This is a genomic window from Mariniluteicoccus endophyticus (assembly GCF_054780035.1).
In genome coordinates this window covers 1-104,954 of record NZ_BAAGXC010000030.1, presented here as the reverse complement: position 1 = coordinate 104,954, position 104,954 = coordinate 1, and the positions used below count along the sequence as shown (strand labels likewise).

At 71.2% G+C, this 104,954-nt stretch carries 112 protein-coding genes, 2 pseudogenes and 1 riboswitch; of the genes and pseudogenes, 63 read left to right on the top strand and 51 right to left on the bottom strand.

Annotated elements, in window-relative coordinates; genetic code table 11:
• From ACYVGD_RS14370 to ACYVGD_RS14355, 4 genes and pseudogenes are all read left to right on the top strand, one after another.
• A pseudogene (locus ACYVGD_RS14370) lies at positions 1-515 on the top strand (IS256 family transposase); the annotation flags it as partial.
• Between the two features lie 463 nt (positions 516-978).
• On the top strand, positions 979-1,629 hold the full coding sequence (locus tag ACYVGD_RS14365) for a hypothetical protein (protein WP_460744461.1): 651 nt from the start codon (positions 979-981) through the stop codon (positions 1,627-1,629).
• Positions 1,630-1,819: 190 nt separating this feature from the next.
• Positions 1,820-2,281 carry a hypothetical protein gene (locus ACYVGD_RS14360; RefSeq protein ID WP_460744460.1) on the top strand — a complete coding sequence of 154 codons (462 nt, stop codon included), beginning with the start codon at positions 1,820-1,822 and terminating at the stop codon, positions 2,279-2,281.
• Entirely contained in the window at positions 2,278-2,475 is a 198-nt protein-coding gene (locus ACYVGD_RS14355) for a hypothetical protein (RefSeq protein ID WP_460744459.1), read from the top strand. Before ACYVGD_RS14360 ends, ACYVGD_RS14355 begins: the two co-directional genes overlap by 4 nt.
• A 206-nt stretch (positions 2,476-2,681) precedes the next feature.
• Here the strand turns inward: ACYVGD_RS14355 and ACYVGD_RS14350 are convergent, their stop codons facing one another.
• Positions 2,682-3,170: a MarR family winged helix-turn-helix transcriptional regulator gene (locus ACYVGD_RS14350; protein ID WP_460744458.1), complete on the bottom strand. Its 489-nt coding sequence runs from the start codon at positions 3,168-3,170 to the stop codon at positions 2,682-2,684.
• A gap of 60 nt (positions 3,171-3,230) precedes the next feature.
• On the opposite strand from ACYVGD_RS14350, the gene ACYVGD_RS14345 reads away from it, so the two are divergent.
• Positions 3,231-4,154: an EamA family transporter gene (locus ACYVGD_RS14345; RefSeq protein ID WP_460744457.1), complete on the top strand. Its 924-nt coding sequence runs from the start codon at positions 3,231-3,233 to the stop codon at positions 4,152-4,154.
• A gap of 1 nt (position 4,155) precedes the next feature.
• Here the strand turns inward: ACYVGD_RS14345 and ACYVGD_RS14340 are convergent, their stop codons facing one another.
• Together ACYVGD_RS14340 and ACYVGD_RS14335 are read right to left on the bottom strand one after the other, a co-directional pair.
• Positions 4,156-4,626 carry a VOC family protein gene (locus tag ACYVGD_RS14340; RefSeq protein ID WP_460744456.1) on the bottom strand — a complete coding sequence of 157 codons (471 nt, stop codon included), beginning with the start codon at positions 4,624-4,626 and terminating at the stop codon, positions 4,156-4,158.
• A gap of 40 nt (positions 4,627-4,666) precedes the next feature.
• A complete protein-coding gene (locus ACYVGD_RS14335) occupies positions 4,667-5,107 on the bottom strand; it encodes a YybH family protein (RefSeq protein ID WP_460744455.1) in 441 nt (146 codons plus the stop codon).
• Between the two features lie 106 nt (positions 5,108-5,213).
• Here ACYVGD_RS14335 and ACYVGD_RS14330 point away from each other — a divergent pair, with 106 nt between their 5' ends.
• Positions 5,214-5,417: a hypothetical protein gene (locus tag ACYVGD_RS14330; RefSeq protein WP_460744454.1), complete on the top strand. Its 204-nt coding sequence runs from the start codon at positions 5,214-5,216 to the stop codon at positions 5,415-5,417.
• 89 nt (positions 5,418-5,506) lie between these two features.
• Positions 5,507-6,127 (top strand): hypothetical protein, encoded by a 621-nt coding sequence (locus tag ACYVGD_RS14325; protein ID WP_460744453.1) that lies wholly within the window; start codon positions 5,507-5,509, stop codon positions 6,125-6,127.
• Between the two features lies 1 nt (position 6,128).
• Here the strand turns inward: ACYVGD_RS14325 and ACYVGD_RS14320 are convergent, their stop codons facing one another.
• From ACYVGD_RS14320 to ACYVGD_RS14280, 9 genes are all read right to left on the bottom strand, one after another.
• The gene (locus ACYVGD_RS14320) at positions 6,129-7,019 is read right to left on the bottom strand and encodes an ABC transporter ATP-binding protein (RefSeq protein WP_460744452.1); all 891 of its coding nucleotides are present in this window, start codon (positions 7,017-7,019) and stop codon (positions 6,129-6,131) included.
• The gene (locus ACYVGD_RS14315; protein WP_460744451.1) at positions 6,994-7,887 is read right to left on the bottom strand and encodes an ABC transporter permease; all 894 of its coding nucleotides are present in this window, start codon (positions 7,885-7,887) and stop codon (positions 6,994-6,996) included. The genes ACYVGD_RS14320 and ACYVGD_RS14315 overlap by 26 nt, the downstream gene beginning before the upstream one ends.
• Before the next feature lie 330 nt (positions 7,888-8,217).
• Positions 8,218-9,486 carry a M15 family metallopeptidase gene (locus ACYVGD_RS14310; protein WP_460744450.1) on the bottom strand — a complete coding sequence of 423 codons (1,269 nt, stop codon included), beginning with the start codon at positions 9,484-9,486 and terminating at the stop codon, positions 8,218-8,220.
• 106 nt (positions 9,487-9,592) lie between these two features.
• Complete coding sequence (locus ACYVGD_RS14305) at positions 9,593-10,309, bottom strand: ion channel (RefSeq protein ID WP_460744449.1); 717 nt, start codon at positions 10,307-10,309, stop codon at positions 9,593-9,595.
• A gap of 130 nt (positions 10,310-10,439) precedes the next feature.
• Positions 10,440-11,060, bottom strand: a complete 621-nt coding sequence (locus ACYVGD_RS14300) for a class I SAM-dependent methyltransferase (protein ID WP_460744448.1) — start codon at positions 11,058-11,060, stop codon at positions 10,440-10,442.
• A 27-nt stretch (positions 11,061-11,087) separates the two neighbouring features.
• Positions 11,088-11,720, bottom strand: a complete 633-nt coding sequence (locus ACYVGD_RS14295) for a hypothetical protein (protein WP_460744447.1) — start codon at positions 11,718-11,720, stop codon at positions 11,088-11,090.
• A gap of 142 nt (positions 11,721-11,862) precedes the next feature.
• Entirely contained in the window at positions 11,863-12,294 is a 432-nt protein-coding gene (locus ACYVGD_RS14290) for a hypothetical protein (RefSeq protein ID WP_460744446.1), read from the bottom strand.
• Positions 12,295-12,296: 2 nt separating this feature from the next.
• Positions 12,297-12,956: a response regulator gene (locus ACYVGD_RS14285; protein WP_460744445.1), complete on the bottom strand. Its 660-nt coding sequence runs from the start codon at positions 12,954-12,956 to the stop codon at positions 12,297-12,299.
• Positions 12,953-14,290, bottom strand: coding sequence for a sensor histidine kinase (locus ACYVGD_RS14280; RefSeq protein ID WP_460744444.1), 1,338 nt, complete (start codon positions 14,288-14,290; stop codon positions 12,953-12,955). The genes ACYVGD_RS14285 and ACYVGD_RS14280 overlap by 4 nt, the downstream gene beginning before the upstream one ends.
• A 166-nt stretch (positions 14,291-14,456) precedes the next feature.
• Between ACYVGD_RS14280 and ACYVGD_RS14275 the strand changes: the two genes are divergently transcribed.
• Genes ACYVGD_RS14275 through ACYVGD_RS14250 form a run of 6 tightly spaced genes read left to right on the top strand, consistent with a single transcriptional unit; the run spans position 14,457 to position 19,488 of the window.
• Positions 14,457-15,005, top strand: coding sequence for a DUF4242 domain-containing protein (locus tag ACYVGD_RS14275; protein WP_460744443.1), 549 nt, complete (start codon positions 14,457-14,459; stop codon positions 15,003-15,005).
• Positions 15,002-16,063 carry a hypothetical protein gene (locus ACYVGD_RS14270; protein ID WP_460744442.1) on the top strand — a complete coding sequence of 354 codons (1,062 nt, stop codon included), beginning with the start codon at positions 15,002-15,004 and terminating at the stop codon, positions 16,061-16,063. The genes ACYVGD_RS14275 and ACYVGD_RS14270 overlap by 4 nt, the downstream gene beginning before the upstream one ends.
• Positions 16,060-16,917, top strand: a complete 858-nt coding sequence (locus ACYVGD_RS14265; RefSeq protein WP_460744441.1) for an ABC transporter ATP-binding protein — start codon at positions 16,060-16,062, stop codon at positions 16,915-16,917. The genes ACYVGD_RS14270 and ACYVGD_RS14265 overlap by 4 nt, the downstream gene beginning before the upstream one ends.
• The gene (locus ACYVGD_RS14260; protein ID WP_460744440.1) at positions 16,914-18,104 is read left to right on the top strand and encodes an ABC transporter substrate-binding protein; all 1,191 of its coding nucleotides are present in this window, start codon (positions 16,914-16,916) and stop codon (positions 18,102-18,104) included. The genes ACYVGD_RS14265 and ACYVGD_RS14260 overlap by 4 nt, the downstream gene beginning before the upstream one ends.
• Positions 18,101-18,946 (top strand): ABC transporter permease, encoded by an 846-nt coding sequence (locus ACYVGD_RS14255; protein WP_460744439.1) that lies wholly within the window; start codon positions 18,101-18,103, stop codon positions 18,944-18,946. Before ACYVGD_RS14260 ends, ACYVGD_RS14255 begins: the two co-directional genes overlap by 4 nt.
• The gene (locus ACYVGD_RS14250; protein ID WP_460744438.1) at positions 18,943-19,488 is read left to right on the top strand and encodes an NAD(P)H-dependent oxidoreductase; all 546 of its coding nucleotides are present in this window, start codon (positions 18,943-18,945) and stop codon (positions 19,486-19,488) included. The genes ACYVGD_RS14255 and ACYVGD_RS14250 overlap by 4 nt, the downstream gene beginning before the upstream one ends.
• A gap of 60 nt (positions 19,489-19,548) precedes the next feature.
• Here ACYVGD_RS14250 and ACYVGD_RS14245 read toward each other — a convergent pair whose 3' ends face one another.
• The 7 genes from ACYVGD_RS14245 to ACYVGD_RS14215 form a co-directional block, all read right to left on the bottom strand.
• Complete coding sequence (locus ACYVGD_RS14245; RefSeq protein WP_460744437.1) at positions 19,549-21,258, bottom strand: FAD-binding oxidoreductase; 1,710 nt, start codon at positions 21,256-21,258, stop codon at positions 19,549-19,551.
• A complete protein-coding gene (locus ACYVGD_RS14240) occupies positions 21,255-22,082 on the bottom strand; it encodes a lysophospholipid acyltransferase family protein (protein ID WP_460744436.1) in 828 nt (275 codons plus the stop codon). The genes ACYVGD_RS14245 and ACYVGD_RS14240 overlap by 4 nt, the downstream gene beginning before the upstream one ends.
• Positions 22,083-22,198: 116 nt before the next feature.
• On the bottom strand, positions 22,199-22,963 hold the full coding sequence (locus tag ACYVGD_RS14235; RefSeq protein ID WP_460744435.1) for an SDR family NAD(P)-dependent oxidoreductase: 765 nt from the start codon (positions 22,961-22,963) through the stop codon (positions 22,199-22,201).
• Positions 22,964-23,038: 75 nt separating this feature from the next.
• A complete protein-coding gene (locus tag ACYVGD_RS14230) occupies positions 23,039-23,890 on the bottom strand; it encodes an SDR family oxidoreductase (RefSeq protein ID WP_460744434.1) in 852 nt (283 codons plus the stop codon).
• A 148-nt stretch (positions 23,891-24,038) separates the two neighbouring features.
• Positions 24,039-24,857, bottom strand: a complete 819-nt coding sequence (locus ACYVGD_RS14225) for a deoxyribonuclease IV (protein ID WP_460744433.1) — start codon at positions 24,855-24,857, stop codon at positions 24,039-24,041.
• A 9-nt stretch (positions 24,858-24,866) separates the two neighbouring features.
• Complete coding sequence (locus ACYVGD_RS14220; RefSeq protein WP_460744432.1) at positions 24,867-26,156, bottom strand: MFS transporter; 1,290 nt, start codon at positions 26,154-26,156, stop codon at positions 24,867-24,869.
• Positions 26,153-26,767, bottom strand: a complete 615-nt coding sequence (locus ACYVGD_RS14215) for a helix-turn-helix domain-containing protein (RefSeq protein ID WP_460744431.1) — start codon at positions 26,765-26,767, stop codon at positions 26,153-26,155. Before ACYVGD_RS14215 ends, ACYVGD_RS14220 begins: the two co-directional genes overlap by 4 nt.
• 85 nt (positions 26,768-26,852) lie before the next feature.
• Here ACYVGD_RS14215 and ACYVGD_RS14210 point away from each other — a divergent pair, with 85 nt between their 5' ends.
• On the top strand, positions 26,853-27,845 hold the full coding sequence (locus tag ACYVGD_RS14210; RefSeq protein ID WP_460744430.1) for a hypothetical protein: 993 nt from the start codon (positions 26,853-26,855) through the stop codon (positions 27,843-27,845).
• A 46-nt stretch (positions 27,846-27,891) separates the two neighbouring features.
• A complete protein-coding gene (locus tag ACYVGD_RS14205; protein WP_460744429.1) occupies positions 27,892-28,245 on the top strand; it encodes a hypothetical protein in 354 nt (117 codons plus the stop codon).
• Here the strand turns inward: ACYVGD_RS14205 and ACYVGD_RS14200 are convergent.
• A complete protein-coding gene (locus tag ACYVGD_RS14200; protein WP_460744428.1) occupies positions 28,242-29,063 on the bottom strand; it encodes a glycosyltransferase family 2 protein in 822 nt (273 codons plus the stop codon). The genes ACYVGD_RS14205 and ACYVGD_RS14200 overlap by 4 nt on opposite strands.
• A 43-nt stretch (positions 29,064-29,106) precedes the next feature.
• Here ACYVGD_RS14200 and ACYVGD_RS14195 point away from each other — a divergent pair, with 43 nt between their 5' ends.
• Positions 29,107-30,222, top strand: a complete 1,116-nt coding sequence (locus tag ACYVGD_RS14195; RefSeq protein WP_460744427.1) for a glycosyltransferase — start codon at positions 29,107-29,109, stop codon at positions 30,220-30,222.
• Here the strand turns inward: ACYVGD_RS14195 and ACYVGD_RS14190 are convergent.
• Together ACYVGD_RS14190 and ACYVGD_RS14185 are read right to left on the bottom strand one after the other, a co-directional pair.
• Entirely contained in the window at positions 30,130-31,212 is a 1,083-nt protein-coding gene (locus ACYVGD_RS14190) for a glycosyltransferase family protein (RefSeq protein ID WP_460744426.1), read from the bottom strand. The two genes, ACYVGD_RS14195 and ACYVGD_RS14190, sit on opposite strands and share 93 nt — an antisense overlap.
• 277 nt (positions 31,213-31,489) lie before the next feature.
• Positions 31,490-32,926: a cobyric acid synthase gene (locus tag ACYVGD_RS14185; protein ID WP_460744464.1), complete on the bottom strand. Its 1,437-nt coding sequence runs from the start codon at positions 32,924-32,926 to the stop codon at positions 31,490-31,492.
• 266 nt (positions 32,927-33,192) lie between these two features.
• On the opposite strand from ACYVGD_RS14185, the gene ACYVGD_RS14180 reads away from it, so the two are divergent.
• The 4 genes from ACYVGD_RS14180 to ACYVGD_RS14165 all read left to right on the top strand — a co-directional run bounded on the left by ACYVGD_RS14180 (position 33,193) and on the right by ACYVGD_RS14165 (position 35,402).
• Positions 33,193-34,029 (top strand): HAD hydrolase family protein, encoded by an 837-nt coding sequence (locus tag ACYVGD_RS14180; protein WP_460744425.1) that lies wholly within the window; start codon positions 33,193-33,195, stop codon positions 34,027-34,029.
• A 41-nt stretch (positions 34,030-34,070) separates the two neighbouring features.
• A complete protein-coding gene (locus tag ACYVGD_RS14175) occupies positions 34,071-34,538 on the top strand; it encodes an SRPBCC family protein (RefSeq protein ID WP_460744424.1) in 468 nt (155 codons plus the stop codon).
• 65 nt (positions 34,539-34,603) lie between these two features.
• Complete coding sequence (locus ACYVGD_RS14170) at positions 34,604-34,855, top strand: hypothetical protein (RefSeq protein ID WP_460744423.1); 252 nt, start codon at positions 34,604-34,606, stop codon at positions 34,853-34,855.
• Between the two features lie 61 nt (positions 34,856-34,916).
• On the top strand, positions 34,917-35,402 hold the full coding sequence (locus tag ACYVGD_RS14165; RefSeq protein ID WP_460744422.1) for a DedA family protein: 486 nt from the start codon (positions 34,917-34,919) through the stop codon (positions 35,400-35,402).
• 296 nt (positions 35,403-35,698) lie between these two features.
• Here the strand turns inward: ACYVGD_RS14165 and hemG are convergent, their stop codons facing one another.
• Positions 35,699-37,042 carry a protoporphyrinogen oxidase gene (hemG, locus tag ACYVGD_RS14160; RefSeq protein WP_460744421.1) on the bottom strand — a complete coding sequence of 448 codons (1,344 nt, stop codon included), beginning with the start codon at positions 37,040-37,042 and terminating at the stop codon, positions 35,699-35,701.
• Positions 37,043-37,290: 248 nt separating this feature from the next.
• Between hemG and ACYVGD_RS14155 the strand changes: the two genes are divergently transcribed.
• From ACYVGD_RS14155 to ACYVGD_RS14105, 11 genes and pseudogenes are all read left to right on the top strand, one after another.
• Complete coding sequence (locus ACYVGD_RS14155; RefSeq protein ID WP_460744420.1) at positions 37,291-37,518, top strand: hypothetical protein; 228 nt, start codon at positions 37,291-37,293, stop codon at positions 37,516-37,518.
• 397 nt (positions 37,519-37,915) lie between these two features.
• Positions 37,916-38,638, top strand: a complete 723-nt coding sequence (locus ACYVGD_RS14150) for an SAF domain-containing protein (RefSeq protein ID WP_460744419.1) — start codon at positions 37,916-37,918, stop codon at positions 38,636-38,638.
• Positions 38,638-39,396: a hypothetical protein gene (locus tag ACYVGD_RS14145; RefSeq protein ID WP_460744418.1), complete on the top strand. Its 759-nt coding sequence runs from the start codon at positions 38,638-38,640 to the stop codon at positions 39,394-39,396. The genes ACYVGD_RS14150 and ACYVGD_RS14145 overlap by 1 nt, the downstream gene beginning before the upstream one ends.
• Positions 39,393-40,820: a CpaF family protein gene (locus ACYVGD_RS14140; RefSeq protein ID WP_460744417.1), complete on the top strand. Its 1,428-nt coding sequence runs from the start codon at positions 39,393-39,395 to the stop codon at positions 40,818-40,820. Before ACYVGD_RS14145 ends, ACYVGD_RS14140 begins: the two co-directional genes overlap by 4 nt.
• The gene (locus ACYVGD_RS14135; protein WP_460744416.1) at positions 40,817-41,668 is read left to right on the top strand and encodes a type II secretion system F family protein; all 852 of its coding nucleotides are present in this window, start codon (positions 40,817-40,819) and stop codon (positions 41,666-41,668) included. The genes ACYVGD_RS14140 and ACYVGD_RS14135 overlap by 4 nt, the downstream gene beginning before the upstream one ends.
• A complete protein-coding gene (locus ACYVGD_RS14130; RefSeq protein WP_460744415.1) occupies positions 41,665-42,546 on the top strand; it encodes a type II secretion system F family protein in 882 nt (293 codons plus the stop codon). The genes ACYVGD_RS14135 and ACYVGD_RS14130 overlap by 4 nt, the downstream gene beginning before the upstream one ends.
• Positions 42,547-42,576: 30 nt before the next feature.
• On the top strand, positions 42,577-42,753 hold the full coding sequence (locus ACYVGD_RS14125; RefSeq protein ID WP_460744414.1) for a hypothetical protein: 177 nt from the start codon (positions 42,577-42,579) through the stop codon (positions 42,751-42,753).
• Complete coding sequence (locus ACYVGD_RS14120; protein ID WP_460744413.1) at positions 42,750-43,112, top strand: TadE/TadG family type IV pilus assembly protein; 363 nt, start codon at positions 42,750-42,752, stop codon at positions 43,110-43,112. The genes ACYVGD_RS14125 and ACYVGD_RS14120 overlap by 4 nt, the downstream gene beginning before the upstream one ends.
• Positions 43,109-43,534 (top strand): TadE/TadG family type IV pilus assembly protein, encoded by a 426-nt coding sequence (locus ACYVGD_RS14115; RefSeq protein WP_460744412.1) that lies wholly within the window; start codon positions 43,109-43,111, stop codon positions 43,532-43,534. Before ACYVGD_RS14120 ends, ACYVGD_RS14115 begins: the two co-directional genes overlap by 4 nt.
• 1,874 nt (positions 43,535-45,408) lie before the next feature.
• A pseudogene (locus ACYVGD_RS14110) lies at positions 45,409-46,140 on the top strand (LysM peptidoglycan-binding domain-containing protein); the annotation flags it as partial.
• 47 nt (positions 46,141-46,187) lie between these two features.
• The gene (locus ACYVGD_RS14105; RefSeq protein ID WP_460744411.1) at positions 46,188-46,679 is read left to right on the top strand and encodes a DUF3592 domain-containing protein; all 492 of its coding nucleotides are present in this window, start codon (positions 46,188-46,190) and stop codon (positions 46,677-46,679) included.
• Between the two features lie 74 nt (positions 46,680-46,753).
• Here the strand turns inward: ACYVGD_RS14105 and ACYVGD_RS14100 are convergent, their stop codons facing one another.
• The gene (locus tag ACYVGD_RS14100; protein WP_460744410.1) at positions 46,754-47,581 is read right to left on the bottom strand and encodes a cobalamin B12-binding domain-containing protein; all 828 of its coding nucleotides are present in this window, start codon (positions 47,579-47,581) and stop codon (positions 46,754-46,756) included.
• Between the two features lie 123 nt (positions 47,582-47,704).
• On the opposite strand from ACYVGD_RS14100, the gene ACYVGD_RS14095 reads away from it, so the two are divergent.
• Positions 47,705-48,343, top strand: a complete 639-nt coding sequence (locus ACYVGD_RS14095) for a hypothetical protein (protein ID WP_460744409.1) — start codon at positions 47,705-47,707, stop codon at positions 48,341-48,343.
• Between the two features lie 92 nt (positions 48,344-48,435).
• Entirely contained in the window at positions 48,436-50,208 is a 1,773-nt protein-coding gene (locus ACYVGD_RS14090; protein ID WP_460744408.1) for an AMP-dependent synthetase/ligase, read from the top strand.
• Between the two features lie 6 nt (positions 50,209-50,214).
• Here the strand turns inward: ACYVGD_RS14090 and ACYVGD_RS14085 are convergent, their stop codons facing one another.
• Both ACYVGD_RS14085 and ACYVGD_RS14080 read right to left on the bottom strand, forming a co-directional pair.
• Positions 50,215-50,703 carry a DUF3253 domain-containing protein gene (locus tag ACYVGD_RS14085; protein WP_460744407.1) on the bottom strand — a complete coding sequence of 163 codons (489 nt, stop codon included), beginning with the start codon at positions 50,701-50,703 and terminating at the stop codon, positions 50,215-50,217.
• 105 nt (positions 50,704-50,808) lie between these two features.
• Entirely contained in the window at positions 50,809-51,309 is a 501-nt protein-coding gene (locus tag ACYVGD_RS14080) for a DUF4188 domain-containing protein (protein WP_460744406.1), read from the bottom strand.
• A gap of 75 nt (positions 51,310-51,384) precedes the next feature.
• Here ACYVGD_RS14080 and ACYVGD_RS14075 point away from each other — a divergent pair, with 75 nt between their 5' ends.
• The 5 genes from ACYVGD_RS14075 to rplI all read left to right on the top strand — a co-directional run bounded on the left by ACYVGD_RS14075 (position 51,385) and on the right by rplI (position 53,961).
• The gene (locus ACYVGD_RS14075; protein WP_460744405.1) at positions 51,385-52,029 is read left to right on the top strand and encodes a MerR family transcriptional regulator; all 645 of its coding nucleotides are present in this window, start codon (positions 51,385-51,387) and stop codon (positions 52,027-52,029) included.
• Positions 52,030-52,203: 174 nt separating this feature from the next.
• On the top strand, positions 52,204-52,497 hold the full coding sequence (rpsF, locus tag ACYVGD_RS14070; protein ID WP_460744404.1) for a 30S ribosomal protein S6: 294 nt from the start codon (positions 52,204-52,206) through the stop codon (positions 52,495-52,497).
• A gap of 93 nt (positions 52,498-52,590) precedes the next feature.
• Positions 52,591-53,166, top strand: a complete 576-nt coding sequence (locus ACYVGD_RS14065; RefSeq protein ID WP_460744403.1) for a single-stranded DNA-binding protein — start codon at positions 52,591-52,593, stop codon at positions 53,164-53,166.
• 91 nt (positions 53,167-53,257) lie between these two features.
• Positions 53,258-53,497: a 30S ribosomal protein S18 gene (rpsR, locus tag ACYVGD_RS14060; protein ID WP_460744402.1), complete on the top strand. Its 240-nt coding sequence runs from the start codon at positions 53,258-53,260 to the stop codon at positions 53,495-53,497.
• A 14-nt stretch (positions 53,498-53,511) separates the two neighbouring features.
• Positions 53,512-53,961, top strand: coding sequence for a 50S ribosomal protein L9 (gene rplI / locus ACYVGD_RS14055; protein ID WP_460744401.1), 450 nt, complete (start codon positions 53,512-53,514; stop codon positions 53,959-53,961).
• A gap of 321 nt (positions 53,962-54,282) precedes the next feature.
• On the opposite strand, the gene ACYVGD_RS14050 is transcribed toward rplI, so the two are convergent.
• The 3 genes from ACYVGD_RS14050 to ACYVGD_RS14040 all read right to left on the bottom strand — a co-directional run bounded on the left by ACYVGD_RS14050 (position 54,283) and on the right by ACYVGD_RS14040 (position 58,145).
• Positions 54,283-55,563 (bottom strand): MFS transporter, encoded by a 1,281-nt coding sequence (locus ACYVGD_RS14050; RefSeq protein ID WP_460744400.1) that lies wholly within the window; start codon positions 55,561-55,563, stop codon positions 54,283-54,285.
• A complete protein-coding gene (gene argE, locus ACYVGD_RS14045; RefSeq protein ID WP_460744399.1) occupies positions 55,560-56,735 on the bottom strand; it encodes an acetylornithine deacetylase in 1,176 nt (391 codons plus the stop codon). The genes ACYVGD_RS14050 and argE overlap by 4 nt, the downstream gene beginning before the upstream one ends.
• A gap of 96 nt (positions 56,736-56,831) precedes the next feature.
• Positions 56,832-58,145, bottom strand: coding sequence for an MATE family efflux transporter (locus ACYVGD_RS14040; RefSeq protein WP_460744398.1), 1,314 nt, complete (start codon positions 58,143-58,145; stop codon positions 56,832-56,834).
• Between the two features lie 197 nt (positions 58,146-58,342).
• Here ACYVGD_RS14040 and ACYVGD_RS14035 point away from each other — a divergent pair, with 197 nt between their 5' ends.
• Positions 58,343-58,966, top strand: coding sequence for a hypothetical protein (locus ACYVGD_RS14035; protein WP_460744397.1), 624 nt, complete (start codon positions 58,343-58,345; stop codon positions 58,964-58,966).
• 94 nt (positions 58,967-59,060) lie between these two features.
• On the opposite strand, the gene ACYVGD_RS14030 is transcribed toward ACYVGD_RS14035, so the two are convergent.
• On the bottom strand, positions 59,061-60,263 hold the full coding sequence (locus tag ACYVGD_RS14030; RefSeq protein WP_460744396.1) for an MFS transporter: 1,203 nt from the start codon (positions 60,261-60,263) through the stop codon (positions 59,061-59,063).
• A gap of 85 nt (positions 60,264-60,348) precedes the next feature.
• Positions 60,349-60,453: riboswitch (TPP riboswitch) on the top strand.
• Positions 60,454-60,487: 34 nt separating this feature from the next.
• Here ACYVGD_RS14030 and ACYVGD_RS14025 point away from each other — a divergent pair.
• The 7 genes from ACYVGD_RS14025 (at position 60,488) to ACYVGD_RS13995 (ending at position 65,636) form a co-directional block, all read left to right on the top strand.
• Positions 60,488-61,120 (top strand): ECF transporter S component, encoded by a 633-nt coding sequence (locus tag ACYVGD_RS14025; protein ID WP_460744395.1) that lies wholly within the window; start codon positions 60,488-60,490, stop codon positions 61,118-61,120.
• Between the two features lie 5 nt (positions 61,121-61,125).
• Entirely contained in the window at positions 61,126-62,616 is a 1,491-nt protein-coding gene (locus ACYVGD_RS14020; protein WP_460744394.1) for an ABC transporter ATP-binding protein, read from the top strand.
• Positions 62,613-63,380, top strand: a complete 768-nt coding sequence (locus ACYVGD_RS14015) for an energy-coupling factor transporter transmembrane component T family protein (RefSeq protein WP_460744393.1) — start codon at positions 62,613-62,615, stop codon at positions 63,378-63,380. Before ACYVGD_RS14020 ends, ACYVGD_RS14015 begins: the two co-directional genes overlap by 4 nt.
• On the top strand, positions 63,377-63,856 hold the full coding sequence (locus ACYVGD_RS14010; protein ID WP_460744392.1) for a nucleoside/nucleotide kinase family protein: 480 nt from the start codon (positions 63,377-63,379) through the stop codon (positions 63,854-63,856). Before ACYVGD_RS14015 ends, ACYVGD_RS14010 begins: the two co-directional genes overlap by 4 nt.
• A gap of 161 nt (positions 63,857-64,017) precedes the next feature.
• Complete coding sequence (locus tag ACYVGD_RS14005; RefSeq protein WP_460744391.1) at positions 64,018-64,215, top strand: helix-turn-helix domain-containing protein; 198 nt, start codon at positions 64,018-64,020, stop codon at positions 64,213-64,215.
• Complete coding sequence (locus tag ACYVGD_RS14000; RefSeq protein WP_460744390.1) at positions 64,205-65,389, top strand: type II toxin-antitoxin system HipA family toxin; 1,185 nt, start codon at positions 64,205-64,207, stop codon at positions 65,387-65,389. The genes ACYVGD_RS14005 and ACYVGD_RS14000 overlap by 11 nt, the downstream gene beginning before the upstream one ends.
• A gap of 37 nt (positions 65,390-65,426) precedes the next feature.
• Positions 65,427-65,636: a hypothetical protein gene (locus tag ACYVGD_RS13995; RefSeq protein WP_460744389.1), complete on the top strand. Its 210-nt coding sequence runs from the start codon at positions 65,427-65,429 to the stop codon at positions 65,634-65,636.
• A 36-nt stretch (positions 65,637-65,672) separates the two neighbouring features.
• On the opposite strand, the gene ACYVGD_RS13990 is transcribed toward ACYVGD_RS13995, so the two are convergent.
• Positions 65,673-66,014, bottom strand: a complete 342-nt coding sequence (locus ACYVGD_RS13990) for a hypothetical protein (RefSeq protein ID WP_460744388.1) — start codon at positions 66,012-66,014, stop codon at positions 65,673-65,675.
• Positions 66,015-66,349: 335 nt separating this feature from the next.
• Here ACYVGD_RS13990 and ACYVGD_RS13985 point away from each other — a divergent pair, with 335 nt between their 5' ends.
• The 3 genes from ACYVGD_RS13985 to ACYVGD_RS13975 all read left to right on the top strand — a co-directional run bounded on the left by ACYVGD_RS13985 (position 66,350) and on the right by ACYVGD_RS13975 (position 68,455).
• Positions 66,350-66,511 carry a hypothetical protein gene (locus ACYVGD_RS13985; RefSeq protein WP_460744387.1) on the top strand — a complete coding sequence of 54 codons (162 nt, stop codon included), beginning with the start codon at positions 66,350-66,352 and terminating at the stop codon, positions 66,509-66,511.
• Between the two features lie 86 nt (positions 66,512-66,597).
• Positions 66,598-67,086: a hypothetical protein gene (locus ACYVGD_RS13980; protein WP_460744386.1), complete on the top strand. Its 489-nt coding sequence runs from the start codon at positions 66,598-66,600 to the stop codon at positions 67,084-67,086.
• 115 nt (positions 67,087-67,201) lie between these two features.
• On the top strand, positions 67,202-68,455 hold the full coding sequence (locus tag ACYVGD_RS13975) for an endonuclease (RefSeq protein ID WP_460744385.1): 1,254 nt from the start codon (positions 67,202-67,204) through the stop codon (positions 68,453-68,455).
• Positions 68,456-68,615: 160 nt separating this feature from the next.
• Here ACYVGD_RS13975 and ACYVGD_RS13970 read toward each other — a convergent pair whose 3' ends face one another.
• Together ACYVGD_RS13970 and ACYVGD_RS13965 are read right to left on the bottom strand one after the other, a co-directional pair.
• A complete protein-coding gene (locus ACYVGD_RS13970; protein ID WP_460744384.1) occupies positions 68,616-69,917 on the bottom strand; it encodes a YibE/F family protein in 1,302 nt (433 codons plus the stop codon).
• Positions 69,918-70,094: 177 nt separating this feature from the next.
• The gene (locus tag ACYVGD_RS13965; RefSeq protein ID WP_460744465.1) at positions 70,095-70,283 is read right to left on the bottom strand and encodes a hypothetical protein; all 189 of its coding nucleotides are present in this window, start codon (positions 70,281-70,283) and stop codon (positions 70,095-70,097) included.
• On the opposite strand from ACYVGD_RS13965, the gene ACYVGD_RS13960 reads away from it, so the two are divergent.
• Positions 70,216-70,746 carry a DUF3152 domain-containing protein gene (locus ACYVGD_RS13960; RefSeq protein WP_460744463.1) on the top strand — a complete coding sequence of 177 codons (531 nt, stop codon included), beginning with the start codon at positions 70,216-70,218 and terminating at the stop codon, positions 70,744-70,746. The two genes, ACYVGD_RS13965 and ACYVGD_RS13960, sit on opposite strands and share 68 nt — an antisense overlap.
• A 92-nt stretch (positions 70,747-70,838) precedes the next feature.
• The gene (locus ACYVGD_RS13955; protein WP_460744383.1) at positions 70,839-71,660 is read left to right on the top strand and encodes a DNA-3-methyladenine glycosylase family protein; all 822 of its coding nucleotides are present in this window, start codon (positions 70,839-70,841) and stop codon (positions 71,658-71,660) included.
• Between the two features lie 95 nt (positions 71,661-71,755).
• On the opposite strand, the gene ACYVGD_RS13950 is transcribed toward ACYVGD_RS13955, so the two are convergent.
• The 4 genes from ACYVGD_RS13950 to ACYVGD_RS13935 form a co-directional block, all read right to left on the bottom strand.
• On the bottom strand, positions 71,756-73,126 hold the full coding sequence (locus ACYVGD_RS13950) for a sensor histidine kinase (protein ID WP_460744382.1): 1,371 nt from the start codon (positions 73,124-73,126) through the stop codon (positions 71,756-71,758).
• 56 nt (positions 73,127-73,182) lie between these two features.
• Positions 73,183-73,884, bottom strand: a complete 702-nt coding sequence (locus tag ACYVGD_RS13945; RefSeq protein ID WP_460744381.1) for a response regulator transcription factor — start codon at positions 73,882-73,884, stop codon at positions 73,183-73,185.
• A gap of 5 nt (positions 73,885-73,889) precedes the next feature.
• Entirely contained in the window at positions 73,890-74,363 is a 474-nt protein-coding gene (locus ACYVGD_RS13940; protein ID WP_460744380.1) for a low molecular weight protein-tyrosine-phosphatase, read from the bottom strand.
• A 76-nt stretch (positions 74,364-74,439) separates the two neighbouring features.
• Positions 74,440-75,372, bottom strand: coding sequence for a cobalamin biosynthesis protein (locus tag ACYVGD_RS13935; RefSeq protein ID WP_460744379.1), 933 nt, complete (start codon positions 75,370-75,372; stop codon positions 74,440-74,442).
• Positions 75,373-75,428: 56 nt separating this feature from the next.
• On the opposite strand from ACYVGD_RS13935, the gene ACYVGD_RS13930 reads away from it, so the two are divergent.
• Positions 75,429-76,085, top strand: a complete 657-nt coding sequence (locus ACYVGD_RS13930; RefSeq protein ID WP_460744378.1) for a VOC family protein — start codon at positions 75,429-75,431, stop codon at positions 76,083-76,085.
• A 15-nt stretch (positions 76,086-76,100) separates the two neighbouring features.
• Here ACYVGD_RS13930 and ACYVGD_RS13925 read toward each other — a convergent pair whose 3' ends face one another.
• From ACYVGD_RS13925 to ACYVGD_RS13890, 8 genes are all read right to left on the bottom strand, one after another.
• Positions 76,101-76,631: a bifunctional adenosylcobinamide kinase/adenosylcobinamide-phosphate guanylyltransferase gene (locus ACYVGD_RS13925; protein ID WP_460744377.1), complete on the bottom strand. Its 531-nt coding sequence runs from the start codon at positions 76,629-76,631 to the stop codon at positions 76,101-76,103.
• Between the two features lie 28 nt (positions 76,632-76,659).
• The gene (locus ACYVGD_RS13920; protein WP_460744376.1) at positions 76,660-77,430 is read right to left on the bottom strand and encodes an adenosylcobinamide-GDP ribazoletransferase; all 771 of its coding nucleotides are present in this window, start codon (positions 77,428-77,430) and stop codon (positions 76,660-76,662) included.
• A 4-nt stretch (positions 77,431-77,434) separates the two neighbouring features.
• Complete coding sequence (gene cobT, locus ACYVGD_RS13915) at positions 77,435-78,469, bottom strand: nicotinate-nucleotide--dimethylbenzimidazole phosphoribosyltransferase (RefSeq protein WP_460744375.1); 1,035 nt, start codon at positions 78,467-78,469, stop codon at positions 77,435-77,437.
• A 132-nt stretch (positions 78,470-78,601) separates the two neighbouring features.
• Positions 78,602-79,771 (bottom strand): aminotransferase class I/II-fold pyridoxal phosphate-dependent enzyme, encoded by a 1,170-nt coding sequence (locus ACYVGD_RS13910; RefSeq protein ID WP_460744374.1) that lies wholly within the window; start codon positions 79,769-79,771, stop codon positions 78,602-78,604.
• On the bottom strand, positions 79,768-80,385 hold the full coding sequence (gene cobO / locus ACYVGD_RS13905; protein ID WP_460744373.1) for a cob(I)yrinic acid a,c-diamide adenosyltransferase: 618 nt from the start codon (positions 80,383-80,385) through the stop codon (positions 79,768-79,770). The genes ACYVGD_RS13910 and cobO overlap by 4 nt, the downstream gene beginning before the upstream one ends.
• Before the next feature lie 57 nt (positions 80,386-80,442).
• Positions 80,443-81,453: an alanine racemase gene (locus ACYVGD_RS13900; protein ID WP_460744462.1), complete on the bottom strand. Its 1,011-nt coding sequence runs from the start codon at positions 81,451-81,453 to the stop codon at positions 80,443-80,445.
• A gap of 10 nt (positions 81,454-81,463) precedes the next feature.
• Positions 81,464-82,951 (bottom strand): M81 family metallopeptidase, encoded by a 1,488-nt coding sequence (locus tag ACYVGD_RS13895; RefSeq protein ID WP_460744372.1) that lies wholly within the window; start codon positions 82,949-82,951, stop codon positions 81,464-81,466.
• The gene (locus ACYVGD_RS13890) at positions 82,948-84,255 is read right to left on the bottom strand and encodes an MFS transporter (RefSeq protein ID WP_460744371.1); all 1,308 of its coding nucleotides are present in this window, start codon (positions 84,253-84,255) and stop codon (positions 82,948-82,950) included. Before ACYVGD_RS13890 ends, ACYVGD_RS13895 begins: the two co-directional genes overlap by 4 nt.
• A 135-nt stretch (positions 84,256-84,390) precedes the next feature.
• Between ACYVGD_RS13890 and ACYVGD_RS13885 the strand changes: the two genes are divergently transcribed.
• Positions 84,391-85,383, top strand: coding sequence for an AsnC family transcriptional regulator (locus ACYVGD_RS13885; RefSeq protein ID WP_460744370.1), 993 nt, complete (start codon positions 84,391-84,393; stop codon positions 85,381-85,383).
• A 101-nt stretch (positions 85,384-85,484) separates the two neighbouring features.
• On the opposite strand, the gene ACYVGD_RS13880 is transcribed toward ACYVGD_RS13885, so the two are convergent.
• Positions 85,485-86,981, bottom strand: coding sequence for a M20/M25/M40 family metallo-hydrolase (locus tag ACYVGD_RS13880; RefSeq protein WP_460744369.1), 1,497 nt, complete (start codon positions 86,979-86,981; stop codon positions 85,485-85,487).
• Between the two features lie 132 nt (positions 86,982-87,113).
• Positions 87,114-88,532, bottom strand: coding sequence for an L-lactate permease (locus ACYVGD_RS13875; RefSeq protein WP_460744368.1), 1,419 nt, complete (start codon positions 88,530-88,532; stop codon positions 87,114-87,116).
• 114 nt (positions 88,533-88,646) lie between these two features.
• On the opposite strand from ACYVGD_RS13875, the gene ACYVGD_RS13870 reads away from it, so the two are divergent.
• Positions 88,647-89,939, top strand: a complete 1,293-nt coding sequence (locus ACYVGD_RS13870; protein ID WP_460744367.1) for a cation:proton antiporter domain-containing protein — start codon at positions 88,647-88,649, stop codon at positions 89,937-89,939.
• 156 nt (positions 89,940-90,095) lie between these two features.
• Here ACYVGD_RS13870 and ACYVGD_RS13865 read toward each other — a convergent pair whose 3' ends face one another.
• Together ACYVGD_RS13865 and ACYVGD_RS13860 are read right to left on the bottom strand one after the other, a co-directional pair.
• Positions 90,096-92,006, bottom strand: coding sequence for a penicillin-binding transpeptidase domain-containing protein (locus ACYVGD_RS13865; protein ID WP_460744366.1), 1,911 nt, complete (start codon positions 92,004-92,006; stop codon positions 90,096-90,098).
• 6 nt (positions 92,007-92,012) lie between these two features.
• Positions 92,013-93,917, bottom strand: coding sequence for an NTF2-like N-terminal transpeptidase domain-containing protein (locus ACYVGD_RS13860; protein WP_460744365.1), 1,905 nt, complete (start codon positions 93,915-93,917; stop codon positions 92,013-92,015).
• A 302-nt stretch (positions 93,918-94,219) separates the two neighbouring features.
• Here ACYVGD_RS13860 and ACYVGD_RS13855 point away from each other — a divergent pair, with 302 nt between their 5' ends.
• Together ACYVGD_RS13855 and ACYVGD_RS13850 are read left to right on the top strand one after the other, a co-directional pair.
• Positions 94,220-94,702, top strand: coding sequence for a hypothetical protein (locus ACYVGD_RS13855; RefSeq protein WP_460744364.1), 483 nt, complete (start codon positions 94,220-94,222; stop codon positions 94,700-94,702).
• Between the two features lie 435 nt (positions 94,703-95,137).
• Entirely contained in the window at positions 95,138-95,560 is a 423-nt protein-coding gene (locus ACYVGD_RS13850; protein ID WP_460744363.1) for a pyridoxamine 5'-phosphate oxidase family protein, read from the top strand.
• A gap of 24 nt (positions 95,561-95,584) precedes the next feature.
• Here ACYVGD_RS13850 and ACYVGD_RS13845 read toward each other — a convergent pair whose 3' ends face one another.
• A complete protein-coding gene (locus ACYVGD_RS13845; RefSeq protein WP_460744362.1) occupies positions 95,585-96,757 on the bottom strand; it encodes a pyridoxal phosphate-dependent aminotransferase in 1,173 nt (390 codons plus the stop codon).
• A gap of 42 nt (positions 96,758-96,799) precedes the next feature.
• Positions 96,800-97,444, bottom strand: a complete 645-nt coding sequence (locus tag ACYVGD_RS13840) for a DedA family protein (RefSeq protein ID WP_460744361.1) — start codon at positions 97,442-97,444, stop codon at positions 96,800-96,802.
• Positions 97,445-97,540: 96 nt separating this feature from the next.
• Between ACYVGD_RS13840 and ACYVGD_RS13835 the strand changes: the two genes are divergently transcribed.
• The 7 genes from ACYVGD_RS13835 to ACYVGD_RS13805 form a co-directional block, all read left to right on the top strand.
• A complete protein-coding gene (locus ACYVGD_RS13835) occupies positions 97,541-98,617 on the top strand; it encodes a ferredoxin reductase (protein WP_460744360.1) in 1,077 nt (358 codons plus the stop codon).
• Between the two features lie 20 nt (positions 98,618-98,637).
• On the top strand, positions 98,638-99,843 hold the full coding sequence (locus tag ACYVGD_RS13830) for a fatty acid desaturase family protein (protein WP_460744359.1): 1,206 nt from the start codon (positions 98,638-98,640) through the stop codon (positions 99,841-99,843).
• A 193-nt stretch (positions 99,844-100,036) separates the two neighbouring features.
• On the top strand, positions 100,037-100,975 hold the full coding sequence (locus tag ACYVGD_RS13825) for a patatin-like phospholipase family protein (RefSeq protein WP_460744358.1): 939 nt from the start codon (positions 100,037-100,039) through the stop codon (positions 100,973-100,975).
• Positions 100,976-101,091: 116 nt separating this feature from the next.
• Positions 101,092-101,868 (top strand): cyclase family protein, encoded by a 777-nt coding sequence (locus ACYVGD_RS13820; RefSeq protein ID WP_460744357.1) that lies wholly within the window; start codon positions 101,092-101,094, stop codon positions 101,866-101,868.
• Entirely contained in the window at positions 101,865-102,455 is a 591-nt protein-coding gene (locus ACYVGD_RS13815) for a peroxidase-related enzyme (RefSeq protein ID WP_460744356.1), read from the top strand. Before ACYVGD_RS13820 ends, ACYVGD_RS13815 begins: the two co-directional genes overlap by 4 nt.
• Positions 102,455-104,374: a glycosyltransferase gene (locus ACYVGD_RS13810; RefSeq protein WP_460744355.1), complete on the top strand. Its 1,920-nt coding sequence runs from the start codon at positions 102,455-102,457 to the stop codon at positions 104,372-104,374. The genes ACYVGD_RS13815 and ACYVGD_RS13810 overlap by 1 nt, the downstream gene beginning before the upstream one ends.
• A 153-nt stretch (positions 104,375-104,527) precedes the next feature.
• A partial coding sequence (locus tag ACYVGD_RS13805; protein WP_460744354.1) for a hypothetical protein occupies positions 104,528-104,954 on the top strand: 427 nt, incomplete at its 3' end.

The following is a 104,954-nucleotide window of genomic DNA, read 5'->3' as shown; positions in this document are numbered from 1 at the left end:
TGAAGGGGCTGCCCACGGCGATCACCGCGATCTGGCCGGAAGCGGTGGTGCAGACCTGTGTGGTCCACCTGATCGGCAACAGCCTGCGGTATGCGTCGAAGGCGGACTGGTCGAAGATCACCGCCGCGTTGAAGCGGGTCTAGGTGGCACCGAACCCCGACGTGGCCGCCGACGAGTTCGAGGCCTTCGCCCAGGCGTGGGAGGGCAAGTACCCGGCCATGGTGCAGATGTGGCGCCGGTCGTGGGAGGAGTTCATCCCGTTCCTGGACTTCCCGCCCGAGATCCGCAGGATCATCTACACCACCAACGGCATCGAGTCGCTGAACGCCCGGTTCCGGGCCGCCACCCGTCGACGCGGCCACTTTCCCGACGAGGAATCCGCACTCAAGGTCCTCTACCTGTCGATCCGCCACAAGGAACCCAACCGCCCCAACCCGACCGGTCAGGTCTCCGGTTGGAAGAACATTCTCAACATCTTGTCACTGACCTACGGCGACCGCCTGGGTCTGAACTGACCAACCTCACTTACACAAAGAATCTGACAGACCCGAGAAGGCGGCGCCGGGCATCGGAGAAGCGCTCAATAACGCCGCCTCGTCTGCCAGTGCAAAGGATTCAGTCGACGACGGAATCGATGAACTGATTGACTCCGCCAGCGCTTCCCCTCAGTCAAAAGATAGCGCCAAGTCCCACAAGGAATACGAAAAAGACGGGGGGAAGAGCAGGCTGTAAAAGACTTTGAGAAGTTGCGTGACGAATACGGCTTAGAGGAGTACTCCTCCGGGAAGGCTCGTATCCTAATATTGAAAGATGGGCGCCGAATCGCGTACACCGACTACAGCGGGACGAGGATGGGTGAAGGAGGGGTCCGGCCCCCCTCTCGTCCCAGCATCAGGATTCAAAATAAGGGGAATGGCCTAGATGTCAAAATCCGATACAACAAATGATCCAACTGGCCCGAAAGAGCATCACGGCGGGATGTGGCCGATCGACGCGACAGCCCACTACCCCGGTCGTAAAGACGGTTTCGACTGGTACGGGCTGCCGTTCTATCCGATCCCCGGTGGCGAAAGTGCCTTCGTCCTGCAGCCCTATCGCAGCATGGAGACGGGCGATCTGATGACCTGGGCGGAGGTCGGCAGGATCTCCGGCCTGTCTCTCCCGGAGACGATGGATACCGATCCATGGGGGGAGTTCGTCTGGGATCTGACTGGTGACCAGGCGCTGTGGCTGCCCCCGGAGGGCGCGATGCCGGTGGAGATGTTGGAGCGTGTCGTCACCCATCTGGTCGATCTCGGAGAGATTGAAGACCTTGATGTCGAGGTGGGATTCTTCGACCCTTGCATGACGATGCTTGACCGGATCGATGAGTTCCGCACTGATTCGGGGATGGTGAGGTTGCGTGATCTGCTGGAGAACGGGCCGATTCCGATGTCGATCTGGGACCCCGCGGGACGGTGGTACATCGCCGGGGCTTATGAAGACCAGTCGAACTACGTGAGCGGCTCTGTTGAGCTCATCGAGCGGATCATGCAGGACCCCACCCTCGAGGCCGTCCGTTACGACCCGCCTGCCCACTGGAAATGGTTCTACGACTTCTACCATCGGTCCCACCTCCCCCTCCGGTAGAGCTACCGCGCAGTCCTCGGTGTTTTGTGAGGTTCGACCGTGGGTTATGGGGTGCAGGGTTGTGGCTCTGCGGTGTCTGTGGAGCGTGTGGTCGCGTTGGTTGGCTCGGGTTGAGTTCGTGACGGCGCTGGTGATGGTGTTGACGCCGTGGCGGAGTTCCTACATCCACTGAACGCGAGAGGATCGAGGCATGATTGAGCAGCCCGCCATGGTCCTTCCTCTCAGTACGGCGCTGGTCGTGGGGTTGCTCGCGCTGCTCGGTGTGCTCGTCACCCAGGGTGTGTTGATCTACAGCAGCGTCCAATCGCGTAGGGCGGAGCAGCGAGCCGAATTGCTGCGCAATATCCGGTGGGCCGCAGAACTGGCTGGTGACCAGGAGGAGCGCAAGGCTGATCTCGGGTTGGCGGCGTTGAAGTCGATCCAGTCCGAGAACAAGTTGACCACGCCAGATGCCGAGATGATCGACGCGATCGTCTTCTCGTTGGTCGACGAGGAGATCGATGAGTTCAGCGGGGACGACATCTTCGAGCTCGAAGGCCCCGACGATGTGGAGGAGGGCGACTTGGGGGAGGACGACCAAGGGGGCGAGAGGATACGGGACTCCCGCGACGGCCTACGCTCACGTACACTCGATGAGGAGGAGGAAGCATGAGCGCCACCAAGATCATCGCCGGTGAGAGTACTGGAGCCGCGTCGCCTGAAAACGGCGCCGCGCGCCGACCGAGACGCGTCATCCGCGTACGCCCCTCCCAAGTCAAGGCCGCCCAGATGCTGCTTTACAGCGGCCACGACAGCCCTGCCCTGAGGGCTCTGGCGAACGCCCGTCGCACGTCAGCTGGCAGGTGAAGTATCCGGCCATGGTCGCGATGTGGCGGAAGTCATGGGAGGACTTCATCCCGTTCTTGGAATTCCCTGCAGAGATCCGCCGATGACGCTGGGGGCGGGGTCGTGTTCTGGTCCGCCGTCAGGGACGCCGTCGAGCTCTCCCGACAGGTGCGTGAGGCCTGCTGCTGGTCCATCCCGTCGCGGAGCGGGGCTGGCACTGACCCTGCTCAGCGTTCCACCGCGTTGAGCCAGCGGCGCAGGATCGCCACGAGCTGGTCGCGGTCGTCGTCGTCGAGCGCGGCGACGAGCCGGTGCTCGTTGGCGAGGTGCTCCTCGACGAGGCGCTCGATGAGGGCGAGACCCTCGGAGGTCAGGGAGATCTCGCGGCCGCGCCCATCGGTCGACGAGGTGTCGCGCCGGACGAGCCCGGCGCCCACGAGGCGGTCGATGCGCTTGGTCACCGCGCCGGAGGTGACCATGAGCTGGCTGCTCAGCTGGCCGGGTGTCGCACGGTAGGGGTCGCCCTGGCGGCGCAGCGTCGCCAGCACGTCGAACTCGCCGTCGCTCAGCCCGGCGGCGGTGAAGGTGGGGCGGAGCTCGCGCTCGAGCAGCTCGCCGAGGCGGTGGACGCGGCCGATCATCCCCATCGGTGCGGGGTCGAGATCGGGACGTTGCTCGCGCCACTGGGCGAGCACGCGGTCGACGGCATCCTCCATGGGGAGGGATCCTAGCGGCAGATTTGGAATATATCTTCCTTGGAAGGCATTCTCTCTTCCGTGGAAACGAAACAGTCCCCGCTCGCGGCCGGCGCCCTCGCCGTGCTCGCCCCCATGGCCTGGGGCAGCACCTACGTGGTCACCCAGACCTTCCTGCCGCCCGGCCGCCCCCTCCTCGCGGCCGTGCTCCGCGCCGCGCCCGTCGGGCTGGTCTTCCTGCTGTTCGTACGCCGGCTCCCGCCGCGCGGCTGGTGGCTCCGCGTGCTCACCCTGTCCGCGCTGAACATCGGCGCGTTCTTCCCGCTGATCTACCTGTCGGCCTACCGCCTGCCGGGCGGCCTCGCCTCCACCATCGCCGCCAGCTCGCCACTGGTCATCACGTTCCTCGCCGCCGTCCTGATCAACGAGCGCGTACGCCGCCGCAACGTCTCCGGCGCCCTCATCGGCCTCGTCGGCGTGGGCCTGCTCGTGCTGCGCGGCGTGAGCAACCCCGACCCGATCGGCCTGTGCGCCTCCGCGGGCGCGATGCTGATGTCGGCCGTCGGCCTCGTGCTGGTCAAGCGCTGGCAGCCGCCCGCCGACCTGATGACGCTCACGACCTGGCAGCTGCTGTTCGGCGGTCTCATGGTCGTCCCCGTCATGCTGCTCGTCGAGGGCGCACCGCCGGCGCTGAGCCTGACGAACGTGCTCGCGTACGCGTACCTCGCCCTGTTCGGCACCGGCATCGCCTACCTCGTCTGGTTCAACGGCCTGCGCAACCTCCGCGCCGCCACCGTGTCGATCCTCGGCCTGTTCAACCCGGTCGTCGGCACGCTGCTCGGCGTGCTCGTTCGCGGTGAACGGTTCGGCCCGGTGCAGGCCACCGGCCTCGCACTGGTGCTCGCCGGCGTGCTCGTGGCGACAGTGCCGCGCGGACGCCGCTGGCGCCGTACGCCCGCGCGGGCCGCCGGGGCCGAGCCGGACCCGGTGGCCGCGCGGGGCTGAGTCAGCCGCGCGCCGCGGCCTCGAGCGCGGCGACGTCGATGCGGACCATGCCCCACAGCGCCTCGGCCACGCGCTGGGCGCGGGCCTGGTCGCCGGAGGTCAGCTCCTCCCAGACCCGCGGCAGGACCTGCCACTGCAGGCCGAACGGGTCGACGATCCACCCGCAGGCGAGCTCGTTGCCGCCCGCGGCGAGGAAGCCGTCCCAGACGCGGTCGAGCTCGGCCTGGTCGTCGACGACCAGCCACATGGAGTGGGCCATGGTGAACCCCTGCGGGCGGGCGGAGGCCATCATCTGGAACGGCGTACCGGCGATCTGGAGCGTCCAGACTCGGACCTGGCCGTCCGGCTGGTCTGCGTTCTCGAACGTCGTCGTCTCGACGACGCGGGTTTCGGGGATCAGCGAGGTGTAGAGGTCGATCGCCTTCTCGGCGTCCTCGGGGGTGAACCAGAGGCAGGTGCGTGCGGTGGTCATGAGTGATTCTCCTTGGTCGTCGAGATGGTCTCGGGGCGGGTCAGTCCACGGGCCTGAGGTCGGCACCCAGGTCGGCCATGCGCAGCGGCACCGACGTGTGCTCCTGGGCGATGCGCCAGCCCTGCGGGGTGCGGACGAGCACCCAGGTGAGCCGGTTCCAGAGCCGGTGCTCCTCGCCGGTGTCGTCGACCCCGGCGTACAGGACGTCCATCGACAGGCCGGCGACGTCGGACTCCCCGGCAACGGTGACGACGAGGTTCTCGGTGCGCAGGCCGAGCGAGCGCTGCATCCCGCCGAGCCAGGCGCGGGTCTGCTCGTCCCAGCCGCGGCGGTCCTGCCGCCACGCGAAGGCGTCCAGGACGACGGCCTCGTCGGCGTACAGCGCGAGCATCGCCTCGGCGTCGCAGGCGTCCACGGCGGAGACGTACGCGGCGGCGACGTCCTGCGGGGTGGTGGTCGGGTGGGCGGGGTTCGTGTCCATGGCCACCAGCCTGCAGCAGGCCCGCGTACGCCGGCTTCTCCGATCGTGCGCACCAGAGATGTCGGTGGCTGTGCGTAGCGTGCATCATAGGAAGTGAGGAGGGGACATGACGAAGGACGTCACGACGACTTCAACCACCACGCTGATGAATCGCAGCGAACTGTGCGAGCACAGGGATCACCTCCTGCGGCGAGCGGGTCGGTCGCTGGAGGACCTCCGCGCGGCGGCTGATCGATATGAGCTGGACGCCCGAGAGCGCACACTTCTTGATGACATCGAGGGTGTGGAGTGGCTCCTCCGCGAGCGATGAGCGAGGGGACGGATTTCGTCCAAGCCGTCCAGGCCTTTGCAGACGAGTTGTCCGACACCCTCTCTGTGGTCACGAGTACGGCGCCTCGCATGGACATCAGGCCGTACCTGGACGCAGGCGAGGCGTTGATCAGACAGGAGGACGAGCAAGGTCTCGTCCTCCTGGCAGGTGGCAAGCAGATCTTGTCGCTGCAGCTTCTCTACAAGTTGACTCGAGATCGAACGGATGAGCACCTTCGGGTGGTGGAGTCCCAGTTGCGGGTCATGCCCGTTCCCGGGAGGCGTCCGGTTTTTCGCTACGAATACGACAGGGAGAAGGAATCGGGAACGCAACCGGCGGCGCACATCCAAGTCCACGGCAACCATCCCGAATTGCAGGAGCTCATGTTGGGAGCAGGGCGTGGAACGACTCGAAGCAGCGAGCGATCAGGAGTCCCCGACATCACTGATCTTCATTTCCCTGTTGGGGGCACACGATTCCGCCCCTGCGTCGAAGACCTGGTGGAGTTCCTGATCCACGAGTTCCGGATCGAGCCCTCGATCGAGCGGAATTCTGCTCTCCAGAAACTCGCCGAAGGGCGCGCCCGATGGCGTGAGAAGCAGTTGCGATCTGCCGTGCGTGATGCGCCGTGGGTGGCCCGCGAAGTGCTCGCTTCCCTCGAGGAACCTGCGTGTGAGCCGCGGGTCCCTCCCGAGTGGTTCAGGCTCTGACCTACATTTCCTCCGAGCGGTAGTCCTCGCGGTCGCCCTTGACGTGGAGGAAGTCGAGGTAGGCCTCGCACACCTCGTCGGGGTGGCCGCGCATCATGAGCTTCCCGTGGTCGAGCCAGATGCAGTCGTCGCACAGCTCCTTGACCGACGACAGGCCGTGGGACACGAAGAACATGGCGCGGGACCGCTCGCGCAGCTCCTCGAGCTTGGCGGCGGCGCGCTCGCGGAAGCCGGCGTCGCCCGTCGACAGCGCCTCGTCGACCATGAGGATGTCGGGGTCCATGTGGACGCCGACCGAGAAGCCGACGCGCGCGTTCTGGCCCGACGAGTAGGTGCGCATCGGGCGGTCGATGAACGAGTCGGTGTCGCCCTCGGCCCAGCGCCCGATCTGCTCGGTGCGGTCGCGTACCTGCTGCTTGGTGAAGCCCGCGGCGAGGCCGCCGAGGAGGATGTTCTCGCGGCCGGTGAGGGCGGCGTTGAACCCGACGCCGAGGGCGAGCATCGTCGAGGCCTTGCCCCAGGTCTCGATGTGGCCCGAGGTGGGCGGCAGGATGCCGGCCAGCGCGCGCAGCAGCGTGGACTTGCCGGCGCCGTTGGCGCCGATGACGCCCATCGTGGTGCCGAGCTTCACGTCGAACGAGACGTCCTTGAGGGCCTCGACGGTGTGGACCTGACGGGTGCCGCGGCCGAAGCGCACGACGGCCTGCTTCAGCGTCGGACGCTTCTCGAACGTCGTCTTGTAGGTGATCGACAGGTTCTGCACGCGGACGGCGAGGTCGGTGCGGTCGGGCTCGAGGGTGAACCCGTCGCGAGTCGTGCGCGTACGCCCCGTGTAGGGCGCGGGACCGCCGATGACCGGCTCGTGCTCAGAAGATGCGGACAGCGAACTCACGCTCCCTCGAGATGAAGAACAGCGACCCGACGACGAACGTGCCCACCGCCCAGGCGGTCGCCACCACCCAGGTCTGCCAGGCCGGGAAGACGCCGTGGAGCAGCAGCGACGAGTAGCCGCCGAGCATCGAGTACGCCGGGTTCAGCGACGCCAGCTGGTGCATCCAGTCGCCGCGCTGGAGCAGGTCGACGGTCCACAGCACCGGCGACAGGTAGGTCCAGATGCGGATGAAGTACGGCAGGAAGTTGTTGGTGTCGCGGAAGTAGACCTGCATCGTCGCGAAGAACGCGGCCAGCCCGGCGCCGAACAGGACCATCATCAGCAGGAAGTAGGACGCCAGCAGCATCTTCGGCGTCCAGTGGATGCCCTGGGTCACCAGCAGGATGACCAGCGTGACCGGCAGCGTGGGCAGGAACCGCGAGAACGCGGTGTGGACGGCGCCCAGCGGGATCAGCAGGCGCGGGAACGCCGTGTTGAGGATCAGCTTGCCCGCCGTGGTGACCGACGTGGCGCCCGCGTTGGCGCAGGTCGTGACCAGCGTGAACACGAACAGGTTCGTGGTCAGGTGGGCGAAGTATTCGGGATGGGCGGTGGCCCGGTTCGACAGGATGCCCACGAGCAGGAAGTAGACGCCCGCCATCAGCAGCGGGTTGAGCACCAGCCACAGCTGGCCGAAGAACGTGTCGGAGCTCGTGGCCCGCATGTTCGACCGCGACAGCTCGAAGGCGAACTCCCGGCGTGCCCACAGGTCGGCCACGTACTTCCGCATCGGCGGGAGGCCGTTGCGGTGGGGGCCGAAGTGGAAGTAGACGCCCGGCCGTTCAGCCGATTCGCCGGCCTGGTCGGCCTTCGTCGGGGTCGAGCTCACGTCACCGTCCTGGGGTTGGGGCCGGGCCGCGTACGCCCGGAGATCGCCTGCCAGTCTGCCACGCGGGGCCCCCGGAGCAGCGCAACGAGACGGCGTGCTCACGACATGGCGTCATCTTGCGGGAGGGCTCTCGGCGGGCGGGGCCGGAGCGCCGGCGGCAGGGGGGCGGAGCCCGGTGCCGGAGCCCCCTCCGGCACCGGGCCAGTCCCCCCACCGGCGCGGACGCCCCCGTCCGCACCGTGGATCGCATCGCGATGGGCTCGACGCTACGGGATCGTCCCGCGCGATCAAGACCTCACCGGGGTGGAACCCTCCGGTACGCGTCGCCGCTCAGGACCGGCGACGCAGCAGCACGGCCCCACCGACCAGCAGGGTGACGCCCCCCAGCGCGAGCGCGCCCAGGTCGTCTGCACCCGTGTCGGCCAGGCCGCCCTCGGCGGTTTTCGAGTCGACCTCGGTGCCCGGGCTGGTCTCGTCGTCCGTGGCCACGTCGTCCATGGGTGCGTCGCCGGTCGGCGCGTCGTTCACGGGGGTGTCGGTCACGGGGGTGTCGGTCACGGGGGTGTCGGTGACAGGGACGTCTGCGGGCGGCTCCGTCGGAGTCGTCACGGGTGTCTCGACCGGCGGGTCGACAGGAGTCTCTGTCGCCCTGGGGGTGGCGGTACGCGAGGGCTGGACGCTCGGCGTGGCCGTCACGATGGGCCGGCCCGGCGTGTTCGTGGCGCGCGCAGTATTCGTGGGGCGCGCAGGGTTCGTGGGACGCGCAGTGTTCGTGGGGCGCGGGGGCGGCGTCAGGAACGTCGGCGTGGTGGAGGGACGGACCGGCGGTTTGGCGGTCAGCGAAGGCCGTGCGCTCGCAGAGGTCGTGCCTGTCGGCTTCGCGGTGGTGGTGGGCTTCGCGGTCGCGGTCGCGGTCGTGGTGGGCTTCGCGGTGGTGGTGGGCTTCGCGGTGGTCGTGGGCTTCGCCGTGGTCGTCGGCTTCGCCGTGGTCGTCGGCTTCGGCTGGGCGGGGGCGCCGATCTTCTTGGCCGAGGTCACGTACGAGGCGATTCTCGACTTCGGCGCCACGTACTCGAAGTGCATGGCGTCGGGGCGCGTCTTGTAGTGGCCGCCCCAGTAGAAGCCGTGCTCGGTCCAGACCTTCACCACCTCTGGCGGCAGGTCGCTGACGAACTTGCTGCCCATCGGGTTGGAGTTCCAGTTCAGGTCGACCGCGCGCCCGTAGGAGTGGTTCGACGGCGTCGTCGTGGAGCCGCGGACGAAGCGGCAGTTATAGCCGCCGGTCTCGGACTTCTTCAGCTTGTAGTGGTGCACCTCTTCGGTGATGCGCAGCAGCTCGTCGACCAGCGGGGCCAGGTCCTTGCGGACCGTCACGCGTACGGTGCCCTGCTCGACGGTCTGGAGCTGGACGTTGCAACGCACCTCACCGCCGACGACGCGCACCTCCGCGGCGTCGTCGAACCCCTGCGGGTGAGCGACGTACTTCTGCACCGGATCCGGGTACGCCGACCGCGGCGCGGCGTACGAGGTGGCGATGGTGCCGCCGAGAGCGAGCGCGGCTGCTCCGGCGAGGGCGACGACTCGGGTGCGGGGCTTCACGGTGCGACCTCCTGAGGGGAACACCACGACCGTAGGCACTCCGGTGGCGGCGGGCTGCCTCGAGCGGGCCGGATGTTTCCACCTCGTGCCCCTGCGGCGTGTCGGGTCAGCGACGCTGGCGGTGCATCTGCTCGACGAGTGCGCGGAGCTCGCGTACCTCGTCGTGGAGGTCGGAGACCTTCTCGCGTGTGATGCGTTCGCGCTCCTCGTCGTCCTCGTCGTCGGTCTCGTCGACGAGCCACGAGGCGAGCGAGGCCGTGATGGCGCCTAACAGGGCCATGCCGGTGATCATCAGGCCCACGGCGACCGCGCGCCCGGGCCAAGTGACGGTGCGCAGCTCGCCCACGCCGATCAGGGTGGTCAGGGCCCACCACAGCGCCTCGGGGAACGTGGTCAGTGTCGCCTCGGGGGCGTTGCGCTCGAGGTCGAGCGCGCTCAGGGCGCCGATGTAGCAGATGGTCGCCGCCGTGAGGATCGCCGTCACGAGGAACCGGCCCCGCAGCGCCCGCCCGGCCGCGCGCTGGAACACCGTGATGAGGCTGACCAGGCGCAGCAACTGCAGCGGGCGCAGCGCCGGCAGCAGCACGAACGCCAGCTCGTGGAGGTGCTTGAGGAACCACTTCAGCCGGTTGGGTGCCAGCCGCAGGTTCACCGCGTAGTCGATCGCGAACACCAGCCACGTGACCGCCAGCACGGCCTGGGTCGCGGTCCGCGCGGGCCCCTGCAGGTTCGCGATCACCTGGAACGTGTACGCGAGGACGAACGCCACGGCCGCGCCGAGGAGGGGCCACTGCGTGCGGTCACGCCACTGCTGCTGGGTCATCGGGTGAGAAGTCTACGGCTCGCTGCCCTGACGCGCGGTCGGGACGAGACCTGCTCCGAAATCCCCGTCCTGGTCTCCGGGCGGAGGCCGCCTGCGGCCGGAGCGAGGAGCCCGCCCGGGAGCCGGGGTCTCAGGCGCGGCCGAGGACGGTGACGAGGAAGTCGGAGTCGGCGTCGAAGGGGCGCAGGTCCCAGGTGGACAGGCCGACCTGGACCTCGAGGCCCGCGTGGGCGCAGTCGTCGAGGTAGTCCTGGAACTCGTAGCCGCGGCCCCGGCCGAACCCGACCACGAGGCGGCCCGCGGGGGTGTCTCCCTCGGCGGGGGCGAGGTGGAGCGCCAGGCGACGCAGCACCTCGCGGCGGGTGTCGGGGTGGAGGAACGTCATGACGTTGCCCGCACACACGATCGCGTCGAAGCCGTCGAACCCCTGGGCGTGCAGGTCGAGCTCGGCGAGGTCGCCTACGAACCATCGCGCGGACGGATGGTCGGCGCGGGCCACGTCGATCAGGTGGGGGTCGAGGTCGACCCCGACCACCTGGTGGTTCTGGGCGGCGAGGTAGCCGCCGATGCGACCCGAGCCGCAGCCCGCGTCGAGCACGCGCGCACCGCGCGGGACCATCGCGTCGACGAGGCGGGCCTCGCCGACGATGTCCTGGCCCGAGGCGGCGATGTCGCGCCACCGCTGGGCGTACCGCTGGGAGTGCTCGGGGTCGGCGTCGATCTTGTCCTGCCACTGGCTGCGCTTGGTCACCCGCAGATCGTACGCGGTCGCCACCGCTCAGGCGGCCGCGAGCAGCAGATCGCGGTGGGCGGCGAGGTGGCGTACGGCCCTGGAGCAGCGGCGCCGCACCACCTCGGGCGTCACGGCCCGGGCGGCGGCGACCTCGTGGCTGGTCCGGCCCTCCGCGTACACCCCGGCGAGAAGGACGAGGGTCTCGTCGTCGATGAGGCCGAGCTCGCGGGCGGCCCGCAGGACGCGGTGGGCGCGCAGGTCGACCGGTGCCGGGCCGTCGGCGGGTGGGGGCCCGTCGTGCTGGTTGGCCACCGCGGCGACGGCCCGGCGGACCAGCGCGGCGGCGATGCCCCGGCGAACGTGTTCGGCGGCACGGATCTCCAGCCAGAGCTGGGCGACGTAGTCGTCGACAGGCGCCCGTCCGTCGGCGTGGGCCGCCGCGGTGATGCGGCCCAACAGCCCCTGCAGGACGACGCGGGCGGCATGGGGACAGCCGGCCCGGTCCTCCGCGAGCAGTGCGCGGAGGGTGGCGTCACTGCTGCGCGACAGTGCGGCGAGCACGTCGTCACCGGTGACGCAGCCCGCGAGCGCGTCGTGGCGACGGGACCAGCCGCACACCGTGGGGACGAGCGTGACGGTCAGGCGCTCCCACTCGAGCGTCAGGGCGGTGGTGGACATGGGACCTCCTCGGGCCGGTTCGTGGACTGGTCCCATCCCAGCGGGCAGGTGTTGGTGCCCGTGTTGTCCGTGCCGGTCCCGGTGTTGTCCGGGCCCGGGACGCTGTTGTCCCGGTGTTGTCCGAGCGCGCCGCTGCGGGCGATCAGCCCGGCACGCTCACGAAGCCGTACGCGATCATCGCCAGGCCGGCGGCGATCGCGACGGCCCCCGCGCCCGGGCGCCTGCGGAACAGCGCCACGACGCCCCACACCAGCGGCACGAAACCGCCGACGAACAGGCCGAACTCCCCCCACCGCGAGGTCGCCCGGTGGCCGAACATGCCCAGCAGGACGACGATGACGCCGGTGGCGGTCCACATGCGGATCGGGAACGACCGGTCGACCTCCTTCGGGGCGGGGGTGGCGCCCTGCCCGTAGGGGACCGGGGTGAACGGCTGCGCCGGTGGGCGTGTGGGGGAGGGGTACGCCGGAGGCGGGCCGGTGGGTGCGACGTCGCCGGGGCGCGGGTCCTGCGGTCCGTGGCCGCTCGTCAGCCCTCGGTCGTCAGGCGGTCCGGGCTGGGTGGGCCAGCTCACGGTCAGCGCCCCGCGATCCCGGTCTCGTACGCGAAGAGCACGAGCCCCACCCGGTCGCGGGCCTGCAGCTTCGACAGCAGGCGCCCGATGTGGGTCTTCACCGTGCCCTCGGCCATGTAGAGCCGCTGGCCGATCTCGGCGTTGGTCGCGCCCACGGCGATCTCCTTGAGCACCTCGAGCTCACGCTCGGTCAGCACCTCCAGACGCGGGTCGGGGCCCTGGTCGGCGGGGTTCGTCGGCAGCGTCGGCACCACGTGGTCGAGGAGGCGTCGGGTCGCCGATGGTGCGACGACGGCGTCGCCGCGGGCCACGTCGCGGATCGCGTTGAGCAGCTCGTCGGGCTTCGCGTCCTTCAGCATGAACCCGGATGCCCCGGCCTTGAGCGCGGCGAAGACGTATTCGTCGAGGTCGAACGTCGTCAGCACCAGCACCCGCGTACCCAGCCCCGCGCCGACGAGGCGGCGGGTGGCCTCCACGCCGTCCATGACGGGCATGCGGATGTCCATCAGCACCACGTCTGCCGGGTCGTCGAGCAGCGCCTTCACCGCGGCGGCACCGTCGGAGGCCTCGCCGACGACCTCCATGTCGTCCTCGGCCTCGATCAGCATGCGGAAACCGCTGCGCACGAGCGACTGGTCGTCGGTCAGGAAGACGCGGATCATCGGTGGGTCCTCTCGGTGGGTTCGGGATCGGGGTGCGACACGCGCGCGGGTCGTGGCTGTGGGGTGACCCTGGGCTGGGTGCCGGTGGGGTGGGCGGGGACGACGGCGTCGACCTGGAAGCCGCCTCCCGGGCGCGGTCCGGTCCGCAGCGTGCCGCCCATGGCGGCGACGCGCTCGGCCATGCCCTTCAGGCCGTTGCCGCGGCCGTCGAACGTCTCCGGGACGCCCACACCGTCGTCGGTCACGGTGACACGGATGTCGTCGCGGGTGTGGTCGATGACCACGTCGGCGGTAGCGCCGGGCCCGGCATGCTTCAGCATGTTCGTGATGGCCTCCTGCACGACGCGGTAGACGGTCAGCTGGACCGCCTGGCTCGCGGCGTGCGGGGTGCCGCGCACCTCGAGGCGTACGCGGTCGCCGGTGCGCGCGACCATCTCGGGGATGTCGGCGAACGAGGGGGCGGGGGCGTACGCGGGCCCGTCGCCGTCGGCGAGGCCGTCGGAACCGGCTCGCAGGACGCCGACGATGCGGCGCATCTCGTCAAGGGCCTCGCGGCCGGTGTCGGCAATCGTGGCCAGCGTCTCTTGGGCGCGCTCGGGCCTCTTCGTCGCGAGCGCGCGACCGCCCTCGGCCTGGACGACCATGACCGACAGCGAGTGGGCGACGATGTCGTGGAGCTCGCGAGCGATCTCCTGGCGGACGGTCACCTCTGCCATGCGGGCGGCCTGCTCGCGCTCGGCGAGCTCGATGCGGTGGCGCTCGGTCTGGGCGTGGACCTCCTTGAGCTTGGTGATCTCGGCCTCTCGCAGGCGGCGGCCCACGACGTAGGGCGTGATGACCATGCCGAGGCAGACCAGGCAGGCGAGCACGAGCGAGTTGACGTCCCAGCCGAGGCCCGAGTTGGCCCACGACAGCGGCCCGATCACCGAGGCGACGAGGCCGACGACGACGGCCCAGCGCGACGGCTCGGCCTCGACGAAGCGCGCGACGGAGAACACCACGAGCGGCACCACGCCGAGGCAGGGCAGTGGGGAGGTCTCCCAGGCGACGTGGAGCATGCCGCCGAACGTGACGATGGCCAGCATCGCCAGCGGGTAGCGGCGACGCAGCGCCATCGGGACGACCATGAACAGCGTGATCAGGAACTGGAACGGCATGCGGGCGCTGCCGACGCCGTGGACGAGCGCGGTGAAGGCGAACGAGGTGATGAGCGCGAGCGCGGTGAGGATGAGGTCGCCGCGCCAGCCGATGCCCTCGCTGGTGACGTCGGGCTGGCCGGGTCGCGGGGTCCTCGTCTCGCTGGGCTCGTTCCACGAGCGGTCCGGGTCACTCATCGCGGTCCCAGCCTAGGCGGAGCTGCGGTCGGCCTCCATCGTCCCGTGGTCTGCCGGCGCGTACGTCGACTGCTCCTGCGGCCCGAGGGGTGGACGCAATTTGAAAGACATAGGAACGGCCTATACCGTCATCGACGTTTCCAATGAAATCATCCAAGGAGTCCTCATGTCGTCCCTGTTCCTCGTCGAGATCGTCCCCACCGCCACGACCGACGACGGCGTACGCACCGTCATCACGGCCGTCGGCGACGCCGCCCGCACCGCCGGTGCCGAGCTGATCGAGTCGCAGGTCACCGCCGACCGCGGGCGCGTGTTCGCCGTCGTCGAGGCCCCCGCAGCCGACGCGCTCACCTCGCTGGCGCTCGACGGCGCCGCCGAGGTCTCGGAGCCGGCCGAGGTGCGTCTCGTCGGCGCCGACCTCGCCGACATCAAGGCCCAGCGCCCCGAGGCGGAATACCTGGTCGAGTGGGACATCCCCGCCGAGATCGACATGGACACCTACCTGTCGCGGAAGAAGGCCAAGTCGCCGCTGTACGCGAACGTCCCCGAGGTCTCGTTCCTGCGCACCTACGTGCGCGAGGACATGCAGAAGTGCCTGTGCTTCTACGACGGTCCCGACACCGACGCCGTCGTCCGTGCCCGTGAGGCCGTCTCGACCCCGATCGACCGCCTGCACGCCCTCGGCCACATCGACTCCCTCCTGGAGAGCCGATGACCGCCACGCTCCCGCTCGAGACCGCTCAGGTGCTGCGTGCCGTCGCCGCCTCCGCCGAGGACGTCGACGCCAACCGCACCCCTGCGACCGCGCACGTGCCCGCGCTCGCCGAGGCCGGCCTCCTCGACGTCGGCGTCGACGACCTGCTGGCCGGTGACGCGAGCGACGTGCGACCGGCCGCCGAGGTCATCGCCGCGCTCGCCGAGGAGTGCATGCCGACCGCGTTCGGGCTGTGGGCCCACCGCATGGCCACCGACTACGTGGCTCGCGGCACGCGCGGCCCCCGCAGCGAGACGCTCCTGGCCGACCTGCGCGCCGGCCGGGCCGTCGGCGTGACCGCGATGGCCGCCGGCCTGAAGGCGCTCGCCGGCGTCGGCGAGCTCGCCACCACCGCCACCCGCACCGACGGCGGCTGGGTGCTCGAGGGGTTCATCCCGTGGGCGTCCAACCTCGTCGACGACGCCGTGCTGGTGCTGCCCTCGCGCACCGACGACGGCGGCACGCTCGTCGCCTGGGTGCCGGTCGCAGCGCAGGGGGTAGGCGTACGCCACCTGTCGGGCCTGCTCGCGCTCGACGGCACCGCCTCGGGTTCGGTGCGCCTCGACGGTGTACGCATCGACGACGACCAGGTCCTCTCCCGGGACCTCACCGGGTTCGCCCGCGCCTTCCGCCCGACGTTCCTGGTGCTGCAGACCGCGTTCTGCGCCGGCCTCGTACGCCGCTCCCTGCGCGAGGCCGAGGCCGCGCTCGACCGCGGCGACAACACCGTGTTCGGCGGCGAGGTCGCCGCGCTGCGCTCCGACGTCGACGAGTTCCTGTCCACGTGGTCGCGCCTGGCGGCCGACACCGGCTCCGCCGGGGTGCGCGAGCTGCTCCAGCTGCGCCTGGACGCCAGCCACCTGGCCGGGCGCGCCACCCGGCTGGAGGCCACGCTGGCCGGCGGACGCGGCTACCAGACGAGCACGGGCGCGTCGCGCCGCTTCCGCGAGGCCGCGTTCCTGCCGGTCCAGTCGCCGTCGGAGGGGCAGCTCCGCTGGGAGCTGTCACAGCTGTCATGACCGCGACCCTCCCCGCGCCCGTCCCCGGGACCCGCGAGCCCGTCGTCCGGCTGCGCGACGTCACCGTCCACCGCGGTGACCGGCGCATCCTCGACGGCCTCGACCTCGAGGTGCCCCGCGGCACGGTCCTCGCCGTGCTCGGGCCCTCGGGCGCCGGCAAGTCGACCCTGCTGAAGCTGTTGACCCGCGAGGTCGCGGCGACGCGGGGGAGCGTCGAGCTCGCGGGCGGCACGTCGGCGCGCGAGGGCGTCGTCCACCAGGACCCCCACCTGTTCGGCTGGCTCACGATCGCCGAGAACGTCGCCGTCGGCCAGCGCTTCGCCGCCAACCGCCGCGACCCCGGCCGGGTCACCGAGCTGTTGGCGATGCTCGGCCTCGACCAGGTCGCCGACCGGTGGCCCGACGAGGTCTCGGGCGGGCAGGCCCAGCGCGCCGCGCTCGCCCGCGCGCTGGCCATCGGCCCCGACCTGCTGCTGCTCGACGAGCCGTTCTCGGCGCTCGATCCCGCGTCGCGCGGCCAGCTCCAGGCATGGCTGCGCGGTGCCGTCGAGCGCGACGGGCTCACCGCGGTCGTCGTCACCCACGACATCGAGGAGGCGCTCGTGCTCGCCGACCACGTCGTGCTGCTCGGCAGCGGCGGCCACGTCGTCCGGAGCTGGGACCTCGTCCCGGCCGCCGACCGGGCGGCGGCCGTCGTCCACCCGGTCGCCAGCGAGATCCGCGCCGGGTACGCACGGCTGGGCGCCGCCGCACCCGAGCCAGACGACGAGGAGTGGTCGGGCTACGCCGACACCGCCCCGGGCGTCACCCGGGGCGCCCCTCCGCCCTCTCCCGGTCGGAGTGGGGAACGATGACTGACCGCATGTCCCGCCGCGGCGCGCTGCGCCTGGCCGCCCACTCCACCGCCGCCGCCGGCCTCGGCGCCCTCGCCGCTCGCGGTGGCTGGCTCGCCCTCGGCGGCGACGCGCCCGCCCGCGCCGTGGCCTCCGCCGGGCCGGTGCTGGACCGCGAGCTGCGACTGGGCTACCTGCCCATCACCGACGCATCGGCGCTGCTGGCAGCCCACGAGCAGGGCTTCCTCGCCGCGCACGGCCTGCGCTCGGCCCGGCCGGTGCTGTTCCGCTCGTGGGAGTCGCTCGCGCAGGCGTTCGTCGTCGGCGAGGTCGACGTCGTCCACCTGCTGATGCCGTTCGCGCTGCAGCTGCGGCTGGCCGCGCGTACGCCCCTGAAGGTCGTCGCCCAGGGCCACACCAACGGCTCCGCGCTCACCGTCGCCCCCGACATCACCGACACCGCCCAGCTCGCCGGCCGCCGCGTCGCCATCCCGTCGTGGTGGTCGGTGCACTCGCTGCTCACCCAGCGCCTCCTCGCCGCCGCCGGCCTCACCCCCGTGGTCAGGCGTACGCCGTCGGCGGCCGGGCGAACCGTCGAGCTCGTCGTCATGGCACCCGCCGATATGGTGTCGGCGCTGGCGACCGGCGCGATCTCCGCGTACGCCGTCGCTGACCCGTTCAACGCCGTCGCCGAGGCGCGCGGCATCGGGCGCGTCCACCGCTTCCTCGGCGACGTGTGGCGCGACCACCCGTGCTGCGCGGTGGTGGTGCGCGAGGACCTCGCGGTGAACCAGCCGCGCGCCGTGCAGGCCCTCGTCGACGGCGTCCTGGACGCCCAGGCCTGGCTCGGCGGCCACCGCGCCGACGCGGGGGAGATGCTGACGACCCGCTCGCAGCTCCTGCCCCAGCCGGAGCCCGCCGTCGCGAAGGTCTTCACGCGCGAACCGGGCGCGTACGCCGGCATCAACCGCCACGCCGACTGGCACGGCGAGCGCATCGGCTTCGACCCGTTCCCACACACGTCGGCGACCGCCGAGCTCGTCGGTCTCCTGCGGTCGAGCCTCGTCGACGGCGAGACCGGTTTCCTCGCCTCGCTCGACCCGGCCGCCGCCCACCGCGAGCTGGTCGACGACCGGTTCGTCCGCGCCGCGCTGCAGCGCGGCGGTCTGCCCGTCCCCGCACCCCGACAGGAGCTGGTCTCCCCATGAGTCCCCATCCCGGCGCGACCTCGTACGCCGCGCCCCCATACTCCTCCCTAGCGGTGGCGCCGACCGGCCGCACCCGGAAGGTGCGGTCACGCGGCTGGCTGCCGGTGGCCGGTGTGGCCGCCGCGCTGACCGTGTGGTGGCTCGTCACCCGCGTGCTGTTCGTCGCCCGTCCCCTGGTGGCCCAGTTCGCGCCCGACCGCGCGCTCGACGGGCTGGTCGAGCTCTGGCGCACCGGACTGCTGGTCGACTCGGCCGCCACGAGCGTGTTCCGCCTGCTGGCGGGCCTCGTGGTCGCCGCGGTGGTCGGCATCGGCGCCGGCGTGCTGCTGGGACAGGTCTCCTGGCTCGACGCGGCGACCCGGCCGGTGCAGCTGTTCCTGCGCATGGTCTCGCCGCTGTCGTGGGCGCCCGTCGCGATCATCGCCGTCGGCGTCCGCGACGCCCCCGTCGTGGCGCTCGTCGCGGCGGCCGCGGTGTGGCCGGTCCTCGTCGCCACCGCCGATGCCGTGCGCGCCGTCGACCCCGCCCACCGCCAGACCGCACGGCTGCTGGGCGCGACGCGCGCCGAGGTGCTGCGCGACGTCGTCGTGCCGAGCATCCGGCCGGCCGTGCTGGCAGGCGTGCGTCAGGCAATCGGGCTCGCCTGGGTGGTGCTGGTGCCGGCGGAGATGCTGGGCGTGACGTCGGGGTTGGGCTACCAGATCCTCAACGCGAAAGACCAGCTCGCCTACCACCACGTGACCGCGCTGATCCTCGTCATCGGCACCCTCGGCTTCACCATCGACGCCTGCGCCCGCTGGGCACTCGCCACCCGTCGCGAGCGCCGAGAGGTGGGCCGATGAGCACCGTCGTCGCCGTCACCGCCGGGCACGGTCCATCGTCGTCGACCGCCCGCCTGGGCACTACGCTCGCGGGCGCCACCGCCGAGGCCCTCGGCTCGGCCGACGTGCGCCACCTCGAGCTCCGCACGTTCGCCGGGGCGGTCACCGAGACCGTCATCAGCGGCGTCCCGACCCCGGAGGTCGCCGACGCCATCACCACGCTGCAGGCCGCCGACGCGCTCGTCGTCGTCACGCCCACGATCAACGCGTCGTTCTCGGGCCTGCTGAAATCGTTCCTCGACACGCTGCCGCTCGACACGCTGCGCGGCCTGCCGACCGCCATCGCCGCCACCGGCGGCACGCAGCGCCACACGCTCGTGCTCGACCAGGCGGTCCGGCCCATGCTGGCGTTCTGTCGGGCCGTCGTGCTGCCGACGTGCCTGTACGCCACCGCCGATGAGTGGGACGGCCCGCGCCCCGGGCCCGAGCTCGGCGTACGCATCGCCCAGGTCGCCGACGAGCTCGCCGCGTTCAGCCGGCTGTCGCTGGCCCGCACGGCCTGATCGACCGTGTGCGACGGCCCGCCTCCCCGGAGGGAGACGGGCCGTCGTCGCGTACGCGCGTCAGCGCCGGTGATCGCTGGAGAGCACCGAGATGCCGGGCTCGCCGTCGTGGACGACCTTGCCGGGATTGAGGTTGCCCTTGGGGTCGACGCCGTCGAACAGCGTGCGGATCATGCCCTCGCCAGCCGGCGAGATGTCCTGCGCCATCCACGGGCTGTGCTCAAGACCGACACCGTGGTGGTGCGACAGCGTGCCCTGGTTGTCGATGAACGCCTGCTGCACCGCGCGCTTGACGTGGTCGTACTTGTCGAGGACCTCGTCGCCCATGTCGGCGATGGCGAACGTGAAGTACAGGCATGCACCCGAGTGGTAGTTGTGGGACAGGTGGCACATGATGTAACCCTTCACGCCCACCTCGGCCATGGCGTTCTCGGCGGCCTCGATGACGTTGTTGTACAGCGGCACCAGGCGCGAATAGGGCGCGGCGGTCTCGGACACATCGGCGGCGGCACCGCGGTCGAGCAGGAAGTCACGCAGGTAGGGCGTGTCGAACTTCTTCTGGTCGTACAGCTCGCCCGGGCCCTTGCCGACGACCATGCCGCCGTGATGGGTGACGATCTGCTTGACCGTGGCCTTCTGGCGGGCGACGTGGGCCTTCGTGCCCTCGTAGCCGATGAAGCTCATGCACAGCTTGTCGAGGTCCCAGCCGCGTCGCTCCAGCAGTTTGAAGATGCCCTCGGTGGCGTACTTCTTGATGCCTTTCTGCTCCTTCTGAGTGGCGAAGGAGAACGCGGTCTCGCGGGCGTCGGAGACGCGGGCGACAAGCACCGACGCGTCCGACTGAGAGATGTCGCGCATGCACGCCACGCCCGATTCCCAGTCGGGGAAGAAGTACGCGAGGACGACGCGCTCGTCGGCGATGCGGCGCACGTTGACGGTGACCTCGGTGATGACGCCGAGGCGGCCCTCCGAGCCGAGGATCATCTCGCGGACCGACGGGCCGGTCGACGACGACGGCAGCGGGTTGAGCACGAGGGTGCCGTTCGGCGTGACCATGCGCAGGCCGCGGGTGATGTCGGCGATGTCCCCGTAGCGGTCGGACTGCATGCCCGAGCTGCGCGTGGCGACCCAGCCGCCGAGCGTGGAGTGGGTGAACGAGTCGGGGAAGTGGCCGATCGTCCAACCGCGGCGGTTGAGCTGTTCCTCGAGCTGCGGGCCCAGGGCGCCGGCCTCGATGCGGGCCAGCTGGGCGTCGTCGTCGATCTCGATGACGCGGTTCATGCGGCCGAGGTCGAGCGAGACGATCTCGCGGGTCTCGTCGGCCAGCGGCTCGAGCGCGCCGACGATGTTCGAGCCGCCGCCGAACGGGATGACGACGGCGTCGGCGGCGACGCACGCCTCGACGACCTTCGCGACCTGGGCCTCGTCGGCGGGATAGACCACGACGTCGGGGATGCGCTTGAGGTCGTTGCGGCGCATGCGGATCAGGTCGCGCACCGACTTGCCGAACGTGTGGACGACGCGGTCCATGTCGTCGGTGACGACGTACTTGTCGCCGAGCGCGTCGACGAGCGTGCCCTTCAGGGGGTCACCGAGCTGGGAGGCGGGGACGGTGATCTCGTCGAACTTCGGCGGCTTGCCGGCGGGTGCGTTCAGGTCGAGGCCGACCTTCTCGAGCACGAACGGGGCGAAGTTGGGCTTGTCCTCGTGGTGGAAGCCGATGCCTTCCACTCCCCAGCCCCACCACTTCATGTGCTTGACGCCGTTCATCGGTCACCTTTCTGGTCGCCGGGGTCTCCGGGCTCTGCTGCGGGCCCTGCCGGCCCGTCGGTCTCGGTGTCTTCTGGGAGCTCGCCAGTGGCGACCTCCCGCTCGATCTGCTTCTGCTCGATGTCGCTCATCCTGGGCAGCGCGAACCTCGCGGCGATCTCGTCGTGGAGCTCGGCGATGCGGGCGGCGATGCGGTCGGAGAACTGGTGGGCGGTCTCGCCCTGCTCGGCCCACATGGGTGCGTCGAACACGACGTGGACGCGGGGGCGGCCCTGCTTGGGCCAGTTGGTGCCGCGCGGCATGGCGGCAGCCGCGCCGACGATCGCGATGGGCAGGCACGGCACGTCGCGGCTGATGCACAGCGACGCCGCGCCCGGCTTGAAGCGGCCCATGGCGCCCGTGCGGGAGCGGGTGCCCTCTGGGTAGAGCAGGAGGGGTACGCCGTCGCTGAGCAGGTGGCCAGCCAGGCCGCGGTTCTTCGATCCCCGCCCGCGCAGGCCCTTGCCGCGCTCGACCGGGAACGCGTTCAGGAACAGAGCGGTGGGCACGGCGCGGTACCAGTGCTCGAAGAAATAGTCGGCGGCCGCGCCGACGGCGAGGTTGCGCGACAGGCGGCGCGGCAATGAGCCGATGATCAGCGGGGTGTCGAGGTGGCTCGAGTGGTTCGACACGACGATGAATGCGCCGTCGAACCCGGCGAGACGCTCCTTGCCGTGGACGCGTACGTCGCAGACCGACCAGACGAGTGGCTTCAGCATCAGCTGCTGTGCCACGAAGCGCGCGCTCGCGCGGGTGCGCGAGGTGTAGCGCTTGCGATTCGTCACGGCGACAGACTAGTCGCGAAACCCGTTCCGACGCCCATCTGGCGGCGCGCCTGTGGGAGTCCTCCAACGATGCGCGGCGACCCGTTGTCCGAACCCGACAACGGCTCGCGTACGCGTCAGTGGCGCGACGAGGTGAGCTTGCGGCTGACCCAGCGGATGGCGCCGCGCGGTGCGATGCGGGCGAGGCGTACGGCCGCCGCCCACTGCGGCGTCGGCACCGAGATGACCTTGCCGGCGGCGACGTCGGCAAGGCAGCCGCGCACGAGCGTGTCCGCGTCGACCCAGGCCGCGTCGGGGATCGACTTGGCGTTGATGCCGGCACGGTCGTGGAACTCGGTGTGGACCCAGCCCGGGCACAGCGCGGTGACCTGGACGCCGGACCCCTTCAGCTGGGTGGCCAGTGACTCGGTGTAGGCCGTCACCCACGCCTTGACCGCCGAGTAGTGGCCCATCGTCACATAGCCGGCCGAGGACGACGTGTTGATGATCGTGCCGTGGCCGCGGGCCTTCATGGCGCGGGCGGCCGCGTTGGCGAGCACCAGCACCGCACGGCACATCACGTCGAGGGCGCGCTCGTCGGCGGAGGTGTCCTCGCCGAGCATCGTCGTCCGCAGGCCGAAACCCGCGTTGTTGACGAGCATGTCGATCGGCTCGTCGTCGGACAGCAGCCGGTCGGCGATGCGCTGGGTGTCGCCGCGGTCGGCGAGGTCGGCGGAGATCGTCGCCACCTCGACGCCGTAGGTGCGGGTCAGCTCGTCTGCCATCTCCGCCAGCCGGGCCTCGTCGCGGGCCACGAGCACCAGGTCGTCGCCGCGGGCGGCGAGGTGACGGGAGAACGCGGCGCCGATGCCGGAGGTGCCGCCGGTGATGAGTGTGCGCATGGGCAGCAGTCTAGGGTCCGTCGGCGTGCCCAAGGGCGACCGCGGCCAGCCGTCGAGGTGCCCCGGGTGGTCGGGTCACCAGCCGCGCAGCGTCTCCTCGAGGGGTTGGGTGGGTCGGCCGATCAGGCGCGCAAGGTCCCCGGGCGTGGCGGCGAGCAGGTCGCGCCCGGTATCGGCGCTGAGCTGGGCGACGAACCCGGCGGTGCCGGCGTCCAGGCCAGCGTCTTCGAGCATCTGGCGCTCCTCGTCCTGGCTGATCGCGCGGTAGCGCACCTCACGGCCGAGTACGCGCCCGGCGGTACGCGCGAACTCCTCGAAGTCCCAGGCGGAGTCGCCCGAGAGCTCGTAGGCACGGCCCTCGTGGCCCGCCTGCGTGAGGACGACGGCCGCGGCCTCTGCGTAGTCGGCCCTGGGGGCGCTCGCGACCCGGCCGTCGTGGGAGGCGTTGGCGATCTCGCTCGACTGGCGGGCGGCCTCGAACACGGGCAGGTAGTTCTCGGTGTACCAACCGTTGCGCAGGAAGGTCGCGGGCACGCCCGATTCACCGATCAGGCGCTCGGTCTCGATGTGCTCGGCAGCCAGCACGTGGTCCGTCGAGGGCGCGCCGAGGATCGAGGTGTACACGAGATGGGAGATCCCCTCCTCCTTCACCGCGTCGACGACGGTGCGGTGCTGTGCGAGACGTTTGCCGGGCTCGCTGGCCGAGATCAGCAGGACGCGCTCGGCGCCGCGTACGGCATCCCGAACGCCCTGGGGATCGTCGAGATCGGTCTGGCTGGTCTCGTAGCCTTGGCTCTTGAGCTCGGCGAGGCGTTCGGTGTTGCGGCCGACCGCGCGGATGTCGGACGGTGCGACCTCGCGGTCACGCAGCGCGTCCAGCACGTGGCGGCCAAGCTGGCCGGTGGCTCCGAAGATGACGATGGTCATGGGATCGCTCCTGGGGTCGGGCGGCGTCGGCCCGGTGCCGATGCAGTCTTGTGTGAAAGTTCAACTACATGTCTCGCCGAAAGATTCCCGGACGAAGGATTTCTTGACGCCTGTCCTGCGCGCGTCAATGACCCACGAAGCGCGCCACCTAGTCACTACTGCCCTGGAGGCGCTCGGCCAGCCATGCCATGTCGGCGCGGTGGCCCTCCCCCTCGACGCCGCCGGGTGTTTCGAGAACGACCGGGGCACCGGCGTTGCGGACGACGTCGACGATGCCCTCGGGGTCGCACTGGCCCTGGCCGAGCGTGGTGTGGCGGTCGGCGCCGGAGTCGAATGCGTCGCGCGAGTCGTTCACGTGGAGCAGGTCGATGCGGCCGGTGATGGCCCGTACGCGGTCGACCAGACCGATCAGGTCCTCACCGCCGGCGTGGGCGTGGCAGGTGTCGAGGCAGAAGCCGACGGTGTCGCCCCCCTCAGCGGCGTGCACGGCCTCCCACAGGCGCTCGATGCGCTCCAGCCTGCGGGCCATCGCGTTGGCGCCGCCGGCGGTGTTCTCGATCAGCACCGGCACGGGCATCTCCAGGCCGTCGATGCACTTGCGCCAGTTGTCGAAGCCCGTCTCGGGGTCGTCGTTCGCGGTGACGTGGCCGCCGTGGACGATCACGCCCGCCGCACCGATCTCGGCAGCCGCGTTGACCGTCTGCTGCAGCAGCTTGCGGCTGGGGATGCGTACGCGGTTGTTCAGCGTCGCCACGTTCAGCACGTAGGGCGCGTGCACGTAGAGCGCGATTCCGTGCTCCTGCGCCGCGACCTTCAGGGCCTCCGCGCCCCCGGCGTACGCGACCCTCGGGCCCTTCCAGCCCTGCGGGTCGCCCAGGAAGAACTGCGACAGCGTCGCGCCCCGCGCGACGGCCTCCGCGATGGGGTCGGTCTGGTCGACGTGGGCTCCGATGTGCAGGGTGTGCATGGGCCGAGCCTATCGGCGACCCATGGCCCGGAAGGCGGGGAGCGCGAGCGGCGCGAGCGTGACGAGAAGGTACGCCGTCCCGAGCACCAGGAAGGTAGGAGCGAGCCCCATCCGGGTGCTCAGGGCGCCGCCCAGCAGGCCGCCGAACGGCATGAGCGACCACGCGCCCGCCGTGAGCAGCGAGCTCACCCGGCCGACGAGCGCATCGGGGGTCCGCTCGAACTGCAGGGCGGAGATGATCGGGTTGAGGACGCCCGAGGCGAGCCCCGAGACCGCCAGCACGGCGAGGACCCACGTGAGGTCGACGTCGAGGGCCAGCACCGCGTACCGCGGCAGGCCGGCCAGCACATAGCCCGCCGTGTAGACCGGCAGCCGCGGCAGCCTGTCGGCCAGGACCGTCGCGAGGAGCGAACCCACCACGGCGCCCGCGGTCAGCGTCGCCAGGGCGAGGCCGACGACCCCGGCCCCGTGGCCGTGCGCGCCGGCCCACAGCGGGACGAGCACCGGTGCCCACGACTGGTCGAGCATGTTCGTGACCGCCACCATCACCAGGATGGCCACCAGCACCGGTTCGGTGCGCAGGAACGCCCAGCCCTCGGCGAGCTGCCGGACGTAGCCGACATCCTCCTCGATGTCACGGGGCGCGGGTGTCAGCCGGGGTCCGACGACCAGCCCGACCAGCAGGGCACTGGCCGCGAAGCCGAGGGCGGTGACCGCGAGCGCGTTCGCCGCGCCGACCACCGCGATGAGGACCCCGCCGCCTGCCAGGCCGAGGGTGGTGGCGAGCCGCTCGGTGGTCCCCGCGACGCCGGTCACGCGTTCGATGGGCTGGCCGCCGGCACGCGTGACCGCGGGGACGAGCGCGTACTTCGCCGCGTCGGCCGGCCCACGGCACGCGCCCAGCAGCGCGACGAGCACCAGCAGCCCGGGGAACGTGAGGCGGTCGGCGAGGTGTAGCAGCGGGATGGCCGTGGCCACGGCGGCGCTCGCCAGGTCGAGGCGTACGCCGGCCCGGGCTGCGCCGAAGCGGTCCAGCAAGGGGCCCGCCAGTGCCTTGAGGATCACCATGGGCGCGAGCTCGACCGCGACGACGAGTCCGGTCTGAAGGGCCGAACCCGTGCTGGTCAGCACGAACCAGGGCAGGGCGAGCGCGGTCAGCCGGCTGCCGATGACGGAGACCACGTCGGCGAGCGCCCAGGCCGCGAACACGGTGCGACCACTGGGTGTGGGGTCTGCGGTGGCGTGATCTTCGTGGACGAGTGGAGGCTGCTCGGGTTCCGGGACCCGGTGGGGTTTCACGGCTTCTCCCTGGGGGTTTCTCCGGGGGGCTCGTGGCGGTGCGGGATCCGCCCCGGGCGGGGGAAGGCGTGCAGCTGGAACATGACCTGCTCGCGGTCGGTGGCGTCCTCCTCGGCCGCTGCGTCCCCGGAAGCGCCGTCCTCCTCCTCGTCCGCCTCCAGCATCGCCGCGGTCAGCAGGTCGGAGATCTGGAGGACGAGGGCGCGGGCGCGGGACGGTGGCAGGCGCATCATCCAGTCGCTGTGGGTGGAGGCCTGCTTCCAGACGTCGGGGAGCTCGTCGAACTCCTCCGCGCTCTCCTGAAGCACCTGGGTGTGGCGTACGACCACCGTCTGCAGGAATGCGCCCGCTGCCGGCGAGGTGCTGTCCTCGACGCGCGTCGACCGGTGGGCCGCCCGCCACCATCGTTCGCGGGTCGTGCCCAGCTCGGGTGCCTCCACCACGAAGCCGTGGGTCGCGAGCTGGCGCAGGTGATAGCTGGTCGCCCCGGAGTTGAGGCCGAGCTGGGCCGCCAGCCCCGTGGCGGTCTGCGGGCCGTCGGTGCGCAGCAGGCCCAGCATCTTGAGGCGGACGGGGTGAGCCAGCCCCCGCAGCTGATCCGGGGTGGGCACATGTCCAAGCTGTGGCATAGATGCAAAGATATGCTTGCAAACAATCATTTGCAATAGGCGGACGGCACTCTGCGACGATGAGCGGGTGATCGGACAGCCGCGGATCGTCTACTACGCCCACCACCACGGCAGCGGCCACCTGCGCCATGCCCGCCGACTGGCCGACAGCGGCGTGGCCGAGGTGGTGACGGTCGGCGCACCCGGCGCGGACATCCCGCTGCCTCCCGACCTCGACCCCGACCGCCCGCGCCGGCAGCCCGACGGCTCCCCGTTCCACTGGACGCCGACCGACCCGCTCGTTCGGGCAAGGTTCAGCGCGTTCCACCGCGCGCTCGACGACATCGCGCCCGACGCCGTGCTGGTCGACGTGTCCGTCGAGACGGCGGTCTTCGCCCACCTCGCCGGATACCCCGTCGCCCACCGCCGCATGCCCGGCGAACGCGACGACCCGGCCCACCGGCTGGTGTACGCCACGGTCCCGGCCCTTTTCGCGTACTACCCGCAGGCCGTGGAGGACCCGGGGTTCGCTTACGCCGACCGCACCCGCTTCATCGGCATGCCCGCCGACAGCGAGCCGGTGCGGGGGATCGATGCCGACCCGCGGGCCGTCGTGGTCGTCTCCGGCGCGGGCGGCGACGGGGTGCCGTGGCAGTCGCTCGTCCGCGCCGCACGCACGGTACCCGATCGCGAGTGGCACGTCCTCGGCCCGGTCGCACCCGCGGGGGAGGTGCCGACCAACCTCCACACGCACGGCTGGGTCGACGATCCCGGACCGTGGCTGGCCCGGGCGGGTGTGATCGTCTGCGGCGCGGGGCACAACACTGTCGCGGCGGCCGCGGTCGCCCGCAGGCCCGTCGTCCTCGCGCCCGAGCCGCGCCCCCATGACGAGCAGCTCGTCTTCGCACAGCGCGTCTCCGCGGCGCTCGGCACGCCTCTGGTCACCGACTGGGCGAACGCCGACTGGGCACAGGTCCTCGCGTCACCCGGCGACGCCGACGCGCTCGCCGAGGGCCTCCTCGTCGACCGGGCCACGTACGCCTCACAGATGCGCGCGCTGCTGAGCGAACTTGTGGGCTGATGAGGGGCGGCGAGCTGCGCGCCGAGGGCAAGCATCGTTCGTGTGGATGCGACTGCTCCTCGCGGCCCCGTACCCCGCGTTCGTCCTGCAACCCTCCACCGCGCTGGCGGCTCTCCTGGTGGTCACGGCATCGCTGGGCCACGGCAGCGGCCTGGCCCTGCAGGAACGGTTGGTCGACCTGACTCCGCACGCCGTACGGAGTCGGGTCCAAGGCGTCGAGAGCGCGGGCCGGATGGCGCTGCAGGGCCCCAGTGTCCTTCTCACCGGGGGCCTGGCCGAAATCCGGCCGCCTCACGTGGCCATGGCGGTCGTCGCGGTGCTCTCGCTGGCGGTCACTCTCGCGACGATGCGTGGCGTACGCCGCCCCATGGCAGCGTCGGAGGCGGCCGACCGTGGCTAGAACCGCGCGTCAGGGAGGCGCGTCGCCGCGACCTCGGCGTACGTCGGCTCCCGCAGCACCCGGAGCTCGTCGGGGCCGACCTCGATCAGCCCGCGCTCGCTGAACGCCGTGAGCCAGCCCTCCATCGGCCAGATGCCCCAGCGCTCGCGGAACCGGCGGGCGTTGGTGAGGATGCTCGCGAAGTGGTGCAGCGGCGGGCGGTGCACGGCGTGCGCCTGGTGCAGCACCGACGCGGTCGACCACCACAGCCCCATCCCGGCGTCGCGGCACCGGAACGCGAAGTCGGTGTCCTCGCCGCCGTAGCCGGCATACGACTCGTCGAAGCCTCCCAGCGCCGCGAAGTCGGCGGCGGTGATCGCAAAGCCCAGCGACCAGAACATGTGCCACTCGGTGGACGGTCCGGGGGCGAGGTCGGCGCGGGCCGGATGGGGCTCGGCGAGCGGGACCGGATCGGCGGGCGGTGTCCAGCCTGGCGGCAGGTAGCGCGGCTCGGCCATCACCAGTCGTCCCGGACGGCATTGCGCGGCCAGGCGCGCGATGGCCCCGGGGCCGGGCAGGCAGTCGACGTCGAGGAACACCAGCACATCCCCGGTCGCGGCGCGTGCGGCGGCGTTGCGCCCGGCGGAGAGGTCCAGGTCGGGGGTGTCCAGGTGCACGGTGCCTACGCGGGGCGGCGGTGCGTCCCACGGCTCGTCCGGCTGTCCCACGAAGGCGACCACCGCCTCGTCCCAGCCGGGCGTGCGCTGGAGCGCCTCCTGCTGGCGCAGCAGGTGGGTGTCGCGGTCTCGCGTCAGGACGAGCACACTCGTACAGTTCACTTTTCAAGAGTATCTTTGCCGATATGACGATCACGGAGCGTAGGTGAAGATCGCGGTCCTGGGGCACCTCCACTACCCCATCCGCACCCCATACTCAGGCGGCCTCGAGACCCACACCGCCCAGACCTGTGCCGCGCTCGCGGCCCGCGGTCACGATGTCACGCTGTTCGCCAAGGAGGGCTCCGAGGTCCCCGGCGTACGCGTGGTTCCCGTCCTGCCCGCCCACTTCTCCTGGGACACCGGCAGCGCCCGCTCCCGCGAGGAGCAGCTCGACCGGGCGACCTCGCTGGCTTGCGCCGCCGCGCTTTCCCACGACGTGGTGCTGAACAACTCGCTCAGCCCCGTGCCATACACCGTGCTTCCGGACATGCCGATGCTGACCGTCCTCCACACGCCAGCGACCCTCGAGCGCGTCACGCCCGTCGTCACCGCGTCCACGTGGCGGCCGGGCGCCCGTCACGCCTGGGTGTCGGTCTCCGAGGCGAACGCCACCGGCTGGCGCGCACTCCTGCGCGGCGTGCGCGTGGGCGTCGTCCACAACGGCATCGACATCTCCGGCTGGTCGGCCGACGTGACGCCCGAGCCCGGCCTGGCCGTCTGGTCGGCCCGCATCACGCCCGAGAAGGGCCTGCACGTCGCCATCGATGCCGCCCGCGAGGCCGGGTTCGCCCTCGACATCGCCGGCCCGATCAGCGACGCGGCGTATTTCGTCGCCGAGATCGCGCCCCGCCTCGGTGGCCGCGTACGCCACGTCGGCCACCTCGACCACGGCGCCCTGGCCCGACTGCTCGGCCGGGCCGGGGTCTTCTGCGCCTCCCCGCTGTGGGATGAGCCGTTCGGCCTCGCCCCGCTCGAGGCGATGGCCTGCGGCACACCCGTCGCAGCCCTCGACCGCGGGGCCATGCGCGAGCTGCTCGGGACCGACGGCGGCGTCGTCGCCCGCACACCCGCCGACCTCCCCCGCGCGCTGCGGGCAGCCGCGACCCTCGACCGGGCGGGCGTACGGGGCCGCGCCGACCGGTTCAGCCTGCAGGCGATGGTCGACGCCTACGAACGCCGGCTCGTCTCACTGCAGCAGCGACCGGTAAAGGTCCTCGTGCGCCGCGCAGACGTCGCGCCGCTCCGCCAACCGCTCGGCGGGCTCGAGGCGGGGATGTGAGTCGGCCTCCATCACGGCCCTGACCGCCGCCTCCAGCGAGGCCTGGTCGAGGCCGTCGCGGTCGAGCTGGTACGACAAGACCGGGCGCTGCTGCGCGTAGTAGCCGCACGTCGGCGCCACCACCGCGGTCCCCAGGTCGAGGCAGGCCTCGAGCCAGCCGCTGTGCGTGCCCCACCGGTAGGGCAGCACCGATGCGTCCAGAGACGACAGGTAGGCCCACAGCTCGTCCTCGTCGAAGTATGGGTGGACCTGCAGGTCGATCGCCCCGGTGGCGGCCAGCTCGCGCAGTCGCGGCGTCAGCCTGCTGGCGTCCTGGTGGCCCCCGCCCTCGAGCACCTCGGGATGGGTGTTGACCTGCACGACCGGTCGCTCCGGCGTCGCTTCCGCCGCCGCGACGAGCCCCTCCACCACCTCCAGCGGCGCCATGTTCGGGCGCAGGCTCTTCAGGTGCACGCCGAGCCGCTTCGGGCGGTTGTGCACGCGGGGCTCGGCGGCCCGGCGCTCCAGCTCGGGCAGGTCGACGACGTGCGGGTGCGGCAGGACCACCGGCGTACGCCCCCAGAGGCGCTCCACCTCGGCCGCGGCGCCCGGGGTGAGCGTGATCAGCGCATCGGCGGCCGGCACCAGCACGTCAAGCGCGGCGCGGTGGGCGGCAGGGTCGGTGTGGTGGGGGTTGGTCAGGTCGTGGACCGTGTACACCAGCGGTTTGCCGTTGCGGCGCAGGTCGCGCGCCACGCGCTCGAGGTCGGCCGGTCCGAGGGCGTCGAAGCCAAAATGGATGTGCATGAGGTCGAACGTGTCGGCGTGCCCGTCGATCCAGCCCTCCTCGAGCATGGCCGGCGGCCACCAGCTCGACTCCTCCGTGCCGTCCCCGCGGCGCGGCCGGGGGTCGGGCAGGCGTACGAAGGTCTGCGGCTCCTCCGGCAGCGGTCCGCAGTGGCGGATGTAAACTTGACTGTGGGGGACCGACGCGATCCGCAATGTCTCCATGGAGAGATATCTACACCCAACGCGACCGCTTCGGGCGCAAGCCCGTTAGCGGCGCCCGACGTGGTCGAGACGGCCGGCGAAGCGAAGATCCATGGCGGGTGATGTCGATGCGGTGCTCGGCGGCGACGTGGAGGCGTACGTACCGAATCGACCTCCGCGTGCCGTCACAGCCAGATGGGATAGACGACCCCGTGACCGTCATCCGCAGCGCCGGCAACCGCGTCGCATAGCCGTTGTCCTACAACCACCTGCACGGGGTCGACCGGTCAGACCGTGGTCACGGTTCGCGTACGAGCCCCAGCAGTGCGTCGACGTCGAGGTGCTCGTCGACCGCATCGGCGAGCCGTTCGACCATGGCCTCACGCTGAGCGGCGAAGCCCGGCGTACCCTCCCGCGGGCGCCACGGCGAGCCGATCCCCTCGGCGACGGCGGTGAGCCATCCGCGGCGGAACCCGTCGCACTCGAAGGCGCCGTGCCACAGCGTCCCCCACACCGAACCGGTGCGCCAGCCGTCGAGGAACGGCTCGTCGCCGGTGCCGGTGACGGTGCCGTGGTGGATCTCGTAGCCGTCGACGGGGACCCCCCGCCACGTGCCGTGCGGCCGGGCCAGGGTCTTCTCGGCGCCGAAGTCCACGCGGGTGTCGAGCAGCCCCAGGCCCTCGACGGTCCCGGCACCCGACTCGACGTCGTCGTCGAGCTCGCGGGCGAGCACCTGATAGCCGCCGCAGATGCCCAGCACGGGCCGCCCCTGCGCGGCGCGGCGCGCCACGACGTCGGCGATGCCACGCTCGCGCAGCCACACCAGGTCGGCGACGGTCGCGCGCGTGCCCGGCAGCACCAGCACGTCCGCCGTCGCACACGTCGTGGGGTCTGCGGTCACGGTCACCTCGACGCCCGGCTCGGCCGCCAGCGCGTCCACGTCGGTCGCGTTCGACACGCGTGGGAAGCGGACCACGGCGACCGACAGCGTCGCGCCCCCGTCGTGGGGGCGGTGGTGCCAACCGCCGATCGCCAGCGCGTCCTCGCCGTCGAGCCACACGTCCGGCAGCCACGGCAGGACGCCGTGGAACGGCACGCCGGTACGCCGGGTGATCTCGTCCAGGCCCGGCCGGAGCACGTCGGGGTCGCCGCGGAACCTGTTGATGACGAACGAACTGAGCAGCGCCCGGTCGGCCTCGTCGAGGAGCGCCCACGTGCCGTACAGGGCGGCGAGGATGCCACCTCGGTCGATGTCGCCGACCACCACGACCGGCAGGCCGAATCGGCGCGCGAGCCCCATGTTCACGTAGTCGCCACCGCGGAGGTTGATCTCCGCCGGCGACCCGGCACCCTCGCAGACGACGAGGTCGACGCGCGAGGCGAGGTCGGCGTACGCCTCGAACGCGGCCTCGGCCAGCGTGCGGCGACCGGTGGCGTACTGGCCGGACTCGAGGGTGCCATAGGGCTTGCCGCGAAGCACGATGTGGGAACGACGGTCCGTGCCGGGCTTCAGCAGGACCGGATTCATCGCCGACTCGGGCTCCATCCCGGCGGCGACGGCCTGCAACCACTGCGCGCGGCCGATCTCGGAGCTGTCGGCACAGACCATCGAGTTGTTCGACATGTTCTGGGCCTTGAACGGCGCCACGCGCAGCCCGCGCCGCGCCAGCGCCCGGCACAGTCCCGTGACGACGAGGGACTTGCCCGCGTCCGAGGACGTGCCCGCGACGAGGATGCCGTTCGCGGGGACGGGACCGTTCGGGCCGACGGGGCCGTTCTTTGCTGGAGGGGTCTGGCTCACCGGGTCATCCAAGCACGGACCCCCGCGGATCACTCCACCCCGCGGCCCAGGCACGTTGCCGCATGGAGTCGACGATCGTGGCGAACTCGCGGCGCAGGTCGGGCTCCGGCTCGGCGGGCGGGGAGTGGCGTTCTTCTTGAGCTGGTCGACGGTGCCCACGGCCCGACAGCGAGATGGCCCCGGCTGGCAGCATGAGGTGCATGACCGATCCCTCACACCACCGAGCCGTGTTCCTCGACTTCGACGGCACGTTCGCCGACCACGGCGTCGTCCCGCACGCGCATGCCGAGGCCGTCCGCGCCGCCCGCGCGAACGGCCACCACGTGCTGGTGTGCACCGGACGGCCGCTGTCCATCGTCGAACCGGCCGTCCGTCAGCTCTTCGACGGGGTGGTGACCTCGGCGGGTGCGCGCGTCGACATCGACGGCCAGACCTTGTGCGACGTACGCATCCCCCAGCCGATCGCCCGCCACACGGTCGAGGTGCTGGAACGGCACGGGGCGGCGTACTGCCTCGAGGCGCCGGACGCCATGTGGGCGCCGCAGCGGTCGATCGACCTGCTCCGCGAGCGCATGGCGATGATGCTCGACGCGGGAGACCCGGCGGAGGCCTCCGGTGCGCAGACGATCCTCGACGCGCTCGCCGTCCCGGACCACCTGCTGACCTGCTCGTACGCGAAGGTCTCCGTCTGGGACTCGCCCGTCGGGATCCTCCAGCTCGCGCAGGAGGCTGGCGACGAGCTGCGGGCGCTGCCCAACTCGATCACCGGCGACGCGGCCCGCTCGGGCGAGCTCCAGAACGCGCGCGTCGACAAGGCCGACGGTGTCGCGGTCGTCGCCCGCCACCTCGGCCTCGCCGTCGAGAACACCGTCGGTGCGGGCGACGGGATGAACGACGTCGGCATGCTCGAGGCCGTCGGCACGGCCATCGGCATCGAGGGTTCGCCCGAGGAGGTGCTCGCCCACGCCGACCTGGTCGTCCCGGGGCCCGGCGGCCTCGGCCTGGTGGCGGCGTTCGAGCAGCTCGGCCTGATCTAGCGCTTGCCTGCAGCGACCGCTGGGCACCGTAGGGTGGCCGCATGGCCGACCACGTCTCGCAGCAGCGCGTCATCGACGCCCCCGCCGACCGGATCTTCGCCGTCCTCACCGACATCCGCCATCACCCGGCGATCGACGGCTCCGGCGCCCTCCAGGGCCGGCCCGAGGGACCGAACCCGCTCGTGCTCGGATCGCAGTTCAGCATGGGCATGAAGATGCACGGCATGCCCTACCGCACGACCAACACCGTGGTCGAGCACGAGCCGGACCGCCGCATCGCCTGGCAGACGGCCTCCCGCGTACGCGACCGCATCGTCTTCGGCGGCCAGGTCTGGCGCTGGGAGCTCGAGGCGCGCCCCGACGGGGCCACGCTGGTGCGGGAGACCTTCGACTTCTCCCAGATGCGCTACAAGCCGCTGATGAACGGCGTCATGCGGGTCGACCGACTGTCCCTCGGCAGCCTCGAGGGCTCCCTGCGGCGCCTCGCGGCGCTCGTCGAGACGGCCTGAGGCTCATCCGCCGCATACAGACGCCGCACAGCGGGCCCATAGGCCCGGCCGGTGGAGTGGGAGACATGACTATCCCCCCGAAGACCACCACGACCACCACGACCACCACGACCACCTCGACCACCGGGACGACCGGGCGCTCCTTCCTGCGCCGCGCCGTCGCCGCGGTCACCGCCGCCGGTGTGATCGGCCTGGGCGGCGTCTCAGTCATGCCGCAGACCGCCGGGGCGGCTGGCGTCACCACGCGCCAGGCCGCGTACGCGACGGTGCCCGCGTCGACCACCGTCGCCGCGGACAAGGGTCGCACGGACGACTGAGCCTTGCGCCTGCGTGGCAGGATGTCAGGGACCCAAACCCGCCCGTCACGACAGGACGCCGATGAGCTTCGATGCGCTGCAGGAGCTGCCCATCGGTCTGACCATCCTGGCCCTGTTCGTCATCGTGATGTGCCGGGCCAACGCGACCTACTGGCTGGGCCGGGGTGCGGCCGCCGGCTCGCGGCGGACCCGGCTGCGGAGGTTCATGGAGGGCCCCACCATGGCGAGGGCCGAGGCGTTCTCGGCGCGGTGGGGCGTCTACGCGGTTCCGCTGTCATTTCTCACGATCGGCGTGCAGACGGCGGTGAACCTCTCCGCGGGTGCCACCCGCATGCCGCTGCGCCGCTACCTGCCGGCGGTCACCCTCGGCTGCATCATCTGGGCGGTCCTGTACGCGACCATCGGGCTAGCCGCCTTCGAGGCGCTGGCCCTCGCCCTGGTCGGGTCGCCGTGGTCGCTGGTCGCGCTGGCGGTGGCGGTGGCGGTCGTCGTCGCGATCCGGGTCGTACGCCGCCGCGTCCAGGCACCCGGTCCCGACCGGCCCTAGGCGCCCCCCGCCAGCGCCGTCGGCGGTGCCCGGGCCGTCGGTGCCGGGATCTATGTCGTCGCCGAGTGCGAGCCGCGTGAAACTGGGGTGCGGCACGGTGGCGCTGCGCGGCGGGTTCGGCTGCGGCGTGGAGCGCGGTCCCCTCGAGCGCAGCGCGACCGTGACCTCGGCCGGGGAGTCCTGGCGAATCGCCGGAATCGCTTTGGGACATGAAGGAGCCGGGCGCAGCCCCTCGGGGGATAGGGCGCGCCCGGCTCTGATCACACACTACCGGCCAGTCATGTGTTGACGAAAGTTCAACGCTGAAAAACTTTCTGTGTCGACCTCAGGACGGAGGGCAGACCCAGCCCGTCGTAGGGCGATCCGACCAGGTCGACGGGCAGGTCGGCGAGCTGCTCACGGACCCGGGCGAGGCGCGCGGCGTGGCCCACCTCGAGCTGCGGGTACGCCCCAGTCCACCGGGTGACGAGGAAGTCCTCCGGCTGGGACTCCAGGCCGATGAGGGCCGCGTACTCGCGGTGGACGCGCGCGGCGACGTCCTGGTCCTCCAACAGCCCGAGGGTGGTGTCGCCGACGCGCCCCACCGAGGCGCGGACCAGATGGAGGTCGTCGTGACGCAGGTGGGTCCACTTGCGGGACAGGTTCGTCGCGGCCTTGAACAGCCTTCCCGTGCCCGACGGCAGGAGGACGCCGTTGGAGTCGCGCAGGGCGGGCACGTCGCGGCAGGCCTCGCGCGGGTACGCGAGGACCACTGTCGCCACGTCGGCGACCCGGCCCGCGGTGAGTCCCGTCGTTGCCTGCGGGGCGTGCGGGGCGAGGAGGTCCGCGGCGACCCGGGCGGGCACGGCGAGCAGGACGCGGTCGGCGTCGAACGTCTCGCCGTCGGTGTGGACCCGCCAGCCTTCGCCGTCACGGGTGAGCTCGCGTGCGGGCGTGCCCGTGCGTACGTCCAGATCGGCGGCGAGGGCGTCGGTGAGCGTACGCAGCCCCGTGGGGAAGGACGCGAACATGGGCAGCGCGGAGGCGCCGGCCGGCGGGCGCTTCGCGAGGATGATCGACTCCCCCTTCTCCGCGCGGGGGAGGAGCTGGGCCGCCGTGGAGCGCAGGGACAGCCTGTCGATGTCGCCGGCATGGAGGTTGCCGAGCAGCGGGTCGACGAAGATCTCGGTGATGGCGCGGCCGAAGCGGCGGGTGGTGAACTCGCCGACCGAGATGTCGTCGGTGACGCGGCGGCGCGCCATGATCGGCTCGAGACCGGCCCTGACGAGCTGGGCCGGGTTGAGCATGCGCGACCTCAGCACGGGCAGGATCTTCGTCGGGCCCGTCGGACCGACCCCCGCGGGCAGCGGCTTCAGCCCGCGCGGGGTCGCCAGCCACGAGGTCCCCTCATTGGCGCCGACGACGTCGTCGAGGAGGCCAAGCTCCTGCACGAGCTTCTTCAGCGGGGGCGCGCCGAGGTGCATGGCCTCAGCTCCGGTGTCGACCGGGAGGCCGTGCCAATCGACGGTCATGATCTGGCCGCCGACCCGGTCGGACGCCTCGAGGACCGTCACCCGGTGGCCGGCCCGGGCGGCCCGGCGGGCGGCCGCGAGGCCAGCCAGTCCGGCTCCGACGACGACGACACGTTGCACTTCGCTCACCCCCCGACCCTACTGCGGCGGGCTGAGGGGCGGCCCGCGACGCCCGTCTCGGCGTTCAGGTGGTGAGTGAGCGACTTCTCATCCCGTAGGCGTGATCGACGCCCCACGGGCACGCCGACTCGCCTAGTCTTGAACGCTCGAGGAGTCACCCGACAGGCCCGCAGAGACACGCGGGTATCGCTCGGCATCGGACCACGCCGAGCGGACTCCCAGACAGGATCCCGAAGAACACGACGAAGGAAGGTTCGATGCTCGACATCTTCGATGTCCGCGCGGTCGCGGTCACCGGCGTCGCGTCGGTCGTTCTCGGTCTCACGACCCTCGTGTCCAGCATCAACGACGCGACGGGCCAGCCCCGCGGACTGGCGAACACGGGCTCGCCGGTCTCGCCGCTGGTCGTCGGCATCATCGTCGCCGTCGTAGTGCTCGGCGCCGTGTTCCTCGTGCTGGGGCGTCGCCGATCGAAGGGTGAGTGACACCGGTCCGTCGCCTCTGCGTCGGTCGAAGCTTGGCCGCCGGATCCGCCAGAGCCCCGCGGATCTGCCAGGGCACGTCAGGTCCGACAGGGCACGCCCGACCCCTTCCAGGCGCCGGTGGTGATGCCCCGCACCCGACGCGAGGTGTCGAGAGCGGTGGTGAGGTCGCTACCCGTCATGCGAACAAGTGTTCCAATCATCTCGGACAATTGCCGTTCGCCGCCGCCACGAGGGTCCATATCTGACACGAGGTAACCGATTGTTCACCTTTTCTTCGCCAGGATTCCCCCGTGCGTCGCCTGACACCGCCTCTAGGTTTGCTGCCGCGGGCATGACCCGCGGTCAGGGCAAACACCCCGGCCTCGTTCATTGGCTGCCACCCCAGGCGAAGGACGACATGAAGACCGTTGAAGCTGTCCGCCCCGACACGACGGGCGACACCTCCCAGCCCTTCGGGGCGCCCCCCGCCCCGGCCGTGCGCCCGCGGCGCCAGCCCCGCTGGATCGCCACCGGGATGTTGGCTATCTGCCTCGGTGGACTGGGGGCGTCGATGCTCTACGTCGAGGCGACCGGCGCTCATGACGTACTTCAGGTGACCCGCCCCATCCCTCGCGGAGACCTGATCCGGCCCGGCGACCTGCGACCGGTGTCGGTGGGCAGCCTTCCCGGCTCCGCGACCGTCCCTGCAGACCAGCTCGGCCAGCTAGAGGGGCGCCGAGCACTCATCGACCTCGCCGGGGGCGCCATCCTGCCTGCGGACGCCATCGGCCAGCCGCCGGTCGATCGCGGCCAGACCCAGATCGGGCTCCGCCTCGCCCCCGGCCGGTTGCCCGTCGGAGATCTCCCACCCGGTTCGGCCGTCCATCTCATCGCGGTCGAGGACCCCCGTCTCGTCCAGGCGGGCCAGACCACCCAGTCGGGCGGTCAGAATGGTGGCCCGTCCGGACAGTCGACGAACCCCGCCAGGCCCGCGTCCTTGGGGGCCGTCGTCGTGAGTGCGCCACGTCCGGGCCCCGATGGTGTCGCCATGCTGCTCGACGTCAAGGTCCCGGCCGACCGCGCCAGACACGTCGCCGAGCTCGCCGCCGCCGAACGCATCGTCCTGGTCAAGGAGGGCTGATGCTCGTCCTCGCCTCGGCCTCGGGTGCGCCGGGAGTCACGACGCTCGCGCTCGCGCTGACCCTCGGATGGCGCCGCGACGCACTCCTCGTCGACGCCGACCGTCAGCCGGGTCAGGCCATCCAGGCCGGCTGGCTCGGCGGAGCCAGCGTCGGAGGCCGTGGGCTGTCCGGCCTCGCACGGGTCCATCGTGAGCGTCGGTCCATGACCGATGAGCTGCTCCACCACTGCGTGCCCCTCTCCGAGGGGGTCCCGCGCCGCCTGTTCCTGCCCGGCTTCAACCACCCCAGTGCGCCGGGGCTGTTCCAGCCCCTGTGGCCCGATCTGGTCGCCGCGCTCGAGAGGGTTCAGGAGACCGGGCTCGACGTCGTGGTCGACGCCGGCCGGGTGTCCGAGGGGCTGCCCGCGCCGCTCGTCGCCGCCGCCCGCACGACGCTGCTCGTCACTCGCACCGACCTGAGGTCGTTGGCGGCCGTGCGTCTCCAGATCCCCCAGATGCTGCAGCGGCAGTCCCAGTCACGCCCGTCCGCCCGGATCGGGCTCGTCCTGGTCGGTGAGGGCCAGCCCTACACCGGTCGTGAGATCGAGGCGCAGTTCGGCGTACCGGTCCTCGGCGTGGTCGCCGACGATGCGACCTCGGCACGCCACCACTCCCACGGCGAGCCGCGCCCGGCGCGCTTCGAGAGCCGTGCGTACGCCAGGTCGGTCCGGGCGCTCGCCTCGAGCCTTGGCGCGGCGGAGGAGGTGGGTGTTCGATGAAGGACAAGACGGCGCTTCGATCGGTGGCGCTGTTCCAGACGCCCAGCGCTCCCCCGGATCTGTCCGGTGTCGCCACGGTGTTCAGCCGTGACGAGATGCGACGCCTGGACACGCGAACGCCCTCCGCCCGCGACCATGAGGTCGTCTGGGAGACAGTCGCGCTGCTGCGCCGCGACGCCAGTCAACGGATCGCCGATCGCACTCCGACTGGCATGCAGGTCGAGGACCGACGCATGCTGGCCGGCGCGGTGATCCGTGAGGTCGTCCGTGTCCACGCCGAGCGGCTGAGCGACGAGGGACGCGAGCTGTGGTCCATCGACCTCGAGGAGGCGTACGCCCGCTCGGTCGAGAGCGCGATCTTCGGCTACGGGCGCCTCCAGCCGTTGTTCGAGCTGCCGGATGCGGAGAACATCGAGATCCACGGCCACGACTCGGTGGTGGTGCAGCGGTCCGACGGCACGCGCTACGAGCACCCACCCGTCGCCGACTCCGACGACGAGCTCGTCGAGGCCGTCCGCTTCTTGGGCGAGGGGGCCAGCCCGCCGCGGCCGTTCGACGACGCCCACCCGTCGGTGACGATCGCCCTGGGCGACCGCTTTCGCCTGCACGCGATCGGTTTCGGCCTGTCGTTCCGGCCGTCGGTCACGATCCGCCAGCACACCTGGGTCAACGTGACGCTGCCCGACCTGGTGGCGGACGGGATGCTGCCGGAGTCGCTGGCCAAGTTCCTTCACGCCGCGGTCCAGGCGCGCCGGTCCATCGTGATCAGCGGTGACCAGGGCGCCGGCAAGACGACCCTCCTGCGTGCGTTGATCGCCGCGATCCCGCCCACCGAGCGGTTCGGCACGGTCGAGACCGACTACGAGCTGCTCACCCATCTCCAGCCCCACCGTCGCAACATCCTTGCCCTGCAGGCCCGCTCTGGCCTGGGTGAACGTCAGTACGGTCGTGCACTCGGGGAATACACGGTCGCCGACCTGATCCCCGAGGCGCTGCGTCAGAATCTCGCCCGCATCGTCGTCGGCGAGGTGCGGGGCAACGAGGCGGCCGCCATGTTCGAGGCGATGGCTGCCGGCGCCGGAACCCTGTCGACCACCCACTCCCACTCGGCGGCCGCGACGATGGACCGTCTCGCAGGGCGGGTCGCCCGGGGCGGCGAGATGACCATCGACGAGGCCTACCGCCAGATCGCCCACAACGTGTCGTTGCTGGTCCATTGCCAGCTCGTCGACGACACGTGGCGAGGAGGCACCCGCCGTCGGTTCGTGTCGGAGGTCCGCGAGCTGACCGGTGCCATGGAGGGCGACCGGCCGGTCACCCACCTCACCTACCGCGCCGAGCCGAGCGCCACCGAACCAGCGGGCTTCTTCCCGTCGCCACGATCGGTCGACGAGCTGGCTCGCTATGCGGAGGCGTGGTCGTGAACGCCGCTTACGCCGCCATCTGCGGCATGGTGCTCTGCCTCGGTGTGGTCGCGGTGGTCAGGGGTTTCGTCGGCGGGCCGCCGCCGGTGTCGCGTACGCGGACTCGCAGCCGGGTGCTGCGTGGCGTCGCCGCCCGGCAGCGAAACCGACGCCTGGCCGCCGGTCTGGTCATCGGCGTGGTCGTCGCCGCGTCGACGGGCTGGTTCGTCGCGTTGCTGCTGGGCCCGGTGATCGTGGTGGGCGTGCCCTACCTGTGGGGTACGCCGACCAACCGTGAGGTCGAGCTGCTGGCCGCGCTCGACCGGTGGGTGCGGTCGATCACCGCGATCCTGCCCACGGGGCGTTCGGTCGCCGATGCCATCCGGGCCTCGGCGCGAACGGTGCCGTCCGTCCTCGCCGACGACGTCGTCCTGCTGGTGGCGCGTCTGGACGAGCGGTGGTCGACGCGTGACGCGTTGCGGGCCATGGCCGACCGGCTCGACAGCCCCGACTCCGATGCCGTGGTCGCTGCGCTGATGCTCGCCGCTCATCGCGGTGGCACGGGTGCGACGGCTTCGTTGAACGCGTTGTCGGAGGCGATCGCTGACCGGCTCCACGCGCTGCGCGAGATCGAGGCGGAGCGGGCCAAGCCGCGCGTGGTGGTCCGTCAGGTGACGCTCGTCAGCGCCGTCCTGCTGGTGGGCTGCGTGCTGCTCGGCGGCGACTTCTTCGCGCCCTACCGCAGCGGTCCCGGCCAGGTGATCCTCGCGGGGCTGGGGGCTGCGTACGTGGCCTCGTTGGTGATGATGCGTCGCATCGCCACACCGCCCCCACGCCAGCGGGTGCTGCGCACGGAGGTGACCGCATGATCCCGGTCTCGCAGTCAGGGCTGGCGATGCTGTGCGGGCTGGCGGTCGGCTTCGGTGTGGTCGCGCTGGTGGCCGGCACGCGCCGTACGCACCCGCGGCTGTCCGACGCCCTGGGCGCGCTCGACGCCGAGCCGTTGCCGTCGCCAATACTCGATGTGGGGGCGCGTACGCCGACCGAGCGCCTGGGTCTGTGGGCCTACCGGCACTCACCGGTGCCGCTGCTGCCGGGGCAGATCCGCCTGCTGGAGCTCCAGAACCGCACGGTCGCCGAGCTTTACGCCGACAAGCTGGTGCTGTGCCTGCTGGGGGCTGTCGTCCCCGGTCTCGCGGGGGCCGTGCTCGTCTCGTTGGGACCGGTTCCGGTCATCGCTGCGCTGGTCGGTGCCGCCGCGGGCTGGTTCTACCCCGACCTGGAGCTGCGACGCTCCACGGGCCGGGTGCAGACCGACGCGAGGGAAGCGCTGTTCACCTTCTTCGACCTCGTCATCCTCGAGCGGCTCGCGAACCGGTCGGCGATCCAGTCGCTGCACGCCGCCGCCGAGGTCTCCGAGCACGCCGTCTTCGTCAGCATCCGTGCCGCCCTCGACCGGGCCCGGCTCGAGCAGCGCCCGCCCTACGACGAGCTGCGCCGACTCGCCGAACGCCTGCGGCTGCCCGAGCTGGTCGACATCGCCGACGTGCTCCAGCTCGACGAGGCGGGCGCGGCGGTCTCGGAGACGTTACGGGCGCGCGTGCGTGAGCTCCGCGACGACCATCTGGGCCAGATGCGTCAGCACGCTCACACCGTCACCGAGTCGATGACCCTGTGGATGACGCTGCCGGCCTTGGTGTTCGGCCTGATCTTCCTCGTCCCGCCGCTCATGCGCCTGCTGTCCTGACCCGTCCCCAGCCCCACGAAGGAGAAAACCATGTCCCACCTCCACCTGGTCCTCGGCCATCTCGTCGCCGTGCTGATGCCGCGCCGCGACGAGCGCGGGCTGAGCCAGAGCACCGAGAACGCGATCCTGCTCGCCGGCGCCGTCACGATCGCGCTGGGCGTCGTCGCCGCCATCCAGACGTTCGTGATGGCCAAGCTGCCGCGGTGACTCGTGACCAGCGCGGGCTGACCGAGTCGGTCCAGTGGGCGCTGCTCATGCCGGTCCTCCTCGGCGTGCTGCTCGGGGGCCTGCAGGTCGCGCTCACCTGGCATGCCCGCAACGTTGCGCTCGCCGCCGCCTCGGCCGGTGCCGAGGCCGGTGCGGCGCTGTCCGCGCGACCGGATGACGCCCACCGGGCTGCGCGTACCGTCCTGGCCGGTGGTGGGATGTCCGACGTCCGCATCGACGTGGGCGACGACGGCAGGACCGTCCACGTCCATGTGGCGTGCCGCCCCCCGACTGTCGTTCCTCTGGGAACGGGGCTGGTCGATGGGCGTGCCGCCGTGCCCAAGGAGCGCGTGCGATGAGGCTCCGTGACGAGCGCGGGGCTGCCAGCATCGAGGCGGTGCTGCTCGTGCCCGCGCTGGTGATGGTCGTGGCCTGCCTGGTCGGTGGGGCGCGGGTCTGGCACGCGCGTGCGGCGGTGAGCGACGCGGCGTACGCGGCTGCGCGTGCGGCGAGCCTCGAACGGGCGCCGGGTGCGGCGGTCGCCGCCGCCCAGGCCACGGCACGACGCACGGTCGGGGACCGGCAGGTGGCGTGCGTGGCTCCGCGTACGTCCGTGGACGCCGGAGGGTTCTCGGCGCCAGTCGGTCAGCCGGCCAGGGTCCGCGTCACGGTCGCCTGCGAGGTGCCGATGGCCGACCTGTTCGGCCTGCCCCTGCCCGGCACGCTCGACGCCCGTGCCGATGCCACGTCGGCGCTCGACACCTACCGGGGGCGTCGATGAGGTTCCTGCGCGGACTCGGTGCTCTGCTCGTGATGGTCGGCGTTCTCGTCGGCGGTCCAATCGCCCTTCTCGGCGTCGGACGGGGCCTCGACCTGTCCGGCGACCCGCTCGACGTGCTCCTGCGGCCCGACAACGGGGCGACGCTCCTGGCGCTCTTGACGGGCATCGGCTGGGTGGCGTGGCTGGCGTTCACGCTGTCGGTCGTCGTGGAGACGTACGCGGTGGTGCGGCGTCGTCGCGTGCGCGTGCCGGGTCTTGGCGTCAGCCAACCCCTGGCGTACGCCCTCGTGGCCGCCGTCGCGGCGATGCTGGTGCCACCCGACCAGGCGACGGCCGCGGGAGCTGCGCCCGTGACGTACACGACGAGCACCGAGGCCGTCGCGGAGTCGGCGCCGTCGCTGCGCAGCACCGTCCATGTCGTGCGCACGGGCGAGCACCTGTGGGGCATCGCCGAGGCCCACTACGGCGATGGTGCCCAGTGGCGGCGCATCTTCGACGCCAACCGGGATGTCATCGGCGACCCACACCGGATCGACTCCGGGTGGCGACTGACCGTGCCGCTCGACCCGCCGTCGCCGGCTCCCGCACCCACGGTCCGGCTGGTCACCCCGGCCGATCTGGCCCAGGAGCGGGCGGCCGAACCCCCTGCTGCGGACCACGCCGAGGAACCCGACGCGGAGATCCCCGACTCCCCGCTCGACACGACGCCCGAGATCGCCGGACATGCCTCCGGCGACGCGGGCGCCACCGCTGCGGCCGGTGCGACGGCTGCGGCCGCCAGTCCGGCCGACGTGCTCGGCGTGGCCGTCGGCGGGCTGTGGGCGGGGTCGGTGGCGGCGCTGCTGGCTTCGCGCCGTGCGGCGCAGCAGGCCCGCCGGCCGTTGGGCCGGGCCTACGTGGCCACACCCGAGGCGGTCTTCGCGACGGCTGTGGCGACGTGCGGCACCCAGTCGTCGTGCCACGCGCTGGGGGCGGCACTGCGGGAGGTCGCGCGCGTCCAGCCGGGTCCCCTCCCGGCGCTGGCCGGCGCGACGCTCAACGCGGACGGGCTCGCACTGAGGTTCGACCGGCCCGTCGTCGCGCCAGCGGGTGCACTCTTCGACGGGGCCAGCCTGCGCCTGGGGCGGCCCCTGCTCGACGGTCTCGTGCGCCGGCCCGGGCCCGACGGACGGCCGGGCGCGGACCGGCCGAACCCGTGGGGCGCGACGGTCACCATCGGCGTGGGCCCCGACGGGTCGCTCGAGCTGCTCGATCTCGAGGCGTCGGGACTGGTCTCGCTGCGAGGCGACCGCGAGACGGTGGACGGCCTGGTGAACGCACTGCTGGTCGAGCTGACGAGCGGTGAGTGGGCCGAGGGCGTCCAGGTGGTCCTCGTCGGGGGTGACACCGAGTTCACCGAGGCCCTGGAGTCGCCGGTGCTGGTGCACAGCCTCGATGTCGAGGCCGCTCTCCGCGTGCTGGAGACCCGCTTCGATGAGCGTCCCACCGCACTGGCGGGCGTACGCGACCTGCGTGTCGATCCCGACCAGCTGGAGGCGTGGGGTCCCCAGGTTCTGGTGCTCGACGAGGGCGTCACGCCGTCGGAGGCTCAGCGCATCCTCACCCTGGTCGACCGTGGCCTGTGCGTCGTCACCACCAACACGGTCGGCCCGGCCGTCCAGGTCCGCCCGGCCCCTGAGCTGTCCACCCTGCCCGACGGTCGTCGTGTCGTCGTCCAGAGCGTCCCCCGCGCCACCCGTGACGCCCTCGTCGCATCCCTTCGCGCCACCCGTTCCACCGTCACCGAGCCGGCCCCGTGGTGGGTCGGCGACCCCCGCATCACCGCGCTGCCCGCGGCCGACCACAAGGAGTCCGCCACCGTGGACCACACGCAGCCCACCGTGATGCTGGTGGGACCCATCGACCTGGAGGGAGCCCGCGGGACGCGCCCGTCGCGGGCTCCACGGCAGTGCATCGAGTACGCCGCCTGGCTGCTCGAGCACCCGGGCGCGACCTCTCGCCAGATGGCGAACGCCCTGTTCGTCGCGGAGACGACGCGGCGGTCCAACATGTCGCGGCTGCGTAGCTGGCTGGGGGCGGCGCCGGACGGCTCGTCCTACCTGCCGGAGGCGTACTCAGGGCGCATCAATCTCCACCCGGCGGTCACGTCCGACTGGGACCAGCTGCGCCTGTGCGTGATCGGCGGGGTGTCGCGTACGCCGGAGGCCGGGCTGCGCCGGGCCCTGGAGCTTGTGCGGGGTGCGCCGCTCGCGGATACGGCACCGGGCCAGTGGGAGTGGGCCGAGGAGTTGCGGCTGGAGATGGCGGCGACCATCCGCGACATCGGCGTACGCCTGGCGGGGCTGGCGCTCGACCGCGGCGACCTCGACCTGGCGCGCTGGGCGACGGCTCGCGCGCTGGCGGCCGCCCCGGAGGACGAGCTGCTGCTGTGTGCGCGGGTCCGTACGGAGGCGTTGGCCGGCGACCTGCGCGAGGTGCAGCGCCTGGCCACACGGCTGGCAGCGCAGGCCCGTCGACTGGGCGTGGAGCTGTCCGACGAGACTGTCGAGCTGTTGCAGTCGGCGTTGGAGGGTCGCGTACGCGCCCGCCAGGTGGTGGGTGCCTAGCCACAGCCGACTGTCGGAGTGGGCCCCACGGTTGGCAGAGTGCGGGTGTGCAGCAGAAAAGAGACAGGTCGTTGATCGTGGTCAGCGTCGTCTTCGGCCTCGTCGCGCTGGTGGGCATCGGCATCTGCGTCGCCCACTTCGTGCTCGCGGCCGGATGGAAGGACGCCGTCCAGACCCAGGGCGTGGTCGTCGACCACGAGCTTCGTCCGCGCCTGCAGGGCGGGGACCGCACCAAGCGGGACATGTACCGCCCCGTCATCGAGTTCACCGACAAGTCCGGCGAGCCGCGCCGGTTCACCAGCAAGACGGCGAGCACCGACCCGCCGGCCATCGGTGAGATCATCGACATCGAGTACAAGCCGGGCAAGCCCACAGCGGTGCGCGAGGCCACGGCGCTGAGCCGGAACCTGCTGTTGCTTGTCGGGTTCGGTCTGGCGTTCGTCTTCGGGAGCTTCTCCGCCGGCGCCGCGGTGGCCGCGAGTCGCATTGCGAACAGGCCGCCGAGCTCCGACGACGACGCCCCCGGGCCGCAGACCTAGGCTGGCGCCACGAGCGCGTACGCCCTGCCCGACCAGAGTTGGGGATCAGGGGCCGCGGCCCACCCCGGACACGGTCAGGCGGAGCGCGGCGACTCGTGCGTACCCAGGATGACGCGGCCCGCCTGCGTGATCAGGTTCGGCGCGACCCGTGCGTGGCGTACGCGGTGGGCGAACTGGCCACCCACCCAGATCGGGATGCCGGGCCGACGGCGGACGATCATGGTCGTGACGTCGGAGGCCGCACGCGCGGCCTGCGGTGAGCGGGCCGCCATGACCACGAGGTCGGGCTGGTGCCCGTCAATGGCCTGCACCCAGTCGTCCAAGGACACGTTCGCGCCGATGTACTCGGTGTTCATGCCGCCCTCGCGCAGCGTCAGGCACGTCGACAGCAGCGGGATGACGTGGTGCTCGCCCGGCGCGAGGCCCAGCACGGCGCGCGGCGCGTCCGGCGGCAGGGTGGGGGTGGCGCGCAGCCGCCCGTACAGGTAGTTCAGCACGCCGTTGGAGACGAACTCCTCCTGCGTGGACGTGATGTGCTCGCTCGCCCACGCCTCGCCGATGCGACGCATCTCGGGCAGCAGCCAGTCGTCGCAGCGCTCCGCGTACGGGCCGCCGGACAGGCCGTTGATCAGGGTGTTGTCGAGGAAGGCGACGTCGCCGCGCAGCGCGGCCTCGACCAGGTTGCTGGACTGGTGGGGCAGCTCGGTCACGCCCTGGGGCGCCAGGCCCTTCGCCCGGCGCGCGGCCTCCTCCTCGGGCACGCCGCGGGAGACCAGCTCGGACATGTGGAGAAGGCGTGCGATGCCGGCTTCGTCGACGGCGAGGCTGAAGCCGCCGCGGGTCTCGCACAAGTCGTAACGATGGTTCCAGCGAACGAACTGGAGTGCAGGTACGCCAGCCATGGCTGCAGCCTGTCGGATGGATGCCACTCATGCCTCCCGAGGCATCAAAAAAGGGGCTCGCCGTAGACCCTGTGTCGACAAAGATATCACCGGATCTGCGGGAGAAATGCCAGAATCGCTGCCATGACGGACCCGATCCGCCTCGCGCGTGAGATCAACCCCGACGCCGGCGCCTACCGGATCACCGCCGAGCCGCGCGCGGTCGCCGCGTGCGACGCGGCCACGGCGCGCAGCTATGCCGAGTTCCCCTATTGGGAGGCCCGCTTCGCCGAGCGAGGCCGCCGGTTCAGCGCGACCGACGGCGCCTGGCTCGTCCGCACCAGCGACGACGACGACCAGGACCACGTGACCGGCCAGGTCGTCTGGCTCGGGACCGTCCTGTCGTCGCGTGGCATGCCCCGCATCCTTCTCGAGCGCCACCTCGACGTCCTCGCCGAGGAGCTCGAGAGGGCCCGCCCCGACCACCAGGGGCCCGCCCGGCTCCGCGCCGCCGCCGAGTCGCTGCGCGCCGACCGCACCGCGGTCATCCCCGCCGGCCGCTTCGACGAGCTCGCCCGCCGGTTCGACGAGCGCACCGCCGACCTGCCCGGCGCCGTGCCCCACTGCGGGCCGATCCTCGTGTCGGCGGTCTGCGACGACGCCCAACTCGCCAGCACCGTCGGCGCGCTCTTCGACTGGCTCGCCGACCCCGAGCGCTTCGGGCCCGAGTGGATATCCGCGGTGGAGGAGACGCTACAGGCGGCGTACGACGCCCGCGGCTGAGCCGTGGACGGACCGGGATGGGACGCCTGTCGCCTCGTCCCCACGCCAGATAGGGTGGCTCCGGTCCCGTAGCTTCGAGGTGGAGGTCTGCAGTGGAAGTACGTCATCTCGGCCAGATGTTGGCCGCAAGCGTCGCTGCCCATCCTGATCGGCCCGCCCTGCGCGTACGCGTCGGCGACGACTGGGAGGTCACCACCTACCGTGAGCTGGGGGCCGAGGTCGCCTCCGTCGCCGGTGCCCTCCTCGACATGGGTGTCGAGCACGGCGACCGCGTGGCGATCTTCTGCCGCAACCGCCCGGCCTGGACGGTCGTCGACCTCGCCGCCGTCAGCATCGGCGCCGTCGTCGTGCCGATCTACCAGACCTCCACGGCCCAGCAGGCCCGCCACATCCTCGCCGATGCCGAGTGTCGCGTCGCGTTCGTGGAGGGCCCGGCCGAGGCCGCGAAGGTCGCCGAGGTGCGCGACCAGCTGCCCCACCTGCGCGAGGTCGTCGCCTTCGACGAGGCCGAGGGGACCACGGCGTACGCGACGCTGCGCGACCACCGCGTGAGCCACCCCGAGAAGCTCGACCAGCGGCTTGGCGCGGTCGACGAGAATGACGTGGCCACGATCATCTACACCTCCGGCACGACCGCCGACCCGAAGGGCGTCGTGCTCACCCACCGCGCCTTCGTGACCGAGATCGAGGCCGTCCGCGTGTTCTTCCCGATGGACGAGACCGACCAGAGCCTGTGCTTCCTGCCGCTGGCCCACGCGCTCGAGCGCGCCTGGACGTTCGTCGTGCTGCGCACGGGTGCGCTGAACACCTACCACGCCGATGCGGCGACGGTCGCCGAGGCTATGCCTCTGGCCCGCCCGACGCTGATGGTGTCGGTGCCGCGCCTGTACGAGAAGGTGTACGCGGTCGCCCACGAGCGGGCCGCGTCCTCGCCGGTGAAGAAGCGGATCTTCCACTGGGCCCTGGCCGTGGGCAAGAAGGCGCAGGCGGCCGAGGGGCGCCTCGGCCCGGTGCTGACCCAGCAGCTGAAGCTCGCCGACAGGCTGGTCCTGGCCAACATCCGCGAGGCGATCGGCGGCCCGAAGAACGCGCTGGCCTCCGGCGGCGCACCGCTGCGCAAGGAGGTCGAGGAGTTCTTCCACGCCGCCGGCATCCTCGTCTGCCAGGGCTACGGCCTGACCGAGGCCGCGCCGCTGGTGTCGTTCAACTGCCCGGAGGGCTTCAAGTTCGGCACGGTCGGACGCGTCATGCCGGGTGGTGCGCTGAAGATCGCCGACGACGGCGAGATCCTCTACCGCGGCCCGAACGTCATGGTCGGCTACCACAACAACGAGCGAGCGACCGACGAGTCGTTCACCGACGACGGATGGCTGCGCACCGGTGACGTCGGCGAGATCGACGACGACGGCTTCCTGCGGATCACCGACCGGCTCAAGGACCTCATCGTCACCGCCGGCGGTAAGAACGTCGCGCCCGGCCCGATGGAGGGCGAGCTCGCCGCCGACCCGCTCGTCGAGTACGCGGTCATCATCGGCGACGACCGCCCGTGCCTGACCGCGCTGATCCGTCCGAGCCTGCCTGATGTCGAGGCGCTGGCCAAGGAGAAGGGCATCTCCTACGGCGCACCCCACGAGCTGCTTGAACACCCCGAGGTCGTCGACCACCTCAAGGAGATCGTCGCGAAATTCTCCGCGGGGCGGGCGAGCCACGAGAAGATCCGCGATATCGAGGTCATCGACACCGACCTGACGATGGAGAACGGCCTGCTCACCCCGACGCTGAAGGTCAAGCGCCGAGCGGTGGAGAAGCGGTTCGCGGACAAGGTCGACGCGATGTATGACCGGGTGAGGAATCGGGCGCGCTGAGCGTCGTCAGCGCGACAGGCGGCTGCCGGGCCCGAGCCTGATCGGGCCGCGGGCGGTGACCGGGTCCACCGCCTCTCCCCGCTGCAGCACCACCACGGCTCCGTCGGCAGCCAGTGCCGCGGCGACCTCCCGGGCGACCGGCATGAGCTCGCGCCAGGCCTCCCCGCCGCAGATGCGGGCCGCGTCGCTGGGGCAGATCGTGGACCCGTCGCGGTGCCGCAGGAGCGCACGCATGGTGGACGCCAGTCGCCCCCGGCGGCCTTGGTCGGTGGGCTCCCACCAGGGGTCGCCGCGTTCGCCGAGCGCCACCTTCGCGTCGTGGACCAGGGGGCGCGCCTCGTCGCCGCGCGTGCGGACCAGGCGGCGGGCCCGCATCAGCTCGTCCACGAGCTCGGCACGCAGCGTAGCGGGGATGTGGGGGTCGGTCGCGCGCCAGCGGCGGCCGCCCACGATGACGTGGTGTCCGTCCTGGGTGTGCTCGACCTCGTCGGTCAACGCCCCGGCCCCGGGACAACCGTGGGTCGAGTTCGTCCGTGATCCCGCATGCCGGAGACTCTAGCGGCCGCCGGCAACGCGGGGGATGCGGTCCGGGGGGCGAAGTCAGCCCACCCGGCTCCCCAACCGCTCCCGCGCCGTGCGCCCGCGGCGACCCAGGTCGATCGTCCCCGCGAAACGTCCCAGGCCGACGGTGGCCCCGTTGCCGTAGAACGTCTCGATGCCCGCCGCGGGCACCGCGTACGTCTCGTGCCAGATGCCGACGGCTTCCGGATGCCTGCGGGCCGCCTTGTTGAACGCCCGCCAGGCGGGCAGGTGCCGGGCCTCGCGGTCGTGCGCGTACGCGTACAGGTGGTCGATGCTCTTCCAGTACTGCACGACCCACGGGCCGGACGGCCCGAGCATCGTCTCCGCGCCGAGGAAGCCCAGGTCGTCGGCCTCGCCGCGATCGGCGGCGACGCGGTTGCGGGACAGCTCGGCGATCATCCGCGGCATGGCGACGAACACCGGGCCCCACAGGTCGGGCCGGTGCCAGGCGCGGACGGTCATGCCGATGTGGAACACGACGACATCTCCGTCGTGGGCGTGGGTGAGGGGCGTGGACATGGTCGACTCCGATCCATTGGGTAGTGACACTATCCAGTATTGGCGATGATCACTATCCAGTGCAAGAGTGGGCGGATGAGAATCTCCGCGCTCGCCGCCGCCACCGCGGTTCCGGTCGCGACGCTCAAGTACTACCTGCGCGAGGGTCTGCTGCACCCGGGTCGCGCCACCTCGCGTACGCAGGCTGACTACGACGACTCCCACGTGGAGCGCGTGCGCCTGGTCCGCGCCCTCATCGAGGTGGGCGGGCTCTCCCTAGCCACCGTGAAGCGGGTGCTGGCCGTGATCGAGGAGTCCGAGGTGAAGCGGCTCGGCGTGCTCGGAGCCGCCCAGCGCTCCCTCCTGGGCCCCGAGCTGGTGGAGCTGCCCGAGTCGTACAGGCCCGGGCCGGGCGAGACGCGCGCCCATGCCTGGCTGCGGCGCCGCGGCTGGGCGGTGGACCCCGGTGACCCCGTGATCGACGCGCTGGACCGCGCCTGGGCGGCGTGCGAGGACGCCGGTCTGGGGCTCGACGAGGCGCGCTTGGACGCGTACGCGGACGCGGCCGAGGAGATCGCCCGCATCGACGTGGACTCCTTGCCCGCCGAGCCCACGGCCGCCGTACGCCAGGTGGTGCTGGGCACACTGCTCGTCGACCCAGTGCTCGCGGCCCTGCGCCGGCTGGCGCAGCAGCACGTGGCGGTCTCCCGGGAGGGTGCCGCCGCCCACGGCGCCGAGTGAGGGCGGCGCACCCACGGGCATCTCCGCGGGCCCGCGTGAATTGGCCCGGTCCGCCCCACCTGGCGTACGCTGGCGCCTTGTCGCGTGCCCACCGAGCGGTGCGCGGCGGCATCACGCCCTCCTGTCATGGGACATCCCCATGACCGTCGAGACCAGAGGAGGTGGAGTACGCGTATGCGCAAGTACGAGATCATGGTCATCACGAACCCCGACGTCGACGAGCGCCAGGTCACTCCCATGTTGGAGAAATACCTGGAGGTCATCACCAAGGGTGGCGGCACCGTCGACAACGTCGACTTCTGGGGCAAGCGCCGTCTGGCCTACGAGATCCAGAAGAAGACCGAGGGGATCTACACGGTGATCAACGTCACCGCGAAGCCCGAGGACGTCAAGGAGCTGGATCGCCAGTTCACCATCAACGAGCAGATCATGCGCACGAAGGTCCTGCGCCCCGAGCTGCACAGCTGATCATCGCCCCGGACCCGCCCACGGAACTGTCAGCCCCGGCTGGCAGTCTTGGATGGAACCGGGACATCACGATCCGAACTGGAGAGCTGAGACATGGCAGGCGAACCCATCATCACCCTCGTCGGTAACCTCACCGGCGATCCCGAGCTGCGCTTCACCCCGTCGGGTGCGGCCGTGGCGAACTTCACCGTGGCGTCGACGCCGCGCACGCTCGACAAGCAGACGAACGAGTGGCGCGACGGCGAGGCCATGTTCATCAGCTGCTCGGTGTGGCGTCAGTACGCCGAGCACGTTGCGGAGTCGCTGACCAAGGGCATGCGGGTGATCGTTCAGGGCCGCCTCAAGGCGCGCAGTTATGAGACCCGCGAGGGCGACAAGCGCACCGTGTTCGAGCTCGACGTCGACGAGGTCGGTCCGTCGCTGCGCTACGCCACGGCCAAGGTCGCCAAGACCACCGGCGGTGGCGGCGGCCAGGGTGGCTACGGCGGAGGGAACTCCGGCGGTGGCAGCTTCGGCGGCGGTGGCGGCGGCTACGGCGGGGGCAACTCCGGCGGCGGCAACCGCGACCAGGGCAACGACCCGTGGGGTGCTCCCGCGGGCGGCCAGAACAACCGCGGCGGCGGTTCGGATCCCTGGGCTCAGTCCCAGACCGAAGAACCCCCCTTCTGATGAGGGGGCCGTCTCCACGGCGGCTCTTCACACATTCACCACACCAGGCACATTCCGGCATCACGCCGGGCTCTGAAAGGAGAGCACCATAATGGCCGCACCATCGCGCAAGACGATGAAGCCCAAGAAGGTCGTCCCGATGAAGTCGACGCGTATCGACAACGTCGATTACAAGGACATCAACACGCTCCGCAAGTTCATCTCCGAGCGTGGAAAGATCCGTGCCCGTCGCGTCACCGGTCTTTCCGTCCAGGACCAGCGCAAGGTCGCCACGGCGATCAAGAACGCGCGCGAGGTCGCCCTGCTGCCGTACGCCTCTGGCGCCCGCTGAGAAAGGAGACACGCATGAAGCTCATCCTGACTGCTGCTGTCGACAACCTCGGCATCGCTGGTGACATCGTCGAGGTCAAGGACGGATACGGCCGCAACTACCTCCTGCCCCGCGGGTTCGCCATCCAGTGGAGCCGCGGCGCCGAGAAGCAGATCGAGGGCATCAAGCGCGCTCGTGACGCCCGCGAGGTCCGCAACAAGGACCACGCCAACGAGCTGCGCCAGCAGATCGAGGGTCTGACCGTCGAGGTCCAGGCCAACGCGGGCGAGAACGGCAAGCTGTTCGGCGCGGTCACCGCCGCCGACGTCGCGACTGCCGTCAAGAAGGCCGGTGGCCCGAACATCGACAAGCGCATGGTCGAGATCGTCAAGCCGATCCGCACCACTGGCGCCCACACCGTCGGTGTGAAGCTCCACGACGCCGTGACCGCCCACTTCCCAGTGGAGGTCGTCTCCTCCAAGTGAGGTGACACACGCGTCTGAACCGGCCGGTCCCCCAGGGGCCGGCCGGTTCGGCGTCCGATGGTCCCGTGCTGGCCATGCTCGGGACTGCAGCGGGCATACCTGCACAGCGGCTGGGTCGACGAGACGGGCGAACCTCATCGCCGACAACATCGAGCCGATCCGGAACGACGAGGACCTCCGCGCGGGCCTGTCCAGCGCGTCCGGGATGGAGCGCGAAGCGGATCATCGCCGACGTGGGCGGCCGCCTGAGGCTGCCTGAGGACATGAGAAGGCCCGGTCTCCGAGGGAGACCGGGCCTTCTTGCCGCGTACCGAGGCGGCGTCAGCGCTGCTTGTAGACCAGGCGGGAGATGAGCACGCCGATCAGCGACAGCACGCAGGCGCCCACATAGTAGAAGCCGGGGGCGGTCTTCAGACCGGTGGTGCCGACCAGCCAGGTGAGGACGAACGGCGCACAGCCGCCGATGATCGCGACGCCGAGCGAGTAGGCGATCGTCATGCCCGAGGTGCGCACCTGCACCGGGAACAGCTCAGACAGGAGCGCAGGCATGGGGGCGAAGTACAGGCACATCAAGATGCCGACGATGATCTCGCAGATCGTCAGCGTCATGATCGACGGGTTGGCGTTGAGGATGAGGAACAGCGGCCAACCGGCGATGGCACCGATGATGGTCGCCACGATCATGATGGTCGACGGGCCGACGCGGTCGGCCAGCTTGCCGACCAGCGGCGAGCCGATGAGCGTGATCACACCGGCCGTGACGGCACCGGGGAAGGCCGCCCAGGCCGGAAGGCCCAGATTCTTCACGGCGAACGACGGCAGGTAGGTGATCAGGTAGACCGACATCGTCGCCATGGCGATGGTGCAGAACGCTGCGACGAGGCGGCCCGAGTGCTTGCCGAACAGCACGGCCAGCGGGGCGTGCTCCTTCTCGGCGGCCTCGAACTCGGGGGTGTCGGTCATCTTGGTGCGGACCCACCAGCCGACCGGGCCGATGAGCAGGCCGATGGCGAAGGCGACGCGCCAGCCCCAGGACAGCAGGTCCTCCTTGGGCAGCAGTGAGGTCACCAGCCACGAGACGCCGGCGGCCATGAACATCGAGATGCCCTGCGTCGCGACCTGCCATGACGCGTAGTAGGCCTTGTTCTTCTCGGCGTTCTCCGTCATGAAGGCGGTGGCCGAGCCGAACTCGCCACCGGCTGAGATGCCCTGCAGGATGCGGGCGATGATGAGGATGATGGGCGCGGCGATGCCGATGGTGGTCTGGCCCGGCAGCACGACGATGATGAAGACGCCGATGGTCATCAGCAGGATCGTCAGCGACAGGGCGGCCTTGCGGCCGTGCTTGTCGGCGTAGTTGCCGATGAGGACGGCACCCAGGGGACGCACCGCGAACGTGATGGCGAACGTCGCCCAGGTCATCAGCTCGGCGGCCAGCGTCTTGCCCGGGTAGAAGACCGCGGTCATCGTCGTCGCCAAGAAGGCGAACAGGATGACGTCGTACCACTCGAGGGCGTTGCCGAGCGACGCAGCGACGACCGCCTGGCGAGCCCGCTTGGGGTCGTGTACGCGCGGGGTCACCGCGGGGGAGGCAGAACTCATGCGTGGGATTCCTTGGATAGATGGGAGATGAGGCGTTCGACGAACGCCTCGCAGGCGATGAGCTGGTCGAGCTCGACGAATTCGTTGGCGGTGTGGGCCTGGGCGATGTCGCCGGGACCGCACACGATGGTCTCGATGCCAGAGCCGGAGAACTGCCCGGCCTCGGTGCCGTAGGTGACCTTGCCCTCGCTGGGGTGGCCACCGAGCGCGGCGCCCAGCGACACGGCCTCGGCGTCCATCGGGGTCTCGAGGCCCGGCACCATGGCGCGTACCCACCACTCGACGGACGCGACCTCGTTCTCAGCCTTCATCTTCGTCTCGAGCTCGCGGGCATACGCCTCGATCTTCGAGGCGATGGCGTGGGCGTCGAGCTCCGGCAGGGCGCGGAACTCGAACTCGATGCGGGTCTGGTCGGGCACGGTGTTGCCGGCGATGCCACCGTGGATGATGTTGACCGACGCGGTCGAGTGGGAGATCGGGTACGCCTCGTCGAACGGCCCCTCGGACTTCCACGAGTCGGCCAGGTCCCGGATGAAGCAGACCAGGCGTGCGGCGTACTCGATGGTGTTGACGCCCTGGGCGGTCAGCGACGAATGGGCCGCGAGGCCGTTGAACGTCACGACGAACGAGTTGATCGACTTGTGGCCGGTGATGACCTGCATGGTCGACGGCTCGCCGACGACGCACGCACGCGGCGCGAGACCGAGGTTGGCGATGTCCTTGACGATCTGGTCGCCGCCGATGCAGCCGACTTCCTCGTCGTAGGAGATCGCGAGGTGGATCGGCTCCGACAGCTCGGCCTCCACCATCTCGGGCAGCATCGAGACGGCGACGCCGATGAAGCCCTTCATGTCGCAGGTGCCGCGCCCGTACAGCTTGCCGTCGCGCACCTCGGGGGTGAACGGGTCGGAGTGCCAGTCCTGGTCGTCGACGGGGACGACGTCGGAGTGGCCCGACAGCACCACGCCGCCGGACGTGGTGCCGTCGGCCGCCGGCACGGTCACGATCAGGTTCGCCTTGTTGCCCTCGGGGCTGGGGAACACCTTCGGCTCGAGCCCGAGGCGCCGGGCCTCCTCGGAGATGAGGTCGATGACGGGCATGTTCGAGTCACGGCTCGTCGAGTCGATGCTCACGAGCTTCTTGACCCATTCGAGGGAGCGCGGTTCAGACATGGAAACCATTCAACCCTGTGACACACCCGTTTGGGGGGTGGTCCAGCCCTCGGGCGTGTTCAAGGAGCTGGTGGTGGACCCCGATCCGCTGGGGGGTCAGGCGCCCAGACGCATCCACGCGTCGCCGCGGGCGCGTACGCCCAGGGTCACCAGGCGCGCCAGCATGAACACCGCGTACGCCGCCCACAGCCAGACCACGCCGGCGTGCAGATGGTCGACGAGCAGGGCGACGGGCACGTACGCGGCGGTGGCGACGACCCCGGCCAGCGCGAGGTAGCGCGCGTCCCCCGCGCCGATGAGCACGCCGTCGAGCACGAACACCACGCCGGCGACAGGCTGGAGCGCCGCGACGACGAGCAGCACGGCGGCGACCGTCGCCTGCACCTGCAGGTCGGGGATGAACAGCGGCGCGATCAGGCCCCGGGCGAGCGCGATCACCGCGCCGAGGACGACGCCCCAGCCGATGCTCCAGCGGACCATCATCGACGTCAGCGACCGGGTCGTGGCGGTGTCGGAGGCGCCGAGGTGGCGGCCGACCACGGCCTGCGCGGCGATGGCGATCGAGTCGAGCGCGAAGGCGAGGAACGTCCACAGCGAGTTCACCACCTGGTGGGCCGCGAGCCCGCGCGCGCCGGTGTGGGCGGCGACGACCGAGGTGGTGAGGACCGCGGCCTGCAGGCTGAGCGTCCGCAGCAACAACCACACGCCGGCCTGCGCGGTGGCGCGGATCCCGGCGGGTCGCACGGCCACGCGTACGCCCTCGCGGCGGGCGCCGCGCAGCACCACCGCGCCGAGCACGGTGGCGGCGACAATCTGCGCGAGCAGGGTGCCGTACGCGGACCCACGGATGCCGAGCTCCAGCACGTGTACGAGCACCAGGTTCAGCACGATGTTGACGAGGTTCACGCCGACGGCGACGTACAGCGGCGTACGCGTGTCCTGCATGCCGCGCAGCACGCCTGTCGAGGCCAGCATGACCAGCAGGAACGGGAAACCGAACGACGCCACCTGCAGGTAGGCCCAGCCCTGGTCGACCACGGCCTCCGGCGCCCCGTACAGCGTGAGGACCGGTCGCCCGAACAGCTGGAGCGCGGCCGTGATGACCACGCCGAGCCCCACGGCGAGCACCATCCCGTCGATGCCGCCCTCCAGGGCGCCCGCGCGGTCGCCGGCGCCGAGGCGGCGCGCGACGGCGGCCGTGGTGCCGTACGCGAGGAACACGCTCAGCCCCGCCAGCACACCGATGACCGACGCCGCCAGCGACAGGCCCGCCAGCGGGACCGCACCCAGGTGGCCGACGATCGCCGAGTCGGCCATGAGCAGCAGCGGCTCGCTCACCAGCGTCGCGAACGCCGGCACGGCCAGGGCGAGGACCTCGCGGCGGTGCTCGGCGGGTGCGGGGCTGGTCACAAGGATGGAGCGTATCCCGGGCCACGGCCCCTGCCCCTGTTCTCCGAGCGGGCGCCGGCCCCGGCCCTGTTCTCCGAGCGAGCGCCAGCGAGACGAGGAGCCGTTGTCCACAGCTCTGTCCCCACTTTGTGCACAAATCACACGCGTGTAGTTCGCCGTCGTCGCATAGAGTCGCGCCGTTCGATGAAAGGACCCCCATGCGTACGCTGCTTCCCCTCCTGCTCGTGCTGCCGCTGGCGGCATGCGGTCAGCAGACCGGCTCTCAGCCGTCCGGAACCCAGGCCCCCGCAACCCAGACCCCCGCAACCCAGGCCCCCGCCACGTCGCAGCCGGACGAGCCGACGTCGGTCCCGCCCGCCGGGGACGCGACGGTGACGCCGACCCCGCGTGCGTCGGGTGGTCCCGCGCCGAAGGCAATGGTCAAGGGGACGCTCGTCGACTACCGGCCCACCGGTGACGCGGGCGCGGAGGTGCGTACGGACGCCGACGCGGACCGGTTGGGCGATGCCCCGGCCGACTTCCGCGCCTACCTGAAGACTCGGCTGGCGGAGCAGGTCGCGGAGGTGGGTGCCGAGTGCAGACCCAGCGTGGGTGTCACGCTCGTCGACACGCGCGGCTTTGCGACCGGCAACGTGTCCGGTTGCGGTGGCGCAGCAGTCGCCTGGGCGAAGGTCGACGGCACGTGGCGCGAGGTCTGGGGAGGCCAGGAGCTGGCCCCGTGCGGCCCCTTCCGCGAGGTGAGATTCCCCGCCGAGGTCTTCCGCGAGGGGCTCGGCGCGTCGTGCTTCGACAACGGTCAAGAGGTCACGTACGCCCCCTGACCCAACCCCGAGTCCCCACAACAGGCCGAGAACTCCACAACAGGTCGTGCAACGCCTGTTGTGGAGTTTTCGGCCTGTTGTGCGTGGCGGGAGGTCAGACGCGACGGCGGGGGATGAACCGGGGCGTCCAGTACGCCATCCAGGCCGCGCCGACCAGTCCGATGGCGCCGATCACGGCCAGGGCGGCCCCGAGGGATGCGGTGGCGATCACGGCGCTGGCCAGCGCAGGAGCGGCCAGGTTGCCGGTGGCGGCCACGGACTGCCACCAGCCGAGGAACCGGCCGCGGCCCTCGACCGGTGCGAGGTCGACGCCGATGGTCTTCACGATGCCCGAGCCGACACCGTCGCCGAGCCCGACGACCAGGGCGCAGATCACGAACCAGGTGGGACCGGTCGACTGCGGCAGCGCCACGAGACCCGCGGCCATGAGGACCAGGGACGTCACCACGACCGGCATGCGCCCGAGACGGTCGAGCGCGATGCCGGCCGGCCAGAACAGGAGCAGCTCGAACGCCGCGGCGATCCCGACGACGAGCGCGACGAGGTGGTCGGACAGGTGCAGACCGCGTGCACCCCACAGCGGGATGAGCGTCTCCTTGGCCGTGCGCAGCGCGGCGAGGGTGATGATGCCGAGCCCGAGCAGGACCAGCCCGTGCAGCGCCCGCCGGCTCGACACCTCGGTGGGCGGGGTGGGTCTCACCGCGGAGGCCGGCGTACGCAGATGGCGCACGATCAGCGCGAGCGAGGCCGCGGAGACCAGGGCGCCCACGCCGAACACCTCGGCCGGTCCCCACAGCGCCATGATCCCGGCGGCGACGAGCGGGCCGAAGACGCGACCGATGCGCTGGGCGGCGCCGAACGTGTTCATCGCGCGCCCCAGGTGCTGCGGCGCGGCGAGGTCGGCGACGAGTCCCTGACGGGCGATGCCCCACACGGACTCGGCGAGGGCGAAACCGGTCAGCGCGGCCACCATTACCCAGCGGGCTCCCGGCAGATCCGTGGCCGTCGTCGCCCATGCCGCCAGCAGGCCGGCGATGCCTACACCGGTGGTGACCGCGAGCGCCGTCCGCTCGCCCAGCCCCTGCACGAGATAGCCGGCGGCCGCCGAGGCGACCACGGTGACGGCTCCCAACCAAGTGCCGATCAGCGCGACCTGGGCCTCGCCAAAGCCCAGCCGGAGCGCCAGCAGGATGTATGCCGGAACGAGCGCCGCGGCACCCGCCGCGAACGTGATGGTGGGCACATAGACCGGCCACAGCAGCGCGCGGAGCGTCTGGCTCGGTGTCGGGTCGGTCATGGCTCCCATTCTGCCACGGCATATATCGACGTCAAGTATCTTGACCCCAAGATAAATCCGGGTGTGGTAACCGGGGTAGTGTGTCCTCTCAGAACACGGGAGCCCGACCGGGCTGAGAGGAAGGCGCACGCCTTCGACCGTCGAACCTGATCCGGATAATGCCGGCGCAGGGAGGCCTCTAACGCCAGCGATGGCGACCCGTGCCCATGCAGGAAGGGGCACACATGTCTGAACGCACCGAACCCACCGTCGACGAGACCACGCCCGCCCACAGCGGCGGCCGCGCCTGGCGCGTCGTCGACATCGTTGTCTGCGCTGTCCTCGGCGTGGCCTGTGGTCTGATCTTCTTCGGCTGGAACTCCGTCGGCATGTCGGCCTTCACCGCGCTCGACGCGCTCACCCCCGGCATCGGCGGCCTGGCCGCGGGCGTCTGGTTCCTCGCCGGCCCGCTCGGCGGCCTCATCATTCGCAAGCCCGGCGCCGCTCTGTTCGCCGAGCTGCTCGCCGGCTTCGTCTCGATGGCGCTGGGCAACCAGTGGGGCTGGACGACCATGTACTCCGCCTTCGCCCAGGGACTCGGCGCCGAGATCGTCTTCGCGGTCTTCGCCTACCGTCGCTGGAACGTCATGGTCGCGGTGCTCGCCGGACTGCTGGCGGGCCTGGGTGCCTGGGTCAACGAGTTCATCCTCGGCAACCACGCCAAGGGTGCGGAGTTCAACGCGATCTACCTCGTCTGCACCGCCCTGTCCGGCGCGGTGCTCGCCGGCCTGCTCGCCTGGGTGCTCATGCGCGCCCTCGCGTCCGCCGGTGCGCTCAACCGCTTCGCGGCCGGCCGTGAGGCGCGGGATCGCGCCTGAGCACCATGCCGTACGCCGCCCCCGCGCCCCTCGGCGTCGCCGCGCAGGGGTGGGGCTGGCGCCATGCCGGCCGCAGCCGCTGGGCCGTCGCCGACCTCGACCTCGTCGTCGAGCCGGGGGAGCGCGTACTCCTGCTCGGTGCGTCCGGCGGGGGGAAGTCCACGCTGCTGCAGGCGCTCGCGGGCGTCCTCGGCGGCGCGGAGGAGGGCGACGAGGCCGGACGCCTGCTCGTCGGCGGCAAGCACCCCACGCGCCGCCGCGGCCAGGTCGGGCTCGTCCTGCAGGACCCCCAGTCCCAGGTCGTGCTCGCCCGCGTCGGCGACGACGTGGCCTTCGGGCTGGAGAACCTCGGCGTCCCCCGCGACGAGATCTGGCCCCGCGTACGCGCCGCTCTCGACGAGGTCGGCCTGCCCGTCGACCTCGACCGGTCCACCAGCGCGCTGTCTTCGGGACAGTTGCAGCGGCTCGCGATCGCCGGGGCGGTGGCGATGGACACCGCCCTGCTGCTGCTCGACGAGCCCACCGCCAACCTCGACGACGCGGGCGTGGCCGAGGTCCACGACGCCGTCGCCCGCGTGGTCGCCGACCGCCGCACCACCCTCGTCGTCGTCGAGCACCGCGTCGAGGGCTGGCTCGACCTCGTCGACCGCGTGGTCGTCCTCGCCCCGGGCGGCGGCCTCCTGGCCGACGGGCCGCCGGAGCGCGTGTTCGCCGATCACCGCGACGCCCTGCTCGCCGCAGGTGTCTGGGTGCCGGGTGCGCCCGTCCCGCTCGACCCCCTCCCCGCCCCGACCGCAGACCCCGAGGTGCTCCTGACCGGTCACGACCTGACCGTCGGCCACCACGGGGTCCCCGCCCGCACCGACGCCCACGTCGCCGTCGCCGCGGGTTGTTCGACCGTCGTCACCGGGCCCAACGGCTGCGGCAAGACCACGCTCGCCCTCACGCTGGCCGGGCTGCTCCCGCCGGTCGCGGGTCGCGTCGAGGCGGCCGTACGCCTGAGGCCGCCCGGCCGCCGTATCGGCTGGTTCCGGCGTACGCCCGACCGAGCCGTCGACCCAGCGCGCTGGGCCTCGCGCGACCTGCTGACCCGCATCGGCACCGTCTTCGCCGAGCCGGAGCACCAGCTCGTCGCCACGACCGTGCGCGAGGAGCTGGCCGTCGGCCTGCGGGCGCTCGGCCGCACCGACGTGACCGCCCGTGTCGACGAGCTGCTCGCCATGTTGCATCTCGAGGGTCTCGCTGGCGCCCACCCGTTCACGCTGTCCGGCGGCGAGAAGCGGAGGTTGTCCGTCGGCACCGTGCTCGCCACCGCCCCCGAGCTCGTGTTCCTCGACGAGCCGACGTTCGGACAGGACCGCTCCACCTGGCTCGACCTCGTGCGGCTGGTCCAGTCGCTCGTTGCCGACGGCCGCACCATCGTGTCGGTCACCCACGACGAGCGCTACCGCGCGCTGCTGGGCCAGCGCCGCCTCGCCCTGGAGGTCCAGGGATGACCGCGCTCGACCGGCTCAACCCCGTCACCCGCATCGGCATCGCCGTGGTGCTGTCGCTGCCGCTGGTGCTGACTCTCGACTGGTTGTCGGCCACGGTGGCGCTCGTGCTCGTCGTCGTGGCCGCACTGGCCTGCGGGTTCGGCCCCCTGCGGATCGCGCGGTGCGTGGCACCGCTGCTCGTGGTGGGTCTGATCGGTGCGGTGTCGATGGCCCTGTACGGGCAGCCGAGCGGGCGGGAGCACCTCCACTGGCTCCTGATCCGCGTCACCGACGGGTCGCTGCTTCTCGCCCTGGCCGTGTTCATCCGAATGCTCGCCCTCGGCCTGTCCGCGGTGTTGCTGCTCGGCTCGGTCGATCCCACCGACCTCGGTGACGGCCTCGCCCAGGTGCTGCGCCTGCCGTCGCGGTTCGTGCTCGGCGCGCTCGCCGGCGTGCGCATGCTCGGGCTGTTCGCCGACGACTGGCGCACGCTCGCCCTGGCCCGTCGCGCCCGCGGGCTCGGCGACACCGGCCGCGTACGCCGCTGGTTGTCGATGGCCTTCGCGCTGCTGGTGCTGGCGATCCGCCGGGGGTCACGGCTGGCGACCGCGATGGAGGCCCGCGGCTTCGGTGCGACCGGCCCCGACGCGCCCGTGCGGACGTGGGCCCGTCCCTCGGTGCTGCGCCCGCGCGACGCGGTGGCCCTCGTCGTGGCAGCGGCCATCGGCGCGGTGTCGATCGCGATCGCGATCCGGTTCGGCACGTTCCACGGGGTGTGGTCGTGACCCGGCACGTCACGGTCGTCGACGGCGGCTCCGGCTCCGGCAAGACGACGTACGCGCATGCGCTCGCCGAGCGTGGACGTGCTGCCGGCCACCACGTGCAGGTCGTCAGCCTCGACGCGTTCTACCCCGGCTGGTCCGGGCTCGCCGAGGGCTCCCGGATGGTCGTGGACGACGTGTTGCGCCGCGGCGGCTACCGGCGCTGGGACTGGGAGCGCGACGCACCCGGCGAGTGGGTCACACTCGACCCGGCCGCCGACCTCGTCATCGAGGGCTGCGGTGCGCTCACCCCTGCCTCCGCCGCGTACGCCGACTGCACCGTCTGGCTCGAGCTCGACGCCGCCGAGCGCAAGCGCCGCGCGCTCGCCCGCGACGGCGACGCCTTCGCGCCGTGGTGGGACCACTGGGCCGCGCAGGAGGCCGAGCACTGGCGTACGCATGACCCCCGTGCACTCGCCGACGAGATCATCGAGGTCTGAGCGGCACGATCGTGCCTGTCTGGCCGCTCGATCCCGGTGTCAATCTGTCCCCGAGGGCGATTCGGCACGATCGTGCCGAGATTGCTTGCCGAGGCGGGGTGATCGGCGCATACTGGACGAAACCGGCATGATCGTGCCGGACCGGAGGGGTGGTCATGGGCATGACAGAACGACTGCGTGAACGTCGGGTCGCGCTTCACCTGACCCAGGGCGAGCTCGCTGACCTCGCCGGTGTCTCCGAACGGTCTGTCCGCGCGCTCGAGTCCGGCAAGCCCACCGCGCGGCTCGACACCCTCCAGGCCGTCGCCGCCGCGCTCGGCCTGCGGCTGGTTCTCGAGGAGGTCTGGCGTGCCGACTGACCCGCGTACCGTCCGGCGCGCCGTCGTGCGCAAGGCCGGTGTGCCCGCGGCGCTGCTGGAACGCGACGACGACGGCGTCACGTTCGCCTACCTGCCCGAGTACGCCGGTCCGCCCGTCGCCACCACCCTCCCCCTGGACGCCCCGCCGGTGAGGCGCCCCGCAGGATCGGTCCCGGCCTTCTTCGCGGGCCTGCTCCCCGAGGGGCGACGGCTCACCGCCCTGCGTACGCATGTCAAGACCTCCGCCGACGACGAGCTGAGCCTGCTGCTGGCCGTCGGCGCCAGCACCATCGGCGACGTCACCGTGGTGGCCGAGGGTGACGAGCTCGAACCGCCCCCCGATCTGGTGGCCGATGACGACTTCCGCTTCGCCGACCTCCTGGCCGAGACCGGTGTCGTCGACCGCGTCGGGTTGCCCGGCGTCCAGGAGAAGGCCTCCGGGGCGATGATCTCGCTGCCGGTGCGCCTCGGCGGGGTGGCCGCCATCGTCAAGCTCGACCCGCCCGAATATCCGGGGGCGACGGTCAACGAGGACTACTTCCTCCGTCTCGCCCGGCGGTTGCGCATCCCCGTGGCCCGCGCCGAGCTCGTCCACGACCGCGACGGGCGCGCGGGGCTCGTGGTCGAACGGTTCGACCGGGTCGCCACCGCCGACGGCGTCGCGTCCCGCGCGGTCGAGGACGTGTGCCAGCTGCTCGACCGATTCCCCGCCGACAAGTACGCCATGACCGGTGAGGACCTCGGCGCCGCGGCCACAGGGGTGTGCGCCGCCGCCCCCGTGGCGGCCCGGGCCGTCCTCACCCAGGTGGCGTACGCGTGGCTCACCGGCAACGGTGACCTGCACGCGAAGAACCTGTCCGTCCTGCAGGAGCCGTCGGGGGAGTGGCGCGTGGCGCCGGTCTACGACATCCCTTCGACGCTGGCGTACGACGACCAGACGATGGCCCTCCCCGTGGGCGGCCGGCGCGACGGGCTCACCCGGCGCCACTTCACCGCGTACGGCACCGGGATCGGCCTGCCGACGCGCGCCGTCGACCGCACCCTCGACGAGGTGCTGGAGGCGACCGTTCCGATGCTCGACGACCTGCGCGACGGGGCCCTCGGGCTCAACCGCAACGCCACGCAGACACTGGTGCGGCGCCTGGCCCGCAGGCGACGCGACCTGGGCGGCTGACTCGGCTCAGTCCTCGTCGAGGCTGGCGAGGAAGTCCTTGCCGCGCTGTGCGCTCACCCCTGCCTCCGCCGCGTACGCCGACTGCACCGTCTGGCTCGAGCTCGACGCCGCCGAGCGCAAGCGCCGCGCGCTCGCCCGCGACGGCGACGCCTTCGCGCCGTGGTGGGACCACTGGGCCGCGCAGGAGGCCGAGCACTGGCGTACGCACGATCCCCGGGCGCTTGCCGACGAGGTCGTCGAGGTCTGAGCGGCACGACCGTGCCGCGTCTCCTTCGCCGGACGGTCACAACAGTGCCGAGACCGCGACGGGTACGACCACCAGCAGCACCGGCACCAGGAACGACACCGTGGCGAGCACGAACCCCGACCACGGCCGGGGACGCAGCAAGAGTCCCAGCGGCACACATGCCACGAGCCCCAGCAGCAGCGCGGGTACGCCGACCGCGGTGGCGCCCAGGGCATACCGACCCCGGTCGGAGCTGACCATCGTCCCCTGCGGCCACGGGGCGTCCGAGAAGGCGAAGGCCGCGAGCACGGCGCCGGCCACAAGGGCGACGACCCAGCAGACGACGGTCAGCATGAATGCGACCCGACGGGAGCGGCGGGGTGTGCTCTCGGTCTCCATGCGGCGAATTCTCCTCTCCCCGGGGTCGACAGCGGCGAAGGGGCGGCTGGATACTGCGGTTCTACCGATCAGTCAGGAGACTTCCGTGTCCCACCACCCCCAGTCGCCGGCGACGAACGGGGGGAGTGCCGCAGTCGCACCCCCGGTCAGCACCGCGCGGGCCATCGCCAACACCATCAAGGGCTCGTTGGGCAACCTCGTCGAGTGGTACGACGTGTACGCATACACCGTCTTCGCCAGCTACTTCGAGGCCAAGTTCTTCGACCCCGCTCCGCGCCCTCGGCGTCGGCCTGGGCTACGGCCTCGCCAACTCCGTCTTCGGCGGCACCGCGCCGATGATCTACCAGTGGGCCAAGGACTCCAAGCAGGTGCCGATGTTCATCGTCTACGTGACGGTCTGCATCGCGATCTCGCTGCTCGTCTACGTCTTCGCGCTGAAGAACAAGTCCGAGACCCACCTCGACCGCGAGCAGGGCCACGCGTACGACCGCGCCTGACCTGTCACACCCCTGACGCCACGGCACCGGAGACCGGTGCCGTGGCGTCGTTCATGTGGCACGCTTCTCCCAAGGGGGGGGGCGAGATGGACGTCGTGGTCGGCTATCGCAAGGTCAGCGGGGGGTCTGCGGGCAGGATCGTGGGTGGAGTGGTCGGCGCGGTGGGCCTGCTGCTGGTCCTCGCCGCGGTCGGTGGCTTCGTGGCGGGGTTCCATCTGCTGCTCACCAGGGAGATCGGCCACGCCCTGTCGGCGATCATCCACGGCGGGCTCGGCCTGTGCCTGCTCGTGGTGGGCATCGTGGTGGCTACGACCACGGGTTCCAAGGCCGCGAAGATCGCCGCCCCTCGAGGCGTGGCGTGGGTGCTGGAGCGCGGCGGCGTGATGGTGCCACTGCCCGGTCGCGACGTACGCATTCCTTGGAGCCAGGTGCGCTTCGAGCCGACGACGGTGGCGGGCAAGCCCGGCGTACGCGTTCTCGGACCCGGTGTCGACCAGGCCTACCCCGCGGAGGGGCTGAGCATGGGATTCGAGCAGATTGACGCCGAGGCGCGAAGGATCGCATCGGGGCGCTGAGCCCTTTGTGGAACGATCCGCGTGATCGCGCGTGACCGGGGCGCGGGGCGCTGCGTAGCGTCGTGCCCGGTCCGCACTCCCGGGCTGCACCCCGCAACCATCCAGAGGACTCCCTATGCCCCTGAACGTCAAGGGCGCGATCGCCGCGATCGCTGCCGCCACCGCAACCATCGCAGGTCTCGGCCTGTCGCAGGCCCAGGCCGCCGGTCAGGTGACCGTGGCCCAGGCCATCTCGAACAACACCGGCACCAACACCGTCACCGGCTATGTCGTCGGCCAGCCGACCTCCACGTCGACGGTCGTCCGCTCGGGCTTCCCGAACGACTACGCGCTCGCGCTGGCCGACTCCCCGACGGAGACGAACACCAGCAAGATGCTCTACGTCCAGATCCCGTCGGCGTTCCGCGCCGCCAACGGGCTGAAGTCGCATCCCGAGCTGCTCGGCCAGAAGATGTCGATCACCGGTTCGCTCGGTGACTACTTCTCCCACCCGGGCATGAAGAACCCGACGGCGTTCGTGCTCGCGGGCTACGCCACACCCACCCCGTCGAAGACGGCCACCGCCACGCCGACGCGCACTGCTACGGCGACGCCGACGGCCACCCGTACTGCCACGGCGACGCCGACGGCCACCCGTACGGCCACCCCGACGCCCACGAAGACCGCACCCGCCCCGGGCGTGCCGACGGGTTACTACGCCTCGGCCGAGGGCAAGCAGGGTGACGCGCTGAAGGCCGCGCTGCACGAGATCATCAAGAACAACGACAAGCTGTCGTACGCGCAGGTCTGGGACGCCCTCAAGGACACCGACGAGGACCCGAACAACAAGAACAACGTGCTACTGCTGTACACGGGCCGCTCGCAGTCGAAGTCGTCGAACGGCGCCGGCGCGAACGACTGGAACCGTGAGCACGTGTGGGCGAAGTCGCACGGCAACTTCGGCACCGCGACCGGGCCGGGCACCGACATCCACCACCTGCGTGCGACGGATGCGTCGGTGAACTCGACGCGCTCGAACAAGGACTTCGACATGGGCGGCTCCCCGGTGTCGGAGGCGCCCGGCTGCTTCACCGACTCGGACACGTTCGAGCCGCGTGACGAGGTCAAGGGCGACGTGGCGCGCATGATCATGTACATGGCGGTCCGCTACGAGGGTGGCGACGGCTGGCCGGATCTCGAGCTGGCCGAGACGACCAGCTCGGGCACGAAGCCCGTCCATGGCAAGAAGTCGGTCCTCCTGGAGTGGAACCGTCAGGACCCGGTGAGCGACATCGAGCGCCGCCGCAACGACATCATCTTCACCAAGTACCAGCACAACCGGAACCCGTTCATCGACAACCCCGGTTACGCCGACCTGATCTGGAAGTGAGCGTGCCGGCCACCCCGCCCGCGCACCGCTGACCTTCGTCGCAGCCCCGCGGCGACTCACACAACAAGAGCGTGAGCGGCCGCGGGGCTTCGACGACTGCGACAACGGCAGGGGACTCCGCGCGTCGCGCGCGAGCTGGGAACAGCGGGCGCGAGCCGGATCACTTGTCGTATTTACCGATGTCCAGGAGCTTGTCGTTGGGGCCGGCGGTGGGGGCGCCCTCGGGGGCGAGCTCGATCTCGCCGCGGGTGCCCTTGGAGGCGCTCACGACGGCGACGCCGACGGCGGTGGTGAGCGGTACGGCGAGGACGAGCCCGATGGATCCGACGAGGGTGCGCAGGATCTCGCCGGCGAACATCTCGGTCTGGACGACCTCGAGCGCGGGCCGCTGCATGATCGTGATGAGCAGGAACGTGCCGAGGGTGGCACCGGCGGTGGCGAACGCGATGGTGTAGACAGTGGAGGCGATGTGGTCGCGGCCGATGCGCATGGCACGGCGGAAGAGGTTCTTGCCGTCGGGGTCGGCGGAGGCGAGCTCCCAGACGGCGGAGGCCTGGGTGATGGTGACGTCGTTGAGGACGCCGAGGCCGGCGACCATGACGCCGCAGAGCACCACCGATGTGAGCCTGAGGTCGGGTGCGATGGCGGCGAGCTGGAGGTCGTCCTCGCTGGCGACGCCGGTCAGGTGGGCCCACTTGGTGGCGACGAATCCGAGGATGGCGGAGACGATGAGGCCGAAGAGTGTGCCGAGGAGCGCTGTTGTCGTTCTGGCTGAGAAGCCGTGGGCGGCGTACAGGACGACGAACATGATGGCGGAGCCGCCGACGAGGCCGACGAGGATGGGATTGGACCCGGACACGAGTGCCGGGAACATGAATTTCACCATGATGAAGGCGGCGAAGCCGAGGCCGATGAGTGACAGGAGACCGCGCAGGCGGGCGACGACGACGACGGCGGCGACGAACAGCAGGGTGAAGACGAGCAGGGGCGTGGTGCGTTCGAAGTCGGCGAACTGATAGGCCGGTGGCATGCCTTCGCTGGGTACGCGGTAGAGCTTGACCTTCTGGCCGGCCTTGACGCCGGAGGCGTACACGGGTGCGGTGAGGTTGATGTCCTCGACGACCTGCCCCTTCTCTGGTCCCTCGAGCACCTCGACCTTGGCGTTGCCGCAGACCTGGCCCTGGGCGCCGGGGACGGAGCCGGCCAGGCCGTCGCAGTTGATCTGTCGGATCTCGGTGATGCGGCCGCTGGGGACGGTGAGTCCTTCGACGGTCGGTGCGGCGTACGTCGACATGCCCTGGCGGATGTGGGATGCCGTGTTGGTGGGCCACATGACGATCAGGGCACCGAGCGTCCAAACGGCGATCGGGATGAGTGTGATGACCATCAACCGCAGCGCGCGGCGTTGACGGGCTTCCTCCTCGGGCGTGCGGACCGTCGGCGTTGTGTGCGAGTGGGACACGATCGTTGACCTAGTCTTGTTCGATATGAACGAGTCGGGGACAGAGGCAGTGCATGCTGATTCTCCGAAACCTTATCCCCGAACTTCAACGCGGAGGAATCGATCGGCGGCCGGGGGCGTGGTTGCGGTGGTGGTCTGCGTGGTCCTGGTGGTCAGCGTGCCGGTGCTGATCGCCTATCACCGCAGCTCCTCGCCGACGCCGGCGTCGCCGGTGCCTTCGTCGCCCTCGAAGTCGGGTACGCCGTCGTCGGAGCCGTCACACGAGCCCTCACCGCCGTCGCAGCAGCCGCCGGCGCCGGTGGTGGTGCCCGACTCGGGTTCTGGGCAGAGCCGGGTGGCGCGGTTCGCGCGGGATGCGGAGAACAAGTCGGGCAGGCGGGTCCGCGTACGGCTCGAGGTGGAGAACGAGGTGCCGGTGGACGTGGAGCAGGCGGCGCGGATCGCGGCGGACACGTTGCAGGACCAGCGGTCGTGGACGGGCCGTGGGGGCGGCATCCACTTCGACTTCGTCGGTGACCAGCCGGCGGACCTGACGATTCACATCGCGACGCCGGCGACGACGGACCGTCGGTGCCTGCCGTTGCGGACGGGGGGTGAGGTGAGCTGCCAGAACGGCAACTCGGTGAACCTGAACGCGCGCCGGTGGACCGAGGCGGTGCCGGACTTCAGGGGCGATGTGCCGCTGTACCGGCAATACCTGGTGAATCACGAGGTCGGCCACTACCTGGGCCACGGCCATGTGCCGTGCCCGGGGCCGGGCCAGAAGGCGCCGGTGATGCAGCAGCAGACGAAGGGTCTCGACGGCTGTCTGGCGAATCCGTGGCCGTGAGCGGGCCGAGGACCAGGACGCTGCCGGGGCGCCCGTTGGCGCCCTATCTGGGGCGGCTGGTGCGGGGCACGGGAGATCCGACGCACCGCCGGGTGGGTGACCAGTTCTGGCGGGCCACGCGGACGCCGCAGGGGGTTGCGCTGCTGTGCGTCCAAGAGGGGCCCGAGACGAGGGCGTACGCGTGGGGGCCGGGTGCGGAATGGGTGCTGGACGGCTTGCCGGCGCTGCTGGGGCTGGAGGACGACGCGGCCGGGTTCGAGCCGCGCCACCCGGTGCTGGCGGAGGCGTGGCGTACGCATCCGTGGTTGCGGGTGGGGCGTACGCGGGCGGTGGTTGAGGCGTTGGTGCCGGCGGTGATCGAGCAGAAGGTCACGGGCGCGGAGGCGTTCGCGTCGTACCGGCGCCTGGTGCGGCGGTTCGGTACGCCGGCGCCGGGTCCGGCCGGTGACCAGGGGAGCGTGGCGCACGGCATGGTGTGTCCGCCGTCGGCGCAGCGGTGGGCGCAGGTCGCGAGCTGGGACTGGTTGCGGGCGGGCGTGGAACAGAAGCGGTCGCGTACGGCGGTGCTGGTCGCGCGCCGCGGGGAGGCGCTGGAGCGCACGCTGGCCCATGAAGAGCCGAACCTGGCGCTGCAGTCGCTGCCGGGGGTGGGGCCGTGGACGTCGGCGGAGGTGCGCCAGCGGGCGCACGGCGACCCGGATGCGTGGAGTGACGGCGACTACCACGTGCCGGGCAGGATCACCCAGGTCTTGGTGGGTGAGGCGCTCGACAACGATGCGGCGCTGGAGGTGCTCGAGCCGTACCGGGGGCACCGCTACAGAGTGCAGCAGCTGGTGATGGCCGTCGCACCGCGTGCCGAGCGGCACGGCGCCCGGCGCAGCGTGCCGACGCACCTGCCTGTCCGCCACCCCTGACTCCAACCCGCCCTGGTCTGCCCCGCCCTGCCCCGCCGCCCAGGAACCGCCGACCCACTCGTGAAGGTGGTGCACGAATTGGGCTTCGGGGGCTGTCAGCCTGCGGCCTCGGCCTGCTCGGCCTCGAGCTCCTCGAGCTCCTCGAGCGTAGTGGTGCCGGGCAGGCGGACGGTGAACTCGGCGCCTCCCTCGGCCGATCGGGACGCGCGGACCCAGCCGCCGTGGCGCGCGACTGTCTGGGCGACGATCGACAGGCCGAGGCCGGTGCCGGGCGTGTTGCGGGACCGGTCGGAACGGTAGAACCGGTCGAAGATGTGAGGCAGGTCCTCGTCGGCGATGCCGGGGCCCTGGTCGGAGATGCGCAGCTGGTCGCCCTGCAGCAGCACGCGGATGGTGCCACCCGGAGGGGAGAACTTCACCGCGTTGTCCAACAGGTTGGTGACGGCGCGCTCGAGCGTGTCGGGCTCCCCGACGAGGTAGAGCGGGTTGACCTCCACGTCGAAGGTGAGGCCGGGGCCGCGGCGGCGTACGCGTTCGAGTGCGGCCGTGACGATGTCGCGCATGTCGACGGGCTCGCGGGCCGGCTTGACCTGGTCGGCGCGCGACAGCTGGACGAGGTCTTGGATGAGCGCGGTGAACTCGGACAGCTGGGCGGCGATGTCGCCGAGGATCTCGGCGCGTGCACCTTCGGGCAGCATGCCGGACTTCTCGTCGGCGACCAGCAGCTCGATGTTGGTGCGCAGCGACGTCAGCGGTGTACGCAGCTCGTGGCCCGCGTCGGCGATGAGGCGGTTCTGGCGGGCGCGCGACGACGCCAGCGAGTAGAGCATCGTGTTGAACGAGCGGGTGAGCTCGGACAGCTCGTCGGTGCCGGTGACCTCGATGGGGTCGAGGACGTCGGTCTTGGTGACGCGTGCGACGGCGGCGGACAGCTCACCGACCGGGCGCATGGCCGAGCGGGCGATGACCGAGCCGACCATCGCCGAGATCAGCGCGCCGATGGAGCCGACGACGATGAACGTCCAGCGCAGGCTGTCGAGGATGGCGAGCGTCGGTTCGAGCGAGCGGCCGAGCACCAGCGCATAGCGGCCGTCGGTGCTGGGCAGGGGCACGGCCACGATCCGGTACGCGTGGCCGTCGCTGGCCACGCCGGTGCGAGTCGACGAGCCGGAGCCCAGACGGGCGAGGGCGGTCTCGGCGGACGTCACCTCGAGCTCGATCGTCTCGCCGGGCACGTGGAGCAGGGTGCCGTCGGCCTTGACGATGACGAGCGTGACGTTGACGGCGCGCAGGGCCTCGGCGTCCATGCCGCCCATGGTCTGCAGGTCGTCACCGACGGTCTGGGCCGAGTGGGCGGCGACCGCGGTGAGTTCCTTGTCGAGCTCGGCGTACAACGAGATACGGGCGGTGAGATAGCCAGCGAAGCCCGTGACGGCGACACCGAGGGCGACCGCGAGTGCGGTCAACGTGCCGACCCTGCGCTGCAGGGACGGCGACGTGAGGAAATGGCGCAGCCGGGTGATCACGGGGCGGTGTCACGGAGCACGTAACCGATGCCCCGCACGGTGTGAATCAGTCGCGGCTCCCCGCCGGCCTCGGTCTTGCGGCGCAGATAGCCGATGTAGACCTCGAGGGAGTTGGCGGTCGTCGGGAAGTCGAAGCCCCACACCTCGTTGAGCAGCCAGCTGCGCTCGAGGACCCGCATGGGGTGCTCGAGGAAGGTCTGGAGGAGGGCGAACTCGGTGCGGGTGAGCGAGATGTGGCGCTCGCCGCGGGCGACCTCGCGCGTCTGCGGGTTCATGGTGAGGTCGGCGAACGACAGCTCCTCGGGCGTGGCCGAGCCGGGCTGGCCGTCGCCGGGGTGGGAGGCGCGCCGCGTGAGGGCGCGCAGGCGCGCGAGGAGCTCGTCGAGCGCGAACGGCTTGGCCATGTAGTCGTCGCCGCCGGCATCGAGGCCGTCGACGCGGTCGTCGACGGCGTCCCGGGCCGTGAGCACGAGGATGGGGACGTCGTTGCCGGACGCGCGCAGCATGCGGGTGGCCTCGAGGCCGTCGAGGCGCGGCATCATCACGTCCATGATGACGGCGTCGGGCCGGTTGGCCGACAGCTTGGCGAGGGCCTCGAGCCCATCGACGGCGGTCTCGACCTCGTAGCCCGAGTACTGCAGCGAGCGGGCGAGGGAGTCACGGACGGCCTGATCGTCGTCCACCACGAGGATGTGCATGCCGGTCATCTTTTCATGTCGCGAGAGGTGATCTGTTCCACGAGAGCAGGCATCGCCGCCTCCACGGAGCGCAGGGTGTCCCCGAAGCCGTCGGCGTCGCCGTACCAGGGATCGGGTACGCCGGAGCCGGGCTCGGCGTCGGGGTCGAAGTCGGTCAGCAGGCGGATGTGGTCGCTACGCCGGGGGCGCAGCGCCAGCATGCGGTCGACGTGGGTCTGTTCCATGGCCACGACCAGGTCGGCGGCGTCGATCTCGTCGGCGGTGATGCGGTGGGCGCGATGGTCGTCGGCGCGGTATCCATGGTCGGTGAGCCACTGGCGGGCGCGGGGGTCGATCGGGCTGCCGATCTCCTCAGAGCTCACGCCGGCCGAGGTGAAGCGGGCGTCGACGCCGGCATCGGCGGCGTACTTCTCGGCGACGCGCTCGGCCATCGGGGAGCGGCAGATGTTGCCCCAGCAGACGAAGACGACCTCAGGCATGCGCCCAGCCTATGCCGTGTCCCGCGGCCGGGCGAGTCACGGCGTGGACCGTCACCTTTTCGCGACCTGCAAGGGTTCAGCGGCGGCGGGTGACCAGCGCGCGTACGCCGACGGCCAGACCCAGCGAACCGACCTGGACCAGGCGGCTGAGCTTCATCGCCCGCCGGATGTCGGCGACCTCGACGGGGCGCCCGTCGCCCAGCTCGCCACGGTCCTCGGTCGCCCCGGCGTACGTGTTCGTGCCGCCGAGGCGTACGCCGAGCGCGCCCGCGAACGCCGCCTCGACCTGACCCGCGTTGGGGGAGGGGTGCTGGCCCGCGTCGCGCCGCCAGACCCGCCAGGCGTCGGCGCGCGTCCCCTCGACGAGCGGGGCGGCGACGGTGGCCAGCGCGGCGGCGACGCGGGCGGGCACCCAGTTGCACACGTCGTCGACCTTCGCGGCCGCCCAGCCGAACTTCTCCAGCCGGGGCGTGCGGTGGCCGACCATGGCGTCGAGCGTGTTCACGACCCGATAGCCGACGAGCCCCGGCAGCCCGAACACGGCCCCGAACAGCAACGGCGCGACGACAGCGTCGGAGGTGTTCTCGGCGATCGACTCGATGGTTGCGCGAGCCATCTCGCGGGCATCCAGCCCGCTGGTGTCGCGGCCGACGAGGTGGGTGAGCTGCTCTCGGGCATCGGGCAGGGCGTCCATCTCGAGGAAGTGGGCCATCTCCTTGCCCTCGCGCACCAGCGTCGTGCCGCCGAGCACGGCCCAGGTGGTGGCGGCGGTCGCGATGACGTACGCACAGGGCCGCTCGCGCAGCGCGTTCTCGGCCACGACGGCGGGGGTCTTCGCGGCGGCGGCGAGAACACCGAGGTACGCAGCCCCGCGGGCGCGCGAGTCGGCGTACATGGTCTTCTCGAGCCGGTCGGCGGCTGCGCCGAACAGGGCGACCGGGTGGCCGCGACGCGGGTCCCCCACGATGCCGTCGATGACGAATCCCCAGATCAGTCCGCGCGTGCTCATGGGCGAAGGATAGGGCCACTTCCGGGTGCTCCGGCACCCCTGACTAGCGTGGGACCATGCCGAACACCGACCAGATCACTGACGCACAGGCCGCGGAGCGGCTGCCCGACTGGCGCATGCTGCAGGGCCGCGCCCACCTGACCGTGGACTGCGGCGACTTCGTCAGGGCGATGGCCTTTCTCAACGCCGTCGCCGACATGGCCGAGGAGGCCAACCACCATCCCGAGATCGACATCCGTTGGTCGCGGGTCCACATGGCCCTGTCGTCCCACGACGTCGGCGGCATGAGCGAACGCGACGTCGCCCTCGGCACCCGTGTGGCCGACCTCGCCCGCGAGCAGGGCCACACCCTCGACACGTCGCGGCTGCGGGAGACCCAGATCGCGATCGACGTGCGCGACCTGGCGGCGGTCAAGCCGTTCTGGCAGGCCGTGTACGGCTACGAGGAGGTCGACGACGACAACCTGGTCGACCCCGACAAGGTCGGCCCGACGGTCTGGTTCCAGCACACCGACGAGGAGCGCGGCGAGCGCGGCCGGATCCACATCGACGTCTACGTGCCCTTCGACGAGGTCGAGATCCGCACGAAGGCCGTGCTCGACGCGGGCGGCCGGCTCGTCACCGACGCGTACGCCCCGTCGTGGTGGGTGTTCGCCGACCCTGAGGGCAACGAGGCGTGCCTGTGCACCGACCAGGAGCGTCCCGGCGCCTGAGGCACGCGAGCTCGCTCAGAGCACCAGCACCCGTCCGGCGACGACGAGGTGGACCTCGTCGGAAGCGGCGGCGACGGCCTGGTTGGTGCGACCGAGCCAGTCGGCGAACACGCGGCCCGACCGGTGTTCCGAGACCAGGCCCATGCCGACCTCGTTGGTGACGGCCACGAGCGGCCGGGCGGCGGCGGTCCAGACGGCGGCGAGGTCGTCGATGCGCGTACGCAGGGTGTCCTCCCAGTCGCGTGACGCCGACTCCCAGGCGCCGAGGTCGTCGAGCTGGCGGGCGAGCCACGTACCGAGGCAGTCGACGATCACCGGGGTGTCCGCCTCGGTGATGGCGGTGGCGACGTCGGCGCTCTCGACGGTGTGCCAGTGGGAAGGGCGTGAGGCGCGGTGGGCGGCGACGCGTGCGGCCCAGTCGGGGTCGGTCTCCGGGTCGGGCACGTAGCCCGGGGCCACGTAGGTGACCGCCTCGAATCCGGTCAGCAAAGACTCGGCGTGCCGCGACTTGCCGGAGCGTACGCCGCCGGTGACCAGGACCTTCATTCCCGCTCCGTTCTCGTTCGTGCAGGGCTCATCGCGCGCAGGCGAGGACGACCAGGGCCGCGGTGAGGGAGACCTCGATGGAGGCCCCCATGACGTCGCCGTTGGTGCCGCCGAATGCGCGCGCGCAGCGGGCGACGAGCAGGCCGACGGCCGCGTACGCCACCGCTGCGGCAAGCACGCCCTGCCAGAGCCGCAGCCCGGCGGCACCGGCGACCAGGCCGAGCACGGCGAGGCCGACGACCCACCAGGCGATGGCGACGGGACGGGGGACCGAGCTGGCCACGACCCTGCCGAGCGACGAGCCGGGCATGGGTGCGATCCCGCGCAGGCACGGGATCGTCAGCGCCGAGCGCGACACGGGGACGAGTGCGAGGGCGACGAGCCAGCCCAGCGGCAGCTCGGCGAGGCGCGCCCAGCAGGCGGCCTGGGCGATCGCCCCGAGGGCCAGGGCGAGCGCGCCCATGGGGCCGACGTCGCCGCGGTGCATGATCTCGCGGGCCCGGTCGGGCGTCCATCCGCCGCCGAGCCCGTCGACGACGTCGGCGAACCCGTCGGCGTGCATCGCGCGCGTCGCCCACACGAGCCCGGCGACGACCGCGACCCCGATCAGCAGCGTGGGGGCACCGGCCGTCCGGCCCAACCAGACCACGCCGGCGGCCAGCGCTCCGAGCGGGAGGACGGCGAGGGGGGCGAGCGTCATCGCCCACCGCGCCGCGGCGGGAGTGGTCTCGAACCGGCCCGACGGGATGACGGTGAGCGTGCCCACCGCCATCCGCACGCCGTCGGAGACCGCTCCCATCGGATCAGGCCTCGGCCGCGGCGGGCATGAGGTCGGACAGCAGCGCCATGTCGTCGAGGATCGCGATGGCCGACTGCACCAGCGGCACGGCCGCCATCGCGCCCGAGCCCTCCCCGAGCCGCATCTGCAGGTCGAGGATAGGACGCAGGCCAAGCTGGGAAAGCGCGTACGCCTGCGCGGGCTCGGTGGAGCGGTGGCCGGCGACGAACCAGGCTGCGGCCCCCGGGGCGTACCGCTCGGCGAGCAGCGCCTCGGCGGTCGCGATGAGGCCGTCGACGATCACGGGTACGCCCGCCTCGGCCGCGCCCGCGAGGAAGCCGACGCCCGCGGCGATGTCGGGGGAGCCGAGACCGGCGAGGAGGTCTTCGACGGTGGTTCGCTCGCCGGCGCGGTCGAGCGCTTGCTGGATGGTCGCGGCCTTGGCGCGGCGGCCCTCCTCGTCGAGGCCGGTGCCGGTGCCGGTCACCGCGTCGGCGTCGAGGTCGAGCAACGCCGCGATGAGCGCCGCGGCGGGCGTGGTGTTGCCGATGCCCATGTCGCCGACGATCAGCATGTCGGCACCCGCGGCGACCTCCTCGGCGGCGATCGCCCAGCCGGCGTGGAGGGCTTCGGCAGCTTCGGCGGACGTCATGGCGTCCTCGACGTCGATCGCACCGCAGCCGCGACGGATCTTGTGAGCCGTCACGTCGGCGGGCACCCCGGCGAGGTCGTCGTCGACGGAGATGTCGACGACGCGCACGTGGGCGCCGTGCTGGCGGGCCAGGACGTTCATGGCGGCGCGGCCGTCGACGAAGGCGCGGACCATGGCCGGGGTGACCTCGGCGGGGTACGCGGACACGCCCGAACGCGTCACACCGTGGTCACCGGCGAAGATGACGGCGCGGATGTTCTCCAGCGGCCTCGGCGGGCACTGGTCCTGGCAGGCGGCGACCCAGACACCGATCTCCTCGAGCCGGCCGAGCGACCCGAGCGGCTTGGCCAGCGCGTTGGTGCGCTCGACGGCGGCGGCCCGTGCGGACGTGGAGGGAGGGGTGATCATCGTGACTCCTTGGCGGGGAACTTCGCGCCCCGATCGACGGTTGGAGTGCGTCGTGGCCCGGGTCTGACTCTCACAGTGGCGCGACCGTGCCGGACTTCCACCGGCTTCCGTACCTCGACGAACGATCCGACCCTAGCCGGTGGTCGAGGGGTCGTCGCAGAGGGTCCGCGCCAGCGCGTCGGCGAACGCGTCGACGGTCGCCTCGTCGCGGACGGCGATCCGGATCCACTCGGGCCCCAGTCCCGGGAACGTGTCACCCCGGCGTACGGCGAAACCGTGCGTGTGCAGGGACTCGCGCACCCCCCGGCGGGTGCGCAGCAGCAGGAACGGCGTGCGCGGCTGACCGGCGACGTGGACGCCGTCGACGGCGCGCAGGCGGGCGAGGGCGTACGCGCGGCGCCGGTCGAACTCCTTGGCGGCGGCCAGCGTCTCGGCCCGGCCCCGCCTGGTGGCGACGGCCTCCATGACCTTCAGTGCGGGCGTGGAGACCGACCAGTGCGGCTGCTGCTGACGCAGCTGCGCGACGAGCCCGGGGTCGCCGACGACGTAGCCCGCCCGCAGCCCTGCCAGCCCCCACGTCTTCGTCAGCGAACGCAGCACGAGGATCCCGCGCATGTGTGGCCCGATCAGCGACTCGGGCTCGTCCGGCACCGCGTCCATGAACGCCTCGTCGACGACGAGCGTCCGCCCGGGCACGGCGAGTGTCCGCAGGTCCGCGGCGCGATGGAGCGTCCCGGTGGGGTTGGTCGGGTTGCCGACGAAGACGATCTCCCCGTCTCGCCCGTCCGGCGTGCCAAATCCTCCACAAGTTGGTCCCAAGGGCCCGGATCCGGAGGGTTCGGTCGAACTTGTTGATGATTCGGCACGGTGCCCCGGCGCCCGTTCTCCGAGCGAGACCGCCTGCGGCCGAGACGAGGAGCCGCCCAGCCCGAAACCCTCCTCCGCATCGAGCACGACCCAGCGAGGCGTACGCCCGGCCGCGCGCAGCGCGGTGTCCGGCTCGGTGAACTGCGGGTGCACGACGACCGGCTCGCCGGGGATGGCGCGGGCGACGAGCGTGAACGCCTCGGCGCCGCCGGCGGTGGGCAAGACCATCTCCGGTGGTACGCCGTGGTGGGCGGCCAGCGCCCGGGTGGCGGCGGTCGCGTCGGGGTAGGCGCCCAGGTCGGTGATGCTGTCGCGGATGACGTCGGCGAGCCAGGCCGGGGGCGAGGTGACGCGGACGTTGACGGCGAGGTCGACCATGCCGGGGCGTACGTCGGAGTCGCCGTGGTGGTGGAGGTCGGGCAGGTCCGCGCTCACCACTCGATGCCCTTCTGACCCTTCTGACCGGAGTCGTGGAACGGGTGCTTGACCTGACCCATCTCGGTGACGAGCGTGGCGACCTCGACGAGCTTGGGGTCGGCGTCGCGGCCGGTGATCACGACATGCTGGAAGCCGGGGCGGTTCGCCAGGGTCTCGACGACGTCGTCGATCTCGACCCAGCCCCACTTGATCGGGTAGGTGAACTCGTCGAGCACGTAGAGAGTGTGGGCCTCGGCGGCGAGGCGGCGCTTGATCTCCTGCCAGCCCTCGGCGGCCTCGGCGGAGTGGTCCTCGGCGGAGCCCTCCTTGCGCGACCACGACCAGCCGGAACCCATCTTGTGCCACTCGACGGGTCCGCCCTCGCCGGTCTCCTCGTGGAGCCTGCCGAGGCGTTCGAACACCGTCTGCTCGCCGATGCGCCACTTGGCCGACTTCACGAACTGGAACACGCCGATCGACCAGCCCTGGTTCCAGCCGCGCAGGGCGAGGCCGAATGCGGCGGTCGACTTGCCCTTGCCGGGGCCGGTGTTGACGATCGTCAGCGGCCGGTTGCGGCGCTGGCGCGTGGTGAGGCCGTCGTCGGGGACGTTGGTGGGGACTCCTTCAGGCATGCGCCGATCATGCCAGCCGCCCGACGAGCTGCCCGGGCGGGCTTGACGGGCGGGCCGTCAGAACGAGGTGGACCAGGTTTCGGTCTGTCCGTCCTCGTGGGCGATCACCTCACGCCAGCGGTCGAACAACGAGCAGGGGTGCGAGATGCCGAGGCGCACAGTCTCTCCCACCGCCGCACCGAGAGCCGTGGCGATCGCATGGTGGTCGAACAGCCTGGTGATCTCACCCGGCCGGTCGAGCACGACAGGAAGCCCCGCGTCGTATGCCAGCTCACGCTTGCCGGCATCCAGCACCGAGAGCCCCGGTTCGGGGACGGACGTAACGGTCGTCTCCACCCAGCAGGTGGCACGCAGGTCGGGCACGGGTGAGACTGCGGCGTACGTGCCGTGGTCGTGCACGGCGTAGCAACCGGAGCGCAGCACGAGCGGGACACCCGCCTCCGCCGCCAGGTCGGGGAAAGCCGAACCGCCGGCGGTGAACGCGAGCTCGGTCCCCCGGTTCTCGCTGGCTCGGCGCCAGACCTCGACCGCCAGCGCGACGTGCGCACGGACACGGGCGAGGTTCTCGTGGTCGCGTTCGTTGGGCACGACCCCCTCATACGCTGAGACGCCGGCGAGCTCCAACCCGGACGCGGCCACCTGCGCCAGCAGCGCGTCAGCCTCCGCCAAGGTGCGTACGCCGGTGCGGCCACCGGGCGTGCCGACATCAATGAGCAGACCGATCGGTGATCCCCGCAGCGAGTCGACGAGGATGCCGAGCTGGTCGGGTGAGTCGGACAGCGTACGCACTCGCGCCCCAGCCTCGGCGAGCGACCGCAGGCGCGCGAGGGCCTCGCGGTCGGCGATCACGTTGATGACCCACAGGTCGCGGATGCCCCAGGCGTACGCCTGCTCGGCCTGGGCCGCGGTGGCGACCGTGACCCCGACGGCCCCCGCGTCGAGCTGGCGCCGCACGATGGGTTCGCACATCGTGGTCTTGATGTGCGGCGCCAGCTGTGCGCCGCGCTCGGCCGCCCAGCGGTGGAACACGGCGATGTTGTGGTCGAGTGCCGCGACGTCCAGGTGCATGGACGGCACGTCAGTCCCTCGGCACGAAGGCGGGGCCGAGCGGCCCGAGGCGGATGCCGGGTCGCAGGCGGGTCCACGCAAGGTCGGCAGGGTCGGCGGCCATGGGGCCCGGCGCGACGGCCACCAGGACAGCACCGGCCATAGGCTGGAAGTCACCACGGAAGTGGACCGAGCTCTTCACGGCCACGATGTCCTGCTCCTCGGGCGCGATGCCGGCCTCGCGGATCTGGTTGCGGTCCATGATCTGGGCCTTGCGGCTGTTGACGACCACGGAGACGTTGCCTCGACGCAGGACGCACGACGGGCCGACCTGGAGGCGGTTTCCATGCATCATGGGGCCGTCGAACACGATCGCACCGGGACTGTCCGACACCACCTCGAAGGTGGCGGTCAGCGGCCCGTCACCGCGGGAAGCCGACCCCTGCAAGGTCACCTCGATCTCGCTGCCGATGCCGGCTGTGAGGGCCTGCTCGACGACCTCGGGGGCCCACAGGGCGCCGAGGACCGTCCTTTCGGGGTCGGCCTCAAGCAGGTGGCCGAGGAGCCCGGTGGTGGTGGCGTCGCCCCCAGCCCCGGGATTGTCCTGGGTGTCGGCGATGACCACGGGCCGGACGCCCTCCGAGACGAGCTCGACCGCCCGCGCCACGGCGTCGGCGGCTGGAAGCGCGTCGAGCCGGAGATCCCCCTCGCGGGCCGCGACGAGGTCGGCGAGTTTGTCGACCGCTCGTTCGACGGCCGTCGCGTCCGGGCCATAGCCGAAGATGCAGGGCCCGCAGTCGGGAATGTCCGCCGCGGGGAAGCCCGCGGCCAAGGTCAGGACGGTGCCGTCGGTCTCAAGTTCCTCGATCGCTGCGTACAGCTCGCGACACGGGGAGAGCAGGGTGCTCCCGGAGTTGATGGGGATGAGGAAGTCCGGCTTGCGGGCCGCGTGGTGGAGGCGTTCGCCTCGCAGGAGCGCGGCGAGCAGGTGGGCGGTGCGTCGCCCGGTGTCGGCCATGTCTACGTGTGGGTAGGTGCGGTAGGCCACCATGGCGTCGGCCTGCTCGAGCATCGAGTCGGAGATGTTCGCATGCAGGTCGAGACTGACCACCACGGGGACGTCAGGGCCCACGACCTCACGAACCCGACGGACGAGCTCGCCGTCGCCGTCGTCGGCGTGCTCGGTGACCATGGCCCCATGCAGGTCCAGATAGACGGCATCCGGGTGCTCGTCCCGGCAGGCCGAGACGATGATTTCGGCCACCTGTTCGTAGGCCGCCTCCGTCACCGGGCCGGAGGGCGATGCGGCGCACCAGATCGTCGGGATGATCTCCCAGAACGGGTCTGCCTCGTCCAGGAAGCCGCCGACGGGGATGTTCACCGAACGGAGCTCGTACAGCTCCTCTCCCCGGTGCATGCGGGGGAAACCCTCGCCGTTGACGAAATTGTCCCAGTCGGCGGGCGTGGGCGCGAACGTGTTGGTCTCGTGCAGGAAACCGCCGACGACGATGCGGGTCATGCGGGGACCCCCTTGTGGATGTCCTTGGAACGCTGGACGAGCAGCAGGGCGACGATGGACACCAGGAGGAGGCCGACCATCGAGATGAGGCCCCACTGCGTGCTGCCCGTCGCCTCCTTGATCATGCCGATCAGGTAAGGCGCCACAAAGCCGCCCAGGATTCCGATGGTGTTGATGAAGGCGATGCCTCCGGCGGCCGCCGTGCCTCCGAAGTGTTCGCTAGGGACGGCCCAGAAGACCGTGTACGCGCCCCACACGCAGCACACCGCGATGCACAGGCACACGAACGACAGGAGGAAGTTCGATGCCGTGAAGGCGGCCACAGTCAGGGTGATCGCGCCGATGGCGGTCGGGATGATCGCATGCCAGCGACGCTCGTGGCGGTGATCCGAGCTGCGGGAGAGGAGGATCATCACGGGGATCGTGAAGATGTAGGGAACCGCGGTCAGCATGCCGATGGTGAAGGTGTCCTTGATGCCGTTCTCCTTCAGGATGGTGGGCAACCAGAACGTAGCGGCGTAGATGCCGCACATGATGCCGAAGTACGCCAGGGCCATGATGTAGACCTGCGGCTGCTTCAGGGCCTCTCCAAAACGGTGCGTCGTGTTGTCCTTGCCGTGGCCGACCGCCTCTTCGAGGACCTCCTTCTCGCGCGGCGACAGCCAGTTAGCATCTGCGGGGCGGTCCGACATCAGCTTCCAGAACGCGAGGCCGAGTATCAGGCACGGCAGCCCCTCCATCACGAACATCCACTGCCAGCCGGCCAGCCCAGCCACGCCGTCGAAGGTGCGGATGATAAGTGCGGAGACGCTGGAGCCGATGATCGAGCCGATGGGGCCGGCGAGCATGTAGATGCCCATGGCGCGCGCCATGCGGCGCACCGGGTACCAGTAGGTCAGGTAGAGGATGATGCCGGGCGCGAAACCGGCCTCGAAGACGCCGAGGAGGACCCGGAGGATGTAGAACAGCGTCACGTCGGATACGAACATCATCGCCGCGGAGGTCACCCCCCAAAGAACCATGATGCGTGTGATCGTGCGCCGGGCGCCGATCCGGTGCATTAGCAGGTTGCTGGGGATCTCAAGGCATGCGTAGGCGAGGAAGAAGATGCCGGCGCCCAGACCGAAAGCGGCCTCGGTCAGGGCCGGGATGTCCGCCTGCATGTGGAGCTTGGCGAACCCAATGTTCACCCGGTCGAGGTACGCGAACGTGTAGCAGAGGAGCAGGAACGGCAGCAGGCGACGATCGACCCGCTTGAAGACTGCGGTGACCTCCTCGGCCCTGCGGGTGGCTTGCTGTGACATGACGAACCTCCGTTGGCTGACAGTGCCCGGAAAACTAGGTGGTGCTCGCGAGTGTCCCCCGAATTGATGGAAAGGTGTCTCACATGGGTTCCTTGTGATGGGTCGAAGCATCAGGTGAGGGGTGCGTGAGGGATGGTGGGTCAGGTCGACGCGACGGATCTGGAGATCGTGGACGCCTTCCAGGTCAGCCCCAAGGCCAGTTGGGCGGCCGTGGGCAAGGCCGTGGGGCTGTCCGAGATGACGGTGGCACGCCGTTGGCGCCGACTTGTCGAACGCCGCGAGGTGTGGATCAGTGCGGCCCTGCACCCCGAGGTATCGATGGGAGCGATCATCGAGGTGCGCTGCGAGCCGGCCCGGCTAGATGCCTTGGTCAGCCGGTTGGTGGAGCACCCCGATGTGATCACCGTGGGCCGCACGACCGGGGCGTTCCAGCTGTACGTGATCATGCTCTCGACCGGACTTCCACGACTGCTGCGGCGACTGCGCGATGGCTTCCCCGAGCTCCAGGACGCCGTGGAGACCCGACAGAGCGTCTTCAGGAGGCTCTATGGGGGTGTCCATTGGCGTCAAGGCCTTCTCGACCAGGCCTCGGTTGAGGGGCTCCTCGCGGAGGAACCCTTGGCACTGTCGCGCGGCGTCGCGCTGGACGAGGCCGACCGGGGTCTCTTCATGGCACTGAATGTGGATGGCCGACTGACCGCGGCTGAGCTCGCCACCCGACTCGGGGGCAGCCGACACACGATCTCGCGGCGTCTCGCGCAGCTCGAGCGGGGAAGACAGCTCATCTACCGGTGCGACGTCGCTCGGCCGCTCTTCGACCTCCCGCTCGGTCTGGTGGTCCTGCTCCGGGCGCCAGACGAACAGGCGGCCGAGACGGCGGACGCGCTCGGTTCCTGGGTCGAGGCGCGTCTCAGCACCGTGACGCTGAGCTCCAACAACATCGTGCTAATCCTCGGCCTGCACGACTTGGCCGATGCAGAACGTCAGCTCGTGCGCCTCGCCCGCGAGCACCCCGAGGCCGAGGTGGTCGACCGACGCATCGTGACCCAGACGCACAAGGTGTACGGGCGCGTGCTCGACGACACCGGTCGGGTCGCTCGCACGATCCCGGTCGACCCCTGGTGCTGACGCCCGGGTCCCGCGGGTGGGGGGCAACGAGCTGCTCCCCGCCTCTCGACCGTTGAGGATCGAGGAGCGGGGAGCAGCTTTGCGGGTCAGCGGAACGCAGATCAGGCCGCGTTCGGTGCGACGGGCTTCACGGCCTTGGGCTTGCCGGACTTGCCCCTGCTCTGCTTGCCGTTGACCATCGAGGTGTCGTACGCGAGGGTGCCCGTGGCGTACGCGATGGCCTTGATGTTGATGTCGATGGCCTTCTTGTTCACGTGGTGCAGGTCATCTTCGGGCGTGTGGTAGTTGCTGTCGTACATCTCACCGAGCTCGCCGCCGAACTTGGCGACCTCGTCGGCCGACTTGGAGCCGTCGGCGCCGGTGAACAGGCCGGAGGCGGCGACGCCGTTCTCGATGAACGCCTGGTAATCGGAGCGGCCCGAGAACTCGGTGTCGACCCACGGCTGCTTGACGCCGTCGAAGTAGTCGGTGAAGACCTTCTCGAGCTCGGCCGAGCCCGCGGGCACCGGCACGGGAGCCTGGTGGGTCGACTGGTCGGCGTCGTACACGCCGATGATGTAGTTCGGCGACCCGACCATGTCGAAGTTCAGGTAACCGGCGATGTTCTTCAGCTCGCCCGGGTTGTTGGCGACGAGGTCGTTGACGTAGTGGGTCGAGCCGAGCAGGCCGATCTCCTCCGCGCCCCACCAGGCGAAGCGGACCTTGTTGTTGACCTTGTTCGCCTTGGCCAGCTGGACGGCGGTCTCGAGGATCGCGGCGGAGCCCGAGCCGTTGTCGTTGATGCCGGGGCCGGCCTGGACCGAGTCGAGGTGGGCGCCCAGCATGACGACGTTGTCGGCGCGACCCGACTTCGTCTCGGCGAGGATGTTGAACGTCTGGCGCTTCTCGACGACCTTGTCGAGCTTGAAGGTCATCGTGACCGTGCCCTTGGCCATCTCGGCCAGCAGCGCCTTGCCCTCGGCCTGGGTGATGCCGGTGACGGGGGCGTACTGGTCGCCGGGCTCGCCGAGTGTGCCGTTGAGGGCGCCGTCGGCGTTGTTGTAGATGATCGCGGCGGAGGCGCCGGCGGCCTTTGCGGCGGCGGCCTTCTGGCCGAACGAGCAGGTACCGCGGGAGATCAGGGCGATGCGTCCGGCGGCGGAGACCCCGCCCCACTCGGCGGCGTCGCAGCCGGTGGCGGTCGCGGGGGCGACGAGCTCGGCGGTGATGCCTGCGGCCGGCGTGCCGGGCGAGTAGGTCATCGGGTTGTGCTCAAGCGCACGCGCGGTGGGCGAGACCTCGGCGAGCGATGTCGACCTCACCTGCTCGTAGACGAAGTCGAAGTACTGACGACGCGTGTCGTAGCCTGCGCGCTTGAGGGTGGTCTCGACGTACTGGGCGGAGACCTCGTAGCCGTGGGTGCCGGCGGCGCGGTTGCCCTGGTTGGCGTCGGCGATCTTCTGCAACGCGCCGAGGTGGGACATGACACGGTCGCCGGAGACGGCCTTCTCGAGCTTGGAGCCGCTGTTGGGGTTGCCGGCGTGGGCCGGGACCGCGGCGAGGGTAGTGGCGGTCAGTGCTGCGGCCGCGATGGCGGCCGTACGACGCTGAAGACGCACAGGAGTCCTCCTTGACTCAGGTGTGGTGGGCCCTTTTGTGATCGGGGTCACAGGAACATTAGAGAGCCTTCCGCGCCCGGGGAAGCCTTTCCGACGGATTTTTCTTCCAGGGATCAGATTTCAGTTTTCAGTTCAGGCCATCAGTACGCCGACCAGGCCCAGGCCGACCATGACGGTCAGGCCGAGCCACAGCAACGTTCGCGTGGCCGCGCGGACGGTCGCCCCGGAGTCGTCGGGCACCATCGTCGCGGCCAGCGCCACGCGCGTCGGGGCGGCGATCGTGAGCACGCCCGAGCCGACGTTCTGGATCGCCAGGAGGTGGACCTTCGCGACGCCGAGCTGGGCGGCGGCCTGCGCCTGGCTCGCGGCGAACATGGCGTTCGCGCCGGCGTTCGAGCCCGCGATGTAGCCGCCGATCCCGGCGACGAACGACGACAGGAACAGGTACGCCGGTCCCAGCGCGGCCAGCGTCCGTGCCACCTCGGCGCTCATGCCCGTCGTGGTGAGGATCGTGCCGAGCACGAGGAAGCCGCCGGTCGCCAGCCCGACGGGCCACCACTTGCTGGCGGCGGCGACGACGGCCGCCCACGCCTGCGTACGCGTCATCCCGAGCGTCACCATCCCGTACGCCGAGGCCGCCAGCGACCAGACCGAGCCGTGCGTCAGCACCATCACCGGGCCCGTCGCGCCCATGCCCTTGAGGGCGAGGGTGCACACGAGCAGGCCGGTGACCAGCACCGCGTACGGCCCGAACGCCTTCGCGGTGGCCCGGTCCATGCGCAGGTCGGCGCCGTGCAGGAGGCGGAACCGCAACAGGCACACGGCGGTGGCGCACAGCCCGCCGATCGCGCCCGCCAGCGCCGGGCCCAGCACCAGGTTGGTGACGAGCAGGCCGGCCCACAGGGCGGTGCCGGCGAGCAGGAGCTCGACGACGTGGGCGACGGTGATGCGGCGGCCGTGGATGATCAGGAGTGCCGCGACGCCGGTGGCGAGGATCGCGATGGGCGCGACCAGCGCGCTTCGTACGCCGAGGTCGTGCAGCGGGACCCCGCCGAGTTGGGCGGCCACCAGCGAGCCCGGCGCCAGCGCGCCCCAGGCGGTGAGGAACAGCCCCATCAGGCCCAGCACGACCGACCTCAGGGGCCCGAACCCGAGGTGTAGCAGCAGTGGCACGGCGACCACCGCGCCCAGCCCGAACCCGGTCACCGACTCGGCAAAAGGTGTCAGCCCCAGCACCATCAGCAGGACCGCCGACTGGCCCTCCCCGGCGGCGGCGTTCTCGATCCAGGCGGCGATGCGCTCCTGGGCGCCGGTGGCGGTGAGTACCCCGGCCAGCAGCACGCCCCCGAACAGGATCACGAGGACCTCCAGCAACGTCGGCCAGGCGCCCGAGGCGGCGGCGAGCGCGCGTTCGCCGGTGACCGGGAACCGCAGCCACGCGACCAGCAGTGCCACCGCGACCGAGCCCAGCGCCACGCGCGGTGCAGGCATGCGCAGCGCCAGGCACGCGACGGCCACGAGCAGCGGCAGCGCGGCGAGCACGGCGGTCATGGCAGGCTCCTTCACGACGGTGGGGCGATGCTACCGGCGCGTACGCCCGGATCCGTGCGGCATCCACGCGTGAGACGTTCGCCACCACCCGCCCGGAGGTGTACAAAAATCTCTGTGTCGATCTCCGCCGTGTATTTGGTCACCGGCTGTGCGCTGCTCCTCGCGGTGGTGCTTCCCCTGGCCCTGCGCCGACTGCCCCTCTCGTCGCCGATGGTGCTGCTGGCCGTGGGTGTGGTGGTCGGCTTCCTCCCGATCAGCAGCGCCCCGGTCTCGCCGCTGCAACAGCGCAACCTCACTGAGCACCTCACGGAGTTCTGCGTCCTCATCGCCCTGATGGGGGTGGGGCTCGCCCTGGACCGCCCACTGTCTCTGCGCCGCCCGTCGACTTGGCGCGGCTGGTCGGTGACGTGGCGGCTGCTCGGGTTCGCGATGCCGCTGGGCATCGCGGCCATGACAGTCCTGGCCATGGGGGTGATGGGGCTTCCGCTGGCCTCGGCGCTCCTGCTGGCGGCCGCCCTCGCGCCGACCGACCCGGTGCTCGCCTCGGACGTCCAGGTCGACGGACCCTCGACGGGTGCGCACGTCAGCGACGAGGTGGACGAGTCCGACGAGGTCAGGTTCGCGCTCACCTCCGAGGCCGGGCTCAACGACGGCCTCGCCTTCCCCTTCGTGTACGCGGCCATCTTCCTCGCGTCGGCGGGAGCGTGGCAGGGCTGGCTGGGTCACTGGCTGGCCTGGGAGCTCGTCGGCAAGGTGGTCGTCGGGGTCGCGGCGGGGGTGCTGTGCGGGTGGGGCATCTCCCGTACCGCGTTCCACGCACCCCGGGAGCTGCGGATCGCCGAGAAGGGCCAGCCGCTGCTGGCTCTGGCCGTCCTGTTGCTGACCTACGGCCTCACCGAGGTGCTGGACGGTTATGGGTTCATCGCCGTCTTTGCCTCGGCCATGACGTTGCGCTCCATCGAACCCCACCACGACTACCACCGGTTGATGCACGGAGTGATCGACCGGCTCGAACAGCTCGTCACGCTGGTGGCTCTGCTGCTGCTCGGCATCGCGCTGTCCGATGGGTTGTTGCACGCCCTCACCTGGCGGGGCGCGCTGGTGGCGGTCGCGCTCGTCGCGGTGGTCCGGCCGGTCGCGGCGTACCTCTCGCTCGCCGTGCTCGCCGACCGGGAACGCATCGGCGACCGGACCGTCACCTCCGGCCAGCGCCGCGCCATCGCCTTCTTCGGCGTCCGCGGCATCGGCTCGATCTACTATGTGGCGTACGCGACCGGCCGGGCCGCGTTCCCGGGCGCGGAGGAGATCTGGGCGACCGTCGGATTCGCGATCCTGCTGTCGGTGGTCGTGCACGGCGCGGCGGCCCGGCCCGTCATGAACCGGGTGGGCGCGGCGGGCGACGACTGAGGGGCGGGACCCGGCCGTCGATCCACGCCAGGAGCGGGTCCTCGTCGCCATGGCTGCGGAGGAACCGAGGGGCATCGGCGCCGAGCACGTTGGTATAGACCGAGTGGAAGTCGACGCGGGAGCGGGCCCGGTCGTCGGCGGCCGCGGCGGCAGATCTCAGGACAGGAACGCCCTGATGACGGGAGCGGCCGACTTCGACCCGGACTCGCCATCTCCGACCCACACGGCGATCGCGAGGTCAGAGTCGGTCGTGGCGATCATCCAGGCGTGCGTCTTCAGCGGCGTGCCGGTGCCGTATTCGGCGGTGCCGGACTTCGCGCCCGTCGCGACGCCCTTGAGCACCCCGCCGGTGCCGCGGTCCACGACGGCGCCCATCATCTGCTGCAGCGCCTTCGCCTCGTCGGCGGTCAGCGGGTTCGCGACGGGGGGCGGGTTCTTGCCGTCGACCATCCGGGGCACGACCGTACGCCCGGCCGCGACCGACGCGGCGACGGCGGCCATCGCCATGGGCGAGGCCTGGGCCGTGCCCTGACCGATCATGGTCTCGGCCTTGCCGACGACGTTCTTGGGGTCGTCGACGGAGCCGAAGAACGACGAGAAGCCGGCGTCGTAGTCGTCGCCGAAGCCCAGGCTCGCGGCGGCCTCGCGCAGCTGGGCCGGGGTGATGCGCTCGTGCTGCGAGATGAGCGCGGTGTTGCACGACTGGGCGATGGCCTCGGTGAGGCTGATCGTGCCGACCTTCGAGGCCGGGAAGTCGCTGTAGTTCTTGAACGTGCGCCCGTCGACGGTCACGTTCTCGGTGCACGGCACCGGCGAGTCGGGCGTCAGGCCCGCACGCAGCAGGGCGAGCGCGGTGACCACCTTGAACGTCGACCCGGGCGCGTAGCGGCCGAACGTCGCATCGGGGTTGCCGTTCGACCCGGGTGAGGTCGCCGCGGCGACGAGCTGGCCTGAGGACGGGCGTACCACGGCGATCGCCGCCGATCCGGGGACGCCGTTGATCGCGGCCTCGGCCTTCTTCTGCAGGGCCGAGTCGAGGCTCGTCGCCACGTCGGGCCCCTGCTCGCCGGGGGAGTCGAAGACGATGGTGCGGCCGGGCGTCGGCGTCGCGGCTGGCGTGGGGGACGCCCCCGGCGTGGCCGTCGTCGTCCGTGGCGCGATCGTGATCTTCGTCGACGAGCGGCCGCGCAGCTGTTCGTCGTAGCGCTTCTGGAGCCCGGACTGGCCGGCCTGGTCGCCGGCGAACAGCGTGCCCTTCGACTCGGCGACCTGCTGGGGTGTCGCCTCGCCGACGGTCCCGATGATCTCGGGGGCGAGCTCGCGGTCGACGGCGACCGACCGGCGCAGGCCCACGGCCACGGCGCCGGGGATCGCCCGCCAGCCGGCTGGCTCGGGGAAGTTGGCGCGGACCGTCAGCGCCTCGACGAACTGCTGGGGGCCGCCACCGCGCACCGCGGCGGCGTACCTGTCGGCGTCGACCTTGAACGCCTGCGCGAGGCGACGCGCGGCGGCTTCGGCCTGATCGGCGGGTACGCGGGACTTGTCGATGCCGACGCGCGCGAGCATCTGGGTCTCGGTGAACGGCGTGCCGCCGGTGCCGGTGATGCGCCCACGGTCGACCTGCGTCCACGAGTGGACCAGTCGGGTGTCCCAGCCGAGCTGGGGGTGGACGACGTCGGGCTTGAACGCGAGTGTCCACGCGTGGTTCTGCCAGGTGAGGCCGGCCTGCGTGGTGTAGGTCCACGGTTGCGCCCCGCCGACCGGCCACGTGTAGGTGAGGTCGGCCGTCACGTTCTGGCCCGTGCGGCGTGTGCCGGCGACGGTGACGGTCGGGCGCAGCCCGTCCATGCCGCGGTAGATCTCCTGGAGGTGGGGTGCCGGGTCGACCGTCGACGGGACGTCCGTCAGGTCGGCCTTCGACAGACCTTCGGCGAGTCGGGTGACGGCCGGGGCGGGGTCGGGGCCCTCCGGGGGCGGGACGGGGGATCCGCCCGGCTTGCCGCACGCGGAGAGGCCCACGGCAAGGGCGGCCGTCGAGGCTGCCAGGGCCTTCAGGGACGTACGCACGACGGCTCAGTCGTCGCTCGAGGAGGACGTCTTCTTGCTGCTCGTCGACTGCGAGCGGGCGGCGCCGGCCTGCATCTGGCGCAGCACCTGCTCGGGCGTGACCTTCGAGCCCTTCGAGTCGCCCACGACGACCGCGTACGCCGTGTCTTTGGTGTAGGCCACCACGATGCGGCGGCCGTCGACGTCGCCCTCGAGCGCGCCGCGGATGCCGCTGACGGAGACACCGTTGGCGCCGGACTCCATGATGTCCTGCAGCGCCTTGGCCTCGTCGGGCGTGAGCTGGGCGGTCGGTCCCGGGCGCAGCGACTCGGTGACCCACGGCACCAGAGGCTTGCCGCCGGACACGCTCGCCGCCATCGTCGCGAGGCCGAGCGCCGAGGCCGTGACCTGGTCGCTGCCGGCCAGCGCCTGGGCGCGGGCGCCTTCGGCGCCGGTGTCGGCGACGGTGCCAAGCTTCGCCTCGAAGCCGATGTCGGGGGTGCCGGTGAGGCCGAGCGACGCGGCCGCCTCGGCGTACGTCTGGGGCTGGACGCGGCCGGCCTGCTGGGCGACGGCTGGGGCGCAGCCGCGGGCGATCGCCTGAGCCACGGTCATCGAGCCGGAGCTGGACACGCTGGAGGGGCGGTCGATCGTGACCCCGCCGACGCCGGCCGACTTGTCGCAGGTCACCTTGTCGGACGGCTTGGCGCCCGAGCGGATCAGCGCGAGGGCGCTCACGGCACCTCCGGCGAGGCCGGGATGGAACTCGCCCGTGGTCGAGTCGGGGCGCCCCTTGCTGGCGGGGGACTGCCCGGCGGCGAGCACGGCACCGTCGCTCACGCGTACGGCGGCTGCGGCGACCGGCACGGAGGCGGTGGTGAGCGAGTCCTCGAGGTAGGACTGGATCTGCAGGTCGATCGTCGAGGCGATCGACTGGCCGTCGCGCTGGGGGAAGTCGGCGACGGTGTTGTCGCGGGTGACCTTCGTCGAACCGACCGCGGCACCGCGCGGGGCCACGATGACCTTGCTCGCGCCGCCGCCGCGGAGCTGGTCGTCAAAGCGGCCCTGCAGGCCGGTGCGGCCTACGATGTCGCCCTCGCTGACCTTCCCCTGGGATGCGGCTGCGTCCTCGGCGGTGGCGGTGGTGACCGTGCCGACGATCGAGCGGGCGAAGCCGGCGTCCCGGCCAACGGGCAGCGTCATCTCGCGCTGGACGGCACCCTTGATCTTCTCGAGCGTGCCCCACGGCAGGGCGTTGCGGTGGATGGCGATGGCGTCGACGACCTTGCCCTCGGGCCCGGCGGCCACGCGGCGCGCGTACGTGTCGGCGTCGATCAGCACCAGCTCGGCCAGCGCGCGGGCCGATGCCTCGGCCTCGGGGCCCGCGACCTTCGCCTTGTCGATGCCGACCATCAGCGCGGGTGCGTTGTCGACGATGACCGAGCCCTGCGAGCCGGTGATCACGCCGCGGTGGCTGTCGCCGCTCGTGCGCTCCAGGCGCGTCTCGTCGGAGAGGTTCGGGTGGATCGCCTCGGGCTTCCACACGAGCTTCCAGGTGTCGTCCTCGTGGATCAGCGTCGCCTTGGCCCGGTAGGTCCACGGGTAGGACAGCGGCCACGTGTAGTCGAGGTTGACCGTCGCACCCGCCCCCTGGCGGATGGTGTCGTCGGCCTTCACCTGGGGGCGCAGCCCGCCCATGCCGGCGCGGACGGCCTCGATGTCGGCCTTGGGGTCGCCGCTCTTCACCGGGAAGTCACCCAGGTCGCCGGCCGTGAGGCGGGCGGCCAGGTCCTGGCCGACCTCGAGCGCGCTCTTGGGCTTCGGGGTAGGGGCGGTCTCCTTCGAGCCCCCGCCGCACGCGCTCGTCGTCACCAGCCCCGCCGCGAGCGTGGCGGCGAGAAGCGTACGCGTGGTCGCGTGGGTGGTCGGCACAGGGCTCCCCTTCAGTGGCTTCGTGTAGAGATTCCCGCATATTTTACGGCACACTCCCAAGTCTCTGGGGCTGGTCGTACCAACCAGGCACCTGACCGGGAGCCGAGCAACGGCGCCCCGGAGAGAGGCGGGGGTCTGTCCGAAACTTTGTGTAAGTGGGGCTGGCTGAGGGTCTTGACCTGTGGGTCGGGCCGGAAGGAGTCTCACTGACATGTCGAACAAGGAGGCCGCCGCGGCCGGTGGCGAGGTGGTGGCTGTCCGGGCGGATGCTTGGTATGAGAATTTGAAGACAGGAGAACGAGTTGAGTACAAGGTCAAGGTGTCCTGAAAATATCCTGATTGCAGGGCGCGGCGCCTCTGTTGATGCGACAGAGGGGCTCTGGCGTGGCGGGCTGGTCTCGCTGGAAGAAGTTATCGGGTGGGCAACGGAGCGTGTTGCCGCGGGTGAGGAAGCAGAGGGTGCATTAATCGACATCGCTTGTGTAAATAGTGATGTTACAAAGGAGGAACTCTGCGAGATGCTGCGCTGCGCTGGTGCCAACCCGGACAAATCGGTAAGTGATCGGAGCGCGGCCCAATATTTGACACTTCTCATATCTCTTGGGTGTGTGGGACCCATTGAGGGAGTGCGCCAAATGTGGAGGCTGGTGCGCGCCTCGGAAGGCTTGGAGGAGTTCGAGGGATTCATTGCACTGTTGAGTGAGTGGGATGATGTTCCGTACGCGAGGCCATCCGTCGAGGCCGAGATTATTCGAGATTCTATTCAAATGAATGAATGTGATTGAAATCACGGTCGAGTGCGGCGGTGATGGTCCCAGGCCGGGACGCACGTTCGACCCTGTTCGGCTGGTCCACGATGACCAGCACCCGCCCGTGGTCCTCGAGCATGGCGAACAGTTCCTCGAGCCGCTTTTGGTCCTGGGGCAGGCTGTGCGGCTGGCGCGTCTCCGAGGCAGTCCCATCAACCAGGCTCGGATCTCGGAAGGTAGGCGAAGACGTCAATCGACAAGTCCTGGAGGGCGTGTTCGATGAGTGGCCGAACGTTGGTCCAAGGTAAGCCGTCGAGGCCGCAGCCGAGCGGCGCTGCTTCGTCGGGGGAGGGTGGTTGCCGAAATCTGCCAACCTCGATGAGGGTCGCCTCGATCCACGTGTCGGTCAGGACGGCTAATCTGTGAAGACCATCGGCCTGGTCGAAGAAGACCATCGGCAAGGGAGGCGACATGGGTGCACCGGATCGAACGGTCCTGAGCGAGGACGAGTGCTGGGAACTGCTGCGTGCCCACGAGCTGGGGCGGCTCGCCTGGGCCGACGACGGCGAGGCGACGATCCTCCCCATCAACTACGCGGTCGACGACCACACCCTCGTGTTCCGCACCGCGCCCGGCAGCAAGCTCGAGGCCGTCATCGCCGACCGCGTCCTGGCGTTCGAGGTCGACGCGCTCGAGGGCGAGGTCGGCATGAGCGTCATGGTCCGCGGCCGCGGCCACGTGCTCCCGGCCAGCGAGGAGGCCCGCATCGACCAGGTCGGCCTGCGCGCCTGGCTCGGCAACGACAAGCCCGTCCTCGTGACGATCGCCCCCACGACGGTGTCCGGACGTCGCTACGAGCTCAAGAGGCCGTGGAAGTCGATGATCCGCCGCTGACCCGTCCCGGCGGGGCGGCGGGGCTCAGCCGTGGCGCCGCTGGAAGGCGATGATCCGGTCAAGCGCCTCCGCGGTCGCCGCCGCGCCGGAGGCCAGCGAGATGCGTACGGTCCGGTCGCCGTGGGCGGTGTCGAAGTCGGTGCCGGGCGTGACCGCCACGCGCTCCTCGTCGAGCAGCGCCGCACACCACTCGTGCGACGTCGCGAACGAGCCCAGTGCCGGGCGGCCGTAGAAGTAGAACGCGCCGTCGGCCGGCGCGACATCGCTCCACCCCAGATGGTCCATCCGGTCGAGCACCGCCTGGCGCGCCGCGGCGAAGTCGGCCACCCCCGCCTCGGCCTCGGCGTACGCCGACTCCTCGAACGCCGCGATGGCCGCGTGCTGGGCGGGCACCGGCGGGCACAGCGCATAGTTGCCGGCGAGCGCGAGCAGGTTCGGCATCAGGTCCTGCGGGACCAGCGCCCAACCGAGCCGCCACCCGGTCATGCCCCAGAACTTCGAGAACGACGACACGACGACCGACGAGCGGTCGTGCGACCAGGCGCAGTCGCCGACCGAGCCCGTGTAGGTCACGCCGTGGTAGATCTCGTCCGAGACCAGGCGTACGCCGTGCTCGACGCACCACGCCGAGAGCTCGCGCAGCTGGTCGGCGTCGACCATCGTGCCCGTCGGGTTCGCCGGGGAGGCCAGCACCAGACCGGCCAGCGGGGCCTCGGCGTGGGCGCGCTCGAGCAGCTCGATGGTGGGCTGGAAGCGTTCGGCCGGGCCGCAGTCGAGCTCGACGACCTCGCAGCCGAGCGAGTCGAGGATGTTGCGGTACGCGGGGTAGCCGGGGCGGGCCATCGCCACGCGGTCGCCGGCGTCGAACGCCGCGAGGAAGGCCAGCAGGAACGCGCCCGACGAGCCCGTGGTCACCACCACGTCGGACGGGGAGATCTCCAGGCCGTACCAGCGGTGGTAGTGCCCGGCGATGCGGGCGCGCAGCTCGTGGACGCCGTAGGTCGCCGAGTAGCCCAGGGGGGTCCCGTCGCCCATCACCTCGACCGCGCGGCGGCGTACGGCCTCAGGGGCGCCCATCGCGGGCTCGCCGACGCAGAGGGAGATGACCTCGACTCCCTGCTGGCGCAGGACGTCCACGCGGTGGAAGATGTTCATCGCCTCGAAGGCGGGGATGCGGGAGCGGCGTGAGGGCTGCATGGCGGGATCCTATGCCCGCCCGGCGCGGTCGACCAGCGTCGTTCAATCCTCGTTGAAGTTCTCCTTCGGCTGGCGTACGCGATGGATCACGAAATAGCCCAGCGCGACCACCAGCACCACGACGACGACGTTCTGCAGCGCGCCGGTGTATCTCTCGACCACGTGCCACTGGGCGCCGAGCAGATAACCGGCACCCACCAAGACAGTGTTCCAGACCGCGCTGCCCGCTGCGGTCCACAGGGTGAACTGCCAGATGGGCATCCGGTGGACGCCCGCGGGGATCGAGATGAAGCTGCGGAACATCGGCAGCATGCGGCCGAAGAACACGGCGTTACGGCCGTGGCGGGTGAACCACTCCATCGTCTTGTCGATGTCGCTGACCTTCATCAGCGGCGTACGCCGAGCCATGCGGCGCAGGCGGTCGGCGCCGAGGCGACGGCCCATCTCGTAGAGGACCAGCGCGCCGAGTGTCGCGCCGAGGGTAGTCCAGATGATCGCCTCGAGGATGCCGAAGCGGCCGCGTGCCGCGGCAAAGCCCGCCAGGGGGAGCACGACCTCGCTCGGGATGGGGGGGAAGACGTTCTCGAGGGCGACGGCCACGCCGGCACCGGGCGCGCCGATGACCTCCATGAGTCGGACGAGCCACTCGATCAGGGGGCCGAGGAAGTCAGTCGCCAGCAGTCGCACCGCGCTATTTTAGTCGGGATGTCGATAATTTCAAGGGCTATGGTCCTCTCACTTACGGTGTCGTAACTTACGGGACCGTAGGTTACTGTTGATGGCATGAGCACCATCTCGGGAGTGACCGGCTCGTTGCTCGGCGGCGTACGCCGGGTAGCTGGCATGTTCACCTCCCCGTACGCGCCGTCCGACTACCTCGACCTGTTCGATCCACTGCGCGCGGGCGCCGACCTGCGCGGCAAGGTCGTCTCCGTCACGCCCGAGACGGGCGGCGCCGTCACCGTCGAGCTGAGGCCCGGCAGGGACTGGGCGGGCCACCGCCCCGGGCAGTACGTGCGCATCGGCGTCGAGGTCGACGGCGTACGCCACTGGCGTGCCTACTCGATCACCAGCCCCACCGGCAGCCCCACGATCACCATCACCGCCAAGCCGATCCTCGGCGGCGCCGTGTCGAACCACCTGCCCACGCTCGCGAAGCCGGGCGACCTGCTCATGCTCGAGCAGGCAGCCGGCGAGTTCGTCCTCCCCGACGCCATGCCGCCGCGGCTGCTGTTCATTGCCGCGGGCTCCGGCATCACCCCCATCATGGGGATGCTCCGCGGCCACGCCGACGAGCTGTCCGACGTCGTCGTCATCCACAGCGCGCCGACCGCCGACGAGGCCGTCTTCGGCCCGGAGCTGCGGGGGCTCGCCGCCGACGACCGCGTACGCCTCATCGAGCGCCACACCGCCGACGAGTGTCGCCTCGACCTCGCCGAGCTCGACGCGCTCGTGCCCGACTGGCGCGAGCGTGAGGCCTGGGTCTGCGGGCCCGCCGCGATGCTCGACGGCGCCGAGGCCCACTGGGCCCACGCCGGACTGGCCGACCGGCTCCACGTCGAACGGTTCCGCCCCGTCATCCTCGCCGAGCCCGGTGAGGGCGGCGACGTCCGGTTCTCCGGCAGCGACGTCGAGGTCGACGCCCCCGGCGACCGCCCCCTCCTCGACGTCGGCGAGGATGCCGGCGTCCTGATGCCCAGCGGCTGCCGCATGGGCATCTGCTTCGGCTGCGTGGCCCCGCTGCGCTCCGGCACCGTGCGCGACCTGCGCTCCGGGGACGTCCACACCGCGACCGACGACCTCGTGATGATCCAGACCTGCGTCTCGGCTGCCGCCGGCAGCTGTGTCATCGACCTCTGAACCCCGATGAAAGAGCCAGCATGACCCTCACCACCCAGCGTCCCAAGCCTCGCACGAGCGTCGAGCTCACCGACGAGCAGATCGCCGACATCGGCCGCGAGCTCGACCAGATCCGCAACGACATCATGTCCAGCCGCGGCGCGGCAGACGCCGCGTACATCCGCCGGGTCATCAAGACCCAGCGCTACCTCGAGATCGGCAGCCGCGCCGTGCTGCTCTTCTCGATCTTCCCGCCCGCCTGGGTCGTCGGCACCGCCGGCCTGTCGATCGCGAAGATCCTCGACAACATGGAGATCGGCCACAACGTCCTCCACGGCCAGTGGGACTGGATGCGCGACCCCAAGATCCATTCGACCACCTGGGAGTGGGACTTCGTCTCGCCCGCCAAGCAGTGGCAGTACACCCACAACGAGCTCCACCACACCTACACGAACGTCCTCGACCGCGACAACGACCTCGGCTACGGGATCATGCGCGTCGACGACAAGCAGCCGTGGACGCTCTACTCGCTGGTCCAGGCTCCGGTGAACCTCCTCAACGCCATGTTCTTCGAGTACGGCATCGCGTTGTACGACATGGAGGCCATCGAGTACGGCAAGGGCCAGGTCGATCCCGAGGTCTTCCGTGCGAAGGCGAAGGAGGCGCTGCGCAAGATGGGCCGCCAGGTCGCCAAGGACTATGTGCTCCACCCGCTCCTGTCCGGCCCGGGCTTCCTCCACACGCTGGCGGCCAACGCGACCGCCAACGTCGTCCGCAACCTGTGGACCCACTCCGTCATCATCTGCGGCCACTTCCCCGACGGCGTCGAGGCCTTCGAGACCGACTCGATCGACGGCGAGACCAAGGACGACTGGTACCTCCGCCAGATGCTCGGCTCCGCCAACATCACCGGCTCGCGCCTGTTCCACATCCTCACCGGCAACCTGTCCCACCAGATCGAGCACCACCTCTACCCGGACATGCCGTCGAACAGGTACGCCGAGGCCGCCCCCCGCGTACGCGCCGTCTTCGAGAAGCACGGCCTGCGTTATGTCGCCGGCCCGCTGCACCAGCAGCTCGGCTCTGCCTGGTGGAAGGTCATCCGCCTCTCGCTGCCCAACGAGGAGCCCGACCGCAGCCGCGCGCGCATCATCGCGGACGCCGCCCGCGAGAGCGTCGGCCGCGGGCTGCGCTCGCTGCGCGACAAGGTGGGCCGGAAGCTTCCCGTGCCCGCCCTCGGCGTCTGATCCCCTGGTCCGGCGCCCGGGCCTCATCTCGTCGCCGGTTAGCCGTGATGTCGGGGGACGAGCGGCTCGCCGAGCCCACGAAGCCTTCCGTTGAGCCTTCCAGTGCGCTCGTGATCGGGTCCGACACGCCGGGCTCCCCACCGGCGCCCTCCTGTGCTGGAATTGACGCACAGGTAACGACGAGGAGGTCGCGATGAAGGCAGCGGTGGCGCTCGGATCCGGTGGCGCCCGCGGATATGCGCACATCGGCGCCTTGGCGGTGATGAAGGAGCGGGGCCACACGGTCGAGGCCGTCGCCGGGACGTCCATGGGCGCGCTCGTCGGCGGCCTGTACGCCGCGGGCAAGCTCGACGAGTTCGAGGAGTGGGCGCGCACGCTCACCCACCGCGCCGTGCTGATGCTGATGGACCCCGTGGTGACCGGGCCCGGGGCGATCAAGGCCGAGCGCGTGCTGACGCGGGTGCGCGACATCCTCGGCGGGGTCAACATCGAGGACCTGCCGATCCCCTACACCGCGATCGCGACCGACCTGCACGCCCGGCGCGAGGTCTGGTTCCAGCGGGGCCCGGTCGATGCGGCGATCCGCGCGTCGATCGCGATCCCGTCGGTGATCACCCCGGTGGTGATCAACGGGCGCGTCCTGGTCGACGGTGGCGTGCTGAACCCCGTGCCGGTGACGCCGGTCATCGGGGCCGACGCCGACTTCACGATGGCGGTCTCGTTGGCGGGTGGCCGGCGCGACCGCAGCGCTTCGGGGCCGGTGAAGGCGAGCTCCGAGCCGCGGGAGGACGAGGAGTGGTTCGCGCGCTTCCGCCGCGGTCTGGGCGGCGCGCTCGACCTGGAGCGCCTGCGCTCGCTGCCGCGGGCACTGACCGCGCGCGGCTCGGACGAGGAGGACGAGATCCCCTACGAGCCCTACCCGGTCGGCATGAAGACCTCCGACGTGGTGAACCTCTCGCTCGAGGCCGTCGAGACGTTCATCACCCGTTATCGCCTCGCGGCGAACCCGCCCGACGTGATGATCTCGATCCCGGCCGACGCGTGCGGGGCCATGGAGTTCCACCGCGCCGTGGAGATGATCGAGCTGGGGCGCACCGCGGCCGAGGAGGCGTTCGACCGGGCGGGGCTCTGAGCCCTCGCGCCAGAGAGCGCGTGGGTGGACACCCGGCGCGCCGGGCCCGAGACGTGCCACTATGGGCAGTGAAATCCCTATCGTTCGATAGGAGATACCGATAGAAAGGCCCGTCCATGCCTGACCTCGCCCTGTGGGACCAGCTCGCGGCGCTCAAGGGTGACCGCTACCGCTGGGTCGACCTCACCCACGAGCTGAGCCCCGAGACGCCGCACTGGTTCGGCTTCCAGCCGCTCCAGGCCGACCTCCTGTTCGACTACGTCGAGGGCACGCCGCCCGACCGCCTGGCGCCCATGCGCTGCTACCAGTACTCGGTGACCAGCCAGTACGGCACCCACGTCGACGTCCCGCGCCACTTCTGGGGCGAGGGCCGCACCATGGCCGAGTTCGAGCCCGCCGAGCTCGTCCTCCCGCTCGTCGTCGTCGACCGGTCGGCCGAGTGCGCCGCCGATCCCGACTTCCTCCTCACCGCCGAGGAGCTGCAGCGGTGGGAGTCCGAGCACGGGCGGATCCCCGAGGGCGCGTTCGTGGCCTTCCGCTCCGACTGGCACCAGCGCGAGTCGCTGGACAACCACGACGCGGACGGCGTCCCCCACTACCCGGGCTGGGACACCGACGCCGTGCGCTGGCTCGTGGAGCAGCGCAACATCGGCGCGATCGGCCACGAGCCGGCCGACACCGACCCCGGGTTCGTGACGACGAAGGAGGGGGCGTACCCCTACCCGGCGGAGCAGTACATCCTCGAGGTCGACCGCTTCCAGGTCGAGGTCATGCGCAACCTCGACCAGGTGCCGGCGGTGGGTGCGATCATCGTGTGCAGCTTTCCCCGCCTGCGCGACGGCGTCGGCTTCCCGGCCCGGTGCTTCGCGATCTGCCCGAAGGAGCAGTCATGAGCCTCGAGTTCGACCAGCAGCTGTCCCGGCTGCGCCCACCCGAGCGGTCGGAGATGACCGACGAGCAGTACGCCGTCTTCGACGGCGCGGTCGCCCAGCAGGAGGCCGCCCAGGGGTTCAGCAACAACCTGTTCCGGGTGCTGCCGCTCAACGCCGCCCAGTACCAGGGGTTCCTCCAGCTCAAGGCCTCGCTGTTTAACGAGAGCTGCCACCTCTCCGACCTCGACAAGGAGATGATCGGCGTCGTCGTGTCGAGCGCGAACAGCTGCGCGTACTGCCTGACCTCCCACGGGGACGCGCTCCGTGGCCTCTCGGGTGACCCGGTGTGGGCCGACCAGGTGGGCTACAACTACCGCTCGGCCAGGCTCACCGTGCAGCAGCGGGCCCTGTGCGACTACGCCTGGTTCACGACGCGGCACCCGGACGAGGTCGACCAGGCCCAGGTGGACGCGCTGCGCGCGGCGGGCTTCGACGACCACCAGGTCCTCGAGGCGGCGTTCGTCGTGGGCTTCTTCAACTACACCAACCGCTGGGTCGCCACCGTCGGTCCGCTGGCGAACCCCGGCCACTTCTCCCACAACCGCTGATGACCCACGTCCTGCTCGTGTCGCTGCACACGTCCCCGTGGACGGCGCTCGGCACCGGCGACGGCGGCGGCATGAACGTCGTCGTCGCCCAGCAGGCGGCCGCCCTCGCGGCCCGCGGTCACCGCGTGAGCGTCGCGACCCGCCGCTTCGACGACGCCCCGGCCGCCGTCGAGGTCGCGGCCGGGGTCACCCTCCACCACCTGCCGGCCGGCCCGCAGACCCCGCTGCCGAAGTCGCGGATCGACGACCACCTCGACGAGTTCACCGACCACCTCGCCCGGCTCGACCGCCCCGACGTCGTTCACGCCCACCACTGGATGTCGGGCGTGGCCGCGCTCGAGGCCGCCCGCACCTGGGGCGTACCCGTCGCCACGAGCTTCCACTCCGTCGCGGCCCCACCCGGGGCCGGCCTCGACGCCGGCGAGCCGGCGGAGTCGCCCCGACGCATCCCCGGCGAGCAGCGCTGCGTGGACGGCTCCGCCGCCCTCATCACCATCAGCCGGGCCGAGGCCGCCACGCTGGCCGAGCGCTACGGCGCCCCGCTGGAGAAGATCAGGGTCGTGGCACCCGGCGTCGACCACGACGTGTTCACCCCGGCAGCGCCGGTCGGCGGCGACGACCCCTACCTCCTGTTCGCTGCCCGCCTGCAGCCCCTCAAGGGCGTCGACCTCGTCGTCGAGGCCCTCGGCCTGCTCGCCGCCGACCGGTGTCCCCGTCTCGTCGTCGCCGGGGAGGTCTCCGACGACTTCGCCTCCTACCACCGCGACATCGAGGCGGCCGTCGCCGACCACGGCCTCACCGACCGCGTGTCGTACGCCGGGTCGCTGCCCCGCTCCGAGTTTGCCGCGCTGATGCGTGACGCCCGCGCCCTGGTCGTCCCGTCCCGCAGCGAGACGTTCGGCCTCGTCGCGCTGGAGGCCGCCGCCTGCGGCACGCCCGTCATCGCCTCCGACGCTGGCGGCCTGCGGGAGGCGGTCGCCGACGGCCGCAGCGGTTGGCTGGTCCCGCGCGAGTCGGCCCGGTGGGCGGCGGCGATCGACCGGCTGGTCCACGACGACGACGCGTACGCCACGCTCCGCGCTGGCGCCCTGGCGTACGCGGAGCCCCTCACCTGGGAGGCGAGCGCGCGTCGGCTGGCGCAGGTGTACGCGACGATGGTCGCGGCCCACCGCGAAGGAGTCCACGTGACCTTGCTCGACCACCTGATCTCGTGCGAGCGCGTGCTGCTCTCCCATGCCCATCCCGACGACGAGTCGTTGTCGACCGGGGCGCTCGCCCTGCTCCTGGCCGACGCCGGGGTGGAGGTCCAGGTGGTGACGGCCACACGCGGCGAGCGCGGCGAGGTCGTGCCCGGGGCGCTGCCGGACACCTTCACCGGCACGCTCGAGCAGTGGCGCGAGCGCGAGCTGGCGACCGCGGTGGAGCGCCTGGGTGTACGCCGACACGCGTTCCTCGGCCGGGAACCGGCGCTCGCCGGCGAGGCGCCGCACGTCTACCGGGACTCCGGCATGCGGTGGGTGACGCCCGAGGTCGCGGGCCCCGCCGACGACGCCACCCCTGACGCGTTCAGCGTCGTGCCCGTCGGTGGCGTGGTCGCCGATCTCGGCGCGCTGGTCGCGGCCTGGCGTCCCGACGCGGTCGTCAGCTACGACGCCGACGGCGGCTACGGTCACCCCGACCACTTACGCATGCACGAAGCCGTACTCGCCGTGGCCCGACGGCGCGGGTTGCCCTTCGTCGCGGTGACTGGTCGTGACCGGGCCGACGAATGGCACGACCGTCCCGAGCTGGCCGACAGGCTCGCCCGGGCGTTGGACGCGCACCGCACCCAGCTCACCGTCGAGGGCGACGAGGTCGTCCATGTGGGGGGTCAGCGGCAGGCCGTGGAGACGTGGTTCGGGCTCGCGCGACGCGGGTGAATTCCGGTCGCCTCCAGGTGTCGTTCTCTCTTCGGGACAAGAACTTCAGGGCCCTTTTCTTGCCTGACGGGAAAAGGTGACCGGGTCTCAGGATTTCCTCAGGCGTGTCTCAGAGTGTCATGCTTGGGGGGTCGTCCCCTGTCTAGGAGTCCTGTGAAGACCATCTCCCGCGTGGCGAGCGCCCTCTGCGCCGCCGCGAGCATCATGTCTCTCCACGTCGGTGTAGCCATGGCCGCACCGTCCGCGACGCCGACGCCGTCGCCGTCGGTGTCGCCGAGCTCGTCGCGTACGCCGTCGGCGTCGCCGTCTTCATCGCCGTCTGTGTCGCCGCCTGTGTCGCCGTCGGTGTCGCCGTCTGTGTCGGTGTCGTCGTCTGTGGCGGTGTCGCCGTCGCGGGTTGCGTCGGCGCAGGCGTCGTCGGTGTCGGTGATCGATGCGCGGTGGGTCGGTCTTGGTGGTGCGGGTTCGCCGTTGGGGTCGCCTGTGTCGGGTGAGTTCTGTGGTTTGCGTGATGGTGGGTGTGGTCAGCGTTTTGAGCGTGGCTACATCTATTGGTCGCAGGCTTCGGGTGCTCATCCGG

Coding starts and splice junctions, on each gene's coding strand:
- ACYVGD_RS14365 (WP_460744461.1), top strand. CDS start 979: ATGTGGCCGATCGACGCGACAGCCCACTACCCCGGTCGTAAAGACGGT.
- ACYVGD_RS14360 (WP_460744460.1), top strand. CDS start 1,820: ATGATTGAGCAGCCCGCCATGGTCCTTCCTCTCAGTACGGCGCTGGTC.
- ACYVGD_RS14355 (WP_460744459.1), top strand. CDS start 2,278: ATGAGCGCCACCAAGATCATCGCCGGTGAGAGTACTGGAGCCGCGTCG.
- ACYVGD_RS14350 (WP_460744458.1), bottom strand. CDS start 3,170: ATGGAGGATGCCGTCGACCGCGTGCTCGCCCAGTGGCGCGAGCAACGT.
- ACYVGD_RS14340 (WP_460744456.1), bottom strand. CDS start 4,626: ATGACCACCGCACGCACCTGCCTCTGGTTCACCCCCGAGGACGCCGAG.
- ACYVGD_RS14335 (WP_460744455.1), bottom strand. CDS start 5,107: ATGGACACGAACCCCGCCCACCCGACCACCACCCCGCAGGACGTCGCC.
- ACYVGD_RS14330 (WP_460744454.1), top strand. CDS start 5,214: ATGACGAAGGACGTCACGACGACTTCAACCACCACGCTGATGAATCGC.
- ACYVGD_RS14325 (WP_460744453.1), top strand. CDS start 5,507: ATGGACATCAGGCCGTACCTGGACGCAGGCGAGGCGTTGATCAGACAG.
- ACYVGD_RS14305 (WP_460744449.1), bottom strand. CDS start 10,309: ATGACCCAGCAGCAGTGGCGTGACCGCACGCAGTGGCCCCTCCTCGGC.
- ACYVGD_RS14295 (WP_460744447.1), bottom strand. CDS start 11,720: ATGTCCACCACCGCCCTGACGCTCGAGTGGGAGCGCCTGACCGTCACG.
- ACYVGD_RS14285 (WP_460744445.1), bottom strand. CDS start 12,956: ATGATCCGCGTCTTCCTGACCGACGACCAGTCGCTCGTGCGCAGCGGT.
- ACYVGD_RS14280 (WP_460744444.1), bottom strand. CDS start 14,290: ATGAGTGACCCGGACCGCTCGTGGAACGAGCCCAGCGAGACGAGGACC.
- ACYVGD_RS14275 (WP_460744443.1), top strand. CDS start 14,457: ATGTCGTCCCTGTTCCTCGTCGAGATCGTCCCCACCGCCACGACCGAC.
- ACYVGD_RS14270 (WP_460744442.1), top strand. CDS start 15,002: ATGACCGCCACGCTCCCGCTCGAGACCGCTCAGGTGCTGCGTGCCGTC.
- ACYVGD_RS14265 (WP_460744441.1), top strand. CDS start 16,060: ATGACCGCGACCCTCCCCGCGCCCGTCCCCGGGACCCGCGAGCCCGTC.
- ACYVGD_RS14260 (WP_460744440.1), top strand. CDS start 16,914: ATGACTGACCGCATGTCCCGCCGCGGCGCGCTGCGCCTGGCCGCCCAC.
- ACYVGD_RS14255 (WP_460744439.1), top strand. CDS start 18,101: ATGAGTCCCCATCCCGGCGCGACCTCGTACGCCGCGCCCCCATACTCC.
- ACYVGD_RS14250 (WP_460744438.1), top strand. CDS start 18,943: ATGAGCACCGTCGTCGCCGTCACCGCCGGGCACGGTCCATCGTCGTCG.
- ACYVGD_RS14245 (WP_460744437.1), bottom strand. CDS start 21,258: ATGAACGGCGTCAAGCACATGAAGTGGTGGGGCTGGGGAGTGGAAGGC.
- ACYVGD_RS14235 (WP_460744435.1), bottom strand. CDS start 22,963: ATGCGCACACTCATCACCGGCGGCACCTCCGGCATCGGCGCCGCGTTC.
- ACYVGD_RS14230 (WP_460744434.1), bottom strand. CDS start 23,890: ATGACCATCGTCATCTTCGGAGCCACCGGCCAGCTTGGCCGCCACGTG.
- ACYVGD_RS14225 (WP_460744433.1), bottom strand. CDS start 24,857: ATGCACACCCTGCACATCGGAGCCCACGTCGACCAGACCGACCCCATC.
- ACYVGD_RS14205 (WP_460744429.1), top strand. CDS start 27,892: ATGCGACTGCTCCTCGCGGCCCCGTACCCCGCGTTCGTCCTGCAACCC.
- ACYVGD_RS14190 (WP_460744426.1), bottom strand. CDS start 31,212: ATGGAGACATTGCGGATCGCGTCGGTCCCCCACAGTCAAGTTTACATC.
- ACYVGD_RS14180 (WP_460744425.1), top strand. CDS start 33,193: ATGACCGATCCCTCACACCACCGAGCCGTGTTCCTCGACTTCGACGGC.
- ACYVGD_RS14175 (WP_460744424.1), top strand. CDS start 34,071: ATGGCCGACCACGTCTCGCAGCAGCGCGTCATCGACGCCCCCGCCGAC.
- ACYVGD_RS14170 (WP_460744423.1), top strand. CDS start 34,604: ATGACTATCCCCCCGAAGACCACCACGACCACCACGACCACCACGACC.
- ACYVGD_RS14165 (WP_460744422.1), top strand. CDS start 34,917: ATGAGCTTCGATGCGCTGCAGGAGCTGCCCATCGGTCTGACCATCCTG.
- ACYVGD_RS14155 (WP_460744420.1), top strand. CDS start 37,291: ATGCTCGACATCTTCGATGTCCGCGCGGTCGCGGTCACCGGCGTCGCG.
- ACYVGD_RS14150 (WP_460744419.1), top strand. CDS start 37,916: ATGAAGACCGTTGAAGCTGTCCGCCCCGACACGACGGGCGACACCTCC.
- ACYVGD_RS14145 (WP_460744418.1), top strand. CDS start 38,638: ATGCTCGTCCTCGCCTCGGCCTCGGGTGCGCCGGGAGTCACGACGCTC.
- ACYVGD_RS14140 (WP_460744417.1), top strand. CDS start 39,393: ATGAAGGACAAGACGGCGCTTCGATCGGTGGCGCTGTTCCAGACGCCC.
- ACYVGD_RS14130 (WP_460744415.1), top strand. CDS start 41,665: ATGATCCCGGTCTCGCAGTCAGGGCTGGCGATGCTGTGCGGGCTGGCG.
- ACYVGD_RS14125 (WP_460744414.1), top strand. CDS start 42,577: ATGTCCCACCTCCACCTGGTCCTCGGCCATCTCGTCGCCGTGCTGATG.
- ACYVGD_RS14115 (WP_460744412.1), top strand. CDS start 43,109: ATGAGGCTCCGTGACGAGCGCGGGGCTGCCAGCATCGAGGCGGTGCTG.
- ACYVGD_RS14100 (WP_460744410.1), bottom strand. CDS start 47,581: ATGGCTGGCGTACCTGCACTCCAGTTCGTTCGCTGGAACCATCGTTAC.
- ACYVGD_RS14095 (WP_460744409.1), top strand. CDS start 47,705: ATGACGGACCCGATCCGCCTCGCGCGTGAGATCAACCCCGACGCCGGC.
- ACYVGD_RS14080 (WP_460744406.1), bottom strand. CDS start 51,309: ATGTCCACGCCCCTCACCCACGCCCACGACGGAGATGTCGTCGTGTTC.
- ACYVGD_RS14075 (WP_460744405.1), top strand. CDS start 51,385: ATGAGAATCTCCGCGCTCGCCGCCGCCACCGCGGTTCCGGTCGCGACG.
- rpsF (WP_460744404.1), top strand. CDS start 52,204: ATGCGCAAGTACGAGATCATGGTCATCACGAACCCCGACGTCGACGAG.
- ACYVGD_RS14065 (WP_460744403.1), top strand. CDS start 52,591: ATGGCAGGCGAACCCATCATCACCCTCGTCGGTAACCTCACCGGCGAT.
- rpsR (WP_460744402.1), top strand. CDS start 53,258: ATGGCCGCACCATCGCGCAAGACGATGAAGCCCAAGAAGGTCGTCCCG.
- rplI (WP_460744401.1), top strand. CDS start 53,512: ATGAAGCTCATCCTGACTGCTGCTGTCGACAACCTCGGCATCGCTGGT.
- ACYVGD_RS14050 (WP_460744400.1), bottom strand. CDS start 55,563: ATGAGTTCTGCCTCCCCCGCGGTGACCCCGCGCGTACACGACCCCAAG.
- argE (WP_460744399.1), bottom strand. CDS start 56,735: ATGTCTGAACCGCGCTCCCTCGAATGGGTCAAGAAGCTCGTGAGCATC.
- ACYVGD_RS14035 (WP_460744397.1), top strand. CDS start 58,343: ATGCGTACGCTGCTTCCCCTCCTGCTCGTGCTGCCGCTGGCGGCATGC.
- ACYVGD_RS14030 (WP_460744396.1), bottom strand. CDS start 60,263: ATGACCGACCCGACACCGAGCCAGACGCTCCGCGCGCTGCTGTGGCCG.
- ACYVGD_RS14025 (WP_460744395.1), top strand. CDS start 60,488: ATGTCTGAACGCACCGAACCCACCGTCGACGAGACCACGCCCGCCCAC.
- ACYVGD_RS14020 (WP_460744394.1), top strand. CDS start 61,126: ATGCCGTACGCCGCCCCCGCGCCCCTCGGCGTCGCCGCGCAGGGGTGG.
- ACYVGD_RS14015 (WP_460744393.1), top strand. CDS start 62,613: ATGACCGCGCTCGACCGGCTCAACCCCGTCACCCGCATCGGCATCGCC.
- ACYVGD_RS14005 (WP_460744391.1), top strand. CDS start 64,018: ATGACAGAACGACTGCGTGAACGTCGGGTCGCGCTTCACCTGACCCAG.
- ACYVGD_RS13990 (WP_460744388.1), bottom strand. CDS start 66,014: ATGGAGACCGAGAGCACACCCCGCCGCTCCCGTCGGGTCGCATTCATG.
- ACYVGD_RS13985 (WP_460744387.1), top strand. CDS start 66,350: ATGATCTACCAGTGGGCCAAGGACTCCAAGCAGGTGCCGATGTTCATC.
- ACYVGD_RS13980 (WP_460744386.1), top strand. CDS start 66,598: ATGGACGTCGTGGTCGGCTATCGCAAGGTCAGCGGGGGGTCTGCGGGC.
- ACYVGD_RS13975 (WP_460744385.1), top strand. CDS start 67,202: ATGCCCCTGAACGTCAAGGGCGCGATCGCCGCGATCGCTGCCGCCACC.
- ACYVGD_RS13945 (WP_460744381.1), bottom strand. CDS start 73,884: ATGCACATCCTCGTGGTGGACGACGATCAGGCCGTCCGTGACTCCCTC.
- ACYVGD_RS13940 (WP_460744380.1), bottom strand. CDS start 74,363: ATGCCTGAGGTCGTCTTCGTCTGCTGGGGCAACATCTGCCGCTCCCCG.
- ACYVGD_RS13935 (WP_460744379.1), bottom strand. CDS start 75,372: ATGAGCACGCGCGGACTGATCTGGGGATTCGTCATCGACGGCATCGTG.
- ACYVGD_RS13930 (WP_460744378.1), top strand. CDS start 75,429: ATGCCGAACACCGACCAGATCACTGACGCACAGGCCGCGGAGCGGCTG.
- ACYVGD_RS13925 (WP_460744377.1), bottom strand. CDS start 76,631: ATGAAGGTCCTGGTCACCGGCGGCGTACGCTCCGGCAAGTCGCGGCAC.
- ACYVGD_RS13920 (WP_460744376.1), bottom strand. CDS start 77,430: ATGGGAGCGGTCTCCGACGGCGTGCGGATGGCGGTGGGCACGCTCACC.
- cobT (WP_460744375.1), bottom strand. CDS start 78,469: ATGATCACCCCTCCCTCCACGTCCGCACGGGCCGCCGCCGTCGAGCGC.
- cobO (WP_460744373.1), bottom strand. CDS start 80,385: ATGCCTGAAGGAGTCCCCACCAACGTCCCCGACGACGGCCTCACCACG.
- ACYVGD_RS13900 (WP_460744462.1), bottom strand. CDS start 81,453: ATGCACCTGGACGTCGCGGCACTCGACCACAACATCGCCGTGTTCCAC.
- ACYVGD_RS13895 (WP_460744372.1), bottom strand. CDS start 82,951: ATGACCCGCATCGTCGTCGGCGGTTTCCTGCACGAGACCAACACGTTC.
- ACYVGD_RS13890 (WP_460744371.1), bottom strand. CDS start 84,255: ATGTCACAGCAAGCCACCCGCAGGGCCGAGGAGGTCACCGCAGTCTTC.
- ACYVGD_RS13875 (WP_460744368.1), bottom strand. CDS start 88,532: ATGACCGCCGTGCTCGCCGCGCTGCCGCTGCTCGTGGCCGTCGCGTGC.
- ACYVGD_RS13850 (WP_460744363.1), top strand. CDS start 95,138: ATGGGTGCACCGGATCGAACGGTCCTGAGCGAGGACGAGTGCTGGGAA.
- ACYVGD_RS13845 (WP_460744362.1), bottom strand. CDS start 96,757: ATGCAGCCCTCACGCCGCTCCCGCATCCCCGCCTTCGAGGCGATGAAC.
- ACYVGD_RS13835 (WP_460744360.1), top strand. CDS start 97,541: ATGAGCACCATCTCGGGAGTGACCGGCTCGTTGCTCGGCGGCGTACGC.
- ACYVGD_RS13830 (WP_460744359.1), top strand. CDS start 98,638: ATGACCCTCACCACCCAGCGTCCCAAGCCTCGCACGAGCGTCGAGCTC.
- ACYVGD_RS13825 (WP_460744358.1), top strand. CDS start 100,037: ATGAAGGCAGCGGTGGCGCTCGGATCCGGTGGCGCCCGCGGATATGCG.
- ACYVGD_RS13820 (WP_460744357.1), top strand. CDS start 101,092: ATGCCTGACCTCGCCCTGTGGGACCAGCTCGCGGCGCTCAAGGGTGAC.
- ACYVGD_RS13815 (WP_460744356.1), top strand. CDS start 101,865: ATGAGCCTCGAGTTCGACCAGCAGCTGTCCCGGCTGCGCCCACCCGAG.
- ACYVGD_RS13810 (WP_460744355.1), top strand. CDS start 102,455: ATGACCCACGTCCTGCTCGTGTCGCTGCACACGTCCCCGTGGACGGCG.